121 protein-coding genes, 1 tRNA gene and 1 riboswitch (2 of these 123 running past the window's edge) are annotated in these 114,777 nt (G+C 45.4%); of the genes, 96 read left to right on the plus strand and 26 right to left on the minus strand.

Going from position 1 to position 114,777, the window contains the following annotated elements; all coding sequences use genetic code 11:
- The 5 genes from AC3Y23_RS05495 to AC3Y23_RS05515 form a co-directional block, all read left to right on the plus strand.
- Positions 1-486, plus strand: partial view of a cytochrome c biogenesis CcdA family protein gene (locus tag AC3Y23_RS05495; protein ID WP_379196479.1) — the 3' portion only. Its footprint begins 237 nt before the window's first position; only the last 486 of its 723 coding nucleotides appear in the window; its start codon lies beyond the left edge, outside the window; the stop codon is at positions 484-486.
- Between the two features lie 230 nt (positions 487-716).
- Positions 717-1,274, plus strand: a complete 558-nt coding sequence (locus AC3Y23_RS05500; protein ID WP_379196481.1) for a peroxiredoxin family protein — start codon at positions 717-719, stop codon at positions 1,272-1,274.
- Between the two features lie 135 nt (positions 1,275-1,409).
- A complete protein-coding gene (locus AC3Y23_RS05505) occupies positions 1,410-1,895 on the plus strand; it encodes a DUF2199 domain-containing protein (protein ID WP_379196483.1) in 486 nt (161 codons plus the stop codon).
- Between the two features lie 288 nt (positions 1,896-2,183).
- Positions 2,184-3,461 carry an SMI1/KNR4 family protein gene (locus tag AC3Y23_RS05510; RefSeq protein ID WP_379196485.1) on the plus strand — a complete coding sequence of 426 codons (1,278 nt, stop codon included), beginning with the start codon at positions 2,184-2,186 and terminating at the stop codon, positions 3,459-3,461.
- Between the two features lie 131 nt (positions 3,462-3,592).
- Positions 3,593-4,348 carry a CAP domain-containing protein gene (locus tag AC3Y23_RS05515; protein WP_379196487.1) on the plus strand — a complete coding sequence of 252 codons (756 nt, stop codon included), beginning with the start codon at positions 3,593-3,595 and terminating at the stop codon, positions 4,346-4,348.
- Positions 4,349-4,439: 91 nt separating this feature from the next.
- Here the strand turns inward: AC3Y23_RS05515 and AC3Y23_RS05520 are convergent, their stop codons facing one another.
- The 3 genes from AC3Y23_RS05520 to AC3Y23_RS05530 all read right to left on the minus strand — a co-directional run bounded on the left by AC3Y23_RS05520 (position 4,440) and on the right by AC3Y23_RS05530 (position 9,650).
- On the minus strand, positions 4,440-6,122 hold the full coding sequence (locus AC3Y23_RS05520; protein ID WP_379196489.1) for a type 2 periplasmic-binding domain-containing protein: 1,683 nt from the start codon (positions 6,120-6,122) through the stop codon (positions 4,440-4,442).
- Between the two features lie 105 nt (positions 6,123-6,227).
- The gene (locus AC3Y23_RS05525) at positions 6,228-7,838 is read right to left on the minus strand and encodes a response regulator transcription factor (RefSeq protein WP_379196491.1); all 1,611 of its coding nucleotides are present in this window, start codon (positions 7,836-7,838) and stop codon (positions 6,228-6,230) included.
- A gap of 33 nt (positions 7,839-7,871) precedes the next feature.
- On the minus strand, positions 7,872-9,650 hold the full coding sequence (locus tag AC3Y23_RS05530; protein WP_379196493.1) for a sensor histidine kinase: 1,779 nt from the start codon (positions 9,648-9,650) through the stop codon (positions 7,872-7,874).
- A 247-nt stretch (positions 9,651-9,897) separates the two neighbouring features.
- On the opposite strand from AC3Y23_RS05530, the gene AC3Y23_RS05535 reads away from it, so the two are divergent.
- From AC3Y23_RS05535 to AC3Y23_RS05550, 4 genes are all read left to right on the plus strand, one after another.
- The gene (locus AC3Y23_RS05535; protein ID WP_379197118.1) at positions 9,898-10,755 is read left to right on the plus strand and encodes an ABC transporter permease; all 858 of its coding nucleotides are present in this window, start codon (positions 9,898-9,900) and stop codon (positions 10,753-10,755) included.
- Between the two features lie 15 nt (positions 10,756-10,770).
- Entirely contained in the window at positions 10,771-11,643 is an 873-nt protein-coding gene (locus AC3Y23_RS05540; protein ID WP_066362436.1) for a carbohydrate ABC transporter permease, read from the plus strand.
- 378 nt (positions 11,644-12,021) lie between these two features.
- Positions 12,022-12,819, plus strand: a complete 798-nt coding sequence (locus AC3Y23_RS05545) for a class I SAM-dependent methyltransferase (protein ID WP_379196496.1) — start codon at positions 12,022-12,024, stop codon at positions 12,817-12,819.
- Between the two features lie 440 nt (positions 12,820-13,259).
- Positions 13,260-13,607, plus strand: a complete 348-nt coding sequence (locus AC3Y23_RS05550) for an immunity protein TriTu family protein (protein WP_379196498.1) — start codon at positions 13,260-13,262, stop codon at positions 13,605-13,607.
- Positions 13,608-13,851: 244 nt separating this feature from the next.
- Here the strand turns inward: AC3Y23_RS05550 and AC3Y23_RS05555 are convergent, their stop codons facing one another.
- Positions 13,852-14,403: a TetR/AcrR family transcriptional regulator gene (locus AC3Y23_RS05555; protein ID WP_379196500.1), complete on the minus strand. Its 552-nt coding sequence runs from the start codon at positions 14,401-14,403 to the stop codon at positions 13,852-13,854.
- A 149-nt stretch (positions 14,404-14,552) separates the two neighbouring features.
- On the opposite strand from AC3Y23_RS05555, the gene AC3Y23_RS05560 reads away from it, so the two are divergent.
- A complete protein-coding gene (locus AC3Y23_RS05560; RefSeq protein WP_379196502.1) occupies positions 14,553-15,476 on the plus strand; it encodes a ketopantoate reductase family protein in 924 nt (307 codons plus the stop codon).
- Between the two features lie 76 nt (positions 15,477-15,552).
- On the opposite strand, the gene AC3Y23_RS05565 is transcribed toward AC3Y23_RS05560, so the two are convergent.
- Entirely contained in the window at positions 15,553-16,089 is a 537-nt protein-coding gene (locus tag AC3Y23_RS05565; protein ID WP_379196504.1) for an NAD(P)H-dependent oxidoreductase, read from the minus strand.
- A 221-nt stretch (positions 16,090-16,310) separates the two neighbouring features.
- On the opposite strand from AC3Y23_RS05565, the gene AC3Y23_RS05570 reads away from it, so the two are divergent.
- The 23 genes from AC3Y23_RS05570 to AC3Y23_RS05680 all read left to right on the plus strand — a co-directional run bounded on the left by AC3Y23_RS05570 (position 16,311) and on the right by AC3Y23_RS05680 (position 37,695).
- Positions 16,311-16,676, plus strand: coding sequence for a winged helix-turn-helix transcriptional regulator (locus tag AC3Y23_RS05570; protein WP_379196506.1), 366 nt, complete (start codon positions 16,311-16,313; stop codon positions 16,674-16,676).
- Positions 16,677-16,882: 206 nt separating this feature from the next.
- Positions 16,883-18,040 carry a YhgE/Pip domain-containing protein gene (locus tag AC3Y23_RS05575; RefSeq protein WP_379196508.1) on the plus strand — a complete coding sequence of 386 codons (1,158 nt, stop codon included), beginning with the start codon at positions 16,883-16,885 and terminating at the stop codon, positions 18,038-18,040.
- A 165-nt stretch (positions 18,041-18,205) separates the two neighbouring features.
- Complete coding sequence (locus AC3Y23_RS05580) at positions 18,206-18,805, plus strand: TetR family transcriptional regulator (RefSeq protein WP_379196510.1); 600 nt, start codon at positions 18,206-18,208, stop codon at positions 18,803-18,805.
- A gap of 344 nt (positions 18,806-19,149) precedes the next feature.
- Complete coding sequence (locus AC3Y23_RS05585) at positions 19,150-20,181, plus strand: ATP-binding cassette domain-containing protein (RefSeq protein ID WP_379196512.1); 1,032 nt, start codon at positions 19,150-19,152, stop codon at positions 20,179-20,181.
- Positions 20,178-20,990, plus strand: a complete 813-nt coding sequence (locus tag AC3Y23_RS05590; protein WP_379196514.1) for an ABC transporter permease — start codon at positions 20,178-20,180, stop codon at positions 20,988-20,990. The genes AC3Y23_RS05585 and AC3Y23_RS05590 overlap by 4 nt, the downstream gene beginning before the upstream one ends.
- A 208-nt stretch (positions 20,991-21,198) precedes the next feature.
- Positions 21,199-22,695 carry a serine hydrolase domain-containing protein gene (locus AC3Y23_RS05595; protein WP_379196516.1) on the plus strand — a complete coding sequence of 499 codons (1,497 nt, stop codon included), beginning with the start codon at positions 21,199-21,201 and terminating at the stop codon, positions 22,693-22,695.
- A 437-nt stretch (positions 22,696-23,132) separates the two neighbouring features.
- Positions 23,133-23,900: an ABC transporter ATP-binding protein gene (locus tag AC3Y23_RS05600; RefSeq protein ID WP_379196518.1), complete on the plus strand. Its 768-nt coding sequence runs from the start codon at positions 23,133-23,135 to the stop codon at positions 23,898-23,900.
- Positions 23,900-26,383, plus strand: coding sequence for an ABC transporter permease (locus AC3Y23_RS05605; protein WP_379196520.1), 2,484 nt, complete (start codon positions 23,900-23,902; stop codon positions 26,381-26,383). The genes AC3Y23_RS05600 and AC3Y23_RS05605 overlap by 1 nt, the downstream gene beginning before the upstream one ends.
- Before the next feature lie 311 nt (positions 26,384-26,694).
- Complete coding sequence (locus AC3Y23_RS05610) at positions 26,695-26,946, plus strand: DUF255 domain-containing protein (RefSeq protein WP_379197120.1); 252 nt, start codon at positions 26,695-26,697, stop codon at positions 26,944-26,946.
- A gap of 122 nt (positions 26,947-27,068) precedes the next feature.
- On the plus strand, positions 27,069-27,809 hold the full coding sequence (locus AC3Y23_RS05615; protein ID WP_379196522.1) for a cyclase family protein: 741 nt from the start codon (positions 27,069-27,071) through the stop codon (positions 27,807-27,809).
- Positions 27,810-28,053: 244 nt separating this feature from the next.
- Positions 28,054-28,545 (plus strand): hypothetical protein, encoded by a 492-nt coding sequence (locus tag AC3Y23_RS05620; protein WP_379196524.1) that lies wholly within the window; start codon positions 28,054-28,056, stop codon positions 28,543-28,545.
- Positions 28,546-28,730: 185 nt separating this feature from the next.
- Positions 28,731-28,976: a hypothetical protein gene (locus AC3Y23_RS05625; protein WP_175372575.1), complete on the plus strand. Its 246-nt coding sequence runs from the start codon at positions 28,731-28,733 to the stop codon at positions 28,974-28,976.
- Between the two features lie 41 nt (positions 28,977-29,017).
- Positions 29,018-29,539 (plus strand): GNAT family N-acetyltransferase, encoded by a 522-nt coding sequence (locus AC3Y23_RS05630; RefSeq protein ID WP_379196526.1) that lies wholly within the window; start codon positions 29,018-29,020, stop codon positions 29,537-29,539.
- A gap of 194 nt (positions 29,540-29,733) precedes the next feature.
- On the plus strand, positions 29,734-30,216 hold the full coding sequence (locus AC3Y23_RS05635; protein ID WP_379196528.1) for a DUF2975 domain-containing protein: 483 nt from the start codon (positions 29,734-29,736) through the stop codon (positions 30,214-30,216).
- A gap of 10 nt (positions 30,217-30,226) precedes the next feature.
- Positions 30,227-30,454 (plus strand): helix-turn-helix domain-containing protein, encoded by a 228-nt coding sequence (locus AC3Y23_RS05640; RefSeq protein WP_379196530.1) that lies wholly within the window; start codon positions 30,227-30,229, stop codon positions 30,452-30,454.
- Positions 30,455-30,623: 169 nt separating this feature from the next.
- Positions 30,624-32,180, plus strand: a complete 1,557-nt coding sequence (locus tag AC3Y23_RS05645; RefSeq protein WP_379196532.1) for an ABC-F family ATP-binding cassette domain-containing protein — start codon at positions 30,624-30,626, stop codon at positions 32,178-32,180.
- Positions 32,181-32,456: 276 nt separating this feature from the next.
- A complete protein-coding gene (locus AC3Y23_RS05650) occupies positions 32,457-32,885 on the plus strand; it encodes an NUDIX hydrolase (protein ID WP_379196534.1) in 429 nt (142 codons plus the stop codon).
- A gap of 46 nt (positions 32,886-32,931) precedes the next feature.
- Positions 32,932-33,351 (plus strand): VOC family protein, encoded by a 420-nt coding sequence (locus tag AC3Y23_RS05655; RefSeq protein WP_379196536.1) that lies wholly within the window; start codon positions 32,932-32,934, stop codon positions 33,349-33,351.
- A gap of 228 nt (positions 33,352-33,579) precedes the next feature.
- Positions 33,580-34,044, plus strand: coding sequence for an OsmC family protein (locus tag AC3Y23_RS05660; RefSeq protein ID WP_379197122.1), 465 nt, complete (start codon positions 33,580-33,582; stop codon positions 34,042-34,044).
- A 22-nt stretch (positions 34,045-34,066) separates the two neighbouring features.
- On the plus strand, positions 34,067-34,612 hold the full coding sequence (locus AC3Y23_RS05665) for a GNAT family N-acetyltransferase (protein WP_379196538.1): 546 nt from the start codon (positions 34,067-34,069) through the stop codon (positions 34,610-34,612).
- Between the two features lie 251 nt (positions 34,613-34,863).
- Entirely contained in the window at positions 34,864-35,448 is a 585-nt protein-coding gene (locus tag AC3Y23_RS05670; protein ID WP_379196540.1) for a non-canonical purine NTP pyrophosphatase, read from the plus strand.
- Positions 35,449-35,478: 30 nt separating this feature from the next.
- Positions 35,479-36,663: an MFS transporter gene (locus tag AC3Y23_RS05675; RefSeq protein ID WP_379196542.1), complete on the plus strand. Its 1,185-nt coding sequence runs from the start codon at positions 35,479-35,481 to the stop codon at positions 36,661-36,663.
- Between the two features lie 258 nt (positions 36,664-36,921).
- The gene (locus AC3Y23_RS05680) at positions 36,922-37,695 is read left to right on the plus strand and encodes an SPL family radical SAM protein (protein WP_379196544.1); all 774 of its coding nucleotides are present in this window, start codon (positions 36,922-36,924) and stop codon (positions 37,693-37,695) included.
- A gap of 100 nt (positions 37,696-37,795) precedes the next feature.
- Here the strand turns inward: AC3Y23_RS05680 and AC3Y23_RS05685 are convergent, their stop codons facing one another.
- Together AC3Y23_RS05685 and AC3Y23_RS05690 are read right to left on the minus strand one after the other, a co-directional pair.
- A complete protein-coding gene (locus tag AC3Y23_RS05685; protein WP_379196546.1) occupies positions 37,796-38,203 on the minus strand; it encodes a hypothetical protein in 408 nt (135 codons plus the stop codon).
- 25 nt (positions 38,204-38,228) lie between these two features.
- Positions 38,229-38,858: a hypothetical protein gene (locus AC3Y23_RS05690; protein WP_379196548.1), complete on the minus strand. Its 630-nt coding sequence runs from the start codon at positions 38,856-38,858 to the stop codon at positions 38,229-38,231.
- Between the two features lie 16 nt (positions 38,859-38,874).
- On the opposite strand from AC3Y23_RS05690, the gene AC3Y23_RS05695 reads away from it, so the two are divergent.
- From AC3Y23_RS05695 to AC3Y23_RS05710, 4 genes are all read left to right on the plus strand, one after another.
- Positions 38,875-39,039 carry a hypothetical protein gene (locus tag AC3Y23_RS05695; RefSeq protein ID WP_379196550.1) on the plus strand — a complete coding sequence of 55 codons (165 nt, stop codon included), beginning with the start codon at positions 38,875-38,877 and terminating at the stop codon, positions 39,037-39,039.
- 108 nt (positions 39,040-39,147) lie between these two features.
- On the plus strand, positions 39,148-39,645 hold the full coding sequence (locus AC3Y23_RS05700; protein ID WP_175372586.1) for a DinB family protein: 498 nt from the start codon (positions 39,148-39,150) through the stop codon (positions 39,643-39,645).
- 77 nt (positions 39,646-39,722) lie between these two features.
- Positions 39,723-40,709, plus strand: coding sequence for a helix-turn-helix transcriptional regulator (locus AC3Y23_RS05705; protein ID WP_379196553.1), 987 nt, complete (start codon positions 39,723-39,725; stop codon positions 40,707-40,709).
- A 9-nt stretch (positions 40,710-40,718) separates the two neighbouring features.
- The gene (locus tag AC3Y23_RS05710) at positions 40,719-41,027 is read left to right on the plus strand and encodes a putative quinol monooxygenase (RefSeq protein ID WP_175372588.1); all 309 of its coding nucleotides are present in this window, start codon (positions 40,719-40,721) and stop codon (positions 41,025-41,027) included.
- A 176-nt stretch (positions 41,028-41,203) separates the two neighbouring features.
- Here AC3Y23_RS05710 and AC3Y23_RS05715 read toward each other — a convergent pair whose 3' ends face one another.
- The 4 genes from AC3Y23_RS05715 to AC3Y23_RS05730 form a co-directional block, all read right to left on the minus strand.
- Positions 41,204-41,680 carry a GNAT family N-acetyltransferase gene (locus tag AC3Y23_RS05715; RefSeq protein WP_379196555.1) on the minus strand — a complete coding sequence of 159 codons (477 nt, stop codon included), beginning with the start codon at positions 41,678-41,680 and terminating at the stop codon, positions 41,204-41,206.
- A gap of 5 nt (positions 41,681-41,685) precedes the next feature.
- Positions 41,686-42,258 carry a DJ-1/PfpI family protein gene (locus tag AC3Y23_RS05720; RefSeq protein WP_379197124.1) on the minus strand — a complete coding sequence of 191 codons (573 nt, stop codon included), beginning with the start codon at positions 42,256-42,258 and terminating at the stop codon, positions 41,686-41,688.
- Positions 42,259-42,316: 58 nt separating this feature from the next.
- Positions 42,317-42,396: riboswitch (ZMP/ZTP riboswitch) on the minus strand.
- Positions 42,397-42,754: 358 nt separating this feature from the next.
- Positions 42,755-43,348, minus strand: a complete 594-nt coding sequence (locus AC3Y23_RS05725; protein ID WP_379196557.1) for a chloramphenicol phosphotransferase CPT family protein — start codon at positions 43,346-43,348, stop codon at positions 42,755-42,757.
- 392 nt (positions 43,349-43,740) lie between these two features.
- A complete protein-coding gene (locus tag AC3Y23_RS05730) occupies positions 43,741-44,781 on the minus strand; it encodes a cupin domain-containing protein (protein ID WP_379196559.1) in 1,041 nt (346 codons plus the stop codon).
- A 213-nt stretch (positions 44,782-44,994) separates the two neighbouring features.
- Here AC3Y23_RS05730 and AC3Y23_RS05735 point away from each other — a divergent pair, with 213 nt between their 5' ends.
- Both AC3Y23_RS05735 and AC3Y23_RS05740 read left to right on the plus strand, forming a co-directional pair.
- On the plus strand, positions 44,995-45,339 hold the full coding sequence (locus AC3Y23_RS05735; RefSeq protein WP_379196561.1) for a hypothetical protein: 345 nt from the start codon (positions 44,995-44,997) through the stop codon (positions 45,337-45,339).
- Between the two features lie 95 nt (positions 45,340-45,434).
- Positions 45,435-45,770 carry a low molecular weight protein tyrosine phosphatase family protein gene (locus AC3Y23_RS05740; protein WP_379197126.1) on the plus strand — a complete coding sequence of 112 codons (336 nt, stop codon included), beginning with the start codon at positions 45,435-45,437 and terminating at the stop codon, positions 45,768-45,770.
- 65 nt (positions 45,771-45,835) lie between these two features.
- Here AC3Y23_RS05740 and AC3Y23_RS05745 read toward each other — a convergent pair whose 3' ends face one another.
- A complete protein-coding gene (locus AC3Y23_RS05745; protein WP_379196563.1) occupies positions 45,836-46,027 on the minus strand; it encodes a hypothetical protein in 192 nt (63 codons plus the stop codon).
- A 272-nt stretch (positions 46,028-46,299) separates the two neighbouring features.
- On the opposite strand from AC3Y23_RS05745, the gene AC3Y23_RS05750 reads away from it, so the two are divergent.
- Positions 46,300-47,925: an RNA polymerase sigma factor gene (locus AC3Y23_RS05750; RefSeq protein ID WP_379196564.1), complete on the plus strand. Its 1,626-nt coding sequence runs from the start codon at positions 46,300-46,302 to the stop codon at positions 47,923-47,925.
- A 1-nt stretch (position 47,926) separates the two neighbouring features.
- Here AC3Y23_RS05750 and AC3Y23_RS05755 read toward each other — a convergent pair whose 3' ends face one another.
- Both AC3Y23_RS05755 and AC3Y23_RS05760 read right to left on the minus strand, forming a co-directional pair.
- Complete coding sequence (locus AC3Y23_RS05755) at positions 47,927-48,580, minus strand: cysteine hydrolase family protein (protein WP_379196566.1); 654 nt, start codon at positions 48,578-48,580, stop codon at positions 47,927-47,929.
- A 209-nt stretch (positions 48,581-48,789) separates the two neighbouring features.
- Entirely contained in the window at positions 48,790-49,389 is a 600-nt protein-coding gene (locus AC3Y23_RS05760) for a TetR/AcrR family transcriptional regulator (RefSeq protein ID WP_379196568.1), read from the minus strand.
- Between the two features lie 300 nt (positions 49,390-49,689).
- Here AC3Y23_RS05760 and AC3Y23_RS05765 point away from each other — a divergent pair, with 300 nt between their 5' ends.
- Together AC3Y23_RS05765 and AC3Y23_RS05770 are read left to right on the plus strand one after the other, a co-directional pair.
- Positions 49,690-51,108 carry an MFS transporter gene (locus AC3Y23_RS05765; protein WP_379196570.1) on the plus strand — a complete coding sequence of 473 codons (1,419 nt, stop codon included), beginning with the start codon at positions 49,690-49,692 and terminating at the stop codon, positions 51,106-51,108.
- A 448-nt stretch (positions 51,109-51,556) separates the two neighbouring features.
- Positions 51,557-53,296 carry an ABC-F family ATP-binding cassette domain-containing protein gene (locus AC3Y23_RS05770; protein ID WP_379196572.1) on the plus strand — a complete coding sequence of 580 codons (1,740 nt, stop codon included), beginning with the start codon at positions 51,557-51,559 and terminating at the stop codon, positions 53,294-53,296.
- Between the two features lie 132 nt (positions 53,297-53,428).
- Here the strand turns inward: AC3Y23_RS05770 and AC3Y23_RS05775 are convergent, their stop codons facing one another.
- Both AC3Y23_RS05775 and AC3Y23_RS05780 read right to left on the minus strand, forming a co-directional pair.
- The gene (locus AC3Y23_RS05775) at positions 53,429-54,133 is read right to left on the minus strand and encodes a DUF6199 family natural product biosynthesis protein (RefSeq protein WP_379196574.1); all 705 of its coding nucleotides are present in this window, start codon (positions 54,131-54,133) and stop codon (positions 53,429-53,431) included.
- Between the two features lie 468 nt (positions 54,134-54,601).
- Entirely contained in the window at positions 54,602-55,966 is a 1,365-nt protein-coding gene (locus AC3Y23_RS05780) for an amidase (protein ID WP_379196576.1), read from the minus strand.
- Between the two features lie 539 nt (positions 55,967-56,505).
- Between AC3Y23_RS05780 and AC3Y23_RS05785 the strand changes: the two genes are divergently transcribed.
- The 9 genes from AC3Y23_RS05785 to AC3Y23_RS05825 all read left to right on the plus strand — a co-directional run bounded on the left by AC3Y23_RS05785 (position 56,506) and on the right by AC3Y23_RS05825 (position 66,582).
- Positions 56,506-57,582 (plus strand): dienelactone hydrolase family protein, encoded by a 1,077-nt coding sequence (locus AC3Y23_RS05785; RefSeq protein WP_379196578.1) that lies wholly within the window; start codon positions 56,506-56,508, stop codon positions 57,580-57,582.
- A complete protein-coding gene (locus tag AC3Y23_RS05790) occupies positions 57,579-58,454 on the plus strand; it encodes an AraC family transcriptional regulator (protein ID WP_379196580.1) in 876 nt (291 codons plus the stop codon). Before AC3Y23_RS05785 ends, AC3Y23_RS05790 begins: the two co-directional genes overlap by 4 nt.
- A 205-nt stretch (positions 58,455-58,659) precedes the next feature.
- Entirely contained in the window at positions 58,660-59,493 is an 834-nt protein-coding gene (locus AC3Y23_RS05795) for a sugar phosphate isomerase/epimerase family protein (RefSeq protein ID WP_379196582.1), read from the plus strand.
- On the plus strand, positions 59,483-60,520 hold the full coding sequence (locus AC3Y23_RS05800; protein WP_379196584.1) for a Gfo/Idh/MocA family protein: 1,038 nt from the start codon (positions 59,483-59,485) through the stop codon (positions 60,518-60,520). Before AC3Y23_RS05795 ends, AC3Y23_RS05800 begins: the two co-directional genes overlap by 11 nt.
- Positions 60,517-62,790 (plus strand): FAD-dependent oxidoreductase, encoded by a 2,274-nt coding sequence (locus AC3Y23_RS05805; protein WP_379196586.1) that lies wholly within the window; start codon positions 60,517-60,519, stop codon positions 62,788-62,790. The genes AC3Y23_RS05800 and AC3Y23_RS05805 overlap by 4 nt, the downstream gene beginning before the upstream one ends.
- A 152-nt stretch (positions 62,791-62,942) precedes the next feature.
- Complete coding sequence (locus tag AC3Y23_RS05810; RefSeq protein ID WP_379196588.1) at positions 62,943-63,749, plus strand: transporter substrate-binding domain-containing protein; 807 nt, start codon at positions 62,943-62,945, stop codon at positions 63,747-63,749.
- A gap of 18 nt (positions 63,750-63,767) precedes the next feature.
- Positions 63,768-64,445 carry an amino acid ABC transporter permease gene (locus AC3Y23_RS05815; RefSeq protein ID WP_066362325.1) on the plus strand — a complete coding sequence of 226 codons (678 nt, stop codon included), beginning with the start codon at positions 63,768-63,770 and terminating at the stop codon, positions 64,443-64,445.
- Positions 64,446-64,468: 23 nt separating this feature from the next.
- On the plus strand, positions 64,469-65,230 hold the full coding sequence (locus AC3Y23_RS05820; RefSeq protein ID WP_379196591.1) for an amino acid ABC transporter ATP-binding protein: 762 nt from the start codon (positions 64,469-64,471) through the stop codon (positions 65,228-65,230).
- 26 nt (positions 65,231-65,256) lie between these two features.
- Positions 65,257-66,582 (plus strand): LLM class flavin-dependent oxidoreductase, encoded by a 1,326-nt coding sequence (locus AC3Y23_RS05825; protein ID WP_379196593.1) that lies wholly within the window; start codon positions 65,257-65,259, stop codon positions 66,580-66,582.
- Between the two features lie 23 nt (positions 66,583-66,605).
- Here the strand turns inward: AC3Y23_RS05825 and AC3Y23_RS05830 are convergent, their stop codons facing one another.
- Positions 66,606-67,049: a copper amine oxidase N-terminal domain-containing protein gene (locus tag AC3Y23_RS05830; RefSeq protein WP_379196595.1), complete on the minus strand. Its 444-nt coding sequence runs from the start codon at positions 67,047-67,049 to the stop codon at positions 66,606-66,608.
- 376 nt (positions 67,050-67,425) lie between these two features.
- Complete coding sequence (locus tag AC3Y23_RS05835) at positions 67,426-68,091, minus strand: DUF1232 domain-containing protein (RefSeq protein WP_379197128.1); 666 nt, start codon at positions 68,089-68,091, stop codon at positions 67,426-67,428.
- 137 nt (positions 68,092-68,228) lie between these two features.
- Here AC3Y23_RS05835 and ytaF point away from each other — a divergent pair, with 137 nt between their 5' ends.
- The 22 genes from ytaF to AC3Y23_RS05945 all read left to right on the plus strand — a co-directional run bounded on the left by ytaF (position 68,229) and on the right by AC3Y23_RS05945 (position 89,901).
- Positions 68,229-68,873, plus strand: a complete 645-nt coding sequence (gene ytaF, locus AC3Y23_RS05840) for a sporulation membrane protein YtaF (protein WP_379196597.1) — start codon at positions 68,229-68,231, stop codon at positions 68,871-68,873.
- Positions 68,874-69,074: 201 nt separating this feature from the next.
- Positions 69,075-70,082: a zinc-dependent alcohol dehydrogenase gene (locus AC3Y23_RS05845; protein WP_379196599.1), complete on the plus strand. Its 1,008-nt coding sequence runs from the start codon at positions 69,075-69,077 to the stop codon at positions 70,080-70,082.
- A 13-nt stretch (positions 70,083-70,095) separates the two neighbouring features.
- Positions 70,096-70,929 (plus strand): sugar phosphate isomerase/epimerase family protein, encoded by an 834-nt coding sequence (locus tag AC3Y23_RS05850; protein ID WP_379196601.1) that lies wholly within the window; start codon positions 70,096-70,098, stop codon positions 70,927-70,929.
- 77 nt (positions 70,930-71,006) lie between these two features.
- On the plus strand, positions 71,007-71,843 hold the full coding sequence (locus tag AC3Y23_RS05855; RefSeq protein WP_379196603.1) for a sugar phosphate isomerase/epimerase family protein: 837 nt from the start codon (positions 71,007-71,009) through the stop codon (positions 71,841-71,843).
- Positions 71,844-71,889: 46 nt separating this feature from the next.
- A complete protein-coding gene (locus AC3Y23_RS05860; RefSeq protein WP_379196605.1) occupies positions 71,890-72,777 on the plus strand; it encodes an AraC family transcriptional regulator in 888 nt (295 codons plus the stop codon).
- Between the two features lie 108 nt (positions 72,778-72,885).
- On the plus strand, positions 72,886-73,824 hold the full coding sequence (locus tag AC3Y23_RS05865; protein WP_379196608.1) for an ABC transporter ATP-binding protein: 939 nt from the start codon (positions 72,886-72,888) through the stop codon (positions 73,822-73,824).
- A gap of 28 nt (positions 73,825-73,852) precedes the next feature.
- Entirely contained in the window at positions 73,853-74,587 is a 735-nt protein-coding gene (locus AC3Y23_RS05870) for an ABC transporter permease (protein ID WP_379197130.1), read from the plus strand.
- Positions 74,581-75,546: an ABC transporter permease gene (locus AC3Y23_RS05875; RefSeq protein ID WP_379196610.1), complete on the plus strand. Its 966-nt coding sequence runs from the start codon at positions 74,581-74,583 to the stop codon at positions 75,544-75,546. The genes AC3Y23_RS05870 and AC3Y23_RS05875 overlap by 7 nt, the downstream gene beginning before the upstream one ends.
- A 69-nt stretch (positions 75,547-75,615) precedes the next feature.
- Positions 75,616-78,225, plus strand: a complete 2,610-nt coding sequence (locus tag AC3Y23_RS05880) for a winged helix-turn-helix domain-containing protein (protein ID WP_379196612.1) — start codon at positions 75,616-75,618, stop codon at positions 78,223-78,225.
- Between the two features lie 66 nt (positions 78,226-78,291).
- On the plus strand, positions 78,292-79,074 hold the full coding sequence (locus AC3Y23_RS05885) for an SDR family NAD(P)-dependent oxidoreductase (protein WP_379196614.1): 783 nt from the start codon (positions 78,292-78,294) through the stop codon (positions 79,072-79,074).
- Positions 79,075-79,267: 193 nt separating this feature from the next.
- Positions 79,268-80,107 carry a DegV family protein gene (locus AC3Y23_RS05890; RefSeq protein WP_379196616.1) on the plus strand — a complete coding sequence of 280 codons (840 nt, stop codon included), beginning with the start codon at positions 79,268-79,270 and terminating at the stop codon, positions 80,105-80,107.
- A 229-nt stretch (positions 80,108-80,336) separates the two neighbouring features.
- Positions 80,337-81,044, plus strand: coding sequence for a response regulator transcription factor (locus tag AC3Y23_RS05895; RefSeq protein WP_379196618.1), 708 nt, complete (start codon positions 80,337-80,339; stop codon positions 81,042-81,044).
- Positions 81,045-81,099: 55 nt separating this feature from the next.
- Entirely contained in the window at positions 81,100-82,443 is a 1,344-nt protein-coding gene (locus AC3Y23_RS05900) for a sensor histidine kinase (RefSeq protein ID WP_379196620.1), read from the plus strand.
- Positions 82,444-82,469: 26 nt separating this feature from the next.
- Positions 82,470-83,579, plus strand: coding sequence for an AI-2E family transporter (locus tag AC3Y23_RS05905; protein ID WP_379196622.1), 1,110 nt, complete (start codon positions 82,470-82,472; stop codon positions 83,577-83,579).
- A 12-nt stretch (positions 83,580-83,591) separates the two neighbouring features.
- The gene (locus AC3Y23_RS05910) at positions 83,592-83,936 is read left to right on the plus strand and encodes an Asp23/Gls24 family envelope stress response protein (RefSeq protein ID WP_379196624.1); all 345 of its coding nucleotides are present in this window, start codon (positions 83,592-83,594) and stop codon (positions 83,934-83,936) included.
- A gap of 107 nt (positions 83,937-84,043) precedes the next feature.
- Positions 84,044-84,379: an acetyl-CoA acetyltransferase gene (locus AC3Y23_RS05915; RefSeq protein WP_379196626.1), complete on the plus strand. Its 336-nt coding sequence runs from the start codon at positions 84,044-84,046 to the stop codon at positions 84,377-84,379.
- A 1,023-nt stretch (positions 84,380-85,402) separates the two neighbouring features.
- Positions 85,403-85,537 carry a hypothetical protein gene (locus tag AC3Y23_RS05920; RefSeq protein ID WP_379196628.1) on the plus strand — a complete coding sequence of 45 codons (135 nt, stop codon included), beginning with the start codon at positions 85,403-85,405 and terminating at the stop codon, positions 85,535-85,537.
- A 92-nt stretch (positions 85,538-85,629) separates the two neighbouring features.
- The gene (locus tag AC3Y23_RS05925) at positions 85,630-86,337 is read left to right on the plus strand and encodes a lantibiotic protection ABC transporter ATP-binding protein (RefSeq protein ID WP_379196630.1); all 708 of its coding nucleotides are present in this window, start codon (positions 85,630-85,632) and stop codon (positions 86,335-86,337) included.
- Position 86,338: 1 nt separating this feature from the next.
- On the plus strand, positions 86,339-87,067 hold the full coding sequence (locus tag AC3Y23_RS05930) for a lantibiotic immunity ABC transporter MutE/EpiE family permease subunit (RefSeq protein WP_379197132.1): 729 nt from the start codon (positions 86,339-86,341) through the stop codon (positions 87,065-87,067).
- Positions 87,068-87,829, plus strand: a complete 762-nt coding sequence (locus AC3Y23_RS05935) for a lantibiotic immunity ABC transporter MutG family permease subunit (RefSeq protein WP_379196632.1) — start codon at positions 87,068-87,070, stop codon at positions 87,827-87,829. It abuts the gene before it with no gap.
- Between the two features lie 27 nt (positions 87,830-87,856).
- Positions 87,857-88,519 carry a response regulator transcription factor gene (locus tag AC3Y23_RS05940; protein ID WP_379196634.1) on the plus strand — a complete coding sequence of 221 codons (663 nt, stop codon included), beginning with the start codon at positions 87,857-87,859 and terminating at the stop codon, positions 88,517-88,519.
- Positions 88,507-89,901, plus strand: a complete 1,395-nt coding sequence (locus tag AC3Y23_RS05945) for a sensor histidine kinase (RefSeq protein ID WP_379196636.1) — start codon at positions 88,507-88,509, stop codon at positions 89,899-89,901. The genes AC3Y23_RS05940 and AC3Y23_RS05945 overlap by 13 nt, the downstream gene beginning before the upstream one ends.
- A gap of 92 nt (positions 89,902-89,993) precedes the next feature.
- On the opposite strand, the gene AC3Y23_RS05950 is transcribed toward AC3Y23_RS05945, so the two are convergent.
- The 4 genes from AC3Y23_RS05950 to AC3Y23_RS05965 form a co-directional block, all read right to left on the minus strand.
- The gene (locus AC3Y23_RS05950; protein WP_379197134.1) at positions 89,994-90,275 is read right to left on the minus strand and encodes a YxcD family protein; all 282 of its coding nucleotides are present in this window, start codon (positions 90,273-90,275) and stop codon (positions 89,994-89,996) included.
- Positions 90,276-90,283: 8 nt separating this feature from the next.
- Positions 90,284-90,718 (minus strand): hypothetical protein, encoded by a 435-nt coding sequence (locus AC3Y23_RS05955; protein WP_379197136.1) that lies wholly within the window; start codon positions 90,716-90,718, stop codon positions 90,284-90,286.
- A gap of 178 nt (positions 90,719-90,896) precedes the next feature.
- Positions 90,897-91,457, minus strand: coding sequence for a beta-class carbonic anhydrase (locus AC3Y23_RS05960; RefSeq protein ID WP_379196638.1), 561 nt, complete (start codon positions 91,455-91,457; stop codon positions 90,897-90,899).
- 21 nt (positions 91,458-91,478) lie between these two features.
- Entirely contained in the window at positions 91,479-91,853 is a 375-nt protein-coding gene (locus tag AC3Y23_RS05965; RefSeq protein WP_379196640.1) for an iron-sulfur cluster biosynthesis family protein, read from the minus strand.
- 524 nt (positions 91,854-92,377) lie between these two features.
- Here AC3Y23_RS05965 and AC3Y23_RS05970 point away from each other — a divergent pair.
- The 10 genes from AC3Y23_RS05970 to AC3Y23_RS06015 all read left to right on the plus strand — a co-directional run bounded on the left by AC3Y23_RS05970 (position 92,378) and on the right by AC3Y23_RS06015 (position 99,807).
- Positions 92,378-93,895, plus strand: a complete 1,518-nt coding sequence (locus tag AC3Y23_RS05970) for a carboxypeptidase M32 (RefSeq protein WP_379196642.1) — start codon at positions 92,378-92,380, stop codon at positions 93,893-93,895.
- Between the two features lie 92 nt (positions 93,896-93,987).
- On the plus strand, positions 93,988-94,638 hold the full coding sequence (gene trhA, locus AC3Y23_RS05975; RefSeq protein ID WP_379196644.1) for a PAQR family membrane homeostasis protein TrhA: 651 nt from the start codon (positions 93,988-93,990) through the stop codon (positions 94,636-94,638).
- Between the two features lie 157 nt (positions 94,639-94,795).
- Complete coding sequence (locus AC3Y23_RS05980) at positions 94,796-95,152, plus strand: putative DNA-binding protein (RefSeq protein ID WP_379196646.1); 357 nt, start codon at positions 94,796-94,798, stop codon at positions 95,150-95,152.
- Between the two features lie 20 nt (positions 95,153-95,172).
- On the plus strand, positions 95,173-96,558 hold the full coding sequence (gene ffh / locus AC3Y23_RS05985) for a signal recognition particle protein (RefSeq protein WP_379196648.1): 1,386 nt from the start codon (positions 95,173-95,175) through the stop codon (positions 96,556-96,558).
- 262 nt (positions 96,559-96,820) lie between these two features.
- Positions 96,821-97,093 carry a 30S ribosomal protein S16 gene (rpsP, locus tag AC3Y23_RS05990; protein WP_066362232.1) on the plus strand — a complete coding sequence of 91 codons (273 nt, stop codon included), beginning with the start codon at positions 96,821-96,823 and terminating at the stop codon, positions 97,091-97,093.
- A 22-nt stretch (positions 97,094-97,115) separates the two neighbouring features.
- Positions 97,116-97,346, plus strand: coding sequence for a KH domain-containing protein (locus AC3Y23_RS05995; protein ID WP_379196651.1), 231 nt, complete (start codon positions 97,116-97,118; stop codon positions 97,344-97,346).
- A gap of 100 nt (positions 97,347-97,446) precedes the next feature.
- A complete protein-coding gene (rimM, locus tag AC3Y23_RS06000; RefSeq protein ID WP_379196653.1) occupies positions 97,447-97,971 on the plus strand; it encodes a ribosome maturation factor RimM in 525 nt (174 codons plus the stop codon).
- Positions 97,971-98,816 carry a tRNA (guanosine(37)-N1)-methyltransferase TrmD gene (trmD, locus tag AC3Y23_RS06005; protein ID WP_379197138.1) on the plus strand — a complete coding sequence of 282 codons (846 nt, stop codon included), beginning with the start codon at positions 97,971-97,973 and terminating at the stop codon, positions 98,814-98,816. The genes rimM and trmD overlap by 1 nt, the downstream gene beginning before the upstream one ends.
- 461 nt (positions 98,817-99,277) lie before the next feature.
- Positions 99,278-99,409: a hypothetical protein gene (locus tag AC3Y23_RS06010; protein WP_379196655.1), complete on the plus strand. Its 132-nt coding sequence runs from the start codon at positions 99,278-99,280 to the stop codon at positions 99,407-99,409.
- A gap of 221 nt (positions 99,410-99,630) precedes the next feature.
- Complete coding sequence (locus tag AC3Y23_RS06015; protein ID WP_379196657.1) at positions 99,631-99,807, plus strand: hypothetical protein; 177 nt, start codon at positions 99,631-99,633, stop codon at positions 99,805-99,807.
- Positions 99,808-99,936: 129 nt separating this feature from the next.
- Here the strand turns inward: AC3Y23_RS06015 and AC3Y23_RS06020 are convergent.
- Positions 99,937-100,010: transfer RNA gene (locus AC3Y23_RS06020), tRNA-Pro, on the minus strand.
- A gap of 507 nt (positions 100,011-100,517) precedes the next feature.
- Here AC3Y23_RS06020 and AC3Y23_RS06025 point away from each other — a divergent pair.
- Complete coding sequence (locus AC3Y23_RS06025; protein WP_379196659.1) at positions 100,518-100,748, plus strand: hypothetical protein; 231 nt, start codon at positions 100,518-100,520, stop codon at positions 100,746-100,748.
- A 98-nt stretch (positions 100,749-100,846) separates the two neighbouring features.
- On the opposite strand, the gene AC3Y23_RS06030 is transcribed toward AC3Y23_RS06025, so the two are convergent.
- On the minus strand, positions 100,847-101,797 hold the full coding sequence (locus tag AC3Y23_RS06030) for a DUF4097 family beta strand repeat-containing protein (protein ID WP_379196661.1): 951 nt from the start codon (positions 101,795-101,797) through the stop codon (positions 100,847-100,849).
- A 239-nt stretch (positions 101,798-102,036) separates the two neighbouring features.
- Between AC3Y23_RS06030 and AC3Y23_RS06035 the strand changes: the two genes are divergently transcribed.
- The 11 genes from AC3Y23_RS06035 to AC3Y23_RS06085 all read left to right on the plus strand — a co-directional run bounded on the left by AC3Y23_RS06035 (position 102,037) and on the right by AC3Y23_RS06085 (position 111,633).
- Positions 102,037-102,324, plus strand: a complete 288-nt coding sequence (locus tag AC3Y23_RS06035; RefSeq protein WP_379196663.1) for a hypothetical protein — start codon at positions 102,037-102,039, stop codon at positions 102,322-102,324.
- 153 nt (positions 102,325-102,477) lie between these two features.
- Positions 102,478-102,822: a 50S ribosomal protein L19 gene (gene rplS / locus AC3Y23_RS06040; protein WP_066362226.1), complete on the plus strand. Its 345-nt coding sequence runs from the start codon at positions 102,478-102,480 to the stop codon at positions 102,820-102,822.
- A gap of 315 nt (positions 102,823-103,137) precedes the next feature.
- Positions 103,138-103,758, plus strand: a complete 621-nt coding sequence (gene lepB, locus AC3Y23_RS06045) for a signal peptidase I (protein WP_379196665.1) — start codon at positions 103,138-103,140, stop codon at positions 103,756-103,758.
- A 40-nt stretch (positions 103,759-103,798) separates the two neighbouring features.
- The gene (gene ylqF, locus AC3Y23_RS06050; protein WP_379196667.1) at positions 103,799-104,683 is read left to right on the plus strand and encodes a ribosome biogenesis GTPase YlqF; all 885 of its coding nucleotides are present in this window, start codon (positions 103,799-103,801) and stop codon (positions 104,681-104,683) included.
- Between the two features lie 202 nt (positions 104,684-104,885).
- Positions 104,886-105,497 carry a ribonuclease HII gene (rnhB, locus tag AC3Y23_RS06055; RefSeq protein ID WP_379197140.1) on the plus strand — a complete coding sequence of 204 codons (612 nt, stop codon included), beginning with the start codon at positions 104,886-104,888 and terminating at the stop codon, positions 105,495-105,497.
- Between the two features lie 86 nt (positions 105,498-105,583).
- Complete coding sequence (locus AC3Y23_RS06060; protein WP_379196669.1) at positions 105,584-107,803, plus strand: DNA ligase; 2,220 nt, start codon at positions 105,584-105,586, stop codon at positions 107,801-107,803.
- Positions 107,800-108,099 carry an EscU/YscU/HrcU family type III secretion system export apparatus switch protein gene (locus tag AC3Y23_RS06065; RefSeq protein WP_379196671.1) on the plus strand — a complete coding sequence of 100 codons (300 nt, stop codon included), beginning with the start codon at positions 107,800-107,802 and terminating at the stop codon, positions 108,097-108,099. Before AC3Y23_RS06060 ends, AC3Y23_RS06065 begins: the two co-directional genes overlap by 4 nt.
- Positions 108,099-108,485 (plus strand): YraN family protein, encoded by a 387-nt coding sequence (locus AC3Y23_RS06070; protein WP_379196673.1) that lies wholly within the window; start codon positions 108,099-108,101, stop codon positions 108,483-108,485. Before AC3Y23_RS06065 ends, AC3Y23_RS06070 begins: the two co-directional genes overlap by 1 nt.
- Before the next feature lie 124 nt (positions 108,486-108,609).
- Positions 108,610-109,023 carry a hypothetical protein gene (locus tag AC3Y23_RS06075; RefSeq protein WP_379196675.1) on the plus strand — a complete coding sequence of 138 codons (414 nt, stop codon included), beginning with the start codon at positions 108,610-108,612 and terminating at the stop codon, positions 109,021-109,023.
- A 39-nt stretch (positions 109,024-109,062) separates the two neighbouring features.
- Positions 109,063-109,572: a phosphoesterase gene (locus AC3Y23_RS06080; RefSeq protein ID WP_379196677.1), complete on the plus strand. Its 510-nt coding sequence runs from the start codon at positions 109,063-109,065 to the stop codon at positions 109,570-109,572.
- A 231-nt stretch (positions 109,573-109,803) separates the two neighbouring features.
- Positions 109,804-111,633 (plus strand): YifB family Mg chelatase-like AAA ATPase, encoded by a 1,830-nt coding sequence (locus AC3Y23_RS06085; RefSeq protein WP_379196679.1) that lies wholly within the window; start codon positions 109,804-109,806, stop codon positions 111,631-111,633.
- 1,249 nt (positions 111,634-112,882) lie between these two features.
- On the opposite strand, the gene AC3Y23_RS06090 is transcribed toward AC3Y23_RS06085, so the two are convergent.
- Positions 112,883-113,788 (minus strand): hypothetical protein, encoded by a 906-nt coding sequence (locus tag AC3Y23_RS06090; RefSeq protein ID WP_379196681.1) that lies wholly within the window; start codon positions 113,786-113,788, stop codon positions 112,883-112,885.
- Between the two features lie 338 nt (positions 113,789-114,126).
- Here AC3Y23_RS06090 and AC3Y23_RS06095 point away from each other — a divergent pair, with 338 nt between their 5' ends.
- On the plus strand, positions 114,127-114,543 hold the full coding sequence (locus tag AC3Y23_RS06095) for an HIT family protein (RefSeq protein ID WP_379196683.1): 417 nt from the start codon (positions 114,127-114,129) through the stop codon (positions 114,541-114,543).
- 187 nt (positions 114,544-114,730) lie between these two features.
- On the opposite strand, the gene AC3Y23_RS06100 is transcribed toward AC3Y23_RS06095, so the two are convergent.
- A protein-coding gene (locus AC3Y23_RS06100; protein ID WP_066362203.1) for an organic hydroperoxide resistance protein crosses the window boundary here: on the minus strand, positions 114,731-114,777 show its end. It continues 382 nt past the right edge of the window; only the last 47 of its 429 coding nucleotides appear in the window; the start codon falls outside the window, past its right edge; its stop codon occupies positions 114,731-114,733.

Below are 114,777 nucleotides of genomic sequence, written 5' to 3' on the forward strand. Positions count from 1 at the left end.
GCTCAACAACGAGATTTGGTTCAGAAAATAAGCGGTTTACTCATTATTATCTTTGGTCTGCAAATGATCGGATGGCTCAATCTGTCTTTTCTAATGTCAGGAAAAACCTGGGAGACCAAAGGGGAGCGTAGCCGTGGATCCATTCGTTCCTTGCTTACTGGATTTGCGTTCGGAGCAGGTTGGAGTCCATGTGTCGGACTGGCCTTATCTTCGATTCTACTTATGGCCGGCTCATCTGATACATTGTGGAGCGGTATAGGGATGTTGGCAGTGTATTCCCTTGGTCTCGGCATTCCGTTTCTGCTGATCTCCTGGATGCTAACGTACTCTATGAATGTGCTGAAAAAAATGAACAAATGGATCCCTCTGTTATCCAAGGTGAATGGAGTACTACTGATAGGAATGGGACTTCTCCTGTTCACAGGACAGCTGCAAAAACTGAGTGCTTGGCTGGCAAAATATACTTTGTGGGATATCACTTTTTGATATATAAGACGAACTTAAGATATGAAGTAAGCTCGTACGTCACTACGGCGAATGCTTGGACTTTCGGTCGCTGTTGTCGCCAGATTTCTTTGATTAAATCGATTCCAAAGGTTGAAATCTGTCGACAAAGGCGAACGCTCCGCTCCTACAGTTCCAACCTTTCCCCTTCGTTCCTTCTCGCTTTTTCTTATTTTCTTTTGTTCATCTTATATAGACTGGAGGCAGTTAAATTGAGAAAAAACGTTATTGCGATCATCTTTATTATTGGATTAGTTCTATATGGAGGGTATGAATACTATAGCAAGTCTTCGCAACAGCCTGTGCAAAGTGCAAGCTCGGAAGCGGAAAGTCGTGATGTGGGTATTGAGATAGGGCAAGTAGCTCCTGATTTCACACTGCAAGATTTGAGTGGAAATCCAGTGCAGTTGTCAGATTTTAGAGGGAAAAGAGTACTGCTCAACTTCTGGGCTACATGGTGCCCTCCCTGTCGGGTAGAGATGCCGCATATGCAGAGCATTTATGAGAATTATCAATCGGAAGATGTGGTAATCCTCGGAGTAAATATGACCTTAACGGAAAAAGCGCTTGGAGATGTCCAACCATTTGTTCAAGAGCAGAAGCTTACTTTCCCAATTGTTTTGGATGAGGAAGGGGAGCTTTTACAAACCTATCAGATCGTCGCCTACCCAACTACTTATGTACTGGATGCCGATGGCGTCGTGCGGGAGAAGGTACGGGGTGCTATGAATTATGAGATGATGTCAGAACTGCTCGCAGAAGTGAAATAAACATTGAAATATGGATTGAACAGAAAAAATAGTGGCAGTTAGGACTTTATTATCTTGTCCAAGACTGCCACTATTTTTTATAATCGAGGTCAGTCTAATACTTTAAATCGACAAGATCTAATAAGGAGCAAAACTATGAAATGTCCTCACTGTGACAGCGAATTAAGTGAACTGCCATTATGTTATGGAGCTGAAGCGCCACATTACTTTAATTTGGTGCCAGAAGAGCAAAGAACAGAACTAACTAGTGATTTTTGTGTCATTGATGAACAGCATTTCTTTATTAGAGGACATATTGAAATACCAATAGTGGATACTGATGAAAAGTTTATTTGGAGTGTGTGGGTGTCTCTTAGTGAAGAGAATTTTTTCAGATCGAATGAATTATTATTCGTAGAAGGCAGAGAAGATGAAGCACCTTATTTCGGTTGGTTATCGACTGAACTTTCAATATATCCAATATCGACATTGTCTTTAAAGACAATGGTACATACACAAGAAGTGGGTGCGGTTCCGCTAATCGAATTAGAACAAACAGACCATCCACTTGCGGTTGAACAAAGAGATGGAATTACGATGGAAAGAGTTAAGGAAATCGCCCATTTGGTGAACCATTTTTAGTTGTAAGCGGACGGACAGCTATATAGATTGAACTGGAAAATCAAAAAGGAGAAAGGATTGAAGGGAAAGTTTGGAACTGTAGGAGCGGTAGCGTCCGCCTTTGTCTCCGGATTTCAACCGCGAAGAGCGGTACAAATAAAAGAAATCTGGAGACAACAGCGGCCGAAAGTCCAAACATTTCCCGTAATGACGTTCTTGCTCCGTATAAGATCTTAGGTTTAATTTATATAGTTGATAAATGATACGTAGAATTTATGCAGGGAGGCTTCAGTTAGGATGGAACATAAAATGGACACATGGAAAAGGCAGTGGCAGTGGCTTGTTCAGGCCCTGGAGCAGAAGGGGGCAAGCACCTTTATTACCATTGATCATCCTGCAACGGAGTGGGAAATTGCTGAAGCTGAATCCCAGCTCAGAATCCAGTTGCCCGAGGAGTTCCGCTCACTGCTGAAGGATGGCTCCGGTAAAGTATTAGTATACTGGAGCTTGCCGTACGGGACGATTAAACCTTTTGATGTGAGTGGAGATATAGGCTGGAGTACAGATCAGCTTTGTTTCTCCGATTTTGCCGATGAGGAAATGGGGGAGCAACGGCAGTATCTTACCTTTCATGTGGCCGGAAACGGGGATGAATTACTGCTGGACTTGAGCAGTCCTTCCGGAACTTCTGTTGTGCATTGGGCACATGAGACGGGGGAATTCCGGCTCCTTGCGCCATCCATGACGACTTTTGTAGACCGGATAACAGAACTGGGTTGCGTCGGAGCGGAGGAATGGCAGTATCACTATTTTTGCGGGGAATTCGGCCTGGACCCGGAAAGCGGGAATAGCAAACGTTGGAAGGCGTGGCTGCATCAATATTTAACGCTCACACTGGAACAAGCCCAGAAGGAGCTTCCGCTGCTGATCACCTATACAGAGATGAACGGCTTGGATAAGGAGGCGGCAGCAGCCTTTGCTCGCTATGATGGGGAGGCCGTGCTACAAGCCTGGTTGGAGCGAGCCAGGGCAGAGCAAGATCTCAATCAAAGAGAGGCTTTAATGTGCTGTGCAGGTGATATTCTGAAGGAAAAAGCAGCTGATTTGGTGTCATCATTGTGGTCGGAAGCGCCAGCGGTCAACGTAAGTCCCTCTGTTCGTGCTTATCTTTCTGCACACTGTCTGCCGGAAGGTGAGGGACTTAAACGGGTCTTGGAATCGTTGGACGACACTGTGCAACAGAATAAGCTGAGTGGTTATGAAGCGAACGCGCTGCTTCAGCCTTTTGGTAACCGTAAGGTGCTGGAGTGGATGGAGGATAAGGTGTCTTTTCCTTATAGCGGTTGGGATATGTTGTATGCTCATTCTCAGCCTTCGGTATCCGACATCGTGCACTGGCTCAGTGCCAAGGATGTGCAGCGTCAGATTGTCATTTCGGCCTTATCCAGCCTGCCGGAGGACCACGTGCTATTCATTAATCATGTGGATGTACAGCAGGTCCGCAGCTTGCTCGAACAGGCATTGGACACAGCTGTGCTTAAAAAAGAAAAGCAAGTCATCCATAAGGCGATGGAACGGCTTGCTTAAAGCGACCACTGTTAATATGAGCTGATATCCTCGGAAATCCTTTGAGCATGAATAAATCAATGGAACTAAACAAAAACTTTACTGAATAACGTCACTACTTTGACAATTCAGGAGGGATTGTTATCAAACCGTTGATTGTAATTGCAGCACTAGTGCTCGTTACAGCTTGTTCGAGCAATCATTCGGCCAACAACCAAATGTCTGTTAAGCAGACGAAGGTTGAGACTCGTGCTCGTCATGGGGCTTCAGCTTCAACCTTAACTCAAGCTTCTTCCATTTCCACAGATGCTCCAAAGGATTCAATACTTAGAGCTAAACAAGCACAAGTACCTGGTGATGTTTCGGATTTGCTGGGAGGGCTCTTAGGCAACAACACACCCACAGAGAGAACACCTACGCAGACTGCTTATCCGCAATCAGCCACTAATCCGGAACCGTCTGCCAATGTACAGCATTCCTCTAGTCCGCAGCAGTCCCCTTATCCAGGGAATTCAGCTAATCCAGGGGTCTCCGGCGATTCATCGCAATTTGTGCAGCAAGTGTTGAATCTGGTGAATCAAGAACGAACGAAAGCAGGCTTGAAATCTCTTAGTTTGAATAATGCTCTCTCGAAAATGGCCCTAGCCAAGGCTCAGGATATGTACGACAACAATTATTTCGATCATCAATCTCCGACATATGGCTCCCCATTTGACATGATGAAGGCGTTTGGGATCACCTATAATTCAGCAGGGGAGAATATCGCCAACGGCCAGACAAGTCCGGAGGAAGTGATGAACCAATGGATGAACAGCCCTGGTCATCGCGCCAACATCCTGAATAGCAGCTTCACCGATATCGGAATTGGGTATTACAACAAAGAGTGGGTCCAAGAATTTACTGGTTAGTGCAAACCTTCACGGTTGTTAGATACGTGGGAGGCATGGAATCACATGAAAAATAAGCCGGAGCGAATCTAATTCGCCCCGGCTTTTCCTATTATTTACTCGATACGGACTTGAACCACTCGTTAACTTCTTTAGTGATTTGGTCACCGCCGTTAGCCTTCCAGTTGGTAACAAATTGGTCGAAGGCATCTACTGGCAGTTTACCGTAAATAATTTTGTTGAAGGTTTCCATTTCGGATTGACGCAACAGGTTCCATTTGGAGATCATTGTTGGAGTCGCAGCACCTGTGAAGTAGTTTTGCTTGCGAACGTCTAATTGCGACATAACGACTTTGGCAGCTGCCCAGTTTTCCGGTTTGCGGAACTCCGCCATTTGTTTTTCATAAGGAGTTTCTGGTGCCTGGCCGTCAGCAAGCTTTACTAGTGTCTTCATGTACAGATCAGGAATACGTGCAGGACCAGTCAAGAAAGGGAACTCATTGGAAAAGTCTTTGATTTTCTCTTTATCACTAGTCGGTTGTCCATCAATGATGTCCCAATCGTAACCCTTAGCAAAGCCGTATTCAAATTGACTGCCTGCTGCCGGGTTAGCTAAATTATCAAGCAAGTAGTTATAGTATAAGAAAATCGCTTCAGGATGCTTGGCATCCTTATTAATCATGATACTAGCATTTACGCCGGAGTTCTGCCACTTCGTGCCAATGAAGCCGTCTGGACCGGCTGGAACCGGATAAGCTTTAATCTTCGCTCCAGGTACATTTTTCAACAGATCGGGAGCAGGCCAGTCCGGCACCCAGTTCGCGCCTGGCAGAAATCCTGCTGCGCCTTTTGTCCAGCTCTCAGCAGATTTTCCTTCATCCCATAGTGCGGAGTCGGTATGAATATAGCCTTTATCCATCCATTCACTAAGCTTCGCTAGGGCCTGCTTGGCACCAGGATTAATGGAGCCGTATTCAAGATTGCCATCGGCATCTTTGTTCCATTGCTCTTGAATAGTACCGTAAGCTCCGAACAACCAATCAAGGGAGCCCATCCAGGTGTTCGTATTATTTTTCAAAGAAATAGCAAGTGGGAAAACATCTTTAGCTGCTAAGCCATCAGGGTTCTCGTTCTTGAATTTGTCCATGATATTCTCAAGGTCGGCGATGGTTTTCGGAGCTTCAAGATGCAGCTTCTCCATCCAATCTTCCCGCAGCCACAGCAGCGTGTCATCATTATCCGTGTACTCAAGGATCGGCATATTGTATTTCTTACCGTTCTTGGTGAACGGATACCACAGCTCCGGATGCGCTGCTGCATGGTCTTTCAGAATCTTATTGGCATACTTGTCAAACAGCTCATCGATGGCAACGAACTGACCGGAATCTATCAGCTGATTGGTCAATACCGCGTTGGTCGGTACGGCCACGAAATCAGGCAGCTTCTCACCAGAGGCAATGGCGAGCTGCAGCTTTTGTCTGTACTGATCGTCATTGGCAGGGTACCAGGTATCTTTGTGCTTCATGCCCAGCGTTTCCAGCATCCAGCGATCGTGAACGTTATTTTCTTTGGTATCTCCTTGCACATATTTCTTCGGCATCAATACCGAACTGAACTCGATAGGTGGATCATATTTACCTTTTTCAAAAGCCGCATCGGCTTCAGAACTGGTTTTAGTTGAAGTGGTATTGCCTGATTTAACGTTTTCATTCGAAGTTGCGCCACCGCCACAGGCTGTGAGTGTGAGAAGTGCGGTGACTGTGAGCATCGACCACATCTTGTTGAATTTGATCATTCTTCAATTCCCCCTACTGTGTATGATCTTTACAAGTGTAACTTTATCAAGTTGTCGGGGATGGCATCTATATGAGTTTTTTAGTTTTGATAGGACTCTATCATGCTATTTATTACTGTCTCTGTACTCCTGCGGCGTTACCCCAAACTGCCGTTTGAACACTTTGATAAAATAAGCAGGGTCCATATATCCAATCTCCATGCTGATTTCATATACTTTTTTGGTGGTGGTCTTCAGCTTGTGACAGGCACGATCCATGCGCAGGCGCGAGATATAATCGCTGATTCCTTCACCTGTCTCAATCTTATAAATCTTGGACAAATGGGTCGGGTGCAGATTGACATGGTCGGCCAGTACACGCAAGGAAACATCAAGATGGAGGTTTTTATCGGTAAAATCTTGAATTTTCTTCACATACTCTGAGCGTATGTCTTTGACATCGTTGGACGTGCTTTCTTTGAGTTTGCTAAGAACACTGAGCGACCATTTTCTAAGCTTACTGATCGTGGTAAAAGCTTCCCCGCTTTGTAGCCCTACAATGTCAGTCCCCATTAAGTTCGCCAAAGTAAGCCCATTGCGGTGAGCGAGATTCGTGAACGAAGCCGTAATCAAAAAGCCAGCCTCCATACAATGCTCCCAGGATTCAGACCATTTCTCATCCAGCTCTGCGCAGACAGCTAGTAACTTCTCTTCCGCCGCATTCCACTGCCCGCTTTCCAGTAGATGAATCAAAGAGGGCGGGGTATAAAGTGCGTCCAAAGGGCCTTGTGCAGCATGAGATTCCAAATCACTGACCCGCATCACGAATTCGCGTTCGTCTCCGACAATTTGCCGGAAATAACCTGTAGCCTGACGAAAACGTTTGGACAGCTGTTCAGGAAATGTGAACCACTCCGTGATTACAATGGAGAGTGAACCCTTCAGAAACTGCTTGACCTTATACTGAAGCTGCAAAGAAAGTTTCTCCAGAATCGTTTCTTTTCCAATGTCATTCCCTTTTTCTTTCAGCTGAAGCAGAAACACAAGATACCCATGCTCCTCTTTAACGCCCCAGACTTCCATAAATTCGCCCAGGATCTCTTCCGCCATATTGATGATCGCATATTCAATCAAGGTCTGGTCGTTGTTATTGTATTGTCCAAATTCTTCTTCCATCCGTACAAGCATTAATGCGCAGTCCCCGGCATGGAAGGGCAAGCCATAATTCACGAGCTTCCGTTCCCATTCGCCGTCTTGGAATCGATGTCCTTGCAAGGCATCCAAGAGCAGTCGACCCCGTAACAAGGGCAGATTCTCCCGAAGGGTAAACTGGGTTCGAGTAAGGGAGCTTACGAGCTCCCATTCGGTGTTCAATTGATCAATCGCAGTCTTCACTGCATTCATCAATTCATCATCCGTAGGTGGCTTCAGCAGGTAATCAACGGCCTCGTACTGGAGTGCTTTTTTGGCATAATCGAATTCGGAATGACCGGATAAAATAATACATTTTATCTTTTTATCGCGGACTCTGATCCGCTCGATCAGTTCAATTCCCGTCATCTCCGGCATTTGAATATCCGAGATTACGATATCAATGGGGTGGGTATCGATAATTTGCAGCGCTTCACGCGCTGAATAGGCTTTATGCACCTGTTCAATCCCTAATGTATGCCAAGGTTTTGTTGTGGAAAGATTATCTACCCAGTGGGCTTCGTCGTCTACGATGATCATTTGCATGTTGTTAGTCTCCTTGATATTTCGTGTATGATTTTATTCCTCAGATGGGATCTCCCAGATGATCTCTGTGCGGAATCCGCCGAGAGGGGAAGGCCCAAATATAAGACCGGAATGATTGCCGAACAGATGAATGATCCGCTGATTCGTATTCCAGAGACCGCAGCCCATCTCCTCTTGCAGTGGCTGCTGCATTTTACGATTCAAAGCTTCCAGCTGATCCGGGTTCAAGCCAGGTCCGTCGTCATCAATATAAATCTTGCAGAAGCCGTTCGAACGCTCACCGGTAATTGTGATCTCGCCCGATGAATACGACTTCGCAACGCCGTGAATGACTGAATTCTCCACAATCGGCTGCAGCATTAAACGTGGCACAGACTGGCTAAGCATAGGCTCAGGGATATCAATATGATATTCGATTCTACCATTGCGCAGCTTCTGGATATCCAAGTAGTTGACGAGCAGCTTGATTTCATCATTCAGCGAAGCGGTCTCCCGTTCCATTCGGGTGGTATAGCGATAGTAAGCACTTAAGTTATAAGCCATCGAGATGACGGCTTCTTGCTCTTTCATCTGGGCCATATTGATAATATAACCAAGGCAATTATAGAGAAAATGGGGATTGATCTGCGCTTGAAGCTGCTTAAGCGTAGCTTCTCTGGCCCTGATCTTTTCATTGAACACATTCTCTATCAGGTCTTGAATTTGGTGTGACATATCATTAAAGCGATGGAACAAGAACGAGAACTCGTTCTGACCATTGCTATGAAGGCGTACGGAATAGTCGCCTCGCTGTACGCGCCGCAAGCCTTGAATAAGCTTTTTGATAGGTGATTGCACGTTTCTGTATAGTAAAATCGAAGCCGAAATGCCCACAACAAACAGCAGAATCATCGAGATATAGAACAAGTCCCGGCTAAGCGAAATCGGCTTAAGAATTTGATAGAGTGGGACCACATCTACTAAATGCCAATCCAAGTAGGAGGACTTCACAATGCTGACCAGATAGTTCTTCCCATTCAGTGTCACTACATCCTGGGTCGTATTCTCAGGGGAGCGATTATCCAGATAACGAATGAGTTCTTCTGCTAGCTGCTTGTCTGCACTACGATTCAGAATGGGGGCATTGCCCTTATGATAAAAGAAGGGATCACCTTGTCCACCTTCCTTGTACTTATCCAGCATGTTCTGAATGTTCTCATAACTGAAGCTGGCTTCAATCACAAGATTGCTGCCCGTCAACATCCCCGGTTGAGCTAAGGAATCTGTGAAGAACCAGTAAAAGGATTGCAGCTGATCTTGAGATTCCGCTCTATGATCACCATAGGTCCATTTTCCACTCATATTTCTTTTTAAATAATCCTCATCATATCCTGCTGGCCGGTTGTAATTAGCGATGACATCTTTATTCTGCTGTGAATGTACAGCGTATCTGGTGGGCCAAATATCGGTTACCCCGGACTGCAGCACCATCTTTTCCTGAATGACATAGCGGGTCTGCATCTGATCATAACGATCATCCCAAATGTTCAAACCGTTGAATGCTCTGACATTGGGATCTCTTGAAAGAATAAGACTGAAATCCATCATCTGATTAATTCGGGAATCGATTTGACTCGATAGAAAAGTAAGCTGTTTGGTATTGGAGACCTGCAGCTCTTTGCTAACGACATCGTATGTGACATTGTTCGAATAGGTATACACGATAATAATCGGTATGAATAAGACAATGATCAGACAATTTATTTTGGCAAAGAGGCTAAACCGGGACCGTGCCTTATCTTTTAGTAGTGTAAAGCGCTTCCATAGATTCATGAATGTTCCCTCCAGATGATGCCCTAATAAAACCATATCAAGCCTAACAATGTTATATAGTCAGAGCTGAGAAAGGCCTGATACTATTTATAACAGAGATCCCCAGTACAAACAAAATATTTTTTGGGAACAGGAGCACGCTATGGAGGCTAATATGGAGGTTCACTCGATACCGCAGGCGACCACTCGGAGTAAGCCAAACAAAAAAAGAAAAAGAGGCTTTAATCAACCTTGGATTCTCCATTTGATGGTATTGCCGGCGGTCATTATGGTGTTTATTTTTTCTTACATTCCGATGTCTGGAATTCTTATGGCTTTTCAAGAGTATAAACCTGCGCTAGGTTTTTTTAATTCCGAGTGGGTCGGACTGAAGCATTTTAGATACATGTGGGAGAATGATTATTTCCTGCAAATTACGTGGAATACGCTGTTTTTTGCTTGCTCTAAAATTGTAATGAACCTGATTATTCCGTTTATATTCGCGTTATTGTTGAACGAGGTACGGAAGATGGCGCTTAAAAGAACCATCCAAACGCTCGTGTATCTTCCGCACTTTTTGTCTTGGGTTACACTGTCAGGCATTCTGATCGATATTCTGGCCCAGACGGGTCTGATCAATCAGTTCATATCATCCGTATTCGGTATCAAGCCGATTTTCTTTCTAGGGGATGGCAATTGGTTCCGGTTTACGATTATTGCAAGTGATGTCTGGAAGGAATTCGGGTTCAACACGATTATCTTCCTAGCGGCATTATCCGGTATTAGTCCGTCACTCTATGAAGCTGCTGAAGTGGATGGGGCGGGGCGCTGGAAGCAGACGATTTATATTACTATACCTGCGCTGATTCCAATTGCGATCGTGATCGCGACCTTGGCTCTGGGCAATGTGCTCAACGCTAACTTCGACCAGGTGTTTAACCTCTACAGTCCTTTGATCTATCAGCAAGGGGATATCATTGATACCTTTGTGTACAGAGAAGGTCTTCTTAGCGGGCAGTTCAGCTTCGCTACCGCAGTGAATCTATTCAAATCGGTGATCAGCCTGATTTTAATCGTGATTTCTTACCGACTGGCCTATAGATTTGCAGGGTACCGAATCTTCTAGAAAGGATGAGAACGAATGTATCATAAAACAATCCCATATCGTATATTCAGCATATTTAACAATGTGTTCTTGACGATCCTTGCTGTACTCTGCTTGCTGCCTTTGTATCACTTGCTCATGGTATCCCTTAGCGCATCTGCACCTGCTAATGCTGGATTGGTTACTTTCTGGCCGATAGGCTTCACGCTTGAAGCTTATGCCAAGACGTTCAATAACGCCAATTTCCTCTCCTCCTTGTGGGTGTCTGTGGAACGGACTGTACTTGGTACGGGACTTGCACTGGTGGTCAATACTATTGCAGCTTATGCGCTCTCCAAGGAGACACGGGTCTTCCGTGCGCGGAACATCTACCTTTGGTATTTTGTCGTGACCATGCTGTTCAGCGGTGGACTGATTCCAGGCTATATTCTTATTCTGAAGCTTGGGCTGATGAACTCCTTGCTGGCATTGATTCTGCCGGGATTAGTTGCGGTATTTAACATCATTCTACTGCTTAATTTCTTCCGGACCGTACCTAAGGAGCTTGAAGAAGCTGCGTTTATTGATGGGGCAGGGCACTTTACGACCTTTTTGAAAATATATTTGCCAGTTTCCTTACCTGTTCTTGCCACAGTGTCTCTGTTCCTCATGGTTGGGCATTGGAACTCCTATTTTGACGGTATCATCTACATTAGAGATTCAGACAAACTTCCACTGGCAACCTTTATGCAAACGATCATCGTTCAGGCAGACATGTCAAAGCTCGATCCGTCAGCCGTTGCCAATCTGTCACAACGTACCATTCGGGCATCGCAGATCTTTATCAGTGCGCTACCAATACTGCTGGTGTATCCTTTCCTGCAACGTTACTTTGTGACGGGGATTGTGGTTGGGGCTGTGAAGGAGTAGTCGCTGGAGAGAACCATCCTCCCGAATAGCCTCGAAGTGTAAATGATGCTTCATTAAGCTAACGGGTAGGAGGTTTAAGATCAATTTCGGTGAACCGTATCATAAGTAGGGGCAAGTTTTTTGGGGTGAAACGCCAGAAGCCTGTTAGAGCCTGTTGGGCGGGGAGGATAGTTATAAAGAATTTTTACATTGATAGTGAATTTTTTTTCAGTTATAGTCATGGAGAAACACAGGTTTTATTACTTTTTGTTGTTTTCCCGCTTACTATTAAATGTTGAAAGGATGATATCAGATGATTAATACAACAGAATTGTCCGCCCGCATAATTTCTTGGAGGGTGACTATACTTTAACCCTCCTTAAAATTGGAGGTAAATCTGTGAAAAGAGATTTTATCGCAAAACATTGGTATGCCAGTATGTATGAAAAGTTCGAAAACCAAACACATGACGTCGATTTTCTATTAAGAGTACTTACAGAGCAAACAGGCAACCAACCACAAAATATACTTGAAGTTGCCTGCGGCGGTGGTAGGATCTGTGTCCCTCTAGCAAAGGCGAATCATTTCGTTACAGGCTTTGATGTCGATGAACATATGCTCCTGAGCTGTTATCGCCGGATGTTGGGTTTAACAAATATACGCTGTTACCAAGCTGATGCAGCAATTTCCGTATGGGGCGTTGGTTTTGATCTTGTAGTCATGGCAGGTAATATCTTGATTAATATTGAAAGCGAGATTGATTACAAAGAGGCACAAAAGACCCTTATTAAAAATGCTGCTGCGGCGCTTCGCACGGGTGGACATCTTTATATGGATTTTAACCTGCATAATAATCCAACGGCCCGGTTCAATAGGTTGAAAGAGAGCAGCTATTTCAAAGGGACAGACGAATTGGGCACGACTGGTCGAACCGTTAGTTATGGGAGCGTGTATGACCCCATAACCCAAATTTGTACCGGAACTGGTCACTGGGAGCTCACCACAAATAGCGGTGAGCAAATCAATATACCCAAGTGTTGGTATAAGCACATTCCTACGCAAATGCAAGTTTACGATTGGCTATCAGATGCAGGGTTTACCATAGAGCGCACCTATCAAAATTATACGGCTGAACCGATTCCGGAGCCGATCGTTGAAGCTACAAATCGCGCTATTATATGGGCAAGAAAGTTATAATTTTACATGTAGGTATGAAGTAATAGTTGAATAAAGCAAGATACAAAGAATAGGCCATCCGATAGAGGATGGCCTTAAAACTTGCCGTTACAGACATCGCGGTGAACCGTATCATAAGTAAGCACAAACTCGTCGTTAATTGAAGCGTCAAAGAAGAATTCAATGTCCTTGGCGCTTCTCTCGTCGGGATTGTTTCCAATGTTTGCAGTGATTTTGTTTCAGATATGCCATAGCACTTCTACTAACCGACTAAGAGTAAAACATAAGCGATACGACAGCACATATACCAACATATGGTATAATTAATTGTGATCTTACGTTGAACAGGAGGACTAAATGTCATGAACATATATGAACGATACAATGCAGTTAATACAAAAGGTGACCTTGTGGATGAAGCATAATTCAATAGTAAGAATTTGGCGTAAAGGCGGTGAAGAATGATTAAGCAAAGATTTAAGGAGTGGATTGAGAGTAATATTGAAGCATTGCGAAATGAAGGTATAGCAACGGAATATGCAATGCCAAATGTAGAGGATATAGAAAGCATGGCAAAACCATTCATAAGAATAGTTCAAGAAACAAAATTGTGTCTAGGACAAGTCATAGTGTATAAATCTAGAGAGATGGAATTTGAAGTCATTCAAATTGAATCAGAGGAAATGTTGTTGTGGAAATACTTCGAAAACATTAACGATGATACTGATTTTGAAATAATATTGCATCCATACTTCCAAACGATAAAGAGTGGAATAAAACCTAAAAACGATCAAAATAAAGAGAAATAATGAAACCACTCCGTTGTTGGGAGTGGCTTTGTCTTTATATGTTGATGTATATTTTGTGGTCAAACCACACTTTGTGTTTAGATACATTATGGTGAACCGTATCACAAATAGAGGTAATTAGTCTGTATTTACAGAATGCGGCCCCTTAAGAGTAGGTCAGTCTTTATGGAGTATATTGTGCAAACAAGCTTATGCGCGCTTTTTTATCGTTATACAACATATGGATTTAGCTTGAATGACAGACTTATTCTTTAAAATAGGGCGTAATCCCTCTTGAATATAGGTTCTCCACTAGCTTGAAAAATTCTTCTGACGATAAATCCTGTTGACGCTGGAGCCAAAGACGAAATAAAGAAAGAGAAGTTGTCAGGTAAAACTCAACGAAGTATGGGGTTAAGGAATGGTTCTGCGGAACGTTTAATTCTAATTCATCCAAAGTGATTTCTTTTTTTAAGCGTTTTAAAAAACGGACACTTCCATAATCACCTAAAAGGGCATTAAGAACCAGGAGATGTTCTCTTTTATCCAGACAAAAGAGCGTATCTTGAACCGTATGCATCGATAGCTCTTTATTCGCCAATTCTTTTTTCATCTCATTCAATAAGTCGTTTTCAACAGCGTCTAACAATTCGTAAATGTCAGTAAAGTATTGATAAAAGGTGCTGCGGTTATATCCTGACTTATTCGCAATTTCCTGAACCGAAATTTTCTCAATCGGCTTTTGGCTATATAACTCACAAAAAACATCTACAAACTTCTGTCTTGTTTTCTCCGTGATTTGGGGTTGCTTGTTCATGTTTCCCTCCTACTAGCGAATAAGAATATCATCCGACAAATCATAAAAAACTGATGGTTGATCAAGGAATCATAAAAATTTATAATCACATCATACAACATGTTGTCGGATAATGAAAAAGAAAATGTTAATAAGTAGGGGTGGTTTTAATGTCAGCAAAACAAGATAGAATTTTAATTTTTGGTGCAGGTGTCATCGGGAGCATGTACGCAATGAAGCTTATTGAAGCAGGGTTTGACGTTAGCCTGTTTGCACATTCTAATAGATTTAAATTATTAAGAGAAAATGGCCTGCAATATATAGAAAAAGGTACAGTTAGATCGATACAAGTGAATGTCATTGATACGCTCGAAAATGACGATGTGTACGATTTTATTTTCGTTACCGTTCGTTATGACCGGTCTGAATCAGCGTTGTTAGCGCTAAAAGATAATCAAAGCAAAAATATAGTTACGATGACTAATAATTCAATTGGATTTTCTTCATGGCTGGATATCGTAGGGGATAGACTTTTACCAGCTTTTCCCGGATTCGGCGGACAGATTAAAGATGGAGTACTGCATGCTCGATTTCTGCCAAAGATTATAGCGGCAACTGCATTTGGAGAAATTAATGGTGTAGTGACTGAACGCATAGAAAAACTCGCAAACGTGTTTAAAGCAGCAAAGCTTCCCTACGTTATTAAAAAGGATATGCAAGCGTATCTAATCACACATTCCGTATCAGACATTGCCATGTTGAGCTTTTTGCATTCAGAGAATAAGATCATTGACAAAAAAACAGCCAGTACCAGAAAGACGGCACGCAAAATAACAGTCACTTTAAAAGCGTATCTAAGGGCAATACAAAAAGCCGGCGTTTCAATTGATCCACCAATGCTTAAAATGGTGCTCAAATTTCCAAACTTATTGTTGGATCTTTTCTTTATGACATGGCTACGAACTAAAATGGTTAGGGATATGATGTTGCCGGATTATGCGAATAGTGCTAACAATGAGATTGTGCAGCTGAGTAATGATTTAATGAAATTTTTAAGTCAAAATGATATCAAATCGGAAATACCTGTTCACTAACGGAAAACGATAATTGAACTACAACAGCGGCAGTCTAAGACTTTATTTATCAAGTCTTGTTCTGTCGCTGCTTTATTTATTGATTTTTATACTTTGTAATATAGTTGATATATTCTACCGCACTGTGATTGATCTCCTCATCGCTAGCTTGAAATGAAGCCCCGAAGACTGCAAAGTAGGGGAGTGCTACTGCGCCCACATGTTTTGTACTGGCTTTGAAAGGCGTAGTCACTTCATCCACGGTAAAAGAAACAGAGCCCTCTGGCACATAATTTTCTTTTTTATCGCCGATAGACATGGCAAGTCCCATCTTTTTTCCGTTAAGCTTGTCACCTTTTGAACCGTAAGCCCATCCATATGCAAACACATCATCAAACCACTTTTTCAATAGTGGCGGATAACTGTACCAATACAAGGGGAATTGTAAGATAACGTGGTTATGTGCTTCTAATAGTTCTTGTTCTCTAGGAACATCAATGTTCCAGTTGGGATATTCCATGTAAAGCTCATGAATGGTAATATCGTTTGGATATTGCAGCAGTTCTTCTTTCCATCTCTTGTTTACCCTTGAATTCTCAAGATTCGGGTGTGCTATAATCACTAGTGTTTTCATAATGAAAATTCCTTTCTCAGGCCCATATCAAAGAGTGTAGCCTCTGGTGCCTTGCCTCATTTTTCGAATATCATCATTATGTTGCAGGCTTTATAAAAAGAAAATACACACAATGAAGTAAGATGGTTACTTCAAAGTAAGTACTGGACTCGAAAAAAAATGTATGCAAAAATGAAATTTTAGACGACTGCATCAGTTAGCATGAATGAGGGGTTATTGATATGAAACAATACAATCTGGGTATAGAAGCCACACTTGAAATCATCGGTGGTAAGTGGAAAGCGTTGATCATCTGCTTGTTAATGTCTGGTGTGAAGCGAACAAGCGAATTACAGCGCAATATTCACGGCATTTCACAAAAGGTTCTGATCCAGCAGCTTCGTGAGCTTGAGAAGGATGGACTTGTAAGCCGACACGTATATCAGCAGATGCCGCCAAAAGTCGAATACAGCCTCACGGAATATGGTGTCACCGCCAATAAAATCGTTGAAGTTATGTGCTCTTGGGGTAAAGAAAATATTCAAATGAGGCAACAGCGAGGAGAAGATATTGTGTTGCTGGAAAAGATGTCACCGGAGAATTTTTGAAATTTGGGAAGATAGATAAGTTGAAATAACTTAAGTTTAGCGGCTAAAGGCACATCTACGGTTACTTGAATCTGAGTATCGCTGATGTGTTTTGTATTTATCATTAAATAGTTGACAGCGGGTAAAAGTCGGTCTAGAATAAAACAAACGTTTAATTTAAACGATCATTTAATTCGGATTAATTACAAAAAAAAGGAGAGATACTTATGCTTTATGCTTTAAAAGCTTACTTGAAGAAACCGGCGACCATCATCGGAATTGTGTTGCTACTGATGTTTCAAGTTATTTTTAGTATCATCTGGATGACAGGTTACAAAGGGATTAATGAGAATACGAGTAAGCTATCGATTGCAATAGTCAATGAAGACCAAGGGGCTGGTGCCCAGATCAGCGAACAGCTGGCATCGTCACTTCCGTTTCATATGGTAACAGGAATGAATTTGGAAGAGGCGAAAGGAAGTCTGGAACGGCGCGAGGTGCAGATGGTACTGCAGGTGCCTTCAGATTTCTCCAAACAGCTCCAAAGCCAGGGGCAACAAGCTGAGCTTCGTTACACGATCAACGAATCTAATCCAATGATGATTAAGAGTGTGATGCAGAGCGTAGCAGCTCAAATTACAGCAACCGTGGGCAAGCAAGTTACAATTCAAGGAACGGAAGCTGTGCTGAAGCAGGCAAATGTACCGGCAGCTCAAGCACAGGGTATCGCACAAGGCGTCGTAGATAAAATCAGTTCAAATATGGCATTTACCAACCCTGTTCAGGGCATGAACAATCAGATGGTGCCGATGATGATGGTACTCGCCTCGTTCGTAGGCGCCATGATCATGGGGATGAATTTTCAGCAGGCGACGGACATGATTGGTCCTGGTATCTCAAGATGGAGTAAGTTTGGTGCTCGGGTCGTCATTAACGTCAGTTCCGCAGTCGTCGTCTCTTTGATCGGATCATCACTGATCGCCGGACTGGGGGGCCAGCATGCAGGAGGCTTTGTCTCCGTTTGGTTGTTCCAAGCATTATTCCTTCTGACCTTTATGTTCTTCGCGCAAATGTTCTTGATCGTTTTCGGTATGGCTGGAATGTTGTTTAATATGACCTTATTGTCGTTGCAGCTGGTTTCCTCAGGGGCGATGGTTCCACGTGAACTACTGGGTGACTTCTATCAAGGGTTAAGTCATTACCTGCCAGCGACCTATGCGGTGGACGGATCGATGAATTTGTTATTCGGAGGTCCAAGTGTTGTCCCTGACGTTCTCTTACTGGTGGCGATCCTCGCAGTTTCGCTTCTCGTGAGTCTGGCTGCGACAGGACTTCGCAAACAAACTACGCGTGTGGCAGCGCCTGTTGTGGCTCCTGTTGAATAAAAGGTCTCTGTGAATTCGTTTCGCATATTGGGTTCAAAAGAGGATCGGCTTCACGCAGGAGACTTCTTATGTGTAGCCAGTCTTTACGCTACGGGAGACTTGCCTATCCGTGATAAAGCATCCATAATAGGTTCTATATGATCACGCGAGGAGATTGATTGAATCATGACTACAGCTGATCCCGACATGAAGCTGCGCATCCTGCTAGCGGCCAAGAAATTGTTTGCGCGACAAGGCTATGACGGTACCAGTGTAAGACAAATTTGTGAGGAAGCAGGAGCGAACGTGGCGCTCGTCTCTTACTATTTTGGCGGCAAGGAGAATTTGCTGCGCGCTATATTTGAACAGTTTTTTTCAGGGAATCGGATAAAGGATAGTGGTGACCTCTTGAGTCATCCTGTAGAGGGACTGACTTTGCTGATCCGGGAGATTATTTTCTTCGGGCTAGAGGACTCAGAACTGAGCAACATCATCAAGCAGGAGATTGAACTCACCTCTCCACGTGCTGATATCGTGCTTATCTATGTCCAACCGGTATGGGAGAAGGTGCGCGAACTGCTGGAACGGGGCCGTAACGAGGGCTTCTTCCACTTTGATTCACTGGATCATACGCTGATGTTTGTCATTGGCGCCGCTCTTTCATTTAAGATTCATACTGCACAAAAAAGCCTGTTAGAGAACACAAACTATGACTCTGCAGTGACCGCAGACCATATCGTTAAGCTCGTATTGGCTTCCTTACGTACAACTGACATAACCTCCTAGGCTTTGATGAACTGGATATTTTTATTTCAATCTTGAAAGGTGAAGGCGTTAACGGATGTAATATATCTGGTTAACGTCTTTTTCTTTTTCAAAAGTAAATCAAGGGAAAAGCATCTGCAACGAAACATATTACAGCGAAAAGGCTTGAGCAGATCTCAAGAATGATTAAAGGATACATCTCCAGTCCGATCCACAAGGATCGGTTTTTTGTTTTAATAAATCATGAAAAAACGCTACTGACGTCGTGTGATGCTTATTTTGAATCGTTACGTTACGAGTTTAAATTCAGTTTATAAATACCGGTTACGATCGTTATACATTCAATTGCTTAGGGGGAGTAGAACGTGAATTCATTTCAAAAAGCGAACACAGCGCGGGACAAAAGTGGCTGGGCGATCGAAGCGCAAGGACTCGTCAAAACGTATGGAAGCAACCGTGCCGTTGATGGTGTAAATCTCAGTGTAGGCACGGGGATGATCTATGGGGTGTTAGGTCCTAATGGAGCAGGGAAGACAACCGTAATTCGCATGCTGGCAACTTTATTGCGGCCAGATGGAGGTTCCGCGCGTGTCTTCGGACATGACGTGGTTAAAGAGCCTCAGATTGTGCGTCAACTAATCGGTGTAACTGGCCAATATGCATCTGTCGATGAGTCACTTAGTGCGATCGAGAATCTGCTTATTTTCTCAAGACTGCTTGGACTGGGGCGCGCCGAGGCACGAAGAAAATCCGCAGAACTACTTGAGGAGTTCGGACTTAGTGAAGCCGCGAAACGTCCGCTGAAAAATTTCTCTGGTGGTATGCGCCGCCGGCTGGATCTAGCCGCAAGTCTCATTGCTCAGCCGCCGCTCATTTTCCTGGATGAACCAACTACCGGACTTGATCCGCGGACGCGTAATCAGATGTGGGATACCATCCAGCGGCTCGTAAGTACTGGATCAACGGTATTGTTAACAACGCAATATTTGGAGGAGGCGGATCAGCTTGCCGACCGGATTGCGGTTATTGACAAAGGCCGAGTCGTCGCGGAAGGTACTGTAAATGAGCTGAAATCATCTGTCGGTACCTCATCGCTGCATTTGAAGGTTCAGAACCCGCAGGATATGAGCAATGCCAGTCAGACTGTTGAGAAGGTGCTTAACGTCCGGTCTAATTTATCGGCGGAGGCAGGGGTGATCACTGCACCGATGGGGAATGTCGATGTGGTTACCGATCTGTTGATCGCGCTTCGCGAGGCGGGGATTCCATTGTCAGAGATGAGTGTACAGAAACCAACACTTGACGAAGTTTTTCTAACGCTTACAGGCGATGGTGTGAAGGAGAACGCGCAGCTTGCGTCAGAATTATCGAAGAGTACTAAGGAGGTAACAGCGTGAGTACTTTAATAAAACCAGGTGCAGAGCGCCAATTGAAAAATCATACCAGCTTACGTCAGTCGGTACGCAACTCATTGACCATGGCCTACAGAGGTCTGCTCAAAATCCGGCGCACTCCTGAACAACTGTTTGATGTTACGCTTCAACCGATCATTTTCACCCTGATGTTCACTTATATCTTTGGCGGGGCTATTTCAGGGGATGTAGTGAGTTATTTGCCCGTTATCATCCCCGGCATCCTTGTTCAGACCGTGATAACAACCTCTATCGTCACTGGTGTACAGTTGCGTGAGGATATGGAAAAAGGCGTGTTTGACCGCTTCAAATCACTTCCGATCTCTCGAATAGCTCCGCTCGCCGGTGCCCTGCTCGCGGATACGGTTCGATATACCATAGCTACTGTACTTACCTTCGCCATGGGCTATATCATGGGCTTCCGGCCAGAGGGTGGCCTTGGATATGTTGCGCTGGCTGGACTGCTTGTCATTGCTTGTTCGTGGGCCATTAGCTGGATCTTTGCTTTCTTCGGCGTTATTGCGCGCACAGCTTCCAGCGTACAAGGGATCTCGATGATCGTCCTATTCCCGCTCACTTTTCTCTCGAATGCCTTCGTACCGGTCGATACCATGCCGAATTGGCTCCAATGGTTTGTTAAGGTCAATCCGATTTCGCATCTTGTCACCGCCGTCCGCAATCTGGTCAACCAGGGAACCGTGGGTAGCGATCTTGTCTATTCGCTAGTTGGTGCCGCAGTAATTGTGGCCATCTTCGTGCCAATTACCGTCCGCGCTTATATGCGCCGCACATAATTTAATAGGTTTTCCTGAAGACTATCGTTTGAGATGTTTATGTGAATCAATTGTTCAAAGAAGCTTCTGCCAGTGTTATTGGCGGGAGCTTTTTTTGCAAATAGCTATATTGCCGCAGTGAAGTGAACAGATAGAACGTCAAATAGATGAAGAAAATTCTGGAATATACGAAGTATGCAATGAGTATGATCCGAAGGAAGGAGAAGCAATGGGTAATTTTTTTAAGATAAAAATGGTAGTTTCAGCAAGTATAGTCCTATTAATCGCGATTATTATTGCTGGTTGGTGGCAGCAGCTTGGGACTCTGTTCACAGTGGGGAAATATGGGGATGTCGATGACATGGTAGAGACCATAATGGCCAAAACAGCAACTCCTGGAGTTGCAATGGTTTCATCCAAGCAGGGCAGGACAGAATTTAAAGTATACGGGTTCGCGGATGTCGATCAACAAAAGGAAGTGAATGAAGAATCACTGTTTGAATTAGGATCGACTACCAAGGCATTTACGGCGCTGGCAATAATTTTATTGAAGGAAGAGGGATATTTAGCGTATTCGGATAATGTCTCAGATTATCTTTCCACGTTCGCCCCAACCTTTAAAGGAGAGAAGGCCAATATTACAATTAACCAGCTGTTGGCTCATACAAGCGGGATTCCATCATGGAGTATTCAATTGATTCCTGAAGGAACGACTTCAGAAACGCTTGGAAACACTATACATAAAATTTCGGACATTGCACTAGATACATATCCGGGTACAGAATATCAGTATGCAACCGTTAATTATGATATTTTGGCGATGATTATTGAGAAGGTTACAGGTATAAGCTATCAGGATTATGTAACTCAGAATGTTCTACTTCCGCTGGGCATGACAGACAGCTACTTTTCTACAGGTCAGGAAAAGAAACCGGATCAGCTTAGCAGAGGATACCGCGTATTTTTTGGCAAAAGCTTAGAGTATGATGCTCCCAGATATTATGGGAACATTGCTGCAGGGTATCTAGTGTCAAACATAAAGGATTTGGCGCGCTGGACCAATGCCCAGATGGGAATAGGGGATATACCAGATAATTTAAGAAAGGCTATACTGCAATCTCATGAAGCCGACCTCCAGAGTGCGGGATATGAAGCTGAGGGTCAGTACTATTCATACGGATGGAGCAATGATCTGGAAAAGCGGATGATTAGCCATACTGGAAGCAATCCTAATTATTCCTCACACGTCATTATTGATTTAGAACGGCAAGAGGGTATATTTGTACTGTCTAATTTGAATTCGACTGCTTCGTCACTGATTGCGCAAAATATTTATGAGAATATGAACGGGAAGCCTATGACTCCCTTTAAATATGATGATAGCTATATTTTAATTGATTGGGTATTCTCATTCTTGGTCCTGCTAGCAGTCATTAGCATAAGTGTTAAGGCGATTAAACTGGCCGGAGCAGACATACAAACCATGCATACTAAACGGTCAAGACGCAGGAAAAGAATTGGAGCGGGTATCTATCTGATCTCAAAAGTGCTGTTACTGATATTAATTCTGATCTGGCCTTATTTGATCAACTACAGTTACTATATGATCAGCGTATGGATGTCGTATTCAGTATTATTGTGGATGGGGCTTGCTGCGATCAGTTGCGTATTATCAATTATATTGAAAGGGAAAAGAATAGCAGCACTTGTGCGCATAATAGATTGATGAGAGTAACTCATAGAGAAGTGTCTTTTGAAGTCGCCAAGCATGAGCACAAGCCCATCTTCCTCTCCATCGGTTATAGCACTTGTCACTGATGGGATGTTCGCGTGAATCAATTGTTCGAAGCTACTGCCAGTGTTATTGGCGGGAGCTTTTTTGATTAAAATTAAAAAAATTATTTTAGTTATATTTTTCCAATTTATTGTATAATAAGGGCACAGTCTATATGTACAATTTGAGTCTAGGTTCTCATCGTTTGGATCCAGTTAGATTTGCAGACGTCATATTAGTCATGGATCGTGGACAAATCATAGAAAAAGGGTCACACGATCAATTCTTTGAAAAGAAGGGTGCTTACTACAGTATGTATATTAAACAGATGAATATGTACAAAGACTCACCGGATAAACATCAACGGGTATAAGGGGGGAGAATAAAACATGGATAGCTCATATATTATGCAGGTTGAAGACTTAGTCAAGACCCACAGCACTTCGAGCGTTACAGTTAATGCTTTGCAGAAGCTGACAATGAGTGTGAAGAAAGGCGAATTTATAGTGATAATGGGTACCAGTGGTTCCGGAAAAAGTACTTTACTGAATATTATCGGTGGATTAGATTCGCCCACATCGGGTCGTATATTTATTGGAGGCATGGAAATAAGCAAGCCACAGCAGGAATCATTTTTCACCAAATATCGACGCTCTTCTGTCGGTATTGTGTTTCAATCATACAACTTAATTGCGTCCTTAACCGTTGAGGAGAACGTCGCACTGCCACTAGTTTTAGATGGACAGGCTCCATCGCAAATCAAGAATCGGGTCGAATCAATCCTTGAACTGGTCGGACTGAGCGAAAGAGGGAATCATCGTCCATTCGAGCTATCTGGCGGACAGCAGCAGCGGGTGGCACTTGCTAGAGCAGTCGTTAAAAATCCTGAAATTTTACTTGCCGATGAACCGACAGGCAACTTGGATCATCATACCACTACTGAGGTGATGGAACTTCTGCTTAAACTCAAACGGAATTTAAATCAGACTATTCTTCTCGTGACTCATGATCCGTTGGTTGCTAGTTATGGAGATCGAATCCTTTTTATGAGTGACGGACAAATTAAGAATGAACTTATTGTTAAGGATGTCGCGGAGAGTGAACGTAACCGCATGATTATCCAGCAACTCTATCAAACGGATAGGATTGTTTTATAATGATCTATCGTTTGATCGGTATTGCCATCCGATTGGCATCATCAGCTAAAAGTAAGCTTTTTTTCTCCATAATAAGTGTATCGCTAGCGGTTGGAGTAATGTGTAGTACTCAGATCATTATTCAAAGTATGAATCACTCTTTTGATAGAGAAATTAAAAAGCTCTATGGTGAAATGGATGTTATGGTCGGTCTGCAGTCAGGTAAAGTGCTTGAGAACGGGCAACTTGAAAAGATGGTGGAGCAGAGAGGAATTTTAGACTACTCAAAGGTCTTGGTTAATCCTGTCCTAGGTGAGTCATATTACTACGTTGGAGTGGACAATACAAAACTAAGTAAAGAACTTTATAAATTCACAGTCCCTCTAGATGACAATCAAATCGTCTTAACACAGGGATTTGCAGATAAATTATCTGCATCTGTTGGAAAGTGGGTTACTCTACCCACACACAACCTTTCTCAAAAGAAATGGAAAGTCGCTGAGATTATACCGGATATTCGTGGGATTTCCGCTCCTGATGTGGTCATTTTTCCAATGCGCTCTTTGCAAGCTTCTTTAGGCGTGGACGGAGCTAATTTGGTGTTGTTGAACTTAGAGGACGGTGTAGATACAAATGAAGTGTTGTCAAGTATTGAGGCAAAGCTTCAGTTACCGTTAAAATCAGAAATCGTATCACAAACAGAATTTGTTCAAAAGAATGCAGCTAACTTACAATGGACAGGTGGTATTTTAAGTTTTTTATCGTTGAGTATGGCTATAGCTTTCATATTTAGTAATTTTCGGCTGATGATGTTGGATTATCTTAGACAGCTAGTTATTCTTCAAGCTAATGGAGCCAATAAACGTCAGTTATTAACGATTATTTTGACTCAACTCATACTGGTAGTGATGATGGGGAGTCTACTTGGAATGATTCTGTCCATCGGTCTGGTAAAAGGGTTCGGTGATCTGATTGCCAAAGCATTGAGTATAACCACAGACAGTATTACTATAAATATATTTTCCGTGGTAGGTCAAGCTACATTAGCAGTCTGCCTCTTTATTCTGCTCTTGATGATTCCAATCCGTCGAGCCTTTTATCGGTTGCCATTAGTTCACATTGGCGAGGCAAGTCAAGCTGAATATATTAAAACCCCTAAACTTAAAAAAATATGGATTATACTTGGGTTAGTAGGACTATTACTTCAAATCTATGGCTTAATTGCCTCTTCTGGTTCAATACCCAAGATTGTAAGTGGTGGACTTCTTGTTTTTATTTCCTTTCTTGCAATAGTTCCAGTGTTATTTCAAAAAATGCTTGCGAGCCTAACGCGATTACTTGAGCGCCAGCGTGCACGTGAGTTAGTTCTATCTACAGCTTATTTACGTACTTATGCTAATCAAAATCGTTTAATTCTGTATTTGATTTCTCTATCTATCGCAGTTCCACTCTTAGGATTATCTATATATGGAACAATTAAAGCTAATACGGTTGAGAGAGTGGAGAAGGAATACGTTAGTGATATCGTGCTGATGAATCATAAAAGGGGAATGTCTACTTTGCCATTATCCCTGGCGAATGATATCCAAAATATAGAAGGTGTTAAGGGATTTATTACAATAACTACAGAGAATTCTGTTAATATTGCAGATCCATTGGGCATGTCAGGAGACCCAGTTCAATCCTTTACTTATATGAGGGCTCCACTTGCCGAACTTCAAAAAAGAGGTCTTTTACCACCTTTAGGTGAAGTGAATGATGCTGTCGTACTTACGAAAAAGTATGTAGATAAGCTTAACCTTGCCAAAGGAGATTTTATTCAGCTTGTAGATCCAGAAGGAGTAATTACCGCCAAAACATTAAAAGTTACTGCAGTAGTAAAGGAAGATCTACCAGGTTCATGGGGTTTCTTATACGGTGCTTATGTAGATACAAACAATTCAATGCTGCCTACAGAGCAAGATTATCTACTGACAGGGTTGATATTCGTAAAGCCTGGAACTAAAGACGATGTCTTAGTAAAATTACAACAATTTAAGAATCAGTATCCATTACTAGAAGCTTCGGAAAAGGATTCGGCATTAGCACTTGAGGAAAATCAAATTAACCAACGTTACTATCTTATACTAGCTATTGCAGTGGTATCTGGTGTAATTGGGCTTATGGCGCTATATAATACGTTGGCGGCGTTCTACCGATCACGACAAAGGGAGCTAGCCATTCTGGTAAGTTTAGGAATGTCCCGCGTGCAGACTACTCGGGTGCTACTATTGCAGACGGGATTATTCAGTTTGATGGCTGCTATTATAGGTGTGATCACGGGTGTATATCTATCTCTAACTGTTCTAACAGTTCTTGGCGGGATAGGTGAAACCATTATAATCTCTTGGGTAGGAATAGCTTTGGGGATCGTTTTCCTTCTAGCTTACAGCTTTTTGATTTCTTGGTTGATTGCCCGGCATATGAACTCCAAAATATTAATTGAACGTTTACGTGTGGAGTGAGGTTTAGCCATAGATTGAGAGGAACTGGATCAGGTGAATAATCCTTTGCTCGTTGAATTAGCACAGTATTTTTACCTTAAAGCCTACCTTTGAAGCTCCGAGACTCGATGTACTCCATGTTAGAACTGTGTGATTATTCCTTTGAGGATGTTAAGGAACGGATAGTGAATATGGAGTAACATGAAATTAACAGCTTCATTGCAATATCAGACTGCCTGATGATAATCAACCGCTTAAGCTTAAACTTAATGATTTACGATTTTAAGAAGCCATCAATCACCGTGTTTGATGATGATTGGTGGCTTTTTTATATGCGGTGTTGCAATCGGGTGAAAATTTCAGTAACACTAGTTCCATGCAATTCAAAAATTACTCAAAAAATTAGCCCCCCAAAGTCGTCTTACTTGCTGCAAAACGCTCATAATCCGGTGAACTGGTTCCCTTGGTCAGAAGAAGCTTTTGAAATCGCCAAGCGCGATAACAAGACCGTCTTCTTATATATCGGTTATAGCTATTTATTGACCCACACATACCTGTCATTGAAGAGATGCTTATGTGATTAAACTATGTAGGAACTTCTGCTTTGAGCAGGAGTTTTTTGTTTGTAATTATAGTTATAGACGTAATAGTATTCCATTTAATAGTATGATAGAAATAACATTTAACCAGACTTGGAGGTAGTTTTTTGAAATCGACTGATATTATACATAACTTTATGAATTATTTTAATCAACTTAAAGCCTATGATATTTCACCGACATTCGAAACTAATATGCCTGGATTTCATAATCATCCCTCACTCGGCATTGTGGAGAATCATCGCAATTTTTGCCACCATGGTTATTATGCACAAACCTTAATTATTTCAGAGCACACGGGTTCTCATGTTGATGCCCCTGTCCATTGTCATGGAGAACAAGCAACGATTGATCAATTGCCCGTCGATTGTTTAATTGGTCCTTATAAGAAATACGATCTTGCGTCCTTTGCTCCTGAGGCAGGTAAACCAGTTGAATTAGAAATCATTAAAGAAATAGAAGAGCGTGATAAATTCTCCCTTCAGGCAGGAGATATTGTTCTTATTGATTTTGGTTGGGACAAATATTACACGCCAGACAGTAGTGGTAATGAAAGAGAATGGTGGGGTAAAAATGAACCTGGTCTAACCAACGCAGTATGCAAATATTTTAGTGAGGCAGGAATTAAAGCAATTGGGGCAGATACCCCGGGTGTAGATATTTGCATGTTAGATGGGAAAATTCTAAGTGCTCCTGGTCATGTGGAATATTTTTTGCCGAACAATATTTTAATTATGGAGGGATTCAGTAGAATGAGCCAAGCTCCTGCAATTGGGGTTTTTATGGCACTTCCATTGAAGATCAAAAATGGTTCAGGATCTCCTATTCGTCCTATGTTGTTGGCCTAGATCTAACAGAGCACTCCAACTGTGTCGCTGAAGCTAACGAAATACAATGAAAACCTATGATAACAAGCTACAGACAATATAGATTCTGTCAGAGGGATGGAGATACAAAATGATAATAGCTGAGGGTGTGGCAATAATTCCGTTGAAAATTGCTATCATGAACTCTTTTAATAATACGCTAGTTATAATATCCAAAAGAATTATGGGGTGAAATATGAAGTTTTTTTCAAAGAAGGATAATGAAATGAAACAAGATATATTATCCTTTGATATGGAAGTAGACATAAGAAAAGTATATAAAAATATAACGAAACACAAAGGAAGAATGGTTCCTATTGTAGATTGGAGGATTGCATTATATATAAATGGAGAAAAATTGGATCAAGATGAAGTGTTTGTTGAAAACGAATTTTTCGAATCATTACTTTGTCCGGGAAAGTATCCTATGTTCACATGTACTTGCGGCATATTTGGTTGTGGAGGGTACTATGTTGAAGTCATCCATGAGGTTGAAAACGTGTTTTGGTTAACTGAACATTCACCTTTTATGGATCGATCCATAAAGACTATTAATAAATTTTCTTTTTCATGGGGAGAACTAATTAATTTTTCAGAAGAGTTAATACAAAAATTAGAGGAACTCAAAAAAATAATGGCTATAAATGGCTTGGAATTTCAATCTGATATAGAACGATACAGGGGAATAATTGAAGAGATAAATTGGCGAACTAAATGAATAAGTATTTTACTCGGGTTATCATTCCTTTGTTGTCTTACAATTTGGTGATATGAAGTTATCGATTATAATAATCATAAGGGATTTGAAATATGGGTAACCGAATATCCATTTTAGCAGAAACCAATCGAGATATAGAAATTTTGAGCAGTAGGTCATAGGAAATTAACCCCAGGAGGAACAGGATGTCAAAAGAATATTCGCGCATGTATATTGAAAGTGTAAAGCTTGAGTTGTTAAACAGGCTCGGATTGAAGCAGGTTTATTTTAAAGGACAAAACGGTGATGATCTGCTGTATGAGGCAACGGGTTTTGACAGAGGAACTGAGCATAAATTTTGCGTCAGAACGAAGAAGGGAACCATCGATGAGCTGGTTGGGGGCAAATGGATGAAAGTCCGTAGCTTCACGATTAAAAGTAAAGAACAATAACAAAATATGATTGCTTACTTTGAAAAATGGAGAACGTTGAAATGATTATAAAAATGACCTACTCCAATATAGATGATTATAACAACTCAAACGAGAGTTTCATCGTTTCTGGTCGAGTGATCCCTAAGTATGAAGATGGAAAATGGTCTTATACGAAAGAGATATTTTCTCAAACATACTTAAAGCAATATGAGAATGAAGATATCGATACATCTTATATTGAAGATCCAAGAAAAGCTATTTTTTTATATTACGATGGTGATATCTGCGTTGGACGGATTAGACTTCGTTCTAATTGGAATGGGTATGCTTTCGTTGATGACATTGGGGTATCCAAGGAGTGGCGACAGCAAGGGATTGGAACGAAGTTATTAGAAAAATCTATAGCGTGGGCAAAGCAAAATAACCTGATTGGGCTTATGCTTGAAACACAAGATGTGAATGTGTCTGCTTGTGATTTTTATGCAAAAAACAATTTTGTAATCGGTGGGGTTGATAGTATGCTTTATTCAAATTTCCCAACAGCTAATGAAAAGGCGATTTTTTGGTACTATAAGTTTTAGTTATTACTGTTGAAGAATATAGAAGTGCATAATGAAAGTTCAACTCATGCATATTTCTTAAGGTAACCGTACACGGTTGCCTTTTTTATTCTTTATAGCAATAAAAATATATTTATTTTCGAAAATTATTTATTGTAAAACGATAAATACCGTGTTAAAGTCTAAATAAATTCAATGATAAGTGAGGGACTTTTATGAAACTTGGAACAACACTTTTTTTAAAGGCAGCGGTGTTTATAATTGCACTTCCAGTTCTTGCTATATGCATCTTTTTGGTGCCCGAGATCGTGAAGTTTGTAGCAGAGTTGTATCCAGATATGTCTTATATCAAATATCTTGCCTTTATCGTTTTTTATGGATCAGCAATTCCTTTTTACTTTGCGCTGTATCAAGCGTTGAAGCTTTTGGGCTATATTGACAAGAATGAAGCGTTCTCTGAACTATCCGTCAGCGTGCTGAACAAAATAAAATACTGTGCAATCACAATCAGCGGTTTGTATATGCTTGGCTTGCCCTTGTTCTATCTTATCGCGCAGAAAGTGGATCCCCCGGGGGTGCCAGCGATTGGAGTAATCATAATTTTTGCCTCGATGGTGATTGCTGTGTTTGCTGCTGTTCTCCAAAGGCTTTTACAAGAGGCAATTGCTATAAAATCTGAAAACGATTTGACAGTCTGAGGTGAAAATAATGGCCATTATAATCAATGTTGATGTGATGTTGGCGAAGAGAAAAATGAGCGTAACAGAACTTTCCGAGAGGGTAGGAATCACGATGGCTAACCTCTCCATATTGAAGAACGGAAAGGCAAAAGCGATTCGATTATCCACGTTAGAAGCGATCTGTAAGGCTTTAGATTGTCAGCCAGGAGATATTTTAGAGTACAAAAGTGACGAAAACTCCACCACTATAGATTAAAGGGTTGTACATATTTGTAGGATCAACCGCAAACAAATGCCAATATCTATGGACTTGTACGAGATAATGTACAGGTTCTTTGTTTATTTTTAATATCTGTATGGAGTTGAGCGGCGAGAACCTTTATAATATGACGAGGATACTTTATACAAGGAACAGGAGTTAATTCATGAGTATATTAAATGTAGAGAAACTAAGTCACGGGTTTGGAGATCGTGCAATTTTCACGGATGTATCCTTTCGACTGCTGAAGGGCGAGCATATTGGTCTGATCGGTGCCAATGGTGAAGGTAAATCCACCTTCATGAACATCATCACCGGCAAACTTCAGCCGGATGAAGGTAAAGTTGAATGGGCCAGACGCATGCGGTCGGGCTATCTGGATCAGCACGCTGTGCTTACAAAAGGACAAACCATGCGCGATGTTCTGCGCGGGGCGTTCCAGTATCTGTTCGATATGGAGCAAGAGATGAACGATATGTACGGCAGAATGGGCGACGTGTCCCCGGAGGAACTGGAGCAGCTGCTGGAGGATGTCGGAACGATTCAGGATACACTGACGAACCAAGATTTCTATATGATCGACGCCAAAATCGATGAAACGGCTCGCGGGCTGGGTCTTACAGACATCGGTCTTGACAAAGACGTCCATGATCTCAGTGGCGGTCAGCGGACTAAAGTATTGTTGGCCAAGCTGTTGCTTGAGAAACCAGACATTTTGCTCCTTGACGAGCCTACGAACTATCTGGATGAGCAGCATATCGTATGGCTTAAGCGGTATTTGCAGGAGTACGAGAATGCCTTCATCCTGATCTCACATGACATTCCGTTCTTGAACAGCGTCATCAACTTGATTTATCATATGGAAAATCAGACGTTGTCGCGTTATGTGGGCGATTACGATTACTTCCAGCAAGTATATGAAGCGAAAAAGCAACAGCTTGAATCCGCCTTTAAACGCCAGCAGCAGGAAATTGCGGACCTCAAGGACTTCGTTGCCCGGAACAAGGCCAGCGTAGCTACCCGGAATATGGCGATGTCCCGGCAGAAGAAGCTGGATAAGATGGATGTTATCGAAATTGCTAAGGAAAAGCCGAAGCCGCAATTCAATTTCAAGTCCGGGCGTACTTCAGGCAAGGTAATTTTTGAAACAAAGGATCTCGTAATTGGCTACGACTCACCGCTGTCCAGACCTTTGAACCTGAGCATGGAGCGTGGACAAAAAATAGCGCTTGTCGGCTCGAACGGAATCGGTAAAACTACACTGCTGCGAAGCATTCTCGGCCAAATTCCAGCGATTTCTGGTTCCGCCAAACTTGGTGACCTGCTAGACATTGGTTATTTCGAACAGGAAATAAAGGAAGCGAACTACAACACCTGTATCGAAGAAATTTGGAACGAGTTCCCGTCCTTCACACAGTTTGAAATTCGGGCGGCTTTGGCCAAATGTGGTCTGACGACTAATCATATTGAGAGCAAGATAGCGGTCCTGAGCGGCGGAGAGAAAGCTAAAGTCCGCTTGTGTAAGCTGATTAACCGCGAGTCGAACCTGCTCGTATTTGACGAGCCTACCAACCACTTGGACGTGGATGCGAAAGACGAGCTGAAGCGTGCTCTTCAGGCGTATAAGGGCAGCATTTTGCTGATCTCCCACGAACCTGAATTTTACCAAGATATCGTGACAGAAACATGGAACTGCGAATCGTGGACGACAAAAGTATTTTAAAGTGCAACAAAGAGGCTGCCTCATAGAGGTAGCCTTTTTTATTTGGACTAGCGAGAACGCTTCATAACTTTTCCAACTTAGTAGTGGTTGCTATCGTTAAAATTGGGTGGGAACTTGCAAGTAGGAGCGGCAAAATTTAGTGGAGTTATACTTTTCCAGTACATGGTATAATAAGACAAAAATTCGTGGGGCATTCCAACAGGAGGGGGTACATAGCAATACGCCAAAATAGTTAGAACGATGTTGAAAAATCAATAACAGAAAGGATGTTAATCATTGAAAAGAATCGATGTCACTTATGTACTTATAACTGATCTTTCTAAATCTAAAGTTCTTATGGTACACAATATAGATCGAGATAGTGATAGTTGGTCTCTTCCAGGAGGTACTGTAGAGCACAATGAAACTTTAGAGCAAGCAGCAATTAGAGAAGCGAAAGAAGAAACGGGTTTAGATATTGAAGTATTTGGATTAGTAGCCTTAAATGAATGCAAGTTTGAAAAGCAAAATGAACATGCCCTATTTTTCACATTCAGAGCTGCAGTGATAGGTGGAAACGAAGAAATTGTAAGACCTGAAGAAATCTCAACCATTGCCTGGATCGATATTGAAAAGGCTGAAGAATTAATGCCTTATTACCAAGAAGGCCTTAGGAAATTAATTGAAGGCAATGAAGTTACATATCTAAATCAGGGTAGCGAGTAATATGGCATCTGAATAGAAAGCGATGATTAGGGGGGCTCTTTAAACGATGTCAAAGCTAATGCGAGTAGGCACGATTTATTTACCTGTAACGAACCCTGGATTATCTGCAAAATGGTTTTGTGAGAAACTACATGCTGAACTAAGTTATATAGATGAAGGAAATAATCATGCCATTCTTAATTTAGCTCACCAAAGCTTTATCTTAATTCAAAGTGCGCAGGGCACTCTCGCTAACTTTCAGACTATTAATGACGGTCTAATGTTTCCATTATCATTTGAAGTAAACGGGATAGAAGCGTTAATTGAGCTGCACAAGGAATTATCGGATAACGGTGTATCCGTTGGAGACATTGAAGATAGAGGGCATTCGGGAAGGAATTTTATTATTACGGATCCTGACGGGAATAAGTACGACGTCTGGAGTGAGTTGTCCATCGAATTTAAGGAGAAGTACAACATCATTTGAGCTTGAAAAGTGATTTTCACATTTAAAATAGCTCTTTCAAGCGTGAAACTTACGTCTAGATGGATTTGAAGCTGGTGGCATATACACACAAATTTGTGTTTTTTCTAAATGGTACAATTCCGTTGGGAGAGTCTAAGCTCTCTCTTTTTGAGCTGACTAGAAATTCTCCTTCCTGGAGCGCTATGGTATGATGGAATGAATCGGAGATTATCGAAAGGAATGAGTGAGTTGAAACATCCTTTTCATCTAAAAGCAGTATGGAATGGTGGACGTAATAGTGAAGGACATATCGATGCAGGCGGATTAAAAACAATCATTTCGATTCCGAAGGAGATGGGTGGCCCGGGAACGGGTACTAATCCTGACGAAATGCTGCTGGGAGCAGCGTCAACCTGTTATCTAATTACGCTGGCAGCGATGCTTGAGCGTGCGAATATTACACCACAGGATCTGACACTGGAGTCTGAAGCGACTGTAGATGTAACGAATAACATATTTACGTACGAACGGATCGTACACAAACCACGAATTGTGCTGAAGAGCGATGCAACAGAGGCTGAATTGAGCAAGGCAGAGCAACTGGCACATAACGCAGAAGCATCCTGCATGATCTCCAGAGCCGTAGCGGGTAATGTCTCCATCGAGACACAGCCGGTTATTGAAATAGCAGAGGGCGTTCCATATTCAGAGTAAATGAGAAAGTGAGAGTAGATAAATGACGACCAATGGAGTAGAGATTAGAGAGGCCATATCTGAGGATTTGGAGCAAATAGAAAAGATATTGTCTGCGTGTAAACGTGATCTGGAACAGAAGGGCATTTATCAGTGGAATGATCAGTACCCTAATACAGCCTACTTTTTGGAGAAACTAGAACATAGAGAACTGTATGTAATTGAACATGAGGACGAAATTGCAGGATCATTTGTACTGGATGAACATGCGATGCCCGAGTGGGAAGAAGTGAAGTGGCGGTTTAAGCAGGGGAGATATCTCCTCTTGCATGCTTTGTTCATTAATCCGCTGATTCAAGGAAAAGGGTTAGGGAATAGAGTACTGGACTTTTTTGAGGAGACGGCTGTGAAAGGACAATATGACGGGATTCGGCTTGATGTATTTTCCAAAAACGAGGCTGCCTTAAAGTTCTATACGAAAAGGGGATTTGAGCATCGAGGAGATGTCATTTTGCCCTTTAAACCGGTGGATAATCAAATATACGCATGTTATGAAAAAATACTGCGGACAAGCCCGCTGTCATCTTAAAGCTTCTTTTTTAAGCAAGCTATTGCAATAAGAATAACCCAAACCGTTCCAATTCCTACGAATTGAAGCCGTTTGGGTTATTTCTTTTTCTGGCCGGACTTTATTCAAAAACACATAGAAAGTGAGTTAAATTAACACTCAGATTATATAAATGATTTAATGTTTTAATGAACCATTATATTACATATTAAACCATAATAAGTTATATAAAAATTTTATTCATAAATTTCAGAATCAAAAAGGAGCGTAACATGAGGATACTGCTAGCAACATGGAACAATTCTAAGAAACAATGGTTAACGGAGGGTCTTGCTTCTCTGAATCTTCCAATTCTAACATTAGAAGAGTATGAGCACGGGGATATTGATGATGTCGAGGAGACTGGAGATACCTGTGAGGCTAATGCTTTACTAAAGGTGCGAGCAGTACCCGGCGATGATAATTTAATCATTATTGCAGAAGATTCAGGCCTATTTATTGAGGTGCTAGACGGTTTTCCAGGTGTGAAAACTGCAAGATGGATGGAAGGTAGTGATGATGATCGGGCGGCACAAATTTTAATCAAAATGAAAAATTGTATGGACCGTAAAGCTTATTTTCAAAGTGCGCTTGCGGTTATATTTCCTAATGGAGAACAGAAAGTCGTGGAAGCTAAACTGCACGGAGAGATCGCTTTTGAAGCAAGGGGAAGCTGGAAATCAGGCTATTCACGAATTTTTGAAATATCCCCAGGGAAGACGGCTGCTGAAGTAGAGACTAATGAGGATGAACAGCATGACCACAGAAGATCCGCGATCCAAAAGTTGAAACAGGTTATTCAGGCCTATAAAGGTTAATTTGGAAGGGAGAAGGTATGGAGAGTAAGGATGAATACTAAAAATAGGGTTATTGGAATCGCTCTATTAACTGGGGTAGCTGTCTTAGGAGATGCAATGTTATTTGTCGTTCTCCCTATTTACTGGAGAGAATTTGGCTTAAGTGCAGTGTGGCAGATTGGAGTGTTACTCTCCATAAATCGCTTTATCCGCCTCCCGGTTAACCCATTGGTGGGGATATTTTACAAGCATTTTCAATTGCGAACAGGCGTATTATTGGCACTCGGGCTTGCTTTAATCACGACAATATCTTACGGGTTATTGCATCATTTCTGGTACTTACTCATTATGCGTGCATGCTGGGGAGTGGGGTGGTCTCTTCTTCGTCTAGGCGGCTTTCTAACCTTGGTGAATATTACGAACGAAACCAATAGAGGGAGATACACCGGTCTCTATAACGGGATATGGGGACTTGGATCATTAGTCGGCATGCTATGTGGAGGGTTTCTGGTAGACCAAACCTCAATTTTATTTGTGACCCTTCTATTTTCACTAATAGGCTTGCTATTTGTCCCGCTGGTATGGATGATGATCCCTTTGCAAGCTGAACATCAGGACGAGGAACGAGCTCAATTGTCTGGAACGCGTATCGGCTCTCCTTATTTACACATGTTATTCATAACTGGAGGAAGTATCGGTTTAGTTATTTTCGGATTGTTCTCTTCTACATTAAGTCCTTTGATCGGGCGTGTGTATACTAGTGAATGGGATGCTTTCGGCTTCATGATTGGAGCAGCAACCCTTGCAGGAGCTATTCAAGCTATACGCTGGGGCTGGGAACCTTTTTTGGCTCCTTTTTTCGGAAAAATCATTGATTCCAGTTCATCAAAATACCGTTTGCTGCTGCTTCCTTTATTCCTGGCTGGATGTTTATTTATCCTGTTAGGGAACCTGCAATCGATTGGACTGCTGCTTATCTGTTTGCTGATCTTCCAGATCAGTTCTACCTTACTAGTTACAGCTACCGATACGTTTGCCGCTAATGCTGCAGCACGTACTGACCGAGTGAAAGCTATGACCATATATACCATCTTCGTTGATGTAGGGGCGGCTTTAGGACCGTTGCTTTCATACTTCATTATGAGTGTCTATAATGTCTCTGTTGTTTATTTGTTTGCTGGAAGCTTCTTGCTGCTCCTTTTTATGGCTTGGATAATATTTGCTAATAATGATTAAATTTCCAACCGAGAGCGTTTGGGTACTTTCTTTTTCTTGCGGATTTGACGGTCTGAGCTCCATTGCACGAATCTTCGATGACCAAACAATATTAGTAGAGAAAATCCCTGGATCACAATGATCCAGGGATGTGTAATTTGTATAGGTATTTTTTTCAAGACCTTATTCAACATCATAACAAATTGGCGAATATAAGTCTATATTTTTTTCGGGAATAGATGTACTATCTTCCTATAAATGGATTGAGGAGGATGGGAAATGCTTAAAGAGATTCTAGTTAGCAAGGCAATGACATATGAATATCCGCCAGACGGAGGAACGGTACCCATTATTGATCCCTATGATGGATGTACGGTGGGTTGTCCATATTGTTTCCAGTTAGAAGATGAAGAGTGGAACATTGACTTAAAGGTTAAGCTTAATATCGCGGATATTCTCCAAGATGAATTGATGAACTGGAATAAAGAAGATACTGTGTATCTAGGAAGCAAGTGTGATCCCTATATGGAGATTGACCGGAAATATCAATTAACTAGGAAATGTCTGATTGAACTAAGCAAGTTGAACCTAAAGTGCATGGTAACTACGAAAGCAGGATCAAAGCTGATTTATAGAGACCTTGATGTAATAAAAGCGATGGGTAACAAGTTCACTCTGCTCTTAGGACTATCTAATCTACAACAATTGAAGCAGGTGGATGACTATACACTAATAAGTAATATACAGACAGCCAATGAGTTACATAGAATGGGAATTCGTGTTTGGGCATTTATTACGCCGATTTTGCCTGGAATCACTAATGTAGAGTTAATGATGAATGCTCTTGATAAGGATATACCGGTGTTCCTGGATAAGGTTAGATTAAATAGAGAAACCAAACCTGCACTAACCTTGGAACGCTTCATTAATAAACACTATCCGGAGCTGGCTAATCAATATCAAGACATCATCTATAATGATGTTGATATTTACTATGATCAGGTAAGAGCGATGTGGGACGGGGATCAGCGAGTAAAGTTTGTTTTTGAGTAAACAAGCCTCTAGAACAAGTTATGCATCATATGGGTTTGATATTAAAAGAACGAACTGGATTGTCAGTTCGTTCAATTCATGCTCTGCCAAAGCTGAGTTATTAACTATCCTTTTTTTTAATAATTACTTCGTTTTCTTCAATTTTCACTTGATACTCAACAACTTTGTCTTTTTCAAATTCTTCGCGAAATTCTTTACTTACTGAGTAATTTTTTTTTGGATTAAGTGTAATCTTAAACGCATGTTTTCCATTATTAATACTGAACTTCGCGGCCTCTCCAAGGTTGATATTACTATCAATTAAAGAATTAATCTGATTGTTATTTTTTTCTTCAACAGTTACAACTACACTTTTCAAAAATAATGGACTGTTATTAGTAATCATCAAATTATACTCTTTATCATTTGGTACTGCTGTATCACTTGAAACATCGGAGCTAGTTCCTTTACAACCTGTTAATAAGACTAAAAACATTAAGAATATAGTTAACCGTTTTTTTACAGTCATTAGCTTGTCCCTCCAATCTTATATTCTATTGTGCATCGACAAAATTGAAAAAACTGATTGGTTCTAAGGGTGCTAAACTGTGTGCGTATTTATCAAAAAAGAGTTTTATTTCCGGTTGAAAAATTATACTCCCTTGTTTCTTTATGATATATGTACTTTGGATTTCATAAATCTTTAGTCCGTTTAATTTTTCTTCATCCACTTTACCTCTATACTCTTCCTTTATTTGCTCTTCTGTATATATGTCAGGATTAACTTTCACATTCACTATTTCTATAAAGTTCCTTATTTCATCAGGGTAAATCAATTCTGCTCGGATATCATTAGTAATAATATGATTTAAATCTAAAATTTTATAAGAGTAAGAATACTCCTTTCCTAATATCACTTTATTCTTGGGAGCTATCGGTGATTCCATTATGGAAATCCCATTTTGCTCTCCAGAATAAAATTGTAAGTATAATGGATTTATGTTTCTTTTTATTATTCTCTTATCTATATCAATTATGATTTTATCAAAAACTTCTTCATTCATTTTCAATATATTATCAGAAGTTAACCTTAAAGAAAATCCACCCTTAAGTAAAATAGGATCAGATAATTTCCATTTTATATCTTCTGCACTAAATGCACTACCTGGATATGCTATACCCAACGGAATCCCAGCCCAAATGGTCGTCGTAAAGGAGTTTGATGGTTGTAGGATTTACCTGAGAAATGGGGATTGGAAAATAGTCATTCAAGGAAGCGCTAACGGTGCGGGTGGCGGTGAGGCCACGGTAATTCCGTTTACAGAAGACGAAGCGATGAGCATTGCTAGGTCCATTAAATGGTAGATCGAAAATTATTTTTCCAGACCAACGAACAATCACTGACCGTAACTGTCAGTGATTTTTTTGTATGCTTGTAAAGCCTAAAGCCAATGATGAAATGGAGGAATAAATATGTTTACTAGAATTGAAGATTTTGTGGTGGAATGGACAAGGGAAGCGGAAATAACCGCCAATGTACTAGATGCACTTACTGAAGATTCTCTTGGTCAGGAGGTTATCGAAGGCAGACGAACTCTTGGACAAATCGCCTGGCATCTGGTTCACTCACTGCATTTCATGACATCATTGGGTCTCGTATTCGATGCTCCTTCCGGAGGCGAAGTGGCTCCAGCTTCTGCAGCGTTTATAGCCTCGGAGTATCGGAGGATTAGCGGGGAACTTGTGAATGCCGTTCGAACACAGTGGAATGACGCTACGTTGCACGAATCGGTTATCATTCACCAGGAAGCTTGGTTGAACGGAGGTTCCCTTCGATTCACGATGATGCACCAAGCGCACCATCGCGGACAGATGACGGTTCTCATGCGCCAAGCTGGCCTTCAATTGCCTGATGTCTACGGTCCGACTTACGACCATTGGATCGAGAAAGGGATAGCTCCCTTAGTCTAAATTCCTTTACAATGGAACTATTAGAAAGGGCAGACGATATGCTCTTTCAAGAAAAGCTTTAGGGAGTGAATAACGGCATGTCCAAAGCGGATAATATGCTATCCATTCTGTGGCTCCTTCGTTCAGGGAAGCGGGTGACGGCGCAGCAGCTTGCGGACGAATTGGAGATTCATGTTCGCACAGTATACCGATGTATTGATTCATTGTGTGCCAGCGGAGCCCCGATTATTGCCGATTCCGGTCCAAACGGCGGTTATCGACTTCTCGGAGAGTTCATAGATTCCCCGCTGCTCTTCGATTCCGAAGAGCAAATTGCGCTCGTACATGCATCCGTCTTTGCCCAGGAAGCGGGCTATCCGTTCACGGAAGCGTTAGTACGTGCGGTCGATAAACTGAAGCTGTACACCAATGAAGAGCAGCTCGAATGGATAAACAGACATAGCAAGGGGCTTGCAGTGATCCAGACACCCGCGCAAGGTAGAGAGCTTGAGTTCCTCCAACACTTGGAGGAGGCAGCAGCCCATGGAGAGTCGTTGAAGTTGGACTACGCCAAAGGAGCAGATCTGGCTTCCAGCCATCGGGTCCTAGATCCTTACGGTATTGTGCATTGGAAAGGAAATTGGTACGTTGTCGGATTTTGTCATTTGAGACAAGAGATTCGCAGCTTCCGCGTGGATCGTATAGTTCATTTGGAAGCAGCAAATACCCGTTTCGAGCGTCCAGCAGCTTTTTCCCCGCGAGATTTCCTCTTGCACTCTTTACTACCAAATCCACTGGAAACTGAGACGCAAGTCATCGTAAGAATCCAGGGACACGAACGCGCACTAAACGAAATATGCAAGCACTGGTTATTCGGACATTCAATACTCGAACGCAAGCCGCCCGGTGAAGTTCTCTTTCAGTTAGAGGAGCAGTCGCTAAGATACGTGCCGTACTTTCTTCTACCGTTCGGGAGGTCACTTAAGATCCTTGAGCCGCCAATGCTGATCGATCGAATGATGGAGGTCAGTCTGGAAATGTTTCAGCACTATGAAGGGATGCAAAAAGATAAAGAGAAAGGATGAAGAAATAAAATGAACAAGTTTACGATGTTTGGTAAAATGACGGCCCACCCTGGAAAGCGGGAGGAACTCACCTCATTATTGCTGGAGGCTTCCCGGAGTCTCAATAATATGGAGAGCTGCGAGCTCTATATTATCAATGAATCCGTAGATGATCCTGATGTGATCTGGGTGACCGAACTGTGGCGTGATGCTGAGGCTCATGCTGATTCTCTCAAGAACGAAGAAGTACTTGCCGTCATACAGCGCGCGAAGCCTCTAATCGCAGCAGTCGAGCCGGTTCGACTTCGTCCTGTGGGTGGTAAGGGATTGGGCGTGTAATGCAGGGCTGAATATAGTACAAGTTTTTGCTTGATTGTTTGATTAACAAGAGAAAGAGAAGTGGGGCTGTCGCTATTACTGTCCCCACTTTTTAAGTATTCTTTTTTTGTCACCGTTGTTAACGTTCATTAGAGGACATCTCCATTTTGCCAGCCCACTCTGTACTGATTACTCCTTCATAAAAATGTTCTAGCAAAAGTGACCCTATCGTAATCGGATTCAAAAAAATCTTTCTCGTAATTAACCATTTCAAAGCCAATATTTCTATAGAACATCAATGTGGCTTCATTTCCAACATGACCCAATGTATAAAGGATAACTTGCTTATTGCCCAGCTCACTTATTTTGCCGCAAATATGATTAATTAAGGCGTTCCCAATCCCTTGGCGCTGAAAATTTTTTGATACAGCAACACCAACTATTTCGTATAAGCCAAGTTCATCATTGAGTATATATCCTGCATGACCGATTACTTCACCAGTATTTGCTAAACTAACATAGTACCCACAGAGTTCATAATCCTGTACTATCAAAAATGTATGCCAGCGTGGGGGATATTTGTCTATGATAAACTTGGGGAACTGAAGAGGGTGCTCGGTCATGATTTTTTCAACATGAACTTGGTCGTTTTTCACCAATGATCTAATACTCAATATAGTTACCTCCTTGCAGGATAATATGGATAATCCATCTTTTCTTGAACTTGTCGAACCACGTTGTCGTTGGTAAGCGTTTCTATTAAATATAGCCCCAAATCAATTGAAGCGGACACTCCTCCCCCTGTAAAAACATTTCCATCCCTTACGAAACGCTCTTTAACAACCTCGGAGCAATAAGGTGCTAAAAGTTCATATGCGGATGTATTTGTCGTCGCTTTTTTCCCGTTTAAAAAACCAGCTGCACCCAAAATCAATGCCCCTGTGCATACGGACACCTTGTATTCAACATCTCGTGCAGTCTCAATCCATGAAATAAAATTAGTGTCGTATCTAAGTTGTCTTGTTGATAATCCTCCAGGAATAAATATCAAATCATAGATTGATAAATCAGGTAAGACATGATCAATTTTTAAAGTCAAACCCCGATCGTCTGTGATCTGTTCTTTATTCGAACAAAAATCCCATGATACATTTTCTTTTGCCTTTAAAATTCCCATCCATGTCACAGCTTCATAAAAACCTACAAAATCCAACGTAGTCATCTTGTCGAAAAGAATGTAAGCCATTTTCATCACTAGCACCTGACCTCTCCCAATGAAAAATAAAAAAAGTATTTGATCGAAAGATCAAATACTTTGCCCAGGCGTACGGCGTTATGAATATGTGCTCCCTCGTGGTTCTCCACGTTTACGCCAGTTGCACACACCAAATATTTACTTTATTGTATTTGAGGAATCCAAATAAAACAAGAAATAAAATAATCTAATCTATTCATTGTACCAATGAAAATTATCTGTACTGAGTTGTATACATATAAGGTTCACGAACAAAATGAAAAGCAAGGACTGGACCGACCACGTTTCCCGGGAGTATCTGTTTAGACGCAATTTGATTCAATAGTCCGTCGATAAGGGGATCCCAGCGATTACTTTCGACCTCTTTATGCCGGAATTTGGGTTGATATACGGTTATGACGATGAGAAGCAAATATTTCCGAAATCTTGTGGGCAGACCGAGGGGGCAATAGCCCCAATGCTTGATTATGTTGTTATCTGATGCATTTGCCTACTATGAAACACTAATCTCTCTTTTACTTAATTTCTTAAATGCTGAGTAACCCTGATCGGACTTAATAAAACTTAATATTTTATCGGCACATTCGATTGGACTCAACTTTTCCGTATTTACTTCAAGATCATATTCATTATAGGAATATACTCTGTCGAACTGGGAATGTGCTAGTCCAATTAATCGATCTCCCCTACTTTGCTCTCTTCTTGTGAGTTCTTCTTTCGAGCATCGTACGCCTACAAACAATATAGGATAATCAACAAGTAAATCATAAAAATCATTAAAATACTTGTCGTTTGCGATTATGGTATCTACTATTACATTAAAACCTAGTTCTGATAACAATTTAATTGTGGAATGGTACACTGATAATATGGAATCATCAACTATTTGTGAGACAACTTGATGATCTATTCCTCTTGGAGGTTCATCTGGAAATTTATTATTAACAAAATCATTGTAATTATTAAAAATATCATCAATTGATAAATGATAAAAAGGAATCTCTTTCTGATTTATCAGTTCAGTCGATATGGAGGTCTTTCCAGAACTTGACGTTCCGTTCAAAAACACAATGAGTCCTTGATTCACATGAATCACCCTTATCTATAAGATTTTCGTTTCATTCAGACAACCTTAATTCAACAAATTTCATTAGATTATCCAACTGGTAAAATATTCGAGGAACGTTTAAACTATCCTGCCAGATAGCTTAATGAATTTTGGGAGGAGTGCCCTCACATGGTATTTTTAGAAAAAAATTGTGCGGAGCGAAGGAGGGTAAACTCTGCCGTAACATCAGAAACCAATTCATTCGGCAATGGGTATAGCTAATTAAAAGCCTTACAAGCCCCGTAGAGCATAATAAAAGAGCCGCCCTTTATCGGTGGCTCTGCTTATTTCAGTCCTTATACAACCCCTCAATGGCTCTTAGCCTGTCTTCCTCTGTGGGCTTGAAGTAACGCAATATCATGTCAGCTGAACTATGACCGCTTCTTACCTTGATCCGGAGCAATGAAAAGGGTGTCGTTCGGCAGTTTTGCTGCTTCTTCCCTGGACATTTCAAGATTTGTAGACAGCACGTCAATGGGGTTGCCCGCAAGCCATTCGCTCAGATCAATTGCTTCGTAGTGGGCATTGTTGAATCCAATTAATACGCGGCAGACTTCCTCGCCTGTATTTTTGATATAGTGACCCGCACCCATCGGGGCATAACCAACGTCCCCTGCCTCAAACTGCTCTGTAACCGAATTGCCTTCTGCCAGAAATACAGTCATTTCAGCTTGTCCGCTGATATAATATTGCCATTCATCCGCATTAGGATGCCAATGCATCTCTCGTAGTGCACCCGGCTGAAGTTCGATCAGTGACCCCGACATCGTGGATGAGATGGGAAAGTCTTCGACCGTCACAGTACGCTGGGTTCCACCTCCGGGAGCACGCCGAGGCTGCTTGGCACTCAGGGGATAACGGTGTGTTGATGTTAGCTCTGAATTGCGGCGATATGTTCCGTTCGAGGAGCTGTCATTCGGTACAGGTCCTTTGACAAAATACGATTCTCCTTGAGGGAGCTGCGCTGCCCGTTCTTCGGTAATACCGAGATTTTGGGCGACAATGTTGTCAGGTGTTTGGGTTAAGAAATCCGTGATACTAAAGGTATGTTCCTCCGAGAAATCCCCATTATCAAAAATCAGAATAAAGTGACATTCTTCTGGACCCAGTCCCTGAATGGAATGGCCATAACCACGCGGGAAATACCAAACATCTCCTGGCTCAAACGTATCGGTATACGTGTGTCCGTCAGGATGAATGACTGTCGTACGACAGGAGCCACTGATGACATAAACCCATTCTGCTGCATTAGCATGCCAATGCAGTTCACGCATACCTCCCGATTCTAATCGCATGGATACACCAGCAAGGCCCACGGAAGCGGGGAAATCCCGAACTGAAGCTCCGCGTGAAACCCCGCCCGTGCCAGTGTGAGGTTTTTTTTGTTCAAGTCGGTATTTGTAAGAGGTCATGGTAGGCGCTCCTTATTTCGAATTTGCGTATACATGTAAATAGATTGATATAGCGTTATTATTACCCACATCTTATGGAAACGATTCAGAGCAGGGAGATTGTAAGTTGGAAGTGGTGTGATATGATGGAAATGAATTGAAATTAGCAAATGTAGCTGGGTCTGAGTCGGAGATTATCTAAAGGAAGGGAGATGGGGAATTTTGAGCCTAACAATGAAGGGGTTTGTAGTAATTATCATTAGCTTGATTGGTTCAATAATTTTACCTGTACTCATTATTCTATTATTTCATGTAATTTTTCCTGACTTTTATACCAAAGGATTTTTAACTGGAATTGGCCATGTAATAATTGGCGGTATAATGATGGTTCTCAATGTAATAATCGGACCGAATCTCATCGTACTTTACTACGAAGATATGATGAAATCTAAAGAGTCTACAGTATCTTTTTATAGGGCGATCCTAATTTTTATTCTTGTCAGTGTGGTTGTTCAAATCACATTAAGTATTCTAATAGAAAATCCTTTCACAGAGCCGACGTCAGGCATGTTTTTGTAAGAATATCTTACAAAACATATCGCGAAATCGAGGGAACAAGAAAATGCCAGATGGATTGTAGTTGTCAGTAAATCACAAAAGGATAGGTGAAAGGTATTAAATTACTCTTTATTTGCAGCCGTAATAAGTGGCGCAGCTTAACAGCTGAGAAGATTTTCGAGGCTATGAACGGTTATGAGGTTCGATCTGCTGGAACAGAAGAAGGTGCACGAGTTAAGGTTACGGAAGGTCACATTGGGTGGTCTGATATAATCTTTGTGATGGAAAAGAAGCATAAGAGAAGGCTTCAGGAGAAATTTTCAGACAAATTGAAAAGTAAACAATTAATCTGTCTTGATATACCAGATGAATATCGATTCATGGATGAGGAATTGATAGAGATTTTGAAATCGAGAGTATATGAATACATAGAAGAACCTGACGAGGAGTAGATTTGATTATTTTCCATATGCGAAAAATGAAACTGAGCCCTCACAAATAAGGACTCAGGTCAATTCTAATATCTAATTGTATCCATGATCCATAAAAATAAAAACAACACGCCGACCACTAAAATTGCTGCTAATAATGTATTAGTCAGTTGTCGAAGAACACCTTTCTTAGGTTTTTTTAGTAGTTCTATTTGCGTTTCATCCATTCGTTTCTTTGAATGATCTTCCTCGACAGAATTTAGATTTTTGGGGAACACAACTAAGCACCTCCCAGTTTGAATCACTTTCCATTATTTTTAACATTATTATTATAAGTGTGGGATATTTTATGATTTTTCAAAACATTTTCGATACTATAATTATAGTTAAAGATGAATTTAGTTCACTTCAGTTTGTTATTCCAAACTCATGTTCAAAAGATGTGGGTTTTTCTTTATGTTGTTGGAGTGAAAATAAAATCAAAACTTTCCCAACAAAATCAATTTTGACGGTACTTATATAATGAGTACTCAGAAAGGCAGGTGAGAGGGTGGATTTTACTGAAGCGCTCATTCAAGAATATGCGAAGAGGATACTTGGCTTTGCATATTTAAAAACAAATGATTATCACAACGCCGAAGATTTATCGCAGGATATTATTATCGCGCTCTGTGACAGGACAATTGTAGATAAAGGTATTGAAAACATGGACGCCTACATTTATCGCATTTGTTGTTATTCATGGTCCAAATATTTACGTAAGTCTAAGCCAGTGTGGGATGCATTAAACAACCCAAGTGCTTTTGATTACATGGAGGATGGCGGAAGTATTGAGGAAAGTCTCATACAACAAGAGTTGTCCGAAAAGTTACGGCAGGAGATCATGTATCTCAGCAAAACGAAAAGAGACATTACGATAATGTTTTATTATGAGGACAAAAGCGGTGACGAAATCGCAAGAACTCTCGGTATTTCTGCTTCGACCGTCAGGTGGCATTTAAGCCAAGTCAAAATGGATTTGAAGGAGAGAGTTGAAATGACAGAACAGATTGGGATTTATAACCCTATACGACTGAGTACGGGGCGGAATGGCTGGGGACAACATTATGATCCATGTGGATTGCATACAGATGTGCTTTTGCAAAATATTTGTTGGATTTGCCACGGTAAGGCGCTAACTATGGAAGAAATCGCAAGAACTCTCGGCGTGGCGGCAGTGTATCTTGAAGATAAAATTGATAAGCTGCTCTATATGGATTATTTGAGAGTGGTCGGCAAAAGCAAATATCAGACCAACTTTTTTATAGCTGATGCCAAATATCTACTCTCCGATCGAAGATTTCACCTCGAACATACACTACCCATGGCACAACAGTTTGATCTGGTTATCAAGGAGGCGTTACCAAGAATCAAAGAAATTGATGATTCCTTAGCTGATTTCGATGATGCTTATTTGGTATGGCAGCTCATTCCCATCGTAATATTTCAAACTATTCAGAAAATAGACGTTGATATTATACAGAGTAAGGGTCTTCAACATGCTTCTCCGCGGCGCAAAGACGGAAGCAAGCACTGGGCATGTGCGAGTATTCGTATGAGTGATATTCTTGAAACTACTTCCGATATTTCGGACGAACTTCGTGAATTTTGTATACAAGGAGGGGGGAACGGAGTAAAACTGCCGGTTACAGATTCCATGCACGCTTTGCAGTTTGATTTGGGATTTATGGGAGGACATCGCAATTTTGGCCCAACCGAAATGTCACAATTAAAACGAGTTCATGAGATTATCGTTAATATGGAAGTCCCGAATAACTATGACAAAGAAATTATATCCAGCCTCATTAGTAAAAGCTATGTCTCTAATGCAGACGGACATCTCAAAATTTTAATCCCGTATTTCACCGCAACACAGATGCAAGCCGTTAATGACATATTGCAGCAATGTTCAGATGAAATTTTAAATAAAAAAGAAATTGAAAAGACTTTCAATGATTACATTAGTACAATGGCTAAAGAAATACCTCCATTTGTGAATGATAACGAACGCAATCATCTGCTAACAGGATATAGTCCATTCATATCGGTTTTATGGATTTTATATAAAAATGGATATTTAAGGGAACTTGCTGCGGATGAAAAAGAACGTATCTGTACTGTGGTTTGGGAGAGTTAATTTAACCCATCATGGATGGGGAATTCGGTACTAGTATATTAGGTTGCCCGAATTGTATCCAATCTCCTTTAGTTAAAACGGCCTGGTTCCGGGTTCCCGGACTATTCAACATATGCCAAGATGTATACTGTTCGGCATACGGATTCAACGCTGAAATTCCGTCAACAGGAACAATGACATGATATCCCCGAAAAGCAGCGCTTGTCGCTGTATGAAGGACTGCACCATTAGCGGCATACCCGGTAACAATCACGGTTTTTATGCCGTGCTCTTTTAAGATTTGATCGAGATCGGTTTCATAAAATTTATCAACGTTTGATTTCACAACGGGTTCATTAGGCAAGGGAGATAGCTGAGGAACAATATCAGAGACATTTCCATTATGTGTGAGGCTATAGATAACTAACATGCCGTGTTCACGGCTTTTCGTCAGTAGCGGTTTGATAGTTGAGATGGATGCAATACAGCGGGGATTATTGCATATCGTCGCTTCCATATCTAAAACGAGCAATGCACTTGTTTTTGGGTCGACTGTAACGAATTGCAGCTTAGGCGGAGGCGGAGCAACGACATAATTCCATTCATCAATGATCGTTGGGTTATTTCTTGTTGCATAGTCCATCAAACGAACACAGTAAGGACAATAATAAATCATCTACATCCACCTCTAGGCATTTTAGATGTTACCTAATTTATGCTGTCGAATTGAAAAGGTGAGAATTCTTTTGACACATGTCCAAATGGACATAATAAAGCTTTAAAGCATATATTTCGCTGATAAAATCCTTAAAAAAAGTTGACCTCGCCATCTGCGAAGTCAACTTTTTCTTTTTGCAAACTCTCTGCTCATCCTCACAGCCTCTATCAAGACAACGACCGATTAAACTTATACACGAAGTGCTGAATGACCGGTTCAATCAACGAATCATCCACGATATCGAGCTTCTCTGCTTTGAATAGCTGTATTTTTTTGAGGTTGTAGTAATCGTACAGCACCTGTTCGATGGAGATTTGGTTTTGCAGCAGATATTTCATATTGATGATTTCCCGCAGCAGCAGATCATCCTGAAGCAGGATCAGACGCTCGTTGATGGGATTGAAGATACCTTTTTCTTTTCCTTCGCGATAGAAGATGAGGGCTTGTTGTTCCCGTCTGCTCAGAACCGCTCTCAATTGATCGTATAGCTCCGGGTAGATCGTCTGAAGCTCCTTGAGGAAGATGTCGGTGACTTTACCGACGAGTGATACGGTCTGGTCGAACAGCTTTTGGAACCAGATCCCAAACGAACGCTCATCATCCTCGGGGTTGCGATCTGCGAGTCTTTCGATATAATCGACAAAAACTTGCACGACACCCGCTATAACTTCCTCTTTGGATGAAAAATATTTGTACATAGTCGCTCGGCTTACATCCATATGCTTGGCGATGTCATCCATCCGCAAATGCTGGAATCCATCCTTCATCCCGGAATGTATTAGTTTTTTGAGTAGTTTTTCTCTCGGTTCCACTTGTGTACTCATTGTGTTGATGTCAACTCCAATCTCTCAAACCGTGTCACTTTATTATACAGCATTGAATACGAGAAATACACGAAATACATAATAGACAAAATAAATGTTTTTTGTTTACTTTGATTAAAATGCATGTTATTCTAATTCAGCACATCGGTCAATACTTTTGGCCAGCAGCCAACAATTAACCATACTGAACTTATTTATTCAGATGGTTGTCAAAATCAGCTTCAGTTCATTCATCAAGAAAGGATGGTTGTTATCCGACAGTCAAATAATAGACTCATTCTAGCTATCATCATCACTTGTCAGCTTATGGTTGTTCTCGATGCATCCATTATGATCACGGCACTTCCTGAGATTGGCCGCGGACTGCACCTTGCGACAACGAGCTTGACCTGGGTGCAAAATGCTTATGTTCTGGCATTCGGGGGCTTTTTGCTACTCGGAGCGAGAGCGGGGGATCTCGTTGGTCGAAGACGGGTTTTTATAATCGGGACAGCGATTTTTACGGTTGCATCGTTATTTGCCGGGTTAGCTCAATCCGCTGAAATGCTCTTCATCACCCGTGCTCTGCAAGGGATCGGGGCCGCATTGGCCACGCCTTCAGCGCTGGCACTCTTATCTGTCAGTTTTGTGGAGACTAAGGAACGGGTTAAAGCCATTGCCATGTACAGTGCGGTCAACGGAGCTGGCGGAAGCATTGGTTTAGTTGTAGGCGGCATGTTAACGGACTGGGTATCCTGGCGTGTAGGTATGTTCATTAATGTACCGATCGGCATTGTACTGCTTGTGCTGGCACCGAAATTTTTGCCAGAGACGAATAAAAGCACCGGTCGTTTTGATATCATGGGGGCGATTACTTCTGTAGTAGGTCTGACCGCTCTCGTATATGGCTTTGTCCGCGCGGCAGACGACGGATGGGGGAATTCTATAACCATAACTTCATTGCTCATAGGAATTATTTTGCTGGCAGCCTTTGTTTTCATCGAGTCACGGGTCGAACAGCCGATTACACCGCTTCGTCTATTCGCAAGTCGTGAACGGTCTGGCGCATATTTGGGTAGACTATTGTTTGTAGGCGGCAATTTCTCGATGTTTTTTTTCATGTCACAATTCTTGCAGCATGTGCTTGGCTTTACGGCACTCGAGACTGGACTTGCCTTTCTACCTATGACTATGGTTCAGTTCGGAATGATGTATGCCATGCCATGGCTTGTGTCTCGCTACGGAAATGCGAAAGTGCTTATTAGTGGTATTTTTATAGTCATCATTGCGATGATCTTCTTGAGTCAGATTTCAACGGACTTGAAGTTCTTCCCAGGGCTTATGATCCCGATGGTCGTATTGGGGATAGGTGCAGGTATTGTGTTTATTCCATTTACCACCTTTGGACTGTCTGATGTTGATCCGCGTGATGCGGGGGCGGCATCAGGGCTGGTCAATGTGGCACACCAAACGGGTGGATCGCTTGGATTGGCTGTCCTTACGGCGGTTTTTGGATCGTTCGTTCGAACTGGAACGCCAACTGACGCGGAATTTACAGCAGGTGTCTCTACAGCGATTATTGGTTCGATTGTATTTATTTCGGCATCATTTATCGTTGTGCTTCTACTGTTGCGTCCGGGTAGCAAGAAAGCTACTAAACAGCAAGCCCAGGATGCGGCGTAATCGTGTAAAATTGTTCGTTATTCCTACGGTTGAAAATTGAATAAGGATGTTTTGTCTAGAGTATTTGATCACATTTGGTAGGGTTGGGTTCGCATACGTACTCTAATACGTCACCTCAGCTTGGAAAAACAATAAAAAAGGCTGTCACTTGAGCAGAAGTTTCTGCAAAGAGGACAGCCTTTTTTGCCGAGTATAATCAATCTGCGAAGCGTCGATTATTAACGATAATGAGAGGTGTCACCAACCACTCTTGCAATTAATTCACTATAGCGCTCCCCCTGACCAGTGGATTCATATAGTAGTATTTTTCGCTTTTACGAACAACTTTACTTTGAAATGATTGAAGTTGGCTATAATCAGTGTTACTCTTACAACGGTAAACTCAACATTATGTTTTGCAATACATCTAATAATACTCACTATTTTAGTTAGAAAGAAAGGTAATACCATGATAAAAGTAGATAACTTATCCTTCTCATTTCCACAAAAAGAACTATACAAAAACATTTCATTCACGTTAGAAGAAGCACAACATTGCGCTTTTATTGGAACAAGTGGCAGTGGGAAGAGCACACTGATCGATATACTGATGGATCCAGAAAGATATTTGTTCGAGGGCAAGTTAGAAATAGACCCGACTTGTAAAATTGGGTTTGTAAGTCAGTTCTCTGAGCTAGACAGATCGAAAGAAACAACTGTTTTTGAATATATCGGAGAAGAATTTATTAAGAAACAAAATGAAATAGAAACCATTTGTACTGAAATGGAAACTTCATCGGATATTGAAGTGCTGTTAGAAAAGTATCAATTAGCTTTAGACGCATTTGAAGCAATAGGTGGGAACGATTTTGAAAGCAACATTAATAAGAAGCTAAATCTTGCAAACCTCATGAACCTAAAAGATGCTAGGGTATCTGACCTGAGTGGTGGAGAATTCAAGCTTATTCAAGTAATGAAGGAAATGCTTAATAGTCCAGACTTAATGATTATGGATGAACCGGATGTATTTTTAGATTTTGAAAACCTAAATGCGCTTAAAAATCTTATTAATGCACACAAAGGCATACTGTTAGTTGTTACGCACAACCGATATCTATTGAATCATTGCTTCAACAAAATTATCCACCTTGAAAACACGGAGATTCAAGAGTTTGATGGGCGATATATTGAGTATAACTTCTCGTTACTTCAGACAAAAATAGAGTTGCAAGAAATCGCAGTCGCTGAAGCTGAAGAAATTGAGAGATATGATAGTATAATCGATAATCTTAGAGCTATCGCAACCTATAATTCAGAAGCATCTAGAGGGAGAGCCTTAAAAGCTAGAGTTAAGTTTCAAGAGAGATTGGAAGCACGTAGAATTAAAGCGCCTTTTGTTGATATTAAGCAACCGAAAATCAGTTTTGGTATTGAAAATGAAATTGAAGACACCATTGTTGTAAATGTCAATAATTATGGTGTTACCTTTGATGAGTTGCTTTTGGAAAATGTTAACTTTGAGATCAAATCTACAGATAAAGTAGCTATTATCGGGGCAAACGGTACTGGGAAAACGACTTTACTTCGAGAAATTTTTAAGAATAATCACGATTCAATTGTAATAAATGCTGATGCTAAAGTGGCTTATTTATCTCAGCTACAAGGCGAAGTGCTAAATGATTCTAATACAATTCTTGAAGAATTTATCGATGCTGGAATTAGTACCTATGACGAGGTTAGATCGTATCTTTCAAATTATGGATTTGAAGGAGAAAGCGTTAATCAGAAGATAGAATCATTATCTGGTGGAGAAAAAAATATACTTCAATTGGCTAAAGTTTCTGCCAGTAAAGCAAACGTATTGCTTCTTGATGAACCGACAAGCCATTTAGACACCTATACACAAATAGCACTGGAGAAGGCCATCGAAGACTATAAAGGTGCGATTCTCATGATTTCTCATGATTTCTATTCTGTTGTAAATGGTATGGATTATGTATTAATCATTGACGATAAGACGATTAGAAAAATGAAAATGAAAAAATTCAAACAGATGATTTATGCTAGTCATTTTGATAAAGACTATTTAGAAACTGAACAAAAGAAAAAATCAGTTGAAATGCAAATAGAATTGGCCTTGAAAGATACTAATTTTGAACATGCAAAAGTATTGGTTGATGAGCTAGAAGAGCTGATTAAGTTGCTTTAAACTACGACTCTGAGTTCAACGATGAAATATGATGTTGGTGGAAAAGTATCAACCAGAAAGACACTGATGAATAAAATCTCAGTGTCTTTTTGCTGCATTGATTTCTTGATGGCTTTTGCCGTGGGCAGTGGTTCAGAAGGCTTGAACGGCGATCCAGAGAGCGCCTATCATGGCGATAATACCGCTAGCTTTGGTCATGAAGTAATAAAAGTCGCTAGGTTCAGGGTCGTTTACCCATATCCAACGAAGCGAGAGTAAGAAAAGGATGTCTTGAAATTTTCGATAGCGAAAGCTGCTCCATCCGTAAATCAACACGGCTAATGCGAGATACAGAAGCGCTGGAGCACCTTGAGTGTCATGATATTCGGGGTACGCTGCTGTTACCAGGGTAGAGGGTGAATATTGCTCTTCGCCGTCCTGAGGTATTCTTTGATTGTTAACGAAAATAGAGACTTCGGAGACGTAATTTCCATGTCCATCGGAGGTCAATAATATTCCGGAAGCATCATGGACTTCGTATTTGTGGCCGTTAGGATATATCACTTTGTAATTCGGACTGGGTGAAGAATCGATTTTCGTAATAAAATACTCCTGATGTTGGATGGTTACCGTACGCTTACCATGATCAAGATTTACTTGTATAGGATCGTTTGTTTTGCTTCGATAGGTGACAACATTATCTTGTTCGCTGTAGAAAGAGTATTTGTAGTTCTCTACATAGAAAATACGCTCTGTAAAGTAAGGTTTGGACAGAATCACTACCATTACGGACAGGGCCAGAACACACGAAAAGAAAATAAAGGTAGGTGTCCGGATTTTTTTGAGCAGCGCTGACATCTGAACGTCATCCTTTCCAGTTTTTCTTTAATACGCCAATTAAGGGGGATGGTTGCGGCACTAGTTGCTACGTGAATACTTGCAGGCTACTTTTCTACTTGAACAGATTGGTAATTCTGATGGACGGAACAAAAATATATATCATGTATATAAGCTGAACTTAAGAATTAGGCAAGCTGACTGGAGGATCACCTGTAAAAATAAGGATATAATCAATCAGCAAGGTGCTATTCTTAAGTTCACTTTATGTAGCAACGAAAAAAGGCTGTCCTCTTTGCAGAAACTTCTGCTCAAGGAACAGCCTATTCTTATTTGTTTGGAAAAAGCTCTATACAGCTGCTGCTACATCCGCCCATTTTGCTACCGTGAATCAATTGTTGCTGTAATCCCGAATAGTAAGTCCCAACCTATTGTTCACCACGTCCCTATCAATCATGCTCAGTATATTTAATACAAATGCTTGTATGTCTATGGCAGCTGCCACAGCTTGGCCGCATCGAGGAGTTGTTCGATATATACACCAGCTGCCAGTACGCTGCGGTCATCACCCTGTCTCCCTGTTAGCTGTAAGCCGATGGGCATACCCTCCTGTGACAAACCGATGGGCAGTGTGAGCGCGGGTAGTCCCCATAAATTGGCTAGCGGCGTGAATTCGCCATTGGCAGGTCTGTTGGCAGTCGTGCTATGAACGGGTCCAGCTGTGACGGGACAGGTAGGTGTAAGGATGACGTCGATGCCCGTAAACAGTTGGTCAATTAAGTGGAATGAGGAATCACGCCAGGATAGACAGTCCTTATACTCTGCCTCTGTGATGGCTTGTCCCACACGCAAGTTGCTTTGCAGCGGCTCGCTATAGCCTTCAGCCCAATCGGACAAATGATTGCTGTGCGTAGAGTAAGCTTCATAATGAAGAATACTCCAAGTCTTTTCTTTGATTTCTAGAATGGGCAAATCGTTAAGAAGCCACTCTACGGTTGCACCCTGACCCTCAAGTGTACGAACGACTTCCAGTACTGCGGCACGGACTTCCGGATCGGTCGTCGATTGCAGATAGGAGAGGGGCACACCGAACCTTGATGGAGCGGTTACAGGCTGCCGCCGTATTCTGTTGTCAGTCTCTTTAGGCGTTATGTTAGGGTTAAGAACCAATTCGTCAAAAAGCAACGAAGCATCTTCACAGGTGCGGGTGATAATGCCGGCATGATCCAGCGAAGGAGCGAGCGGTGTAATCCCTGACAGGCTGAGGCGGTTGGTGGTAGGTTTAAACCCTACGACTCCGCAAAAGCTGGCCGGCACCCGGATCGACCCTGCAGAATCGGTCCCTATAGAGCCGAGCGCGAACCCGGCAGCAACGCCTGCGGCAGAGCCGGAGCTGGATCCGCCAGGCAAGCGGCCAGAATGATAGGGATTAGTGGTTGCTCCATATGCCGGGTGATGCTTGCCATACGCAAATTCATGCAGATGAGATTTGCCAATGATCACGGCGCCAGCCTCAAGGAGTTGCTCTACGATGTGAGCGTGTATGCTTGGCTTGAACGGGGGCGTACGTCCTGAGCCGTTCGTCATCGGGATACCCGCGTACGCAATCATATCTTTGACCGATATAGGGATGCCGTGCAGCGGACCGCGGTCTAATCCGTTCCTCAGCTCCTGCTCGGCCTGCCTAGCTTGAGCACGTGCTTCTTCCTCCATGAGCAGAATAAACGTATGATAGCGCGGCTCATTATTAGCAATACGCTGCAGATGCAAATCTAGCAGGGATAAAGGGGATAGTCGACCGTCCCGCAACGCTTGCCCTGCAGCAGCAATGGTCCATGAAGTATTATCTTTCATTCGGAATCTTCTCCCTCCTGCATTCAAGCATAATGTATTAAAGAGATAAGATGTTGAGCAAAAATTGAATTATATTGCGATCATTGTCGTACGTTGTGTATAGATATAACTATATTGCTACGTTTTAATATCCAACTTTACATCTGGGAGTACCCATACTATGATAGCAGAAAAGTAATGCTAACCCTTGCTGTTACGCACTTTTCATTCTAACTTGTGTGTTGGAATAATGATTCTGAATGCTGTTCAGCGGCTCAACTTTGAGCACAATTAAGTACAATCATTACACAAAAATTATCAATCTATATAAGATGAATATAAGAAAGTAACAAAGAGCGAGAAGGAACGGAGGGGAAGGTTTGGAACTGTAGGAGCGTGAGCGATCGCCTTTGTATCCAGATTTCAACCGCTAAAAGCGGCTTAAAAAGAAGGAATCTGGATACAACAGCGACCGTAAGTCCAAACATTCACCGTAGTGACGAACGAGCCCTTAAGTGAGAATCTTAAGTTTGTCTTATAGATTAGAAAGAGGCGATAGGATGAGAAGCGGCTCCCCAAATGCTTTTATCGATACATTGTATAAAAATAAACTAGAAGAAGCATCCAAATTACCGGATGTTCTCGATGATGCTGAAAGACAACGACGCAGAGAACGACTGGCACAAATTCTTCGTATTCCACCTGCGCGCATTGCTCAGCTAGGCAGCGGAGAGGCTGTGTATGAAGTACCTGAGTCTTTCCACAAGGAGTCGATAGATTGCGGAGACTATGTGCGGGAACGCGTTGAGATTGAAACGAGAGACGGATTGCTAATGCCTGCTTATGTTCTGCTTCCTAAAACCGCAACAGCGGATAATCCTGTACCGGCGGTACTAGCCCTGCACGGACACGGTTATGGCAGCCGCGAGCTGGTCGGCCTCTCGCCGGATGGGCAGGATGAACCGGAAGGTACAGGTATCCACAAGCATTTCGCTCTGTCATTGGTTAAGCGCGGCTTGGCTGTCATCGTGCCCGAATTGCTCGGTTTCGGAGAGAGACGCCTAATTGCGGACAGTCATTTGGACCCCAGGGCTATAGGTAATTCTTCTTGCTATAAGCTGTCTTCTTATTTAATTCATCTGGGAGAAACGCTTGCAGGTGTTCGTACTTTGGAAACGCTAATAGCGGCAGATTATGCGCTGGCCAGACCGGAAATACAAGGAGATAGCATTGGCGTGATGGGGTTATCTGGGGGAGCTTTTGTGGGCTACTTGGCAGGAGCGTTGGATGTAAGGCTCACAGCACTCGTACTAAGCGGGTATCCAAACACCTATGAAGACAGCTCCTTCTTTGTCGGACAAAATTGCTTATGCGATTACATTCCCGGCATCGTCGAGTTGGGGGATATGCCGGACCTGATCGGGCTGATCGCTCCTCGCTCGTTATACCTGGAAGTCGGGAGAAGAGATCATATATTCCCAGTTCAAGGAGCGATTAAAGCGGCAGATATATTGAAACAACAGTATGAAAAGCTGGGGGCGGCGAGCCGCTTCCAGGTGGAGGTCTTTGAAGGCGGGCATGAAATTGGCGGTGCCCATTCCTTTGATTGGCTGCAGCAGGAGATGACCGGCAGATGAGTCGGCTGATTAATCCGGTACCGCAGCTTGTCGAGCAGAACTTCCTTTTCTTTCACCGCCTTGCAACTCGCAAAGGCCATTTGGAAATCGTAAACGCACATCAAGGTCTTGAGATTGTACTTGTGCTGGAAGGGCAGGGCCAGCTTATTCTGGAACAAAAGGTACATTCCGTTGGTCCCGGAACGCTTGTTATCATTCAGCCCTACCAGCTGCACCACTTTAAAATGGAGCCGCCCTATGTGCGTACACCAATTGTATTCGATCCTTATTTGTTCGACCGCTATGCTGCGTTGTTCCCGAGCTTACATGCTTTTTTTCAACGAATATGGAAAGGCAAGCTGGAACGCCAGTTGTTCTCGTTAACGGAGGAGGAGGTTACTGGCTTCGACGTCCTGTCCGGGCAATTCAAGCAGCGGTTAGCGGAAGTGCCGAATTATGAACGTCAAGAGGAACTGCTCCTGTTCCTGATAGATTTCATGCGAACACTGCGCAAAATGTACGAAAGAGCCTCTGAGCACGAGCAGGCCCAGGTCATAGATAAACGTGAGGGCCGTCATATTGAACATATGATGAACTGGATTGAGGAGCATTATCATGAGGAATTTTCATTGGAAAAGCTGGCCGAAAGCCTGCATGTCTCTCCTTTTTATGCATCACATTTGTTCAGCGAGGAAACCGGTTGTACGCTCAGCCAATATATTATTGCCCGCAGGCTTCGTGAGTCCTGCTTGCTGCTGTCAGTGACAGACCGTCCGGTGGTGCAGATCGGGAAGCAGACAGGATTCAATAGCAGTGCGTATTTTTGCAAAACATTCAAGAAAAAGATGGGGTTATCCCCGCAAGCTTTTCGCAAGCGTTCCCGCCAAGTTTAAAGGGAGGCGTGCTGTTAGATTGCCTGGGAAATAGACACCGGCGGCCGCCTGAGGCCATACTGCTCAGCGCCGGTGATTTTGCTGTGCGCAAAATTAGGAGTAACGTGCATTTTCTCAAGAAACGAGTGGTAGATGATCGGGCAGGTGGCTTCTGCATTAATTAGGTTACAGTCATTTTATAAAAGTACACACAAGGGGGACTGGCATGAAATACGCATTTAACACGGCATCCGCCCCACAGCTTTCGTTGACGGAGCTGTTAGAGGTGGCGCGTAACTTCGGGTATCACGGCTTGGAAATTCGCAGTGGCGTTGGTCATGCTCATGGCATTGAGGTGACGGCTAGCAGAGAGACGCGCTTAGCACTCCGTCAAGAAGCAGCTAGAAGTGGCATCGCACTGACAGCTCTAGGCATTTCCTCCCGATTTACAACGGCTACGGATGCTGAGAAGCAAATAGCAGCTGCATCAGAGGCTATTACGCTGGCAAAGGATGTGGGCATTCCGTTTGTCCGGTTGTTTTGCGGCCGACTCGCTGCAGAAGATTCTAGAGAGGTCGCCACGAATAGAGTGATTGCGGCTCTTGGCCAGCTTGCGCCGATTGCACAAAGAGAAGGGATCACGCTGTTGTTAGAAACACATGATGATTGGTCGGCCCCGCATACACTCGCAGAACTGCTGGGAAGAGTGAATCTTCCGGCCTTAGGCGTATTGTGGGATGTGCTGCATACGCAGCATGAAGGTAATGCTTCTCCGGCAGAAGTAGCTCAGATACTTGGCCCCCATATTAAGCATGTGCATGTGCACGATGGTGCTGCTGGTCCGAAACGGGAGAACGGGCATCCGCAGTACCTGGCCATCGGCAGCGGGGACATTGATCACGCGGAGGTCATTCATGCTCTGCAAGCAATCGGCTATACCGATTATTTAAGCGGGGAATGGTTCCAATGGGAGCCGTATGACATCCATTTGCCGCGGGAGATCAAAGCCTTGAAGCGTGCAGAGCAATTAGCGAAGGAGTGGACAGGTAGTGACGTTTAAAATTTGTGTTGTCGGATGCGGCAGCATTGCCTGGCGAGGACATGGACCAGCCTACCGGCGTTATGTGGCGGAGCATCCGGATACGGAGCTTGTCGCCTGTGTAGATGCTGACCCAGTAAAGGCTGCCGCGTTCGCTGCAGAATTCGGCTTTACCCGGACGTATACCCAAGTGGAAGAAGCGCTGGAGAAAGAGCGTCCTGACGTGGTTTGTCTGCTGGTGCCGGCGCCGCACATTGCAGGTCTGGCGGTTTCGATCTTGGAGCGAGGATATCCACTGCTGCTGGAGAAGCCTCCGGGCGTGTCAAAGGAGGAAGCGTTGCAAATTGCTGCAGCGGCGCAGCGGCCTGACGGGTCTGAGATTCCGAATCGGGTAGCTTTTAACAGACGGTATATGCCGCTTGTCATTCAAGCTCGCAGTCAATTGGAGGAATGGAGTGCTGCTGGTCGTCTTCATCATATTGCATACGATATCAGCAGAGTTGGGCGGACGGACGATGAGGATGCGTCAGTTACGGTTATTCATGGTATAGATGCACTGCGCGAGTTGGTTGGCTCTGACTATAGCAATATTCGTCTGCGGTACAGGAAGCTTCCGCATCTGGGGGCGGGTGTAACTAATGTTGCGCTTGAAGGGGAGTTTTTGTCCGGAATCACATTCAATCTAAACTATTATCCCGTTGCGGGAGCAGTGTATGAGCGTGTGGAGGTTTCAGGTGAGGGAGTCTCTCTCCGGCTAAAGCTTCCTTTTTGGACATCACATGATTCGCCTGGCAGTGCCGAGCTTTGGTCTAGTAATCATCGAACAGCCAGTTGGGCTGGTGCTGCGACAGCGGGAAGCGAAGAGCCTTATGTGGTTAACGGATTTTATGAGGAAAATGCTGGATTCTTTAATGAACTTCGTGCCGGTCTTCAGACCACCGGCGGAATTACAACAGCCATTCAATCCGTGGAAGTGGCAGAGGCGGTTTCTAGAAGGGCAACCCTTTATGGGAGTACATCGGAAGAAGGGAGTGAAGGGGAAAGATGAGCAGCAAATCAGCATCATACGACGTAGTCGTTATTGGCGGTGGCTTGGCTGGCCTTAGTGCAGCAATAGCTGCGGCACGCGAGGGAGCCGTAACTGCACTGCTGCAGGACCGTCCTGTCCTCGGTGGCAACAGCTCGTCGGAGATTCGCGTGACTCCACACGGTGCCGGACGATTCCATGCTTACGCGCGCGAAACAGGCATTCTTACGGAGCTTGCGGGAGCGGATCGGGCGAATAATCATGAGCAATTCCACAATAATGGTTGGACGAACAGCGTATGGGATATGACGCTGTATGATTTGGCGGTAAGGACAGATAATCTGACTGTTTATTTGAACACCACGGTGCAGCAAGTGCACAGACATGGAGAGCGGCAGATTACCGCTGTAACCGGTCATATTCTTGGCGCTGAGACAGACCTGCGAATTGAAGGGAAGGTCTTTATCGATTGTACCGGGGATGGCACAATTGCAGCACTGGCAGGCAACGAATGGCGGATGGGCTCAGAGAGTCGAGACGAATACGGAGAGCTGCATGCACCGGAGATGGCAAGCAGTGATACGATGGGCAGCTCCATTCATTTTCGCGCTCGTGATACGGGCCGGCCAGCACCGTTTCACGCGCCTTCATGGGCGGCTTCCTATGACGACCCGGCCTTCTTCTATGGGCATAACCGTAAGCCTTATGACATTCGGGCCGGCTACTGGTGGTTCGAGCTCGGTACGCCTTGGGATACGATCCATGATGCGGAGACCATTCGCCATGAGCTTACGCGCCACGTTCTCGGGGTGTGGGATTGGATTAAAAATAAGGACCCTCTGACACGAGACAAAGCGGCGAATTATGCGCTGGATTGGATCGGTCAAGTGCCGGGGAAGCGGGAAAGCCGCCGTATTATTGGACGTTATCTAATGACCGAGCACGATGTGCAGCAGGAAGTAGCCTTTCCCGATGAGGTCGCTTTCGGGGGCTGGTATCTGGATTTACATATCCCGGGAGGACTGCTTGCGCCGACAAGCGAGCTGCCGGGGGCGGGAGAAATTATCAGTCCTTATGGTATCCCGCTGCGTATTCTGATTGCGAAGGACATCGACAATCTGATGATGGCAGGGCGGAATGTAAGTGTAACGCATGCTGCTCTTGGGACGGTTCGCGTGATGTCGACGACGGCGATTATGGGGCAAGCCGCTGGAACGACAGCCGCCATCGCACTGCAGCAAGGCATTGCTATTCCGGATATACCGACTACGGCCATTGCCAAGGTACAGCAAACGTTGCTGCGTAGAGGCTGCTTCCTGCCGAATGTAACGAACGCTGATCCGCTTGATCTCGCTCGCAGTGCAGAAGTCACTGCCAGTAGTGAAGATTTTTTGACGACGGTTGAGCCAGGTCCTGATGCCGATTCGCTCGACATTCGCCGCAGCCAATGGGTACCCGTGTGCGGTCTGCTAGAGCAAGTCGATATGTGGATTGCTAATTCTACGGATCAGCCGCAAACGTTCTCGGTAGAACTGCATCGTACCGAGCACATCTGGGATTACAGCGTGAACGGCAGTCATAATGGAGCCACGGATAAGAGGGATACCGTTTCAGCAACGAGTGTTCTGGCCTTCGCTCAATTGACAGTTCCCGCTGCGTATACCGGCTGGGTGCAGTGGCAGGTACAGCTGGATAAAAGAGCTGAAGAAGCCTTTCCGCAGGACGGTTATATGCGTCTTGATGCTTTTGGAGCGAAGGAATTGTCCTGGCATCGCGCAGCAAGTGTGCATCAAGGGCTGCCTTCAGCAAGCGAATTGGAATCTGGCCGTCTGCGGAGTCATGAGGATGGGCGAACGATGAGCTTGCGAGTAACTCCGCCACAGGCAGTGTTTGGCCCAGAAAGAACGACTAGTGGAACGTCTAGGCCGCATCGAACGACCAATTTGTGGCGCTCAGCGCCAGGGCAGTGTCTCCCGCAGTCACTTGAACTGCGTTGGAGCAAACCTCAACAGATCGGAACGGTGGAGCTAACTTTCCCTGGCCATCTGCTGCAGGACCTTAATCGATACCCTGCCTTTTTCCGCGAACCGAACTGTCCACGGGATTATAGCATCGAAGCGTGGGATGGCGAAGGGTGGCGGATAGCCATGGAAATAACCGATAATTACCAACGGCATGTTTCGCATTGCTTGTCTGAACCATTGTTAGCCGAGCGAATTCGAGTGGTTGTACATGCCACGAATGGGAGTACGGAAGCTTCGATTTACGAGATTCGTTGCTACGAAATATAACTGTATTGTGATCTAATGCAAGTAGATTGGCATCCTTTTAAAACCAACTATACAGATTGTATAACTGTGTAATATGATGTGTGCATGCGAGAGGCCGCGCACAACTAAATAGCCAAGGGGCGAGTGAAATGTTCAAAATAAAAAGCTTATCTATGATTACAGTATTAACTCTGACGTTAATCGCGTCAGGATGCTCAAACAATAAAGGCAATGAATCTGCTGCAGCTCCTTCTACTAACCCACCGGCTGCCAAGCAGACTTCGCTGGACAAGCTGAAGGAGAAAGGCGAGTTTGTTATCGCTACTACGGGTACTTATCCACCCTATGCTTTCCACGAGGAGGGCAATGATCGTCCGTTAACCGGCTTTGATATCGAACTGCTTACGGAGGTTTGGAATCGTGTCGAAGGTGTGAAGCCGGTGTTCAAGGAAGCGGAGTGGGACGGAATGCTGGCTGGTCTGGACGCAGGACGCTTCGATTCCATTCATCAAATCGGAGTAACCGACGAACGCAAGGAGAAGTACGATTTTACCGACCCATATCTGATCTCGTATCCGACGCTTATTGTGCTGGATGAGACGAAAGACATCAATAGTTTCGAGGATCTGAAGGGTAAAAAGGTTTACGGCTCTAATACGAGCATTTACGGTAAACTGGCCGAATCCTATGGGGCTCAGCTTGTGCCGGAAGGCGAAAGTCTTGAGCTGCTGAAGAATAAGCGGGTTGACGCTATTATCTTCAACAATTTGTATTTCATTGAACTTAAGAAAAGCCGTCCGGATCTGAAGCTGCGAGCCGCAGCTGAGGCAGATACTCAAGAAATTGTTGCACTGCCACTGGTTAAGGGCGGGGACGGAACTGTCACTGCGGCATTTAACGAGGCGTTGAAGAGCGTGAAGGAGGATGGCACTTACGAGAAGCTGTCCGTCAAATGGTTCGGAGAAAATGTACTGAAATAGGATGGAGGGAGAAACGACATGAGTCAGGAGCGCGCGGAAAGATTGTGGGATGTTTTTCTCCACTCGTTGTGGCCGCTGCTGCAGGGGATGCTTAAATATACGATACCGTTGTCCATCCTTTCGTTCGGGCTTTCGCTGATTTTTGCACTGCTGATCGCTTTGGCAGGGTTGTCACATAAACCCTATTTGCGGATGCCATCACGGTTCTATGTGTGGATTATCCGGGGCACACCAATCCTTGTCCAATTGTTCATTATCTTTTATGGGCTACCGAGTTTTGGCATCATTCTACCTGCATTTCCCACGGTTGTCATCGCTCTTACGGTGTCGGAAGCAGCTTATTGCTCTGAAATTATGCGTTCGACGATCAAATCACTGCCCCAGGGGCAATGGAGAGCAGGGTATTCTCTTGGGATGACGCCCTTCCAGGTGTTAAGGCGTGTAATCTTGCCGCAAGCGGCGCGGATCAGCATCCCGCCGCTCGGCAGTCAGTTCATCAGCTTGTTTAAAACCTCCTCACTGGCTGCACTCGTCACCTTACCCGATTTGTTTGGCGTAGCTAAGCAAATTGCTGCGTCCACGTTTGAACCGATGCTGCTCTACATTGTGGCCGCCGGATATTATTTGGCGATTTGCTCTGTACTCACGATTTTTCAACATCGGCTGGAGAACAAATTCGGAAAGTATTCGCTTTAAATGAGGAGAAGGAGGCGGCGAACATGTTAACGATCTCGCAATTGCGTAAAAGCTTCGGTCCGACAGAAGTTCTTCGGGGGATCGACTTGCATATCGCAAAAGGACAGACAACCATTGTCATCGGTCCTTCCGGATCAGGGAAATCGACTTTGCTCAACTGCGTGAATTTGCTGGAAATACCTGATGCCGGCATGATCGAACTGGATGGATTGTCAATGTCCTTTGGAGATGGAGGCAAGAAGAAAATACGCGAGTTGACCAGTTATCGGCAAAAGACCGGCATGGTGTTCCAAAGCCATCAATTGTTTCCACACCGCACAGCATTGGAGAATGTCATTGAGGGGCTAATCGTAGTCAAACGATGGAACTCTGTTGATGCTATACGGCGTGGGAAATTATTGCTGAACAAGGTCGGCCTTGGCGAGTTCGCGGACCGTTTTCCAGCGCAGCTATCAGGCGGCCAGCAGCAACGGGTCGGTATTGCGCGAGCGTTAGCGATGGAGCCGGCCATCCTGCTGTTCGATGAGCCAACGTCTGCGCTCGATCCTGAACTGGTAGGTGAAGTGCTGCTCGTCATGAAGGAACTGACCCAGGAAGGGATGACGCTTGTCGTCGCGACACATGAGATGAATTTTGCCAGAGAGGTCGGGGACCGTGTTATTTTTATGGAGAAGGGCATTATTTCTGACGATGGGACACCGAAGCATATTTTCGAAGACAGCCGTAATGAGCGGGTAAGGCAGTTCTTAAGTCGCTTCGATACAGGCAGTATGAGTACCAGATAGAAGTAACTGAAAGGGTGATGGTCGACATGACGACAAACCGCAGACAAATTAAACTAGGTGCGATGATCCATGGTGTTGGATCAAGTGTAAGCGCATGGCGGCATCCCGAGGTCAGGTCGGACGCGAGCATTGCCTTCGACTTCTACCGTGAACAGGCGCTGATTGCGGAGGCTGGCAAGCTGGATCTTGTTTTTATCGCGGATGTCCTACATATAAACGAGAAATCGACTCCGCACTATGCCAATCACTTGGAGCCTTTGACGCTGTTGTCTGCGCTGGGACACGCCACCTCGCGTATTGGTCTGGTCGGCACATTATCCACGACATACAGCGATCCCTATACAAGTGCACGACAGCTTGCTTCTATCGACCATATTAGCGGCGGACGAGCGGGCTGGAATGTAGTGACGACGGGTATGAGTGCGGCAGCGCTTAATTTCAGCAAATCAGAGGAAGATCATCCTGAGCATGACACGCGTTATCGTATAGCCAGTGAGTATTTGTCTGTTGCTCGCGGCTTATGGGATTCATGGGAAGATGACGCCTTTGTGAGGGACAAAGATAGCGGAGTCTTTTTTGATCCAAATAAGCTACACAGTCTAGATCACCGGGGCGAATTTTTCTCTGTGAAGGGACCGCTGAATATTGCCCGATCACGCCAGGGTCATCCGGTTATTTTTCAAGCGGGCTCTTCTGCGGATGGGCAGGATTTCTCCGCCGTTCACTCTGATGCGGTCATGACCGGTATTAGCAATTTGGAGGAAGCAAGGAAGTATTATAAGGATCTGAAGCGAAAAGTTGGTGAAGCCGGACGTGATCCGTCTGAATTGATCATTATGCCGAGCGCCAATATTGTTATAGGTCGAACAAGGGAAGAGGCTGAGGAGAAGTATGCCAAGACCGCTTCAATAAAATCATTTGACCAGTCGCTGCGATATTTCGCACAGTTTTTCGATTTCCACGATTTCACGCAGTATCCGCTAGATGAACCGTTCCCTGATGTAGGTACACTTGGCAGCAAAAGCTTTCAAAGCTTTACCGATCGCATCAAGCGAAAAGCACGCGAGCGTGGTTTGACTCTACGCCAGACTGTGCTGGCATTTGCCGAGCCAAAGTCGACTTTCTTCGGATCACCGCTAGAAGTAGCAGATCGGATGCAGGAATGGTTCGAAACAGGAGCGGCGGATGGGTTTATTCTGCACAGTGAAGTACCAGGCACATTGGCTGATGTCACGGAGCTGCTTGTGCCGGAGCTGCAGAAGCGCGGATTGTTTCGGTTAGATTATGAGAGCGATACACTGAGGGGCCATCTTGGTCTGCAGATCCCGAAAAACCGGTATGCGCAGGATTGATGGTGTGAAGCAGGTAAAGGGATTCACTCGGGAAAATTGATGTAGACGGAGGCATCATTATCTGTTTTTGACCATGAGACCGTTGCTCCCAATGCCTCGGATATAAATCTTAAGTTTACGTAAAATATATTACTACTTGGTTCAAGTGACGGTGCTTGGTTTAAGGGTACTATTTTGCCATTAAAATATGCTTCATATGAATTATGTGTCAATTTAATTGTGTTTTCGCCCTTCTGTGCAGTTACAGTTTTGGTTAAATTGTCCCATTCAACCGTCATTCCATACTTTTCAAAGATTGGGCGCATAGGAACAAGCGTAGTACCAAGCCAAGTTATATTAGCATAGATATCCATTTTTTCATTGTTGATATAAATATTAGGATGTTCCCGAGATGCAAAAGCACTATTTACTCCAACTGCCATTGAAATAATTGCCGCACACAAAAATATCTTCAGTATTCTTTTCATAATTTCCTCCTCAAAATAATAGACAATGGATACTGAAAACTTCCATTGTCTATTATTTTATTTGTGATTGTCGCTATTTACAATAATTGCAACAGAAGTGTTGATATTAAAAGTTACATTAGAGTGAACATTTTGAGGAGATGATAACGCACCGCTACTAAGTGGCGTTCCATTAACCTGTACGTTCGCAAAAGTGGTTTGATTTTTGCCTGTATTATCACTACTAACAACTGTAGATAACAGTTTCCATCTGCTAATTGAAGAAACTCAAACTGCAAAAGCAGACGAAAAACCAAAAGGCCGTCACCCCAGCAGAGACGCTGCACAGGGGGACGGCTTTTTTACAGATAACACTGGCATAAGTATCGCATTCCCCCTATATCCCCGACCGACTCCGTAACGCCAGCAGTCGCTCCATCACAATCTGCACAGCGATAGCATCGTCCAGGTAGCCCAGCGGGAATACATAGTCCGGAATGATGTCAGTCGCCGAAACAAAATAAAACAATCCGCTTCCCAGAATAGCGCGTTCCTCTGAGGGGAGGTCGGTGCTGCTGTAGAGCTCATACATGCGGTGCAGTTCTTCAATGAACGGTCCAGCACCGTTGACGCTTTTTACTTTGTCCGGGAAGTCGCTATGAATCTTTCGCGCACCTTCTTCGGTGAGGACATAAGGTTCGTATTTACTGAGTTCTCGCTGAACCAGCTCTGCAGTAAAATGATGATCGATCAGGTTGAAGGCCTGCAGGGTTTCCTTGATGCTGGTGATAGAGGAATGAATGTCGGAGGTCGGAACAGCGGGAGTGGGCACAGCAGCGCCATAGCCGGCGGCATGAAATAGGTGGGCGAGGGGAACGTCCAGATGCAGAGCGAACGCTTGCAGATGCTCAGGTTTGGGGCGCTGTTTGCCATTCACGATGCGGGAGATCGTGGCGGTATCCATGCCGGTCAAGGTGCTCAGTTTGCGCATGGAGAGCCTGCGCTCTTTGAGTACAGTTGTCAGTATCTCCCCAAGATCAGGGCTTCTCTTCTCATCAGACATGTGCATTTCACCTCCTATTCATTGTGGTGTTAAAATCAAATGTTGAGGAATTCTCAACAATTTAATTTGGGACGCGCACCATTTTGACAGTACCTCAATAGTATGACTGTAAACAGAAACAAGGAGTGAACAAAACCATGGTCGCGTGGCTTCTTATTGCCGGCTTTGCCCTCTCATCCAGTCTGGATAATTTAGGTGTTGGAATATCTTATGGGATTCGTGGCATCCGTATTAACCCTTTCTCAAATTTAATCATTGCGGTGATCTGCTTCATCCTCAGTATGGTCGGCATTCTCTCCGGCCAATGGATGGCGAAGGTGTTGCCTGGTGTAATGCCCGTTGTGATCGGCGCCCTGCTGCTGATTATCATCGGGGTGCGGATCATTCTGCTGGCGGCGCCGCGTAAGAAGCGTGAAGGTATTCAGGAGAGTGAAGGAGCTCGCGAGGAAGGGGGTGGATCGCTGACCGGGATTCTACAAAATCCAGAACTGGTCGATAAAGATAACTCCGGCTCAATCGGCATTCTGGAAGCGATGGTACTGGGGGTGGCCTTGGCGGCAAATGCAGTCACGAACGGCGTAGGCGCAGGGTTGATCGGACTGTCTCCGCTGGCGATTTCTTTAACGGCGGCCATCGGGAGTTATGTGACGGTATGGCTCGGTGTAGTGCTCGGGCGAAAGCTGTCTGGCGTGCGGATCGGTTCATTTACCTTAGGGCAGTTCAGTACCGTATTAAGTGGGATTATCATTATTTTGATTGCATGTAATTCATTTTTTGATTAAACGGCGCATCGCTCAGAACGAAGCCGTCTCGCCACTGTAAGCAGTGGAGGGACGGCTTTTTGGCTGGGGATTGCAGGGACGGAGAGCGGGTTTGTCGCCATCGTAGTTTTAGACAAAAAATCATGCCTTCAGGTAAAGACAATTTACTCAAAAAACCATACATTTAAAGGGATCAATGATCCTGAAGGAGTGACTACACAAATGAGAAATAGGAAAATTATGTTCGTTAGCCCAAATCAAGTAGAAACGGTGGAAGAGGAGTTTACAGCTCCAAGTCTTGGGGAAAATGAAGTTCTGGTTCAATTAATATATTCTTTGATTAGCCCAGGAACGGAGCTGGCAATGCTGGCAGGCACAGAGTGGTGGGCCCAGCTCCCGCTTAACCCAGGTTATGCCAGTGTTAGCCGAATCGTTGAAGCCGGTGCAGGCGTTAAGGATTTGAAAGTTGGAGATGCTGTTTTCCACTATGGCAGTCATAGCGAATACCAGGTGCTGGAGGTTAAAGAGGTTGTACTGAAGGTACCGGATGGACTGGATCTCAGATGGGTTCCTTTCACTCGGATGGCTACTGTGGCCTTCACTTCGGTTCGCGTGTCGAACATTGAGCTTGGCGACAAGGTAAGTGTATCTGGTCTTGGATTGGTCGGCAATCTGGCCGCTCAATTGGCCCGCCTGCAGGGTGCAACAGTGATCGGGGTGGATCTGTCCCAAGAACGACTCAAGACAGCAAGTGTGTGTGGTGTAGATCACGCGCTGGATGGTAGCAGCGGTAAAGTAAAAGAAGAATTGATGGAGCTTACGGGCGGTCAGGGTGTATCCACTCATATCGAAGCCACCGGGATCTCCAAGGTTGCAGTGGATAGTCTGGAGTATATCAGCAGCCAGGGAGAGATCATTCTGCTGGGTAGTCCGCGTGGAGAGTACAACACAGATCTTACGGATGTACTCAACTACTGCCATCTGTATAACCGTGGCTGCATTACGTTCAAAGGTGCGCATGAGTGGCGTTACCCTACAGAACCAAATCAGTTCTTGAAGCACTCGCTGGTGCGCAATTCGAAGATTGTCTTCGAACTGATGCTGCAAAACCGTCTGCAAATCGAGCCGCTGATCAGCCATGTGATCAAGCCAGAGCAAGCTAGTGAAGCTTATGCAGGACTAAGAAACAATAAAGACCAATACAACGGCGTACTGTTCGACTGGGCCTAAGGAGGACAAAGACATGTTAAGAGGACTAACTACGGCGGGTCTCGGCTCGTTTGCGTCGATTGAAGAGTATATCAGAGGGGCGGCTGAGTTTGGCTTTCAGGCAGTGGATCTTAATCCGCTAGAGCTGATTCAGGAGCTTGGACAAGATAAAGCATTAGAACTGCTGGAAAGCACCGGGGTTACGATCGGTTCCTTCAGCCTGGATGTGGATTGGCGGAGCACGGAAGAGAACTTCCGGGCAGGATTGGAACAGCTTGTGCGGGTGGCAGAAGCTGCGGCTGCTCTGAATTGTAAAGCGTGTTGTACGTACATTCTACCTTCTACCGACCTGCCAGCGGCTCCGTTCATGATTGCTGCTACGCGTCGTTTGAGATTGTGCGCGGACATTTTGGGGGCGTATGGTATCTCGCTGGGTCTGGAGTTTGTCGGCAGTCAACATCTGCGTACACAGTGGGCTAATCCGTTCATCTGGACGATGGATGATACCCTCGAGTGGATGGAGGCCATCAATTCCCGTAATGTCGGACTGCTGCTCGATTCCTATCACTGGTATACGAACGAGCTGGCATTGGACGACCTACTGAAGCTCAAACCAGAGCAAATTACACATGTTCATATCAATGATGCCAAGGAACTTCCAATCCCTGAACTTCAAGATGGTGACCGTCTGTATCCTGGAGAAGGTGTGATCGATCTTGCTGGTTTCTTGGGAACGCTAGCAAAAATCGGCTATCACGGTGTTGTGGCTCAGGAAGTGCTGGCCCCAGGTAGCGGACAGACTTCGCAAGAATTGCTGGCTCGCTCCAAAGCAGGATTTGATAAAGTGTTCGCCCCACTAGGGCTATAAGCTTACAGTTAATTGCAGAGTAACAGGCGGGGTTAGCGTACGGGTACGTGAAGCCCTGCCAATAAGGAGACCTATTCATGACTGAATTCAGAGGAAAAATCGCTGCCCATGCCATCACTTGGGGCCAGAATCATCTTGAGGCCTTAACAGAGATTGGTCAGCTTGGTTTTCGCGGGATTGAACCGTGGGCGTCCTTTGCGCTCCAGTACGAAGACAACCCAGAACAGTTCAAGGAACTGCTGGCTGGACATGGAGTAGAGATCACGGGATTGTACGGCGGGATGCCGGACGGGCAGCATCGGCGTTTTGGTAACTTGGAGGACCGAGAGGACATCATTGCTCATAATGTGCGGTTGGCTCAGCTTCTCGCAAAATTAGGTGCTGAGATTCTCGTGCTGGGTCCCGGCGGAACAAGAGAGCAGCCGAGTACGCTCGAAGAACTCAAAATCGCAGCGGGAACAATCAATGAACTGGCTAAGCAGACGAAAGCGCTGGGAGTAAAGTCTTGTCTGCATCCTCACCTCTGGACGGAAGTTCAGGATCAGCATGAACTGGTGACGTTGATGGATCTGACCGATCCGGAATTCGTCTATCTGGCGCCGGATTCTGCTCATCTGCAGGGAGCGGGTATGGACCCGGCAGCGATCATCAGAACCTACCGTGACAGAGTGGCCTACGTCCACCTCAAAGACCTGACGAAGAAGTCGGAAGGCATCAATGAGAACGAACCGTTCTTTTGCGAGCTGGGCAGAGGGGCAGTCAACTTGCGTGAGGTCTTCGCGGCACTGGAAGAGATTGGGTACACTGGTTGGGTAACGCTTGAAGTGGACGAAACGACGAATACCCCGTATGATAGCATGAAGACCTGCCGTGACTATGTTGAGAAGGAATTACAGATTCCGATCAGAGCCTAAATTCGTTGCAGGATAGAGACATCGTAGAGAGAAGGGGGCTGCAGCCGTGGATCAATCTTGGATGAATACGATTTCCCCATATGTCAGAGCCGCAAGAATTCAGAATTCCTCTTCACTGGCCGGAGAGTGGATGGACCCGGACCATGTGTACACTTATATTGATCAGGGTGAGGCTGAGTTCTTTCTGAATGGTGTGAAATATTTGGTTAAGGAAGGGGATGTGCTGCTGATGCATCCCTTCATGCCTCATATCATCAGGTCATCCTCGGCGCTTCCGCTGGTGCAGTACATTCTTCACTTTGATCTCTATTATGACGAGCATAGAAGTGCGGGCCATCCTGAAGCGATGAAGCCAAGAGAGAAGGAGATGGAGCTGGCTTCTATCGCACCGGTATCCCGTTTACCTCTGGCCGACCGGATGGATATGAAGAAGAAATTCCTCATGCTGCAAAAAGAACTGAGCGATCCGTCACCGGCCAGTCCGTTGCTGCTTAAATCCATCTGTCTGGAGCTGCTCTACACGTTTATGAAGAGCCACTCGCTTCCCGGTGAGACGGAGGGCAAGTTAACCAAAGGCTGGCCGCTGCTGGAAGAGGCTATTCATTATATTCATGAGCATTATCATGACCCTCAGCTTAGTAATGAAAGCATAGGCAAGCATGCGGGAGTAACCGCGAATCATCTGTCCTATTTGTTCAAAAGCCAGCTTGGCATCACGATTCATAACTATCTGAAGCATGTCCGTATTGAACAGGCGAAGCTGCGAATTCTGCGAGGACGGCAGAATTTGACCGAGATCGCGGAGGAGACCGGGTTCTCCAGCATTCATCTGTTCAGCCGTATCTTCAAGAATTCGGTAGGCGTCATGCCCAGTAAATATGCAGCTGCACAGTCGGCGCTGAACAAGCAAGATCTCCTCAGCCGCCCGATGTAGCGGTCCCTCATCCTCATGAAGGATGAAAAATCAACCTTTCACTCAACCGGAAGGTTGATTTTTTTATGCCTGCTTTAAGCTAGGATAGGGTTCAGGAGATGATAAAAAATGGAAAATTTACTGAGTGTAAAACACCTAAAAAAAAGCTTCAAAGACCACGAAGTCTTGAAAGGCATCAGCTTCGAGGTGGTACGCGGAGAAATCCTGTGTTTCCTGGGACCCAACGGGGCGGGAAAGAGCACAACGATCAACATCCTGACAGCTGCACTGTCGAGCGATAGCGGAGAACTCTTTTATAAAGGGCATGCCCTTAGCAAGGTGTTGCGTGGATACAAAAAGAAGCTCGGCGTGGTTCCTCAGGACATCGCATTGTATGAAGAGCTATCAGCTGAGCGCAACATCCGTTTTTTCGCCGGCTTGTACGGTCTTCGTGGTCAAGAGCTAAATCGGGCTACAGATGAGGCGCTGGCTTTAGCTGGACTTGCCGACCGCCGTCATGACAAGGTGAAGACGTTCTCGGGTGGCATGAAGCGCAGACTTAATATTGCGTGTGCCATCGCCCACAACCCAGAGCTGGTAATCATGGATGAGCCTACGGTCGGAATCGATCCCCAGTCGCGCAATCACATTCTGAACAACATTCAGCAGCTGCGCGATAGCGGGATGACCGTTCTATATACGACTCATTATATGGAGGAGGTCGAGGCGATTTCATCGCGGATTATCATCATGGATCATGGTGCGATTATCGCCGAGGGTACGAAAGAGGCGCTCAAGGCAGAAATTCAGGAAGAGAAGCGCTATATCATTGAGATAGAAACGGATAAGCCAATCGAGGAGACGGCTTTCTACAGCATCACTGGTGTGAAGTCAGTCCAGATCAACGGCGCGCAGCTTGAAGTGACCTGTCTCAAAGATATAGAGAACCTGGACCGGATTATTGCGCTTCTCACGGACAGTGGGATTAGAATCCGTAATGTGGCCAGCGAGACGGCCAGCCTTGAGACAGTATTTCTCAAACTGACCGGCCGCAAGCTGCGCGATTAAGGGAGGGAGAGCATTTATGAGCGGGTTTATGCATATTTGCCGAATGGACTTCAAGAATATGATCAAGAGTCCGGTGCTGATCGGCTTTAACACCCTTTTTTTCATACTAATCGTTCTGATTATGGGCTTTCTGAATAGCGGCGCGTACCAGCACGCTTCCGATGCCTACCTTTACTACACGATCACCATTCTGGGGTACGGGATCCTGAACGGGGCAATGACGGCAACCAACATTTTTATGGAACGGGATATCAAAAAAGCGAATCTGCGCATCATTCATTCCCCGGTAGGCAGCTTTCCGATCTATTTTTCCAAAATCGTCACGTCGTGGATCTTCAATTATCTCTGTCATCTGTCGGTACTGGTTCTGCTTGTGCTCTTGCTCCATTTGGATTTTGGCGGTACACATGCGGGCTACCTGCTTCTGCTGATGGTGCCGATTGAATTCGCCGCATGCGCACTGGGCGTACTGTTCTGCTGTGTGTTCAAGGCGGAAGAAGGTGCCAGTACGCTGCTCAGCAACGTGGTTGCGATTTTCGCTTTTCTGGGCGGTACATTCTTCTCTTGGGATGGGATGGGCGGAACGATGGCACTGATCTCCAGGCTCTCTCCTATAAAATGGTTGAACGATACGTTCTTCTCCATCATTGTTGACGGGAATCTAACCTCCTTCTTACCAGTGCTGGGCGTCAGTATACTGATTTCTGTGCTACTGGTCTGGGGCTGTGTGAAGCTGTTCCGAACGGAGGATTATGTATGCTGACCATTCTAAAAAATAACTATTCCCGGATGCTCGCCCGTCTGCCACTGGTAGTGATTATGACGGTGTTGATGCTGGGCATGATTTCGCTCGCCGTGTATTTCACGGGTCTTCAGCAGGTCAGAGGCCATATTGTTCTGATTAGTGGTGCTGATACGGTACCGATTCATTCAGAACTGCTTAACATCGATATTTTGTCTAAAGAACCGCCGCGCTCCACACTTGTCAAACACCGGTATGATGCCATTGTCAAGGAGAATGGAAACGGGCAGTACGATATTACTACGCTTAAAAATGATGAATACCAAGCCATGTTGACGAACCTGCTCCAGCATCCCGAGGGTCCTGCACCAGTGCTAAAAGGGGATCGGGGAGTGGGGAGCAATATCATCGGTTTTCTAATGCTATTTTTGCTGATGAGCACGTTTATGAATCTGTTTACTTTTTCAGAGGATCGGGAGAAGGGGGAGCTTAAACGCGTTATCCTGTCACCAGTCTCCTTGATCGGCTATCTGGCTGCGCACATTCTTTACTGCATGTCCATGTTTCTACCTTTATTTTTGGCACTTGTTGTTATGAAGCTGTCGGGGCTCGCCATTGGCTTCACACTTGTGCAGTATGCTTTGCTGCTACTCGTTATTAGCGCCTTGGGCGTCTCTATCGCCTTGCTACTGTATACTCTCTTTGACAAACCGGATAATGCCTCGATGCTGGGCAACAGTGTACTGGCACTATCAACGATTCTGTCGGGAAGCTTCTATTCTTTTAGTCAAAATAACCCTGTTCTGGACACCATCGTGTCCGTTCTACCGCAAAAGCAAATCCTTAACGCAGCCGTGAATTTGGAACAACCGACCGCCGGGTTCCAGCTCTGGCCCTGGTTGTATCCGATCCTGTTGATTGGCTTGCTTCTGAGCTTCACGATCTTCAAGCTGAATAGACAATATGTTCAAAAAAGCTGATCCAGTATTGCCAAAATTACCCTCATCCACCTACAATCAGACTACATCACTAACGTTCGGGAGGATGAGATGAAACAGATAAAGGTTCAAGATTCCCTACTGCTGTCAACCAAGCTCAAACGGCCGAATCCGCGCAAAAATTATATTCCCAGACATGACTTGTTCGCCCGGCTGGAGCGTTCCGCCGAAGCGGGTGTTGTTTACGTGATGGGCGGGGCAGGCATGGGGAAAACGACGCTAGTTTCTTCTTTTCTCCAGGAGAGCGGATACTCACATACGGCCTGGCTTTCCCTTGATGAAGCCAATGATCATATCGTCTCGTTCTGGCATTATTTTATTGCTGCTGTAGGTCCGTTTTTGGGAGAGGCAAGGGAAGATATTCTGGCGCTCTTGCAGACAAGTGCCGATACAGCCCGTATGGAGCTGCTGCTTACGCATGTCATTAATGTGCTGTGCAGTGAGCAGGACTATTATGTCGTCATTGACGATATTCACTGTATAAGCAATCCGCAGCTGATAGATAGCATCGATTATTTTTTGAAGGCGATGCCGGACAATCTGCATCTCTTCCTGCTTTCCCGTGAGCACCCTAGGTTCTATCTTGGCGAGCAGGCGGTGTCGGGACAACTGCTGTTTATTGACGGGGATCAGCTTCGTTTCACGGAGGCAGAGGGGCTGCAATTTCTTAAAGAGACGCTACGGCTTGACGCGAGCGATGAAACGCTGGCGCAGATGAATACGTTCGCGGAGGGCTGGATTGGCGGGCTGCAGCTTGTCGCCGCAGCGGGGGGGAGTTATCGGGAAGGGCTGCGGGCAGTAGGGGGCGGCATTACCGCGGATTACCTGACTCGGGAAATTTTCAATCAACGAAGTGAGACAGAACGCCGATTTTTGACTCTGACTGGCATTTTATCGTATGTAGATGAAGAACTGAGCACAGCGCTTATGCCGGAGGCAGATTTTCAGACCATGATAAATACGCTGATGGGCCGGAATTTGTTCATAGTCTGCGTTGATGAAGAGCGGGGCATCTATCGTTACCACAATATCCTCGGGGAATATCTGCTGCAGCAGTTCAGAACGATTCCGCCACCCGAACAGAGGGTCTATTGGCAGTGTGCTGCACGTGTCTTGGCAGAGCGGGGCGAGGAGGAAGAGGGACTTCGTCATTTGTTTGCTGCCCACGATTATGCAGGGATAAGGGCACTGCTGCGGAAGATGAAGGAAAGTGTGGAGACGTGGATCTATATCGACAAGCTTCCTTTACCTGAACTAATGCCGGATATTAACCTCGCCATGCAATGCCTGGTGTATAATATCGGCAGCCTTCAGTTTGCACGCGCTCATGAGATTGGAAGGGCACTGGAAACTTACTATAAGGACAATGAGGTGCTGCAAGGAGTATATAATTTATACCCCTACATTAACGATACAGGGGCAGCTATGGAACTCCCCGCGCCACTCAGCCTGGAACAGGTTGAAGGGCTTGGCCTAAGTCCGGTCACAGAGTCACTGCTCTTAATCGAGAGCGCGAATATCAGCCTGAGTCAAAAACGTTATCAAGAGTGCGACCTGTTTGCCCAGCGAGCACTGAACAAGATACGGGGCGCCAATATCTGCATGGACTACTTGGGCTTGTCGTCCCGGGCGCAGCTGATGGAGGAGACGGGCAGGCTGAATGAAAGTCTGGCAACATATGAACAAATGGAGACCCTGCTGAAATCTTCTACGATAATGGATATCCTGGGCTACAATTATTATGTCAGCAGTCTCGGCGTATATCACAAGCGGATGGATCAGGAGCGTGCGCTTCAGGCACTTGAGACGATCGAGCAAATGCTGAACAACGGGTCTGTACCACCCTTTATGGTATCGATGGGATACGAATACCATGTGGCAGAGTATGCACTGTTGTTCGGGAATGTTGGTGAAGGTGTAGACACGGTCTATCGTATGGCTAAAGGCTTCTTTGCAGATAATCACCTGGGGCTTGATCGTCTGTTGTACAGTGTTCATTTAATACAGACACTCTCTCCGTCAGTAGCCGAACAGTTCATGCAGGAATTCAGACAGCAGGCAGAAGATCAGAATACGTTAGTCTCGCAGCTGTTGTATGCCAGCCTATTGGGTGCTCAGGAGCAGTTCGAACCCGCGCTGGGATTAACGGAACGGGTATTGGCTTTCTCGCGGAGCCATCAGAACCGGCTGCGCCTTGTGGAAGCCAACCTTCTGAAGATCCGCCTGCTGATTACCAAAGGCACTGTGCGGGATAAAGAGATTAACGACAGCTTACGCGAGGCGCTGCATTACGGGTATGAGAATGCCATCCTGCAGCCGTTCTATCTGGAACGTTCGGTAATCACACCGCTGCTTGAAACCTATTTCGCTGCTGCTGCAGATCAGCTCAGTGATGGTGAGCGTGAATATCTGCAGGCTGCGCTGAGTTTTACCGCGCGTCAGCCTCTACGAGCGAAGAAGGAGAAAGGACTGCTTAGTGATAGAGAGCATGAGGTGCTGTTCGAACTGGCGCAAGGCTATACCAACCCGGAAATTGCGGAGCGTTTGAGTATCTCTCTGGCCACGGTTAAGACGCATATCATTAATATTTATGGCAAGCTTGCCGTCTCTTCCCGCGTTGCAGCTGTGGAAGCGGCCCGTACGAGGGGGCTGCTTCTATAATTCTCCATCAATATGGTAAACTGTTCTTATTCAAGACACTAACTATAGGTGAGGAGGCAGCTTAAGATGGACTTGGGATTGAAGGATAAGATTGCGCTAATTACGGGTGGAAGCAAGGGGATTGGACTAGAGACGGCGATTACGCTAGCGGCGGAAGGGGCCAAGGTAGCGATTGTGGCCCGGAATTTGGAGTCGCTTCAGGCGGCAGCGGAGCGGATCAAGGAAGTGACCGGGGCAGAGGCGTTGATCCTCTCCGCCGATGTCGCGGTGGAGGCAGAGGCGCGCGGCGCAGTGGAACAAGCAGCGCGGCATTTCGGCGGACTCGACATTCTGATCAACAATGCCGGGACGTCGGCGGCGAAGCCGTTCGAAGAGGTCACAAGCGAGAGCTGGCATAGTGACCTCGATCTGAAGCTGCTGGGGTCGGTGAATACCGCCAAGGCAGCGGTACCGCATCTGCGCCAGCGCGGAGGCGGCGCGATCCTGAATGTGACGGCGATCAAGGGCAAGACGCCGTCCGCTTCGTCTCTGCCGACCTCGGTTAGCCGGGCGGCAGGCCTTGCGCTCACGAAGGCGATGAGCAAGGATCTGGCCGGGGACAATATCCGCGTCAACGCGGTGTGCATCGGCCTGATCCGCAGCGACCAGATCGAGCGTAAGTGGAAGTCTGTCGCTCCTGAGCAGAGCTGGGAGGAATTTGCTTCGAGTCCGAGCCATGGCATTCCGCTGGGACGGATTGGCCAGACGGAAGAGGCCGCAAAGGTTATAGCTTTCTTGGTCTCCGGTGCAGCTTCTTATGTAACAGGAACCGCCGTGAATATTGACGGTGGCTCATCGGCAGTGTTGTAGAGAAACGGACGTAATGGGTGGATTCGACACCATATGATTATGAAAAGAGCAATTTTTCAGGCCGCTTGGCCTAGAAATTGCTCTTTTTTGCGTATAAGCACAAAAAAATACGTTTGACAAGTGATAAACTGAACTATTTTACCTGGTAAGTGTCACTTATAATAAACACGATAATGAAAGGAGAGTACCCTTTATGCCCATCAAGATTATCACTGACAGCGGTTCCGATCTGCCTCTTGATTACATTGACAAGTACGATATTTCCGTGATCCAACTGCCGGTTCACTTCGGACATGAAGCCATGCCGGAAGGAGCAGAAGTAGCGGAATTCTACGAGAGAATGCGCAATTCCAAGGAACTGCCAACGACAGCTAGTCCGAGTCCGATGGATTTTCTGGAAGCGTTTAAGAAAGTGGAGGAAGGCACCGATATCATGGTCATCTGCATGTCCTCTAATATCAGCAGCACGTATCAGACTGCCGTAATTGCCAAGGAGATGTATGAGGATGAAGGGTATCCGAATGCTATTGAAGTTATAGATTCGAAGAGCTTCTCCGGGGGACTCAACGTCGTTCTGGCCCAAGCGGGGAAATGGTCACAATCTTATACCACCTTACAGGATCTGAAGGAAAAGGTTGTTCAGCAGAGCGAAGAAGTTAACGCCCTGTTCACACTGGACACGCTCGAGAATGTAATTAAGGGTGGACGGCTCAATCGACTGTCCGGCGCAGTAGCGTCTGTGCTGAACATCAAGCTCTTGCTCAAGATCGGGGATGACGGCACGGTAGAGGTGGTCGAGAAGACGCGCGGTCTTCCGAAAGCGCTAAACCAGCTGCTGGCCCGGCTTGAAGAGAAGCAGCATGATTACGAGAAGGGAGTCCTTGCGATTGTTCACAGTAATTGTGAGAAGCTGGCTCTTGAGATCAAGGAACGAATTCTGGAGCGCCACCCCTTCAAGGAGGTTGTATTCTCTTGTATGGGACCTGTGATGGGGACCTATGCCGGTGAAGGCGGAATCGGGGTTGCTTTTTAAATAAAAGAACAATATGAACAATCGTACATGGGGATAATATCCTGTGTACGATTTTTTGCTACAATCGTGGAATGTTAATAATTTAGCTAATCTTTAGATTCCGTTTAGATGAGATTTAGAATGGCAGGATATAGTTAAGGTGCCAGGGTCCTGCATTTTAGAGATATACCCAAGAGACCGATCTGGCCGGGATTACTATACAGATATAGATACATAAAGGGGGATCAACGTGTATACCATTCTGATTGCCGACGACGAGACAGAGATCGTGGAATTACTGCAGCTCTATTTGGAGAAGGAGTACAATATTCTGGAGGCACACAGCGGCACACAGGCACTACAGCTGATGCAGTCGAATCACATCGATCTGGCAATACTCGATATTATGATGCCAGGTATGGACGGGTTGCAATTGTTGAAAAGAATTCGTGAAACGCATTTCTTCCCGGTTCTGTTCCTGTCCGCCAAGAGCCAATACCATGACAAGATTCTCGGCCTTGAACTGGGCGCCGATGATTATATTGCCAAGCCCTTCAATCCTCTGGAAATTGTCGCCCGGGTGGGTGCGCTGCTGCGCCGGGTGAATCATTTTGACGCCCCACCCGCAGAGGAGAAGAAACCGAACGAACGGATTGAGCTCGGTAGTCTTGTACTGGATCGCAGCGAATGCGTGCTTTACCGCTCTGGGGAGAAGGTCGCCTTGACCTCGACCGAATATAAGATCCTTGAGCTGCTGATGGAACAACCAGGACGCGTATTTACCCGCAAAAAGATATATGAGGCCGTATGGGAAGATTTCTATGTGTATGAGGATAACAGCATCATGGTGCATATCAGTAACATTCGTGACAAAATCGAACGCGATTCCAAAAAACCGGAGTATTTGAAGACGATTCGCGGATTGGGGTACAAATTTGAAGCGCCCGTGGAAAACTAGAGATCAGAGACCGCTGCACATTTCCCTTACACTAGACTTCTTGCTATTCAACTGTATGTTGCTGATGCTCGTGCTGGGCGTCTATATTTTCATCAATATTGATGTCACTATTAATTCCGGTAAAAATGTCATCGCCGACGCCAACCTGAAGATAGAAGCCCGTGAATATCGGGGGCAGCCGGCAAACGGGATTGAAAATCGGCGTCTGCTGGAAAGTGGCGGATGGCTGGAGGTCCTTGATAATGATAGGAACGTTGTGAGCACCATTGGTGAGAAAAGAGACGAAGTAACTCAGTATACCGAGGACGGTATTTACGAAGCGCTGGAAAATAGGAAAGATCAGGCCTACTACTACTCCATGGCTCGTATGGATGAGGCGCATCATGAAGCTGGATGGCTGCTGCTCAAAATTCCGCGTGAGCGGGTGAAGATATCCATCAATAGTGATCCGTTGGAGCTTTACCTGAATCAATCGATATCTTTCTATGTCTTTGTCGGTACCGGACTGATCATTCTGCTGACAGTAATCTACAGTTATTGGGTGGCCCGTCGGATCAAGAAGCCGCTGCGTATCATTACCTTGGGACTTAACCAGATGACCGAGGGGAATTACAGCATGCGGATCAAGTTATATGCCGAGAAAGAATTTGCCCGTATCGGTGACACTTTCAACTATATGGCGGGTATGATCGAGAGAACCACACGTGAAAAGGCTCAAGCTGAGGAGAGTAAGCAGCAGCTGATGGTGGACCTGTCCCATGACTTGAAGACACCGATAACGAGCATCCAGGGCTATGCCCAGGCGCTTGTGGAGGGTCGCGGGGAGGACAAGGAGCGGCAGACACGTTATTTGACCTACATTTATAACAAATCGTCACAGGTCACCAAGTTAATCCAGAATACTCTGGAACTGCTGAAGATTGATTCACCGGACTTCCTGCTGCGGGTGGAGCGCCAGGAGCTGGGAGATTTTCTGCGGGAGATTGTAGCGGAGACCTACGGGGAGATTGAGCAAAAGAACTTCGATCTGAAGCTGAATGTTCCTGATCATGAAGTTATGGCCAGTTTTGATGCCGAGCTGCTGTCCCGGGTAATTCATAATCTTATCGCCAACGCTTTGGCTTATAACCCTCCGGGAACAAGGCTGCGTGTTGAGCTGATGCCCTCAGAAGATAAGGTAGCGATTGAGATTGCCGACAACGGTATTGGTATTCCGCAGGAACTGTGGCCGACCATCTTCGATCCGTTTGTCCGTGGGGATGAGGCTCGCACAGCCAGCGGGGGGACTGGACTTGGGCTGTCCATCGCTAAGCGCAATACAGAGAAAATGGGTGGCACACTTCATCTGAGCCGCAAGGGCAAGGATGCGACGATTTTTACAATTGAGATACCTAAATAGAGAATTTAGAGGATTGGAGGGGTATAGTGGCGAAATTGAACGTGTTCATTCGTGTTTGTATTGCTATTCTGCTGGTGCTGGGCATTGTGTATGTCAGCACCTTGGTGGATTTTATTTTCAAACCGGTGCTATCCTTGTTTAGTGTAATTATCATTCCATTGATGCTGGCGGGATTCTTCTATTATCTGCTGCGTCCGCTGATCAATGCCATGGAGAGGCGCAGGATCAATCGATCTATCTCCATACTGATTGTCTATGTAGTGATAGCGCTGCTGCTACTGGTGTTTAGCATTGGTGTATTCCCATCCCTGCGCACACAGCTGGTGAACCTGGTGAATAACGCACCAAGTCTCTTCGCCAACATGAACGAGGAGATTCGCAAGTTAGGGGAGATCAAATGGCTCTCGTCCCTGCTACCGGGAGATTTTAGCCCTCTGACCCAGGTGACAGATTATCTGAACAAAGGCTTCAACTTGTTGACCAACTATGTTTCCGGCCTGTTCTCTTTCGTGTCTAATTTTGCCGTTATTCTATTTACCTTCCCGATCATTCTGTTCTATATGCTCAAGGAAGGTGGCAAGTTCGGACGGAGGATCGTAGGCTTCATGCCGCAGCGTTACAAGGATGTAGGCACAACGATGATGAGTGAGATCGACAGTGCGCTTAGCAACTTTATCGTAGGCAGAGTGCTGGTGAATCTGGCGCTGGGTGTACTTATGTACATCGGTTTTCTGATTATTGGCTTGCCGTATGCGCTGCTGCTTACCCTTATCGCGGTTGTCATGAACTTCGTGCCGTTTATCGGGGCGATCCTGTCGAGTGTGCCGATCTTTATCGTAGGTCTGATTCAGTCGCCGTCAACAGCGATTTGGTCGATTGTGATCATTCTGATTGCTCAGCAGATCCAGGATAACCTGGTTGCGCCGTATATTTTCGGCAAAAAGCTGGATATACACCCGCTTACCACGATTATTCTTGTGCTGGTAGGTGGCGATTTGGGCGGGATACTTGCGATCATTTTAATTATTCCGGTATATCTGATACTTAAGATCATTGCAGTGAAGCTGTACGAAATATTTGTCTTACAACGGAAGACAGTCGTTCCAGATGGGGGACTTTCCGAACCTGCAGAATAGGAGTGATGTACTATGTTAAAAGAATTCAAAGAAGGTTTTGTGCATATTTCTGATACGGTGGTAACCAAAATTGTGGGGCTCGCGACAATAGAGACGCCCGGTATTGCTTCCATGTCCAAGACGATTTCAGAGGGACTGACCAAACGGCTGAGCGGTAAGGGTGGTCAGGAAGGCATCACTATTGAAGTAAAGGAGCGGGAGGTGGAGGTGGACCTGCGGATCGTGGTCAGCTATGGCTACAAAATTCATGAGGTTTGCCAAACCGTGCAGCAAAATGTGCGCGATGCTGTTGAGACGATGATGGGGTTATCGCTCGTGTCGGTTAATGTTAGAGTTGAAGGGATTGCGATCAGTTAGGAAGGCTGCACGGGATGAATCTTTGATTGGCCGATGATGGGCATAGGCACCAATGGATGGGCTACTGCATAGGATGGAGCAAATTCATCTGTGGAGGTCATTAACCTATGTCGATATATAATACTGGCCAACAGCCAGGCGTGATTTATCAGGCCGATCCGGCTGTGATTCGGCAGCTGCAAGGGGTCCGCGATTCGCTGCACCAATCAACCAAGCCACATATCAATCGCCAGGTGAGAGTACAAACAGCAGACGGGCTGGTTCATGAGGGTACCATTGCTGGCGTGGACAGCAAGCATCTGTATCTCAATGTGGCGGTGAATGCAGATGCATCCCGCGGATTCTTCAGTCCTTATGCTACTCCTTATCCTTATCCGGGTTATTCCAGCAGCGCGATCTTGCCGCTGGTGCTGTATGAGCTGCTGGTTATCTCATTGCTGTAAAGTTATAGGGAGTTAAATGAGGTAACTGCTTGTTTCTTCGCTATCTGAAGGTGACCGCTGGCGCTGTATGAGTTGCTCGGTCACCAAGCTGTAAAGCGATAGTTTGTGAGATAAAGAAACCGTGTGTTTGTTGATTGCTGCTTAAAGGGTGCTGCCAGTGGGCAGCATCCTTTTTTGTCTGTATTTTTCCGGCATGCTATCAAACGTAGTAAATGAAACTCACCATCGCATGCGAATGTGAATGTGAAAGTGAATGCGGCCCGAACTATCGAGTAACATCTGTTCATCTCGTAAGTGGGGGTGTGACCCATCACAACTTGAGATTTGTGAGGGATTTCAACTAAAATTTTAGGCTGTGATTTAACAGGAAAATATCAGACTGCCCAGAAACATCATTCTCTACGATTGTTGATGCGAAATAGCCTTATAAATCAGGCTCAGCTTCATCATCAATCCTTGTCAAAACCACTACTTCAGAAGGTTGGAGACGTATGCATGGGGGCTAACGGACCCCAGCGTCGTTATTTACACATCAACCAGCTTCTGGAACATGTAACGGACTCAAGTGCCGCTATTTCCTCCCAAACCGTGGATTTTACACCCGATTTATGCTCATAGCGTCTCTGGAGTCCGTTATTTTCTGGAACGGTCGGTGGTTAGGAAATAACGTATCTGAGGTCCGTTACCAGATGGATCAAGAAGCAAGTCCTGATTTCGAGATCGGTTCATTCATCAAGGGTTTAATTATCGATTTTCTCAAAACATCTACTTTCTCAACAGTCTGAGTTTTTCCAGTTATTCATTCGCTACAATTATTTTCATCGGCATTGGCTCCAGCATTGACAGAAGTATCACATCAGCATTTGCGACAATGTAGATATCTGCATCAGCATCGGCGTCGCCCTAAGCATCAACGTAGGTATCTGAAGTAGCTTTGGCGTCAGCCCCAACATCAACTTAGGTGTCTGTATCAACATGAGTATCGGTGTCAGCCCCAACATCAACTTAGGTGTCTGTATCAACATGAGTATCGGCGTCGACCCCAGCATCAACTTAGATATCTGTATCAACATCAGTATCGGCGTCGGCCCCAGCATTAACGTAGGTAATCTACATCAGCATCTGACCCGAAGCATTCTCACTGCACAGGTGTTTTAAAAGTTAACTTTAGGATTGAGCCCTTTTTCCGCATCCTTATAAAATCCTGAAAATTATCCTTTACGCTGAGAACACAGAAAGGATGATGAAGGATGAAGGATTGGATACTGGAAACACAGAACTTAGGTAAGAGCTTCGGCAAGCAGCAGGCGGTGCAAAATATCAGCTTATCTGTACAGCGAAATAGTGTGTATGGCTTGCTTGGACCCAATGGTGCAGGAAAATCGACTATTTTGAAAATGTTAACTGGCCTCCTTAGACCGACCTCGGGCAAGATCATATTCAACGGTCACGACTGGAGCCGCCGCGACCTGGGGAGCATCGGGGCGCTGATTGAGAGTCCGCCCTTGTATGAGAATTTGACGGCAAAGGAGAATCTGCGTGTGCGGACGACGCTCCTGGGTCTGCCGGAGAAGCGCATTGACGAAGTACTGCATACGGTTGATTTGATCGGAACGGGCTCTAAGCGGGCAGGGAATTTTTCGATGGGGATGAAGCAGCGTCTGGGGATTGCGATCGCCCTGCTGAACCATCCGCGCCTGCTGATTCTGGATGAGCCGACGAACGGACTTGACCCTATCGGCATTCAGGAACTGAGAGGGTTGATCCGGGAGCTACCAGCGCAAGGCATCACGGTTATTTTATCCAGCCATATTCTCTCTGAGGTCGAGCAGGTTGTGGATGAGATCGGAATTATTGCCGGAGGTGTGCTTGGCTATCAGGGACCCGCTGTTGCCGAGCACAATCTGGAAGCTTTATTCATGCAGGTGGCCGCGGCTCACAGAAGGACAGGTGAGTAGAATGTTAAGTTACTTAGCTGCTGAACGAATCAAGCTCAAGCGTACTTTTGCACGAAAGACCGTGTGGATCATGCCGTTACTTACCCTGTTGATCGCCTTCGGGTTAATGGGCGGCCCATTGTATCAAGCAGGGGTATATAACTGGTGGTACGTAATTATGCTGCCTGGAGCGCTAACGCTATTCTGTTCGCTGGTGATCCAACGAGACGCACGAATGAGGTTCCGCGGAGTCTTGGTTCTGCCGGTGAATGCACGCCGAATCTGGCTGGGTAAAGCGCTGGTGTCCATGCTGTGGTTACTAGTGGTTAATCTCGTTCTTTTTGTCGGAGCGTTCTTAGGTGGAGAACTTCTAGGTCAGACCGTTGCTCCGGGTCAAGGATTTTTTGGTTTAATGGCACTGGGCGTTATGTTGGCATGGCAGATTCCGCTATGTATGTTCCTGGTGTTGAAGTGCGGCCTGTTTGTGACGATTTTGATCAACCTTGCGGGAAATCTTCTGTTAGGTATTATGTTTGCCACGCGTGACACGTGGTGGGCGGTTCCGTATGCGATTCCAATCCGGGTTATGACCCCTATCTTAAGGATTCAACCTAATGGAGTTCCGGCTCAGGCAGACAATCCGCTGCTGAATCCAGCCGTCATTGTTCCAGGAATTCTGATTTCGCTGGCCCTGTGTGGATTGCTGCTCTGGCTGACTGCGCTGTGGTTTTGTAAGCGGGAGGTTAGATAAATGATGCGGTTTGATCGTATACTGCTTGCGGATCTGCTCAAAATCAGGCGCACACCGCTGCTGTGGATTCATCTTTTCCTGCCACTGCTGGCTGCCGGGGGGCTAGTTGGCTACGCCGCGATCTCGTCGCTAGACACACTGAGCATCACTGTTGCTTTTATGGAGCTGCTTGGGGTGGCTCTCCCGCTCGTAATTGGCGTGCTGACGGCTATGCTGGCTGAGCAGGAAGCAACTGCGGGTGGATTCCAGAACTTACTGACTACTTCCACACCGAAGCTGCTGGCTTTTCTCAGCAAGCTATGTCTGCTGCTTCTAATGGGTTTTGTCTCAATAATGCTGGCAGTAGGCGGGTTCGGCACGGGTCTAAAGGTTCTACTGCATCGAGAGGGGCCTACCTGGGATTTCTATGTGATTTCCGCTTGTGTGCTTGCGGGGAGCTGCATCATCCTGTATATTGTTCACTTGATGATAAGTCTGTGCTTTGGGCAAGGGGCTTCCATTGGGCTTGGGATCACAGGAAGTCTATTGACTGCATTGCTTCTAACAGGGCTTGGGGATGGTATTTGGCCTCTAATGCCGCACAGCTGGCCGATTCGCTTACCTATCATATGGGTACTGTACTCAGGGAACCAGCCCATGAGTGACTTTCTATTCACCCAGCTGCGCAGCGTGATCTGGATTGGCACTGTGGCGACTGCAGGTCTGCTGCTGTTGTCCTGTGTATGGTTTACGCGCTGGGAAGGTCGTAAGTCAGAAGCTTAGAAACGAAGGGTGAAAAGGGGGAGGGGAATGGCGCGAATATTGGCTGTAGATGATGAACCGGGCATTCTGATGCTCATCCGAAATATTTTGATCAAGGATGGACATCACGTGACTGCAATTTCCCGGCCCGAAGAGGTCTCTGCAATGGACCTTGGGAATTTTGATCTCATCCTGCTCGATATTATGATGCCGGGCATGGATGGTTTTATACTCTGTGAGAGCATCCGGGGCCGTGTTGATTGCCCCATCCTCTTTCTGACCGCGAAGACGCTGGAAGAGGATATTATGTATGGGTTGGGGCAAGGAGCGGACGATTACCTACTGAAGCCCTTCGGAACTGGTGAACTACGAGCAAGAGTGAATGCCCATTTGCGGAGAGAACGGCGCGAGCGACGCAGTATGCTGAGTATCGGTGAGATGCAGTTTAACCTGTCAGGTAAAGAATTACTGATTCGGGAGGAGAAAGTACCGCTTACCAAGAGCGAATATCAAATCTGTGAGTTTCTTGCCCGCCACCGCGGGCAGGTTTTTTCTAAGGATTCAATCTATGAAGCGGTGTTCGGCTATGATGGGGAGAGCGATAGCTCTGCCGTAGCAGAGCATGTCAAAAATATCCGGGCCAAGCTGTTAAAGTATGTACAGGCTCCGATTGAGACGGTCTGGGGGATCGGATACAAATGGAGAGCGTAAACCACAAGGTGCGTAAGTCGTTGTCGCTGCGAACTATTTTTTTAAGATACCTAGTATTATTGTGTGGCGGAATGCTGCTCTGGCTCGGTATCCTGGCAGTTGTTTATATGGCAGCTGTCGCTACAGGCGGCATTCTGCCTGCCAATTACGTGGAGCAGCAGATTACTGCAGCCAAGGAAGAGATGATCGCAACTCCCCATATTACCAGAGAGCAGATTCCTTCACTGGCTGAATACGCGCTTTTTACTCGTGATGGAAAGTACATTAACGGAAGTCTGAATGCCGGACAGGCACGAGATGCCTGGAATTCACTCATTTCCGGTAGTCGGGGAGGGTTAGGCGGCTATTATAACCTGATTCCACGGGAAAAGTATGGGGAGACGCTGCTGCTCAAATACACCATCGTTATGCAGTTCAACTCACCCTGGCTAAGAGCCTATCTGCCCAATCCTGAATTGTTGGGTATTGTTCTGCTTGTGGGCGGCTTTTTGCTGCAAATTGTCCTATATTCCTATTTGTCAGGTCGGAAGCTGGCGAGGAAAATGCAAGGGTTGGAGACTGTCATCGGCAAGATACAGAACCAGAACCTTGAGTTTACAGTGGAATCCAGCGGTGTGAAGGAGATCGATGCGGTTCTCGGCTCTCTCAATAAAATGAAGAATGAACTGAAGACATCCTTGCAGCAGCAGTGGGAGGAGCAGCAGTCCAGACGAGAGCAAATCTCCGCCTTGGCTCATGATATCAAAACCCCGCTCACCATTATTCGCGGCAATGCCGAGCTGCTGAGCGAGACGGCCCAAGATGAGACGCAGCAGGAGTATAACCGTTATATCCTGAACAGTACAGCACAGCTTGAACGGTATGCCAAGGTATTGCTAGACATCACGGCAACAGATCAAGGGCTTAAGCTGCAGAAGATACAGATCGAGACGCAAAGCTTTCTCGCTGAGATAAAGGAGCAATTGAAGGCGGCGACTGTGGCAAAGCGCATTGAAGTTGAGGTTGCCCTGCGTGTGAGCCAACTGCCCAAAAGTTTGAGACTAGACAAAGAACTGTTTCAGCGTGCGCTGCTTAATGTGCTGATGAATGCCATTGAGTACACGCCAGAGCAAGGAAGGATTAAATTGACGGTGAAAGAGAGTGCGGCTGCTGTTCGTTTTATAGTAAGTGATAGCGGTCCGGGGTTAGCGTCTGCCGATCTGCGAGAGGCCACCAAGCAGTTCTATATGGGAGACCGAAGCCGAAGTGCCGGTGAGCATTACGGGATGGGGCTCTATATCACGGAGAGCATTATGACAAAGCATGGCGGACGGCTGCTTCTGGAGAATGACGAGGATCTGAGTGGAGCGAAAGTGACGCTGGAATTGCCCTTGTCTTCCTGATGAATTAAGGCTAAGAGGTATTTTCACCTTTACAAAAATAAAAGACGATACCGCTCTTAAGCGATATCGTCTTTTTGCTGTGTTCTTTTACTTTACTCGGTATGAATAGTTGCCGTAATCTCTTCGTCCAGCTCCAGCTGCACATCCTCGCGGTAAGCGCGGACGTCGTACTCGTTGTGAACATAACGCAAAATGGCTTCGATCATGTTGGACTCCACCAGGAATTGGCTTCGATCCTGCACCCATACCTCTGCAGAAAACCCGGTGTCCTCATCCCAACTCAGTTCTACCTGCACATCGGTTGGCTGTACCGCCTTTCGTTCAGCCATATGCAGGCAGATCGCGTTGATGATCTCATCCATAGTCAAATTCAGTGTACTCATTAGGCGCGGTCATCCCGTTCTTGGAATTTGCGTCGTTCCTGTCTGCGGCGGAAGAAGGAAAGAACCAGAACAACTACCAGATAAATCGCGAGCATATTGATTGCAAATCCGAGAATATCGCCCATAAAGCCCATGCCGCCGAACAAGCCGCCAAACAGCATACCGGCAAGACCACCGATCATGAGGCCTTTCATCAGGCCACCGCCGCTGAAGAAGCCGCGTTTTGTATTTGCAGTGCTTCCGGCGGTAGAACTTTTTGTGCTATCGCTTTTCTTCACATTATTAGTGGTGGTAGATTTCTTCGGGGTGGTGGTGAAGCTACGCGTTCCGGATTTGAATCCGCCACCGCCGCCGCGTTTTGCGTCCACGAAATTCGGAGTCGCTACAGCAAAGAACAGAGTGAAGGCCATAACAATCATCATTACACGTTTCATTGGTTTCATTGACTAGGTGAACCCTCCTGTAAGTAATATATTTTTGTGCTTTCCGGTAATACGGCTGACTTTGGCAATGGTTTCATTTTTAATGATCATTTTTCAAAATATTTTTTAAAAATAAAAAAGCGCGGATATAGTATCCGCGCGTACACACACTTATGAGTGTGATTTCATCTTATTCATAACCGTTCGAGAGCAGCTCAAGCGCACCGGTATTCGGATCGATAATCATGCCGTGTACAGGGACATTTGGCGGTAACAGCGGGTGACGCTTGATTAGCTCAACCGTCTGGATTACGCCTTCCTTCTCATTGTCGAACCCTTTCAGCCACTTGTTCAGCTTGATTCCGGAATTCTCCAGTGTGGACAATACTTCTTCTGATACACCGCGCTCCTTGATATGGCCGATCATTGTTTCAGGATTCAGAGATGCCATGCCGCACTCATAGTGTCCAACTACAACAACTTCATCTGCGTTCAGTTCATACAAAGCAACCATTACACTGCGCATAACGCTGCCGAAAGGCTGGGAGATGATGGCACCGGCATTTTTAATGACCTTGACATCACCGTTTTTGAAGTTCATGGCTTTTGGTAGCAGCTCAACAAGACGCGTATCCATACAAGTAATCACCAGCATTTTTTTGGCAGGGTATCGACCGGTCTGATAGGCTTCGTATTCTTTGTTTTCAACGAATTTCTGATTGTGCTCTAGAATGTTGGATATTTGGCTCATGTTCTTTGTTTCCTCCCCGGTTTATCGTGTGGTCGTGACTTCGCAGGCCGCTCCTTCGAATGGAAGTGGAGCTTCCTGGCCGCGCAGATCGCGCACGAGTATATTTTTGCTGTACAACTGTGAGTCACTGGACAACTTAAATGATGAGAAATGCTCTTCTCCATCCAGCCGCATCTTGTCCTCATAAAAAATGGCCTGCTGACCGCTTATGATAAAAGGCAGGGCGCCCGCATCAACCTGCTGATCTCCCGGCTCCGCATGATCTACGATCAAGATCACATTGATTCCGTCACAGCCGCAGCCTACCGTATCATAAAAGAGCTTGAATACACCCGGCTGATCTCCAAGCCTTTCTTTCAGTTTCCTCTCCGCTAAGGATGTAACTTGAATGATCAATGCCTTTCACGCTCCTTTAGCATAATCTGAAGCCCGGTTGGCTTCGGGTAGTGTAATCAAAGTACTTCAAATTAGAGGGATCATGCTCTGAAATTGATTATACGTATTAAAATTAACAGGCGTCAATATTCTGGAGTTTTATTAGGTTTTTCGAATGATTCCCCACTTGTTACCCGAAGTTGCTTAGCGTCATTCATACAGGGTATTTACTCGCTGAGCAGTTCTATTTGTTTTTACGTTTTTTAAGGAGAACGGCCCAACAGCAAATAGCTCCGGCGAAGGCGACGATGATTGGGACCAGTTGATTATTAGTCAAGTTTTCACCTCCTATAATTGGAATATTACAGAAAAATAATAGAGGTTACAATAATTTGATTGGAATTGAAACCAAGGTTGCAAACACACATATTCTATGTGACTTCAACATCATTCAGCCATACTCTTACAGGCGAAGTTGCTTATCAGTATTTAAAAAAGTATCATCAAGAAGAGTAGAAAAAATAGAGAAAGCAGGTGTTACATATATGGAACAGCATGTACAACAAGAATGGGAGAAGTTTAGCGGATTATTGGCTAAAATGAGTAGCTACCGCGAGGCTATCGGCCTGCTGCATTGGGACCTGCGGACTGGCGCGCCGCGCAAGGGAGCGGAGGTTCGTTCCAAGACGATCGGTACGCTTAGTGGAGAGTATTTCAAACTGGAAATTTCACCGGAGATGGGACAGTTTACTGAATTTTTCAGCCGTACGGAGATCCAGGAGCAATTGAATGACATTCAGAAGAAGATTGTTAGCGATTCCCGTAAGGAGTACGAGCGCTCCCAGAGCATTCCGCCGGAAAAATACGAAGAATACGCCGTGCTCGCTGCCCATTCAGAGACAAAGTGGGAAGACGCTAAGGAGAACAGTGATTTCGCTTCGTTCGAGCCTTTCTTAAGCAAAATCGTAGCCTTCAAGCAGGAATTCATAGATTATTGGGGAGTAAAAGGCACTCGCTACGACACCCTGCTCGATATGTATGAGCCGGATTTGACGGTTGAGAAGGTTGACGAAGTGTTCGGCCGTCTGCGCAGCCGTCTCGTTCCGCTGGTGGAGAAAATCGCTGCTTCGCCGAACAAGCCGGACACGAGCTTTTTGCAGCAAATCTTCGAACAAGAGGGGCAAGAGCAATTTGGACTCTTTATTCTGAAACAGATGGGCTACGACTTCGATGCTGGCCGTCTCGATGAAAGTGTGCATCCTTTTGCCACGGGCCTGAATCCGGGAGACGTTCGTATCACTACCAACTATATTCTGGATAACGTCACAAGCGCTGTGTTCAGCTCGTTGCATGAAGGCGGACACGCCCTATATGAGCAAAATATTAATCCTGAGCTAGTAGGCACACCACTCGCACAAGGTGCATCTATGGGGATTCACGAATCCCAGTCGAGATTGTGGGAGAACATGATCGGCCGCAGCTTGCCGTTCTGGGAGCGGTACTACAAGGATCTGCAGCAATACTTCCCGGAACAGCTTGCCGGTGTTGGCGTCAAGGACTTCTACCGGGCCATTAACAGTGTAGACAATACGTTCATTCGAATTGAAGCAGACGAGTTGACCTACAATCTCCATATTATTGTTCGCTATGAAATTGAGAAGCTGATCTTCAATGAAGGACTTGCCGTCAAGGATCTGCCACAGGTATGGAACGCCAAGTATCAGGAATACCTGGGAATCACACCTCCAACCGATGCGCTGGGTGTATTGCAGGATGTGCATTGGTCGGGCGGAGACTTCGGTTATTTTGCCTCCTATTCACTAGGAAATATGTATGCGGCTCAGATTCTGAACACGCTCCGCAAAGAGCTGCCGGAGTTTGATGAGCTGGTTGCTTCCGGTAATCTGCTTCCAATCAAGGAATGGCTGACCGACAAGATCTACCGGTATGGTCAGTCTCTGACGCCGTCGCAGATTATCGAACGGGTTACAGGCGAGCCGTTGAACCCGGATTATCTCGCAGATTACCTGGAAGCCAAGTACACAGCGCTCTACCAGTTGTAATACAGTTAGCCAGCACATTACGTTTGTCACGTAGAACTGGACTGGAAAGAAGAATATAATAGAAGAAAACAATTAACGGAAGGAATTGGAGTATGGCTAATACGTATACTTACAGCCGCCGGGAAGAGATGGCCAATGCGATTACACATGGGATCGGTACGGTCCTCAGTGTCGCCGCGCTGGTACTGCTTGTTGTTTTCGCCAGTCTGAAAGGAACCGCTTGGCATGTCGTCAGCTTCTCTATTTATGGAACGACGATGCTGCTGCTCTATCTCAACTCAACCCTGGTGCACAGCTTCAAAGATGGCAAGGTGAAGGATCTGTTCGAATTTTTCGATCATTCTTCTATCTATTTGTTTATTGCCGGAACATACACTCCGTTTTTGCTGGTGGCCATCCGGGGAACGCTGGGCTGGACGTTGTTCGGGATCATTTGGGGTATTGCAGCGTTCGGGGTGTTCTTTAAGGCTTTCTTCGTCAAAAGATTTCTGTTCATGTCTACCATCTTCTACATCGCGATGGGCTGGCTGATTGTCATTGCCTGGAGTCCACTGGCCGCGGTAGTGGCAAGTGGCGGGCTGACGCTGCTGGTAGCGGGCGGTATTCTGTACACGCTGGGAACGGTATTTTATGTTTGGCGAGGGTTTCCGTATCACCATGCGGTGTGGCATGTGTTCGTACTGGCAGGAAGCGTTACGCATTTCTTCGCTGTACTGATTTACCTGCTGCCGATTCGCTTGTAAAGGTGGATTTGGGCCGGCCAACAGCAGCATTTGCAGTAAATTTGTTTTTTTAGAAAGATGACAAGCAAAAAAGCTTGACATCTTTCTTTCTTTTGGGTAATATAAGGGACGTTGTGAAGCTGTAAAGTGTTTTTCCTTGACGAAGGGAGTGCCCTTAATGAGTCAGGAGAATAGACTCGAGAAAACAAATCGAATCAACTTGCTTTTCGCTTTCTACGAACGGTTGCTTACTGATAAGCAGCAGACGTTCCTTAAATATTATTTTCACGACGATTTCTCCCTGGGTGAAATCGCCGCCGAGTTTGATATCAGCCGCCAGGCGGTGTACGAGCATATCAAACGGGCGGAACAAGTTCTGGAGAATTATGAAGAGAAGCTCGGTTTGCTGGTAAAGCATGAGACCCGTAGCCGATATTTGGAAGAATTGCGCAGACTGCCGGATGATGGGATGCTGCCTGAGCAATATAAAGTGCGGTTCACGGACCTTGTGGATCGTTTGCAGAGGTTAGAATAGCATGAAGGGAGGAACTGCATATGGCGTTTGAAGGTTTGACCGGAAGATTACAGAATGTATTCAGCAAGCTTCGCGGCAAGGGTAAAGTATCCGAGGATGATGTCAACGAAGCCATGCGCGAAGTGCGGCTGGCCCTGCTGGAAGCGGACGTTAACTTCAAGGTCGTTAAGGACTTTGTGGCCAAGGTGAAAGAGAAGTCCGTTGGCAAGGAAGTAATGGATAGCTTTACGCCCGGCATGGTCATTATCGACATCGTTAACAAAGAGCTGACTGAGCTGATGGGCGGAAGTCAGGCGAAGTTGGCTAAGTCGAACAAGCCGCCGACCGTTATTATGATGGCGGGTTTGCAAGGGGCAGGTAAGACGACCACTTCAGGCAAGCTGGCGAAATTGCTCCAAAAGGGCAATCACCGTCCGCTCTTGGTAGCGTGTGATATTTATCGTCCAGCTGCGATCAAGCAGCTGGAGATTCTCGGTGAGCAGATCAAGGTTCCAGTGTTCTCACTGGGAGACAAGGTCAGCCCGGTGGAAATCGCCAAACAAGGTCTTCAGCATGCGAAGGACAACAACTTGGATTATGTCATCATCGATACTGCAGGCCGCCTGCATATTGATGAAGCGTTGATGGAAGAGCTCAAGCAGATTCACACGGCTTTGAGCCCTGATGAAGTGCTGCTCGTTGTTGACGCCATGACAGGTCAGGACGCTGTTAACGTCGCAGACAGCTTCAACAAACAGCTTGAATTGACAGGCGTTGTGTTGACGAAGCTGGATGGCGACACCCGTGGTGGTGCGGCATTGTCCGTTAAAGCTGTTACTGGCTGCCCGATCAAGTTCGCCGCACTAGGCGAGAAGATCGACGCGCTGGAGCCGTTCCATCCGGAGCGGATGGCCTCTCGTATCCTGGGTATGGGCGACATGCTGTCGCTGATTGAGAAAGCTCAAGCGAACATTGATACAGAGAAAGCCAAGGAAATGGAACGTAAGATGCGTAATGCAGAATTTACGTTCGATGACTTCCTTGAACAAATGGATCAGGTCAAGAAGCTTGGACCGATCGACCAAATTCTTGGTATGCTGCCTGGGATGAACCAGGCCAAGGGCATCAAGGATCTTAAAGTCGATGACAGACAGATGGGCCGTGTCGAAGCCATTGTTCATTCTATGACCAAGGCTGAGAAACAACAGCCTGAGATCATCAATCATAACCGTCGCAAACGGATTGCAGCCGGAAGCGGCACCTCGGTCGCCGAGGTTAACCGTCTCATCAAGCAGTTCGACGAGATGCGTAAGATGATGAAGCAGTTCTCGGGTATGATGGGTGGCGGAGGCAAGTCCTCCAAGAAGAACGCCATGAAGCAGCTCAAAGCACTTGGCGGCAAAGGCATGAAATTCCCTTTCCGTTAAGCTAATCTTTAATCTTTTGAACTTGTTGATTATCCACAGTATAACGTAGGATAATCCCTAGTCTTTCTAGATACAGCAACAGTCAAGCGTGTCCCGTAAGGGACGATAAGCGCTCCATGCATCCCTCGTCCCAAGGTACCGCCAGTCTGAACGCCCACGCTAGTTGCACTTAGCAGGTGTCCAGAGGGTGCAACCCTTTGGGGCCCTCCCTTGGAAGGGAGGGTTTGGGAGGGATCGATACTTTTATAAGGAGGTGAATTTCGTGGCAGTACGTATTCGTCTGAAAAGAATGGGTGCACATAAAGCGCCTTTCTATCGTGTAGTGGTTTCCGATTCCCGGTCCCCTCGTGATGGTCGTTTCATCGAGGAAATCGGTTACTATAACCCGGTTGAACAACCGGCAGTAGTGAAGATCGATGAGGAAAAAGCTCTTAAATGGCTTCAAACAGGTGCGCAAGCATCCGACACCGTTCGCAACTTGCTTTCCAAAGCTGGTGTGTTGAAGAAGTTCCATGAGCTGAAGAATCAGAAATAATGACTGATTGCGAGGGTCATCTATGGAAGAATTAGTTGGAGTAATTGCTAAGGCTTTAGTGGATCATCCAGAGGATGTGGTCGTACGTATCGTGGAGAAGGATCACCTGATTGTCTATGAGCTTTCCGTTCATCCTGATGATGTCGGCAAGGTCATCGGCAAGCAGGGGCGGATCGCCAAAGCGCTTCGTACCGTAGTCACATCTGCAGCAGTCAAGAGCGATAAACGCGTAACCGTAGATATTTTATCTTAACAGATACGCACAAAGAGGGGCTAGGGATTGTATATCCCGGCTCCTTTTTGTTCAATTATATAAGAACGGATAAGACTCAAAGAGTAAAGGAGAGGAATGTATGACGGAAGAATTAACCGTAGGCAGACTGGTTAATACACACGGTATTCGTGGGGAGATCAAGATTTTGTCCCATACGGATTTCCCGGATGTGCGGTTTGCTCCTGGCAAGAAGCTAATTGTGATTCCTGCAGATGGTAGCCCCAAATTTGATGTGATTGTAGATGCTGCTCGGGAACACAAGGGTATGTATATTGTCAGACTGAAAGGCTATACCAACATCAACCAGATCGAGAAGTACAAGGGAAGCTTGCTTAAAGTGCCAAGCGATGATTTGGTGGAGCTGCCGGAGAACGAGTACTATTTTCACCAGATTGTAGGCTGTGACGTGTATACCGAAGACAACGACAGTCAGCCACTTGGGACAATCACTGAAATTCTTCAGCCTGGAGCTAATGATGTATGGGTGGTTAAGCCGCCGAAGGGGCAGGAGATTCTGATTCCAGTCATTAATGATGTGGTAGTGGATGTAGACATCCAGGCTAAGCGCATCAAGATCCGTCTGATGGAAGGGCTGCTTCCATGATTAGAATCGATGTGCTGACGCTCTTTCCCGAGATGTGCGAAGGCGTATTTGGCACAAGCATTCTGGGGAAGGCTCGTGAGAAAGGGATTGTGTCGCTGAATGCGGTGAACTTCCGTGATTTTTCCGGCAATAAGCACAATACCGTGGACGATACGCCGTACGGCGGAGGTGGAGGGATGGTACTCAAGCCTGATCCAATCTTCGCAGCGGTGGAACATGTACTGGCTGAGGCTGCAGGGTCTACAGCAAGACCGCTTGGGCATGAGAATACAGTAGAGAATTCTGCTGAGGTACAACCGGGCCAGGAAGGCATAGCTTCAGATGCTGAGACTGCTCCAGTTAAAAAACCACGTATTATTCTTATGTGCCCGCAAGGTAAAACCTATACTCAGCAAATCGCTGAAGAATTGGCGCAGGAAGAGCATCTGATCTTTATCTGTGGCCATTATGAGGGCTACGACGAGCGAATTCGGGAGCATCTGGTAACAGACGAGCTGTCCATTGGAGATTACGTACTGACTGGGGGAGAATTACCGGCAATGACCGTCATTGATTCGGTAGTCCGTCTACAGCCGGGAGCGCTTGGCAATGAGACATCTGCGGTGACGGATTCGTTCAGCACGGGCCTTCTGGAGTATCCGCATTATACGCGTCCTGCAGAGTTTCGTGGTTGGAAGGTGCCGGATATTCTGCTCAGCGGACATCATGCCAACATTGACACTTGGCGGCGGGAGCAGGCCCTGCAGCGTACACTGGAGCGCCGTCCGGACCTCTTGGAGACCGCGGAGCTTACAGCCAAGGATCGGAAGACCCTGGAGCGGTTGAAGAACCATGGTCAAGCCTGATTTGGAGAAAAGTTGTTCATATTTGTCATATTTAACGCCTCTTTAACGTATATATAACGTTGAGGAGGCGTTTTTTGTGATGTTCATTTCTGAAAGCATCCCAATCATATTTTTCTGAAAAAAGATATATATAAGATGAACAAAAGAAAGTAACAGTAAGCGAGAAGGAACGAAGGGGGAAGTTTGGAACTGTAGGAGCGAAGCGCTCGCCTTTGCCGCCAGATTTCAACCGTTAGAGGCGGTTGAAAAGAAGAAATCTGGCGACAACAGCGACCGGAAGTCCAAACATTCCACCGTAGTGACGATCGAGTTTTACGTGAGACTCTTAAGTTCATATTATATAAAAAAATCACATCAAAAGGGCTATTGTGCGTTGCAAGCTTATATTTGGGGTAATAAAGAGAGGTGCAGAAATCATCTATCCCGCTGAAGACGCAGCTAATTTAAGATAAGTGAAAGGAATGACCAAAGTGACTACGACTACGAATACGCAGAAAGAATTCAAGCAGAACGTGGACGATGTCCAGCAGCAAGTGGAGCCGCTCCGCACCGTGAACGATATTATCGATTTCTATACAAATCGTAAATCCTGAAGAAATCAACTCTTGACCGCATAATCAAATTTCCTTCGCCATAGTAAAACAATAAAACCATTAAGGTCAGTGGATGACAATCGCTGCTTTAATGGTTTTATTTATATATTGATATTTTTCTATGCAGAATGTCATAACGTTTAAGTTATCTCTTGTTATTCGTTGACAGAAACAGTAATATTATTATACCTATGCAACACCAAACCAAGGAGGGTGATTGTATGACTAAAAAAAGCAGCCTGTTTATCAACGAAGGTGTACTGCGCATCGCCATATTCATTATTTTGTCATCGTTTACGTATACCGTCCGCAACTATCCATGGGCGGTTACATTCCTTGTGCTTCTGGGCATTTACTCGCTTGTAACAGGTGTGTTCCAGCTTTATAAGAAGTCTTGAATAGGCTTACAAGGTCGCCGGGTAACTCTTTATGGGTGGGGCTTTCATCCTGAGGTGCGCTTTAAAACTAAAAGTAGCACCAACCAGGTTACAAAACCTGATTGGTGCTACTTTGTTCTTCTTCTGAAATCGGAGTAACAGGATTTGAACCTGCGACCTCGCCCACCCCAAGGGCGTGCGCTACCAGGCTGCGCTATACCCCGACAAATGAAGCTTGCTTGAAAATAGGGAAGTATAAAAAATGTCCATTGATATATCCAAAATTTTCAATCTATAGTCTATATATAACTCAAAATTGTTGATCGTTCAAGTGAAAAATGAAATTTTTAGCAGATGTTCTTTATTGATTTGTAAACGCTAACACTACAGGTCTGGTATTGATCATTTGTTAATAAATTGTAATGGATATTTTACAAAGGCTGTGCTATACTCTTGCCACAAGGAAAGGAGGTGCGTTCACATCAAGCATGACATGTTGAGCGTATCCCTTACCCGGACCAATGGCTAATAATGTTAGTTTTGGTGGCGCGGGATACGGATCAAGGTTTTAAACTAGCGCCTCGGGTAGAAAGACCGTCTACGGACGGTCTTTTTTATATTTTCTACCTACATTTGATGTTCTTCTGTTTGCAGATACCTGGCACTTCGCCGTTACCGGCTGATTACGACCTTCATAAAATACACTACTACGAATGAGGAGGAGTTATTTAGTGGAGGCCTATCATAACTGTTTGCGTTGCATGAATAGACGTGTGCGAATTTTGACTGTAGATGGACAGCGACATGAGGGAGTTATCGTGAATGTGGACAGAAATAATGTTTATTTAAAAAGAGACGGGGCTGACAGGGTTCAAACATCGGCATTTTTCGGAAATCCTTTTGCTGCCAATGATATTTTGGTCCTGAGCTTGTTTACGCTGCTCGCTATCGCGTTGGTATAGGAACTAGGTTGCAAAAGACCGCTTCTCGTAGTGAGAGGCGGTCTTTTGAGCTTTTTTGTAGTATAAGGTCAAATACCCGCTCAGACCCAAAGAACAGGTTATTGGTGAACGGTAATTGCGCCAATCTCGGAGCTTAGGGAGACCAGTGGTCCGCCATTACCTACCGTGCTTTTTCCTTTGGTAGCTCCATTGATTTGTCCGATCTCGCTGCTTGTCTCCAGGTTGTAGTTCAAACCGGCGGCCAGGGTAGCTGTGATGGCTCCGACATCCGTTTTAGCTTTCAGACTACTGCCTTCTTTGAGATCGGCTATGTTCAGAGTAATGCCCCCCGTATCTGACTCAATAGTGGACTTGCCAGCAATGGTAGCATCGCTAATGTGGATGGCTCCCACATTGGTGCTTACCCGGTAAGTTCCTTCCAGGCCGCTCAGCTGGATTTCACCAACATCGTTGGATACCTGATACATATCTACGCTCTTTGGAACCTCAATGACATAATCGATGCTAAAGTCAGAAGAGCCATACTTGCGCTGGGCCCAGCTCCAAAGGTCTTTCTTAGGAGCGTCTTTGGCATGGGTGGAGATGATCAGCTTATCTCCGCTAGTTAAGACAGAAACCTCGGCGTTGTCGAGAATTTCTTGGCGTTCTTGCTCACTGTTGAAGTTTTTGTAGGACTGAATCGTGGCTCTTACATTAATTTGATCACCACCAACGCTCCTTACCTCTATCACACCTACAGAATTCTCGATATTTAGCACGGACGCAGATCCGATGGTCTGAGATACCTGTAGTTCCTTGCTTATGCTTCCTTCCTTGAAGCCAGCTACGACTTTATCTGCTGTGTTCTGTGCGGCTTGAGTAACAGCTGCTGCGGCTTGGCCCAGTCCTTGCTTCACAGCTTCACCCAGGTTTTGTTCCACGCCTTCCGGCTGGGATTGTTCCGATTCCTGATTTACTTTGGCTTTGCCAGGCAACTCCGTGCATCCTGCCAGCAATGTTAAGGATACGACGGCGAGCGCTGCCAGCATCTTTGGATTGTTCTTTTTCATTTGTATGGCTCCCCCTTGAAATTGTAAAGTGTCTGCACTGCTAATTCGCTCATTGGTTACGTATTATAATTAGTATAACTGTTATGGGAAATTATTGAAAACAGGCTGCGGGCGGGTTGTCATCCTAGACCTAAGACCAGGTCGGGTAAGCCTATCTGTAATTGAACCATTAAATGTGATAAAATTAGTTCATATGAAGCTTAGCTGCGGATAGACAACAATTCAGGGAGGAATAGCGAATGGCTTATATTGTTGGCCTTATTGTTTTGCTGGTGTTGACCGGGATGTATGTTATATTCCTGAAGCGAACTGCCAAACGCCAGAATGGGCGCAGTGGAGTGAACAGCAAGGTCATCTCTATGGAGAGCCACCGCAGAGCGAAGCAGACCTCCGGTGAACAGTTATGCTCTTCCTGCAAAAAGAAAAACGGTAAGCTGATCTTTTATGCCCAAGATAATGGAACTGTGGTCGGTTTGTGCAAGGATTGCAAAGTCCAGGCCAAGAAACGTGATATGCTCCCGCTTTAAAAATAAATATAATATTATTGTTGAAATAGCCCGGTTTTTATGGTAATATAATTTTTGTTGTGTGGAATACGGTGGTCCGCTGTCGATAATGAGGGAGAGTCAAGAACTCTCCGGAAGAGGCATGAACGCCTGTACGGAAGGAGGAAGTCCTTAATGAGTATCCTACAAGAAATTACCCAAGAGCAACTTCGCAAAGATATCCCGAGTTTTCGCCCGGGTGACACTTTGAAAGTGCACGTAAAAGTTATCGAGGGAACTCGTGAGCGTATCCAGTTGTTCGAAGGCGTTGTAATCAAACGTCGCGGCGGTGGAATCAGTGAGACTTTTACGGTTCGTAAAATTTCTTACGGTGTTGGTGTGGAAAGAACATTCCCTATCAACTCGCCTAAACTCGAGAAAATCGAAGTGGCTCGTCGCGGTAAAGTTCGTCGTGCGAAGCTGTACTATCTTCGTGAACTGCGCGGTAAAGCTGCGAGAATTAAAGAAATCCGTCGCTAGAATTAGTGACAAAGGGGAGGGGCTTGAGTTCAAGCCCCTTTCGTTTTATCATTAGAGCATTAAGCGTATGGATTTACAGGCCGTATCCTGAGATTACTGGGAGAGCAATCATTTAGGATGGATTCGGTGGCATTTTAAAGAGAGGCTCTGACTGGAGTTATCTCGTTCAATTTGTATACAATGCATCAGAGATATAGAGCGCTGGGGATCGGCTTCTCCGAAAAGGCCTCCTGAAGGAGTAACTATGGAGGGGTTTTTGGCAGGAGTTTTTTTGTGTTGTATAGTTAGTGTAGCATAAAGAGAGGATGGTGAACTATGCAGCAGGATTTGCAGCAGGGTCAAGGGGAGTCTGAAGAGTCCACTCGGCAGAACCCGCCCAAGCAGAAAAATGAGGTATTGGAATGGATTAAGGCAATAGCGATTGCATTAGTTCTGGTTATTCTGATCCGCTGGCTTTTGTTCAAGCCGTTTATTGTAGACGGACCTTCCATGCAGCCTAATTTTCACACCGGTGAGCGGGTAATCGTCAATGAGATACTGTACGACATTCGTTCTCCGCAGCGGGGAGAAGTAATTGTATTCCATGTCCCATCCGAAGGTCGCGACTTTATTAAGCGTGTAATCGGGGTGGCCGGCGATACGGTGAAGGTTGAAGGGGATGTCGTTACCGTTAACGGCAAACCTGTGAATGAGACCTACATTCAGGGTGCTATTGACGCCGCACATAAAAATAATGCGCTGTACAATAATAAGAACTTCCCTAATGAAGATTTTACCGACGGTACGGTACCTGAGGGTCATATCTTCGTAATGGGAGATAACCGTTCAGATAGTACGGATAGCCGAATGATTGGTTATGTGCCGCTGGGTGATATTGTAGGCCGTGCCGATCTGATCTTCTGGCCGGTGAAGGATATTACCTGGATTAATCATTAAAGAGAGATTACACAGAGATGAATCAAAGGAGGTGACGGCAATGGCCATTCAATGGTTTCCTGGTCATATGACGAAGGCTAGACGACAAATCGAAGATAAGCTGAAGCTGATTGATGTGGCGATAGAGCTGCTCGATTCCCGTCTGCCGCTTTCCAGCCGCAATCCGATGATTGACGATATTTTGCGGGATAAGCCTAGATTAATTATTTTGAACAAAGCAGATTTGGCGGACCCTGAGGCAACACGCAAATGGCTGGAGTACTTCAAGGCAGAGGGTCATGTGGCCCATCCTGTGGATGCTTCTACCGGAACGGGTGTCAAGGATATCCCAGAGCAAGTCAAGCTGCTGCTGAAGGAAAAGATTGACCGTCAAATTGCCAAAGGGATGAACCCTCGCCCGATGCGCGCGCTGATTGTTGGTATTCCCAATGTGGGTAAGTCTACCCTGATAAACCGGATGGCAGGACGCAATATTGCTGCTACTGGGGATCGTCCTGGTGTGACTAAAGGACAGCAGTGGATCAAAACGGGCGGAAATCTGGAACTGCTGGATACGCCGGGTATTCTGTGGCCTAAATTCGAGGACCAGAATGTCGGCTATCGTCTTGCCGTTACAGGGGCAATTAAAGAAGAAATTCTGAATGTCGAAGACATTGCTTTTTATGCGGTGAAGTATCTGGTGAAGGATTATGGTTCCAGATTCCAGGAGAGGTTCGGTGTAACCAAGCTTCCGCAGGATCTGGAGAATCCAGATGAGATAGTAGCTGTAATGGAAGCTGTCGGACGTAAGCGCGGTTGTCTGATTAGCGGCGGTAGGGTAGATCTGGAGAAGGCTTCCCGTACGCTGCTGCACGAACTTCGTGCCGGCAAGCTCGGAAGATTCACATTGGAATTGCCGGAAGACCAAGGCAGCTTGCAAATATAGCAGACCGGGTATGGACGAGCCATCCGCTTAGCGGGTGGCTTTTTTTGATCCAATCGATCAGGGATGCTCAACATTAAAGGTTGAATTTTTACCAGGTTTCCAATGAGATATTGTATTATTTTATAGGTTTTCGCAGGGTTAATCCTGTGTTAAGCTGGCTTAAAAGAAGATGACTGGCAGGTGTAGAAGATTGAGTATTGATATGTTGTTGTATGAAAAGGAAGGCTGGGAGCAGTCTTATCGGCGGATCGCCGGTGTAGATGAGGTGGGAAGGGGCTGTCTGTTCGGGGACGTCGTCGCCGCGGCGGTGATCCTGCCGGAAGGGCTGATCATTGACGGCGTGGATGATTCCAAGAAGCTGTCTGCCAAGAAGAGAGATGCTTTGTTTGAGCTAATTATGGAGCAGGCGCTGGCAGTTAGTGTAGGCCATGTGGACGCTGCGGTTATAGATGAGATTAACATTAAACAGGCGTCCAGGCTGGCCATGAAAAAAGCGGTGGAAGGTCTGAACCACTCCCCTGATTATATGCTGGTCGACGCGGAGAAAGTGGATCTGCCGCTGCCACAACGGGCAATAATCAAAGGGGATGCTAACAGTCAATCCATTGCCGCGGCTTCCATCGTAGCTAAAGTAACGCGTGATAGGCTGTGTGAAGGTTTGTGGGAGGAATTATACCCGGACTATGGCATCGCCATACATAAAGGTTATGCGACCAAGCTGCACCGTGAACAGATTACAGCACTGGGACCAACCCCAATGCACCGGCGCAGCTTTATCGGTAGAATTCTGGCAGAGCAGCAGACATTATTCTAGTTGTTGATGAACTCGGTAGTTTGTTCTTATAAAAGAATGATTTTTTCCGATATATATGTAAAAGAACAACTGGAGGAGGGCAAAAGATGAATATCGGTTCATTGATCCGTGGGCTGCTTGGTGACAGCAAGCCGGGTGAGCCCAAGTCTGTGGAATTAAAGGAAGGACAAGTTGTTCGCGGTGTGGTTCTAAGTGTATCTGATTCGGGAAAAGAGGCCGTGGTGCAAATTCAGGGCGCCCCTGTACGGGCAGAGCTGGAGACGCCGCTACAGCCAGGGCAGACGTTGAATCTGCAAGTGGCCCCGCCTGGAGAAAACGGACTCCCGGTCCTAAAGCCAGTCTCCCCTGGGCAAACAGCTATCCCGCAGAGTATGGGTGAAGCATTGGAATCGCTGGGATTGACGGATGCCAAAGCTGGACGGGAGATTGTGCTGGCGATGCAGTCCGGCGGTCTGGCATTGACGAAGGAAACGGCAGCAAAGCTGAATATGATTATGAATGCCAAGCCACCTGGTGTTCCTGCGGAGCAGTGGTTGGAAGCGGCTGTGATTTCTGTGAAAAGAGGGTTGCCAGTTACGGCCGAAAGTGTAAGAGGGCTGCAGCAGGCCGTGTTTGGTCCTCCGTTACATCAATTGTTGTCTTCGCTGGAGGAACAATTGAACCTTTGGGCAGAACAAGGGGCTGGCAAAGCAGGAGCGGATGGTAAGGGACCAACGCCTTCCCCAAACTCAGGGACTGCGAATGGTATGAATGCTGTTTCGGGGTCTGTTAGCAATCCTCAGCTGGAGGGGGGATTATCACAGGGGAGAACCGTAGGTACAGCCGCTATGCCCGTTGCGGACAATGGAGCTGGCAAAGGAAATGGACTACTCGGAACGATTGGTATTTCCGCTGACGCTGAAAGTGGCAGTAATCCAGGTACTTCGGGAACGACTGGAACTGGAGTGAATTCAGCGGGCACAAGTAACGTCGGAGTTTCCACTGGTAGTTCTGTGGCGGTGAACGGGAGCATTACCCCTAGTGGAAGCGGAGGAGTAGTGCCGGTAGATGTGGATCAAGCGTCTGCACTAACGGGTGCTGCCTCTGTGGATGGTCAAGAAGAGAGCCAAGGGGCCAATGTTGCTAGAGGTAATGAAGCGCCAGCGGCAAAAGCTCCGGCACCCGCGCCTTCTGCCGGGGCTGCGCTTGTGGGAGCTGGTGCCGCCGAAGAAGAGGCGGCACCGAATAGCGCCGCGAAGATCGGCGGCGCAAACGGTGGGCCTGCTGAGTCTGCAGCAGGCAAGCTGACGGCCGGACCGGCAGAGCCGTCCGGCACTGCCCTGCTCGCGAAGCTGCAGGGCGTACTCTCCGAGCTGCGCAGCACGCTGCCGCAGCTCACGGCTGCCCCGCCCGCTGGCGCGGCGGGCGGACCCGGGGCCCCTGCGGCTGATGCGCCGCTGGGGCAGACAGCCCCGCCTTCAGCTGCGGCGGGGCAGGAGCCCGCGCAGGCAGCGCCGCGCGGGGAACGGCAGGCAGCGCCGCGCGGGGAACGGCAGGCTGCGGCAATGACGCCGCAGCAGGGCACCGCCCTGGCCCACGACAGTGAGTCGTGGGTGGGGCGGGTGCTGAAGCTGCTCGGTGCGGAGCACGAGCAGCAGGCCGTCCGCGGCAGCGGCGCAGCCGCCGCGGAGGTGCGCCCCGCGGCCGTGCCTCTGGCCACGGGCGGGCGTGAAGCCCAGCTGCCGCAGGCACTGGGCGGGGCGTCCGGCGCCGGGCATGACGGCGCCGAGACGCTCAAGGGCGTGCTGCTGCAGGTAATGGGCAGCAGCGAGGTGCCGCCCGCGGTCAAGGAAGCCGCGGGCCAGTTGGTTCAGCAGCTGACCGGACAACAGCTGCTGCTGAATACAGACCGCACGGCACCTTTTGCCCAGGTGACTCTGTTTCTGCCGCTGCATGGGGAGAATGGCCAGGAGACGGCTTCTGTCCATATTCAATCCCGGCGAGGACGCAAGGGGGAACTGGACGCGGCAAATTGCCGGCTCTGGTTCGATCTGGATATGAAGCAGCTAGGGCAGACCCTGGTGGACGTGCAGGTGGTGAATCGTATTGTCAGTCTGAAGATGCACAACAACCATCCGGTGGTGCTGGAATTGTTGGAGCAGCGGCGTGATGACATCGGGGCCGCTGTGGAGTCGATAGGCTATCAATTATTGTCTTTAAAAACAGAGCCATTACCCGAGAAGAGCTTGACTGACAATTCAGACAGTCACAGCAAGCTGGCTGACTATGTTCCGGATTCGTACAAAGGAGTAGATTACCGTATATGAATGAGCCCGAGAATGAAATCCGGCATAATTTTAAGAAGGCCGTTGCGCTGAAATATTCCCCTGATCAGGCCGAGGCTCCAGTCGTGGTCGCCAAGGGACAGGGCGTCGTTGCGGATATCATTCTTCAGAAGGCCAAGGAGAGCGGTGTAGTTATTCAGGAGGATGCGGCGCTGGTTGAGGTGCTCTCTAAGCTGGATCTGGATCAGCAGATTCCGCCCGAGCTGTACCAACTGGTGGCGGAGATATTAAGCTTTGTATACCAGAGTGACCGAGCTGCATCGGAGCTGGATCTGTAATGGGGAGCGGTGCTTCAGGAGTACCTTATAACCGCAAACAGAAGGGTGCCGCTGCCGAGGAGGCAGCGGTATATTACTTGACCTCCCAGGGATACGTCATTTTGGAGCGCAATTGGCGCTGCAGAAGCGGTGAAATTGACATCATAGCAGAGCACGAGGGGAGCTTGGTCTTTGTAGAGGTCAGAAGCCGAAGCGGAACGCTGCGGCAGGGCACGCCAGAAGAATCGGTTAATGGCCGCAAGATTCAACAGGTACGCAATATGGCACTAATTTATCTGCATATGACAGGCCAGGAGGAACGCCGGATCTTGTTTGACGTGATTGCGGTCTGGTTGCAGGAAGATCTGAGCGTAGCTTCCATGACCCATATCCGTGGGGCCTTTTAACAAGGCTTGTATCCTGGTTCGATCAAGAAGCCTTTCCAGAGCCTCTGCACAGGTGGGTCATTTCTGAAAAGAAATGGGTAAACATTAGTGTAACTTTTCATTAGCAGCACGAGGAGGGCTTCCATTGAAGAACCAGCCACTAGAGATACAGGTGAATTTTACATGCCAGCATTGCGGACAGAAGATCGAAGTCAGATTAGGTGCAGAACCAATGTCAATGGTCTGTTGCAGCCAGTGCTACAAGACGTTTACCGTCATGCGGCCAGCCATATCTGAAGAGATACTGATAGATTGGGAGAACGAGGCCCAGTTTCAGAAAATACGTGCCGAGAAGACCGAGAGCAGTAATAATAGTCTGTTGGCGCTTATTATAAGAGTTATAGAATTGCTGACCTGGCGAGACAAGGGGAATGGACAGGTAGAAGCCATTAAGGAAATGCGTGGCTGGCTGATCGAGAATGAAAGTGTATCTCCCATGGAAGAATTATTTCAGGTGGAGGGGCGAAAGCGGATGAACTGGCGGAACTTCAGGAAATAACCGGAAGAACTTATATTTATACAGGAAAGAGGATGGATGATGTCAAAAGTATTCTTTACCTCCGATCACCATTTTGGGCATAAGCTGATTATTGACTTTGAATCCCGGCCGTTTACTGATGTCGTTCAAATGAATGAGAGCATGATCGCAAGCTGGAATTCTGTCGTCGCTCCGGAGGACAAGGTGTTTCATCTGGGAGACTTTTCTTTTCTAAACAAAGAAGACACCAGCAGCATTGTTGCCCGGCTGAACGGTTACAAAACCCTTATTCTAGGTAATCATGACCGTGGACGAAGCCGTCAGTGGTGGCTGGAGACGGGTTTCCATGAAGTTAGCGAATATCCGATCATCTACAAGGATTTCTTTTTTCTCTCGCATGAACCGATGTACATGAACAAGCATATGCCTTACGTAAATGTGCACGGTCATATTCATGGGCAGAAGTATGAAGGGAAAAATCATTTCAACATTTGTGTAGAACACTGGGATTATCTCCCGCTTTCCTTTGAACAGATTAGGGATTCTGTTGTAGTTAGCGAAGAAGGATAATGGCGAAGTGTGTTGCATAATTATGCAAATATGAGTCTTTTGGCAGAGGGATGAACGATATTGGATATAGAAACTGTTTGGACGAATATTGCTTAAGGGTAGCTATTGAATTTATAATGGAACTTAACTATGGTAAAAAATAAGATTCAGCGGAAAATTAGGAAGCACCTATTTTCTTGAAACGATAGTGCCTGTTTAGGGCATATTTCAAGAGAAGAGGTGTTTTTTGTTATGTACGGAAAGATGTACAGTGCCTGTTTATATGGAATCGAAGGCATCATGATCGGCGTTGAGATTGATATTGCGGACGGTTTGCCCCAAACGACCATCATCGGGTTGCCCGATTCAGCAATTCGTGAAGCGGTAGAACGAGTCCGTGCTGCCGTCAAAAACTGCGGGTACCGCTATCCGCAGCAGCGGATCACGATTAATCTGGCTCCCGCGGATCTGCGTAAGGAAGGTTCAGCCTTTGATCTGGCAATCGCCGTCGGCACTCTGACGACCAGCGGTCAGCTTGTGATGCCTGCAGCTTCAGAAATGCTGCTACTCGGCGAACTTGCGCTCGATGGTAGCATAAGACCAGTGAATGGCGTGTTGCCTATGGTTGAAGCGGCGCGTGATGCCGGTTTCCGGTCCGTACTTCTGCCTCGGGCCAACGCTGCAGAAGCTGCACTAATTAGTGGAATGACTATCTACGCTGCTGACCATCTGCGAGAAATCCCTGAACCGGATACAGGAGAGAGTGTCCAACTTAAGAGTAGTACGCAGATCAAGCAGGCCCGTTCAGTCGTAGACAAGCAATATACTGATTTGATGGTCACCGGGCAATGCGATAATCGTTATGACACAGACACAGACACAGACACAGACACAGACACAGACACAGACACAGACACAGACACAGACACAGACAATATGGTTTATTCCAGAGGGAGGGCTCCCCAAGCAGAGCTTCCTTTTCCCGTAACCGTAGTTAATGGTCCTGCTGGAAGAGAACGCCCGCCAACAAAGGCGCTTTCTCTCGAGCATCTTAAATATATTCCCCGCAACCTCTCTCCCTGCAACTCTGGAATAACAGAGAATGAAATGACTGAGGATTACAGCGATGTGCTGGGACAACAGCATGTCAAACGGGCGTTAATCATCGCAGCCGCTGGGATGCACAACATTATGCTCATGGGCCCTCCTGGAACGGGAAAAACGATGCTAATCAAGCGATTGCCGGGTATTCTACCAGCTTTGAATGAAAGAGAAGCGCTGGAGGTAACCAAAATTTTCAGTGCTGCTGGGAAGCTGAAGGATCCTGGCAACGGGCTGATGCGAACTCGCTCGTTCCGCTCACCACATCATACTATTTCAGCGGCTGGCCTGATCGGCGGCGGGGGCACGCCAAAGCCTGGTGAAGTAAGCCTTGCTCACCGCGGAATCTTGTTTCTAGACGAACTTCCCGAGTTCTCACGAAATGTGCTTGAAGTGCTGCGACAGCCGCTAGAAGATGGAGTGGTTACAATAAGCCGGGCACGGGCGGCGTTTACTTTTCCTGCCCGTGTGATGCTGGCCGCTTCTATGAATCCGTGCAGCTGCGGCTTTCTTGGTAGCGGGAACCCGCAGCAAGTATGCACATGCAGCCCGGCCAAGATTGCAGCTTACCGGGCCAAGATTTCGGGGCCGCTGCTAGATCGTATTGATCTGCAGGTGGAGGTGCCGCGTCCGCGAGAATGGGAACGGCAGGGGCATGTGCAGTCCTCGGCCGAAATGCGCGCCGAAGTGGCCGCAGCCCAAGCTATTCAGGCAGAGCGTTACAAGCGACTACCTATCTCTTGGAACAGTGAATTATCCGGCGCTGCCTTGCGCCGTTATGCCAAGCTTGGACCGACAAGTTCACGGATGTTATATGACATACTAGAGAGTCTCGGACTCAGCATGCGGGCACATGATCGGATCATCAAACTATCCCGCACGATTGCCGATCTTGCCGGAGCGCCGGATATTACCACCGATCACCTGGCAGAGGCGGTTCAGTATCGGAATCTGGACCGGCAGGTGACGGCCTTGGAATGACAATGTAAAGGGAGATTACCCGATCATACGTATTAACTTGAAAACATAAAGGAGAATTTTCCAATCGTAAGTTGCTGACTTGAAAACATAAAGGGGAATTTTCCGATCGTAAGTTGCTGACTTGAAAACATAAAGGAAGATTTACCAATCATAAGGTACTGACTTGACTATATTAAGCGAAGTTAAGATTCAAACAGAAGATCAGACGTTATTCTAAGGTACTGTTAATTATTCCGGTTGCCATGCATAAGCTGGTGAAGTAAGGGCTTTGGCACAAACCTCTCCTCCCCTTTAAGCAGTCGCCTTAACAGTGAAAAATGTCTTGCATCCTAAATTAAGCGCAATTTTGCACTTTATTTTTCTTTAATATAGGTAAAAATATAAAATAAGGGCATTTTTGTATCCTAATTTTCGAAAAAATACAATTAAAGGGGTATTCTGGAATATTTAAGGTGCAATATTGCACTTAATTCCCGCTAAGCGGCAGCTTCAGAGAATTTAAGGTACAAAAATGCCGTTAATTACAATCTAGGAATAACTTCTAGGCTTTTTTTGTTATTTTAATAAGTTCTATATAGATCGCGACCGGAAGTCCAAACATTCCACTGAAGTATTGACCGAGCTTTACGTTCGGATCTTTTGTTCGCCTTATAAAGCAAAAAAAAAGGACTGAACAACATCATCATTTCTTGCCAAAGGAACCGGATCAAACCATCTTCATAATCGATTATCCTGTCCGTAGGGTGGAGCTATTTATGAGAGCGAACGGACCGTATAGCCGCTATTATTCACATGATGTTGTCCTGAAAGAATAGCGGACTCAGATGACGTTAATTCCTACTTGGCAGCGAAAGTTGAACAGGATTTCTGCCCATAGCGTCTCTGGAGTCCGTTATCTTTCTAAATGGCTGGATGTATAAGCAATAAGGCCTCTGAGGTCCGCTAATTGACCAACAAGCAATGATTTTGTAGTCGTGCCGAAAAAAAGCACCCCTTAAAATAATCACTGGATATATCAATCAAACGTGTAAGTCCAGTATATTTTAAGAAGCGCACTTTATTAGCCGCGGCCACTGAAAAACTACTTGTTTTATCGAATTCCAACAATTTCAGGGGGTCAAATATGATTCCCGAAACGCAAAACGAGCCGTAGAAGCGATTCTAGAGGCTCGTTTTTTCTCGTGGATTTATTATGAATACTTTCTCAGTGACCTCTATTTTTCCTAGAGGGTCTTTTGTTATTTATACCTTACTTAAGGTCAGAAACATCTTTTTCGAATGCCTGCATGTATTGTTTGAGCTTGCCGTTATCCAGTTTATTGCTAGAATCGTTGGCTTTTGGAGGATTAGATTGTAAATGCTTATACAAGAGATCCACTTCAGCAGATAATTTTCCCCAAGTGTTTTTAACCGAGCTGTATTCATCGGAAAGAGACTCTATGTATTTGTCGTACTCCGATTTTTTGTCGATGGCTTTCCCTAATTGCTCCATTGTAAAATCAATATCCAGGCTTTCACCTGTACTGCTTGTTCCGTCGGCGATGTACCAGCTTATATCAACAAATCCGGTATTCCAAATGTCCGAAACGATATAATTTTGAATTTCTTGAAGCATAGCTTTAGGATCGGGAACGGAATTTTCTACAGAAGAGTTCTCTGGAACCGGGTGTTTAAATTCTTTTCTTACTACATCGAATGTTTGCTTGTCCGTAGCACTTGTAACCCAAACTATTTTTTCGTCTACGAACAGGACGATTATTTCACTGTGAGGAAGGGATGATTTTGTTCCTTCTATTAGGACGATCTTGTTTTTCTTGCCTTCCTTGTCTTTATAATCTTGCGATTCAAGGACTTTTGGATCTTGCAGCTTTGAAGATTCGGGGACCTCTTTAGCTGCAAGTAATTGGAATATCGGCTGGGCTTCTGTATGGATATTGTCAGTTATGAATGCTTTCTTGGCTTCAGGATCAGATCCGTTCATAAAGACATTAACATATTCAAGAGCCGTCTTTTCATATGCATTTAGTTTCTTCTCTTTTTTTGAATCTGCAGCAACGGTGTTTTTATTTGTGTTAGAATCTGTATTTACTTTAGAATTTGTGTTTGTGTTTGTATTCGATGCTTTACCGTCAGAAGAGCTACAGCCGGATAACAAAGTTGCTGTAATAATAATGCCTAGAGCCAGTTGTTTTTTAGAAATCTTAATTACCCCCTAAAAATATTAATTATAAAAAGTATAATTATAGCAGCGTGAGTTAATATTTCCTTACTGCCGTTAATATCCAATTTATACGAGGGGTAATGTATAAAGGTTTCGTAAACTTTTGCAGAAGGTAGTGAATAGCATGGTTTTGATTTTTAGATAGCAAGGAATCTGAAAATACTAAATCGAATAAGAAAGATATGCTCATAGATGATGTTTTTAAGACAAATCAAACTTTCGATGCACTGTGAACTGTGAAAATTACCGCTTAGGATGGAGTGATGCTGTACATGGAATGCTTAGGATGTAGGATCGCTAACGGTATTGAACCCAACTTGAATATTGTTTATGAAAATGAACTTATTACTTGTGTGCTTGATATTGCTCCATTTAATGAAGGACATACTCTAATCCTCCCCAAAAAGCATTATAGAGATGTCGAAGAAATGGAGTCAGAGACTGCTTATGCTATCATGGATGCTTCGAAAAAACTTTCAATTGCCTTGAAAAGTTTGTTTAAACCTGACGGTATAAGAATCTGTCAAGATGGAGGACAATTTAACGACCTTACCCATTACCATATGCATCTTATTCCAAGGTACGAAGGCGATGGATTCACCTGGGGCGAACCATTACACCCACATGGTGCTGAGAAACGTTTAAGCCAAACCAAAGAAAAGATTCTCAAGGAATTAAGTGAGCAATAAATCAACATTGTAGTTAAATGTAGCTAAAAATAAAGTCTAGAGACAGAACTTTGAAACGCAAAACAGCCACCCGGTCTTCCGGGTGGCTGTTTTGTATCGCACTCGTTCCAAGTGCATGGAGCATACTGCATAACAGAGGGCAAAGATTATATTTTTTGAAGAGGTGGGATAGAAAAGTTCAAGTGGGTTACAGTACGTTCAGTTCCACCGCGATATTGCCACGGGTAGCGCGGG

The sequence above is a fragment of the Paenibacillus sp. MAHUQ-45 genome, assembly GCF_058133325.1.

What these genes read in the sequence shown, in the direction of transcription:
- AC3Y23_RS05505 (WP_379196483.1), top strand. Translation starts at nt 1,410, where the DNA reads ATGAAATGTCCTCACTGTGACAGCGAATTAAGTGAACTGCCATTATGT.
- AC3Y23_RS05510 (WP_379196485.1), top strand. Translation starts at nt 2,184, where the DNA reads ATGGACACATGGAAAAGGCAGTGGCAGTGGCTTGTTCAGGCCCTGGAG.
- AC3Y23_RS05520 (WP_379196489.1), bottom strand. Translation starts at nt 6,122, where the DNA reads ATGATCAAATTCAACAAGATGTGGTCGATGCTCACAGTCACCGCACTT.
- AC3Y23_RS05525 (WP_379196491.1), bottom strand. Translation starts at nt 7,838, where the DNA reads ATGCAAATGATCATCGTAGACGACGAAGCCCACTGGGTAGATAATCTT.
- AC3Y23_RS05530 (WP_379196493.1), bottom strand. Translation starts at nt 9,650, where the DNA reads ATGAATCTATGGAAGCGCTTTACACTACTAAAAGATAAGGCACGGTCC.
- AC3Y23_RS05535 (WP_379197118.1), top strand. Translation starts at nt 9,898, where the DNA reads ATGGTATTGCCGGCGGTCATTATGGTGTTTATTTTTTCTTACATTCCG.
- AC3Y23_RS05540 (WP_066362436.1), top strand. Translation starts at nt 10,771, where the DNA reads ATGTATCATAAAACAATCCCATATCGTATATTCAGCATATTTAACAAT.
- AC3Y23_RS05550 (WP_379196498.1), top strand. Translation starts at nt 13,260, where the DNA reads ATGATTAAGCAAAGATTTAAGGAGTGGATTGAGAGTAATATTGAAGCA.
- AC3Y23_RS05555 (WP_379196500.1), bottom strand. Translation starts at nt 14,403, where the DNA reads ATGAACAAGCAACCCCAAATCACGGAGAAAACAAGACAGAAGTTTGTA.
- AC3Y23_RS05560 (WP_379196502.1), top strand. Translation starts at nt 14,553, where the DNA reads ATGTCAGCAAAACAAGATAGAATTTTAATTTTTGGTGCAGGTGTCATC.
- AC3Y23_RS05565 (WP_379196504.1), bottom strand. Translation starts at nt 16,089, where the DNA reads ATGAAAACACTAGTGATTATAGCACACCCGAATCTTGAGAATTCAAGG.
- AC3Y23_RS05570 (WP_379196506.1), top strand. Translation starts at nt 16,311, where the DNA reads ATGAAACAATACAATCTGGGTATAGAAGCCACACTTGAAATCATCGGT.
- AC3Y23_RS05575 (WP_379196508.1), top strand. Translation starts at nt 16,883, where the DNA reads ATGCTTTATGCTTTAAAAGCTTACTTGAAGAAACCGGCGACCATCATC.
- AC3Y23_RS05580 (WP_379196510.1), top strand. Translation starts at nt 18,206, where the DNA reads ATGACTACAGCTGATCCCGACATGAAGCTGCGCATCCTGCTAGCGGCC.
- AC3Y23_RS05595 (WP_379196516.1), top strand. Translation starts at nt 21,199, where the DNA reads ATGGGTAATTTTTTTAAGATAAAAATGGTAGTTTCAGCAAGTATAGTC.
- AC3Y23_RS05600 (WP_379196518.1), top strand. Translation starts at nt 23,133, where the DNA reads ATGGATAGCTCATATATTATGCAGGTTGAAGACTTAGTCAAGACCCAC.
- AC3Y23_RS05605 (WP_379196520.1), top strand. Translation starts at nt 23,900, where the DNA reads ATGATCTATCGTTTGATCGGTATTGCCATCCGATTGGCATCATCAGCT.
- AC3Y23_RS05610 (WP_379197120.1), top strand. Translation starts at nt 26,695, where the DNA reads ATGCGGTGTTGCAATCGGGTGAAAATTTCAGTAACACTAGTTCCATGC.
- AC3Y23_RS05620 (WP_379196524.1), top strand. Translation starts at nt 28,054, where the DNA reads ATGAAACAAGATATATTATCCTTTGATATGGAAGTAGACATAAGAAAA.
- AC3Y23_RS05625 (WP_175372575.1), top strand. Translation starts at nt 28,731, where the DNA reads ATGTCAAAAGAATATTCGCGCATGTATATTGAAAGTGTAAAGCTTGAG.
- AC3Y23_RS05630 (WP_379196526.1), top strand. Translation starts at nt 29,018, where the DNA reads ATGATTATAAAAATGACCTACTCCAATATAGATGATTATAACAACTCA.
- AC3Y23_RS05635 (WP_379196528.1), top strand. Translation starts at nt 29,734, where the DNA reads ATGAAACTTGGAACAACACTTTTTTTAAAGGCAGCGGTGTTTATAATT.
- AC3Y23_RS05640 (WP_379196530.1), top strand. Translation starts at nt 30,227, where the DNA reads ATGGCCATTATAATCAATGTTGATGTGATGTTGGCGAAGAGAAAAATG.
- AC3Y23_RS05645 (WP_379196532.1), top strand. Translation starts at nt 30,624, where the DNA reads ATGAGTATATTAAATGTAGAGAAACTAAGTCACGGGTTTGGAGATCGT.
- AC3Y23_RS05655 (WP_379196536.1), top strand. Translation starts at nt 32,932, where the DNA reads ATGTCAAAGCTAATGCGAGTAGGCACGATTTATTTACCTGTAACGAAC.
- AC3Y23_RS05665 (WP_379196538.1), top strand. Translation starts at nt 34,067, where the DNA reads ATGACGACCAATGGAGTAGAGATTAGAGAGGCCATATCTGAGGATTTG.
- AC3Y23_RS05670 (WP_379196540.1), top strand. Translation starts at nt 34,864, where the DNA reads ATGAGGATACTGCTAGCAACATGGAACAATTCTAAGAAACAATGGTTA.
- AC3Y23_RS05675 (WP_379196542.1), top strand. Translation starts at nt 35,479, where the DNA reads ATGAATACTAAAAATAGGGTTATTGGAATCGCTCTATTAACTGGGGTA.
- AC3Y23_RS05680 (WP_379196544.1), top strand. Translation starts at nt 36,922, where the DNA reads ATGCTTAAAGAGATTCTAGTTAGCAAGGCAATGACATATGAATATCCG.
- AC3Y23_RS05685 (WP_379196546.1), bottom strand. Translation starts at nt 38,203, where the DNA reads ATGACTGTAAAAAAACGGTTAACTATATTCTTAATGTTTTTAGTCTTA.
- AC3Y23_RS05695 (WP_379196550.1), top strand. Translation starts at nt 38,875, where the DNA reads ATGGTCGTCGTAAAGGAGTTTGATGGTTGTAGGATTTACCTGAGAAAT.
- AC3Y23_RS05700 (WP_175372586.1), top strand. Translation starts at nt 39,148, where the DNA reads ATGTTTACTAGAATTGAAGATTTTGTGGTGGAATGGACAAGGGAAGCG.
- AC3Y23_RS05705 (WP_379196553.1), top strand. Translation starts at nt 39,723, where the DNA reads ATGTCCAAAGCGGATAATATGCTATCCATTCTGTGGCTCCTTCGTTCA.
- AC3Y23_RS05710 (WP_175372588.1), top strand. Translation starts at nt 40,719, where the DNA reads ATGAACAAGTTTACGATGTTTGGTAAAATGACGGCCCACCCTGGAAAG.
- AC3Y23_RS05720 (WP_379197124.1), bottom strand. Translation starts at nt 42,258, where the DNA reads ATGAAAATGGCTTACATTCTTTTCGACAAGATGACTACGTTGGATTTT.
- AC3Y23_RS05730 (WP_379196559.1), bottom strand. Translation starts at nt 44,781, where the DNA reads ATGACCTCTTACAAATACCGACTTGAACAAAAAAAACCTCACACTGGC.
- AC3Y23_RS05735 (WP_379196561.1), top strand. Translation starts at nt 44,995, where the DNA reads ATGAAGGGGTTTGTAGTAATTATCATTAGCTTGATTGGTTCAATAATT.
- AC3Y23_RS05755 (WP_379196566.1), bottom strand. Translation starts at nt 48,580, where the DNA reads ATGATTTATTATTGTCCTTACTGTGTTCGTTTGATGGACTATGCAACA.
- AC3Y23_RS05760 (WP_379196568.1), bottom strand. Translation starts at nt 49,389, where the DNA reads ATGAAGGATGGATTCCAGCATTTGCGGATGGATGACATCGCCAAGCAT.
- AC3Y23_RS05765 (WP_379196570.1), top strand. Translation starts at nt 49,690, where the DNA reads ATGGTTGTTATCCGACAGTCAAATAATAGACTCATTCTAGCTATCATC.
- AC3Y23_RS05770 (WP_379196572.1), top strand. Translation starts at nt 51,557, where the DNA reads ATGATAAAAGTAGATAACTTATCCTTCTCATTTCCACAAAAAGAACTA.
- AC3Y23_RS05775 (WP_379196574.1), bottom strand. Translation starts at nt 54,133, where the DNA reads ATGTCAGCGCTGCTCAAAAAAATCCGGACACCTACCTTTATTTTCTTT.
- AC3Y23_RS05780 (WP_379196576.1), bottom strand. Translation starts at nt 55,966, where the DNA reads ATGAAAGATAATACTTCATGGACCATTGCTGCTGCAGGGCAAGCGTTG.
- AC3Y23_RS05785 (WP_379196578.1), top strand. Translation starts at nt 56,506, where the DNA reads ATGAGAAGCGGCTCCCCAAATGCTTTTATCGATACATTGTATAAAAAT.
- AC3Y23_RS05790 (WP_379196580.1), top strand. Translation starts at nt 57,579, where the DNA reads ATGAGTCGGCTGATTAATCCGGTACCGCAGCTTGTCGAGCAGAACTTC.
- AC3Y23_RS05795 (WP_379196582.1), top strand. Translation starts at nt 58,660, where the DNA reads ATGAAATACGCATTTAACACGGCATCCGCCCCACAGCTTTCGTTGACG.
- AC3Y23_RS05805 (WP_379196586.1), top strand. Translation starts at nt 60,517, where the DNA reads ATGAGCAGCAAATCAGCATCATACGACGTAGTCGTTATTGGCGGTGGC.
- AC3Y23_RS05810 (WP_379196588.1), top strand. Translation starts at nt 62,943, where the DNA reads ATGATTACAGTATTAACTCTGACGTTAATCGCGTCAGGATGCTCAAAC.
- AC3Y23_RS05815 (WP_066362325.1), top strand. Translation starts at nt 63,768, where the DNA reads ATGAGTCAGGAGCGCGCGGAAAGATTGTGGGATGTTTTTCTCCACTCG.
- AC3Y23_RS05820 (WP_379196591.1), top strand. Translation starts at nt 64,469, where the DNA reads ATGTTAACGATCTCGCAATTGCGTAAAAGCTTCGGTCCGACAGAAGTT.
- AC3Y23_RS05825 (WP_379196593.1), top strand. Translation starts at nt 65,257, where the DNA reads ATGACGACAAACCGCAGACAAATTAAACTAGGTGCGATGATCCATGGT.
- AC3Y23_RS05830 (WP_379196595.1), bottom strand. Translation starts at nt 67,049, where the DNA reads ATGAAAAGAATACTGAAGATATTTTTGTGTGCGGCAATTATTTCAATG.
- AC3Y23_RS05835 (WP_379197128.1), bottom strand. Translation starts at nt 68,091, where the DNA reads ATGTCTGATGAGAAGAGAAGCCCTGATCTTGGGGAGATACTGACAACT.
- ytaF (WP_379196597.1), top strand. Translation starts at nt 68,229, where the DNA reads ATGGTCGCGTGGCTTCTTATTGCCGGCTTTGCCCTCTCATCCAGTCTG.
- AC3Y23_RS05845 (WP_379196599.1), top strand. Translation starts at nt 69,075, where the DNA reads ATGAGAAATAGGAAAATTATGTTCGTTAGCCCAAATCAAGTAGAAACG.
- AC3Y23_RS05850 (WP_379196601.1), top strand. Translation starts at nt 70,096, where the DNA reads ATGTTAAGAGGACTAACTACGGCGGGTCTCGGCTCGTTTGCGTCGATT.
- AC3Y23_RS05855 (WP_379196603.1), top strand. Translation starts at nt 71,007, where the DNA reads ATGACTGAATTCAGAGGAAAAATCGCTGCCCATGCCATCACTTGGGGC.
- AC3Y23_RS05865 (WP_379196608.1), top strand. Translation starts at nt 72,886, where the DNA reads ATGGAAAATTTACTGAGTGTAAAACACCTAAAAAAAAGCTTCAAAGAC.
- AC3Y23_RS05870 (WP_379197130.1), top strand. Translation starts at nt 73,853, where the DNA reads ATGCATATTTGCCGAATGGACTTCAAGAATATGATCAAGAGTCCGGTG.
- AC3Y23_RS05875 (WP_379196610.1), top strand. Translation starts at nt 74,581, where the DNA reads ATGCTGACCATTCTAAAAAATAACTATTCCCGGATGCTCGCCCGTCTG.
- AC3Y23_RS05880 (WP_379196612.1), top strand. Translation starts at nt 75,616, where the DNA reads ATGAAACAGATAAAGGTTCAAGATTCCCTACTGCTGTCAACCAAGCTC.
- AC3Y23_RS05885 (WP_379196614.1), top strand. Translation starts at nt 78,292, where the DNA reads ATGGACTTGGGATTGAAGGATAAGATTGCGCTAATTACGGGTGGAAGC.
- AC3Y23_RS05890 (WP_379196616.1), top strand. Translation starts at nt 79,268, where the DNA reads ATGCCCATCAAGATTATCACTGACAGCGGTTCCGATCTGCCTCTTGAT.
- AC3Y23_RS05900 (WP_379196620.1), top strand. Translation starts at nt 81,100, where the DNA reads ATGTTGCTGATGCTCGTGCTGGGCGTCTATATTTTCATCAATATTGAT.
- AC3Y23_RS05910 (WP_379196624.1), top strand. Translation starts at nt 83,592, where the DNA reads ATGTTAAAAGAATTCAAAGAAGGTTTTGTGCATATTTCTGATACGGTG.
- AC3Y23_RS05915 (WP_379196626.1), top strand. Translation starts at nt 84,044, where the DNA reads ATGTCGATATATAATACTGGCCAACAGCCAGGCGTGATTTATCAGGCC.
- AC3Y23_RS05920 (WP_379196628.1), top strand. Translation starts at nt 85,403, where the DNA reads ATGAGTATCGGCGTCGACCCCAGCATCAACTTAGATATCTGTATCAAC.
- AC3Y23_RS05925 (WP_379196630.1), top strand. Translation starts at nt 85,630, where the DNA reads ATGAAGGATTGGATACTGGAAACACAGAACTTAGGTAAGAGCTTCGGC.
- AC3Y23_RS05930 (WP_379197132.1), top strand. Translation starts at nt 86,339, where the DNA reads ATGTTAAGTTACTTAGCTGCTGAACGAATCAAGCTCAAGCGTACTTTT.
- AC3Y23_RS05935 (WP_379196632.1), top strand. Translation starts at nt 87,068, where the DNA reads ATGATGCGGTTTGATCGTATACTGCTTGCGGATCTGCTCAAAATCAGG.
- AC3Y23_RS05940 (WP_379196634.1), top strand. Translation starts at nt 87,857, where the DNA reads ATGGCGCGAATATTGGCTGTAGATGATGAACCGGGCATTCTGATGCTC.
- AC3Y23_RS05945 (WP_379196636.1), top strand. Translation starts at nt 88,507, where the DNA reads ATGGAGAGCGTAAACCACAAGGTGCGTAAGTCGTTGTCGCTGCGAACT.
- AC3Y23_RS05955 (WP_379197136.1), bottom strand. Translation starts at nt 90,718, where the DNA reads ATGAAACGTGTAATGATGATTGTTATGGCCTTCACTCTGTTCTTTGCT.
- AC3Y23_RS05960 (WP_379196638.1), bottom strand. Translation starts at nt 91,457, where the DNA reads ATGAGCCAAATATCCAACATTCTAGAGCACAATCAGAAATTCGTTGAA.
- AC3Y23_RS05970 (WP_379196642.1), top strand. Translation starts at nt 92,378, where the DNA reads ATGGAACAGCATGTACAACAAGAATGGGAGAAGTTTAGCGGATTATTG.
- trhA (WP_379196644.1), top strand. Translation starts at nt 93,988, where the DNA reads ATGGCTAATACGTATACTTACAGCCGCCGGGAAGAGATGGCCAATGCG.
- AC3Y23_RS05980 (WP_379196646.1), top strand. Translation starts at nt 94,796, where the DNA reads ATGAGTCAGGAGAATAGACTCGAGAAAACAAATCGAATCAACTTGCTT.
- ffh (WP_379196648.1), top strand. Translation starts at nt 95,173, where the DNA reads ATGGCGTTTGAAGGTTTGACCGGAAGATTACAGAATGTATTCAGCAAG.
- AC3Y23_RS05995 (WP_379196651.1), top strand. Translation starts at nt 97,116, where the DNA reads ATGGAAGAATTAGTTGGAGTAATTGCTAAGGCTTTAGTGGATCATCCA.
- rimM (WP_379196653.1), top strand. Translation starts at nt 97,447, where the DNA reads ATGACGGAAGAATTAACCGTAGGCAGACTGGTTAATACACACGGTATT.
- AC3Y23_RS06010 (WP_379196655.1), top strand. Translation starts at nt 99,278, where the DNA reads ATGACCAAAGTGACTACGACTACGAATACGCAGAAAGAATTCAAGCAG.
- AC3Y23_RS06015 (WP_379196657.1), top strand. Translation starts at nt 99,631, where the DNA reads ATGACTAAAAAAAGCAGCCTGTTTATCAACGAAGGTGTACTGCGCATC.
- AC3Y23_RS06030 (WP_379196661.1), bottom strand. Translation starts at nt 101,797, where the DNA reads ATGAAAAAGAACAATCCAAAGATGCTGGCAGCGCTCGCCGTCGTATCC.
- AC3Y23_RS06035 (WP_379196663.1), top strand. Translation starts at nt 102,037, where the DNA reads ATGGCTTATATTGTTGGCCTTATTGTTTTGCTGGTGTTGACCGGGATG.
- rplS (WP_066362226.1), top strand. Translation starts at nt 102,478, where the DNA reads ATGAGTATCCTACAAGAAATTACCCAAGAGCAACTTCGCAAAGATATC.
- lepB (WP_379196665.1), top strand. Translation starts at nt 103,138, where the DNA reads ATGCAGCAGGATTTGCAGCAGGGTCAAGGGGAGTCTGAAGAGTCCACT.
- ylqF (WP_379196667.1), top strand. Translation starts at nt 103,799, where the DNA reads ATGGCCATTCAATGGTTTCCTGGTCATATGACGAAGGCTAGACGACAA.
- rnhB (WP_379197140.1), top strand. Translation starts at nt 104,886, where the DNA reads ATGTTGTTGTATGAAAAGGAAGGCTGGGAGCAGTCTTATCGGCGGATC.
- AC3Y23_RS06060 (WP_379196669.1), top strand. Translation starts at nt 105,584, where the DNA reads ATGAATATCGGTTCATTGATCCGTGGGCTGCTTGGTGACAGCAAGCCG.
- AC3Y23_RS06065 (WP_379196671.1), top strand. Translation starts at nt 107,800, where the DNA reads ATGAATGAGCCCGAGAATGAAATCCGGCATAATTTTAAGAAGGCCGTT.
- AC3Y23_RS06070 (WP_379196673.1), top strand. Translation starts at nt 108,099, where the DNA reads ATGGGGAGCGGTGCTTCAGGAGTACCTTATAACCGCAAACAGAAGGGT.
- AC3Y23_RS06080 (WP_379196677.1), top strand. Translation starts at nt 109,063, where the DNA reads ATGTCAAAAGTATTCTTTACCTCCGATCACCATTTTGGGCATAAGCTG.
- AC3Y23_RS06085 (WP_379196679.1), top strand. Translation starts at nt 109,804, where the DNA reads ATGTACGGAAAGATGTACAGTGCCTGTTTATATGGAATCGAAGGCATC.
- AC3Y23_RS06095 (WP_379196683.1), top strand. Translation starts at nt 114,127, where the DNA reads ATGGAATGCTTAGGATGTAGGATCGCTAACGGTATTGAACCCAACTTG.